Below are 115343 nucleotides of genomic sequence, written 5' to 3' on the forward strand. Positions count from 1 at the left end.
GCGGGTGATGCCCCGGTGAGGCACGGAGACGCCCTTGGGGCGGCCCGTGGAGCCCGAGGTGAACATGACGTAGGCCAGCGCCTCGCCGTCCACGCGGACTTCCGGCGCATGCGTGGGCAGCGCGGCGATGACGTCGCGCTGCGCATCCAGCCAGACGCGAGTGCCAGAGGTGGGCAGCAGCGAGGCGAAGGGTTGGTGGGTGACGATGAAGTGGACGTCGGCGTCCTCCAGCAGGGTGGCGATGCGCTCCAAGGGTGCGTTGCGGTCCACGGGCACGAAGGCGGCGCCCACCTTGAGGATGGCGAGCAACGCCGTCACCAACTCGAAGGAACGCTCAACGGCGAGGCCGACGCGCGCGCCGGAAACGATGCCCAACGAGCTCAAGTGGTGGGCCAACTGGTTCGCGCGGGCATCCAGCTGGGCGTACGTCAGCGTGTCATCCCCCAGCACCAGTGCGACAGCGTGAGGCGTGCGCAGGGCCTGCTGAGCGAAGTGGACGTGGGCAGGGACGTCAGTCGGACTGACGGCGGCCGTGTCATTCCACTCCACCAGGATGCGCTGGCGTTCCGCTCCCGTCAGCAGTTGCACCTCGGTGAGGCACTGCTCGGGCTTCGCGGCGACGGCCTCCAGCAGCGTGCGCAGGTGGCTCGCCATCCGTTCGATGGTGCTCCGCTTGAAGAGGGCAGTGCTGTACTCGAGCGTGCCACGCAGTCCCTCAGTGCCTTCGGTGAAGAAGACGCTCACGTCGAACTTCGACGTCGAGTGGGTGGCCTCCAGGCCTCGCAGCCGCAGTTCCGGCAGGCGCACGTCCTCGGTGGGCACGTTCTGGAGCGCCAGCAGCGTCTGGAAGACAGGCGTGTAGCTGAGGCTGCGCGCGGGCTGCAGGGCCTCCACCAGCTTCTCGAAGGGCACTTCCTGGTGCTCGTAGGCTTCCAGCACCGTGGTGCGCACCTGCTGGAGGAGCGTCCGGAAGGACTGGCCTTCCTCCACCTTCGCGCGAAGGACGAGCGTGTTGACGAAGAAGCCGATGAGGCCCTCCATCTCCGCACGAGTACGGCCAGCGATGGGCGAGCCCACGCTGACGTCGTCCTGGCCCGTGTAGCGCGCAAGCAGCCCCTGCCAGGCGGCCAGCAGCACCATGAAGAGCGAGCCACCTTCCCGGTGAGCCAGGCCGCGCAGGGCCTCCGTCAACGCGCGAGACAGCGCGAAGTTGAGAGTCGCGCCCGCGGTGCTCCGGACGGCCGGACGAGGGAAGTCAGTGGGCAACTCCAGCACTGCCGGAGCGCCGGAGAGCTTCGTCTCCCACCAGGCCATCTCCTTCCGCAGCGTCTCACCCGAAAGCGTGCGGCGCTGCCAATCGGCGTAGTCCGCGTACTGCACCGCCAGCTCGGGCAAGGGTGACGGCTGCCCCGCGGAGAATGCCGAGTAAAGGGCCGTGATTTCCCGCACCAGCACGCCCAGCGACCAGCCGTCGGAGACGATGTGGTGCATCGTGACGACGAGGACGTGGTCGGTTTCGCCCAGCTTGAAGAGCAGCGAGCGGAGGAGGGGGCCCGTGCGCAGGTCGAAGGGCCGGCGCATCTCCGCTTCCATGCGGGCCCGCGTCTCGGACTCGCGCTGTGCTTCGGGCACGTCCGAGAGGTCCACGAGGTTCAGGGCCTGGTGGCTGTCAGGATGGATGATCTGGACAGGCGTCCCCTCCACCTGAGCGAAGGTGGTGCGCAGGGCATCGTGGCGGCGCACGACTTCCTGCAGGGCGCGCTCAAGTACATCGGCGCGCAAGTGGCCCTCCAATCGGACTGCGACGGGCACGTTGTAGAGGGAACTGCTCGGCTCAAGCTGATCGATGAGCCACAGCCGCTGCTGCGCGAAGGACAGCGGACGCGTGCCTTCATGCGAAACGTGGGTGAGGTGTGGGCTGCTGGTGCGGGTGAGGCTCGCGAGGCGCGCTGCAAGGGCCTCCACGGTGGGCGACTCGAAGAGGGCGCGCAGCGGGAGTTCCACGCTGAACTCAGCGCGCACTCGAGACACGACCTGGGTGGCGAGCAGGGAGTGACCACCCAGCTCGAAGAAGGAGTCCTTCACGCCCACCTGGGGCAGACGGAGGACCTCCGCCCAGATGGACACGAGCTTCGCCTCCGTCTCGGTGCGAGGCGCTTCGTAGGTGCTGCGCGACCGCGGGGCCTCCGGCTCCGGCAGGGCCTTGCGGTCCACCTTGCCGTTGGCGTTGAGCGGCAGGGCCTCCAGCACGAGGACCGCAGAGGGCACCATGTACTCGGGCAGCCGCTGCTTGAGGCTTGCCTTGAGGGCTTCGGAGTCCAGCGCGTGCCCTTCGCGAGTGGTGACGTAGCCAATGAGGCGCTTGTCCGCGTCCGTGCCCCGGGCCACGACGACCGCTTCGCTGACGCCGGTGACGGAGCGCAGGACCGATTCGATTTCACCCAGCTCGATGCGGAAGCCACGCACCTTCACCTGGAAGTCGACGCGGCCGAGGAAGTCGATCGTGCCGTCCTCCCGCCAGCGGGCCTTGTCACCCGTGCGGTAGAGGCGCGCACCCGACGTAGAGGCGAAGGGGTGGGGAACGAAGCGCTCCGCAGTCAGGTCCGGGCGATTGAGGTAGCCCCAGGCGAGGCCTTGGCCACCAACGTACGCCTCTCCCGCGACGCCTACGGGCACAGGATGCAGACGCGCATCCAGCACGTAGACGGTGGAGTTGGAGAGCGGGCGGCCAATGGGCACCGCACCGTCCACCACCGAGTCACGGTGCATGGCGAAGGTGGCGGAGAAGGTGGTGTTCTCCGTGGGGCCGTAGCCGTTGATGAAGGTGGTGCCTTCGGGGATGCGGGCGAGGTGCTCGCGCACGCGGGCGGCGGGCAGTACGTCGCCACCGGCGAGGACCTGACGCACGCCTGCGAGGGCCTCGCCCTGGTGCAGGGCCATCTGCTCGAAGAGAGCCGCGGTGAGCCACAGGGCCGTCACGCGGTGGTGGCGCAGCTGCGAGGCCAACTCCTCTAGCGAGAGCGACTGGGGAGGCGCGAGGACGAGCTTCGCGCCGTGCAGCAGCGCGCCCCAGATTTCGAGCGTGGAGGCGTCGAAGGCAACCGGGGCGGCCTGGAGCCAGACCTCGTCGGGCCCGAAGCGCATGAAGGCGTTGCCGAGCACCAGGCGGGTGATGCCCCGGTGAGGCACGGAGACGCCCTTGGGGCGGCCCGTGGAGCCCGAGGTGAACATGACGTAGGCCAGCGCCTCGCCGTCCACTCGGACTTCCGGCGCATGCGTGGGCAGCGCGGCGATGACGTCGCGCTGCGCATCCAGCCAGACGCGGGTACCGGAGGCAGGCAGCAGCGAGGCGAAGGGTTGGTGGGTGACGATGAAGTGGACGTCGGCGTCCTCCAGCAGGGTGGCGATGCGCTCCAAGGGTGCGTTGCGGTCCACGGGCACGAAGGCGGCGCCCACCTTGAGGATGGCGAGCAACGCCGTCACCAACTCGAAGGAACGCTCAACGGCGAGGCCGACGCGCGCGCCGGAAACGATGCCCAACGAGCTCAAGTGGTGGGCCAGTTGGTTCGCGCGTGCGTCCAGCTGCGCGTACGTCAGCGTGTCATCCCCCAGCACCAGTGCGACAGCGTGAGGCGTACGCTGCGCCTGCTGAGCGAAGTGGACGTGGACGGGGATGTCCGTCGGGCTGACGGCGGCCGTGTCATTCCACTCCACGAGGATGCGCTGACGCTCTTCGCTGGAGAGGAGGGACAGCTCCGCCACGGGCCGCTCGGGCTTCGTGGCGACGGCCTCCAGCAGCGTGCGCAGGTGGGCCGCCATCCGCTCCACGGTGCTCCGCTCGAAGAGGGCGGTGCTGTACTCCAGCCAGCCGGTGAACCCCTGCGGTGAATCCTGGAGCGTCAACGTGAGGTCGAACTTGGCGGAGTGACCTTCGGCGGCGACCTGCCGGAAGGTGAGGCCCGGGACGCGCAGCGCTTCGGCCGGAGCGTTCTGGAGGACGAACATCACCTGGAACAGCGGACTGCGGCTGGTGTCCCGGACGGGCTGGAGGGCTTCCACCAGCTTTTCGAAAGGCACGTGCTGATGGTCGTACGCCGCGAGCGTCGCGCCGCGCACCTGGGCGAGCAGCTTGCGGAAGGACTCCTCTGGAGTCACGCGCGAGCGGAGGACGAGCGTGTTGACGAAGAAGCCGATGAGGCCTTCGGCTTCCGCCTGCGTCCGGCCCGCGATGGGCGAGCCCACGCTGATGTCTTCCTGCGCCGAGTAGCGAGACAGCAACACCTGCCAGGCCGCCAGCAGCACCATGAAGGGCGTAGCGCCTTCACGCTGGGCCAGGGCCTTGAGCGCGTCGGACGTCGGCTGGGGAATCCCCACGGCGAGGTTGGCGCCGGCGTGAGACTGGATGGCCGGACGCGGATGATCCGTGGGCAGCTCCAGCGTGGTCGAAGCCCCCGATAGCTGCTGCTTCCAGTAGCCGAGCTGCGCCTCCAGCGTCTCGCCCTGGAGCCAGGTGCGCTGCCACGCCGCGAAGTCCGCGTACTGCACGGGCAGCGGGGCGAGCGCGGGAGTCTGTCCTGCGCTGAAGGCCTCGTAGAAGGCCACCAGCTCGCGCACGAGGACGCCCATGGACCAGCCGTCGGAGACGATGTGATGCATCGTCACCAGCAGCAGGTGCTCTTCGGCGGCCAGCCGCACGAGCGCGGTGCGCAGGAGCGGGCCATTCCGCAGGTCGAACGGCTGACGTGCATCCGCTTCGACCTTGCGCTGGGCTTCGGCTTCGCGCTGCGCTTCAGGCAGCGACGACAGGTCCACGAGCGGCAACGTCCACGTGTCGGGCGTGTGGATGCGCTGGGTGGCCTGCCCCTGGTGCTCGCGGAAGGTGGTGCGCAGGGAGTCGTGGCGGGCGACCAGTGCTTCGAAGGCGCGGCGCAGTGACTCCACGTCCACCTGCCCCGTCAGCCGGAGCGCCGTGGGGATGTTGTAGGACGCATCGCCCGGTGTGAGCTGATCGAGGAACCACAGCCGCTGCTGTGCGAACGACAGGGGCTGAGGGCCTTCGACCTGGATCCGCGTGAGCGGAGGGAGGCGGAGGCTCGGCGTCTGGGTTTGGAGGCGCTCGGCGAGTGCGGCCACGGTGGGTGCTTCGAAGAGGGCCCGGAGCGGCAGTTCCGCGCGGAAGGTGGCGCGCACGCGTGAGACGAGCTGGGTGGCCAGCAGGGAGTGGCCACCCAGCGCGAAGAAGTCGTCGTGGATGCCCACGCGCTCCACGCGCAGCACCTGCGTGAAGAGGGCCGCGAGCTGTTCCTCCGCGGGGGTGCGCGGCGCGGCGTAGCTGGAGGCGAGCGCGTTGCTCTGGGGCGCGGGCAGGGCCTTGCGGTCCACCTTGCCGTTGGTGTTGAGCGGCAGGGCCTCCAGCACGAGGAGGGCGGAGGGCACCATGTACTCGGGCAGGTGTTGCTTGATCCAGGCCTTGAGATCATCCGCCGACGGCGCGGTCTCCACTTCGCCATCCGTGAGGACCACGTAGGCGACGAGCCGCTTGTCGCCGGGCACGTCCTCGCGCGCCAGCACCACGGCTTCATGGACCCCCGGGTGCTTGAGGAGGGCGGCTTCGATTTCACCCAGCTCGATGCGGAAGCCGCGCACCTTCACCTGGAAGTCGGCACGGCCCAGGTAGTCGATCATCCCGTCCGCGCGCCAGCGCACCACGTCGCCCGTGCGGTAGAGGCGGGCACCGGGCGTGGAGGAGAAGGCGTCGGGGATGAAGCGGTCTGCCGTCAACTCAGGGCGGTTGAGGTAGCCGCGAGCGACACCCTCGCCGCCGATGAAGAGCTCACCCGCGACGCCCACGGGCACCGGGCGCAGCGTGCGGTCCAGGACGTAGACGCGCACGTTGGGCAGGGGCCGGCCGATGGTGGGCGTGGGCGAGGCGTCGAAGGCGCAGGCGGTGGCGTCGACGGTGCACTCGGTGGGGCCGTAGACGTTGAAGACACGGGGACGCGGGACTTCGGCCAGATGCCGCCACGTGGCGGGGTCCACGGCTTCGCCGCCGACGAGGACGCGACGGGGGATGGACTGGCTTTGCAGCAGGCCTTCATCCACCAGCAGGCGCAGGTGCGCGGGCGAGCAGTCCAGGACGTCCAGCGCGTCCTGGCCAATCCGGTGGACGAGCTCACGCACGTCGGCGCGGGCCTCATCCGGGACGATGCAGAGGGTGTGGCCGTCGAGCACCTGGATGAGCTGCTTGACGGAGGCATCGAAGGAGAGCGGCGCGTTGACGCTGACGCGCTCTCCGGGCTGAGCGCCCGCGTGCACGGTGGCGGCGAGGGCGACGCGCAGGTTCAGCACGGAGCGGTGCTGAATCATCACGCCCTTGGGACGGCCGGTGCTGCCAGAGGTGTAGATGATGTACGCCAGGTGCTCCGGCGTGACCGACGTCACCGGAGCCTTCGCGGACTCAAGAGCCAGGTCCGCGGCGTCTGAGTCCAGGCAGATGTCGTGCGCGGCATGCGGAGGCAGTGAGTCGCGCAGCCGCTGCTGGGTGAGGACGACAGGGGCACCCGTGTCTAGAAGGACATGGGAGAGCCACTCACGGGGATAGCTGGGGTCGATGGGGACGTAGGCGCCGCCGGCCTTGAGCGTGCCGAGGATGCCGACGAGGGCTTCGACGGAGCGCTCCACGCAGAGCACCACGCGGACGTCAGGGCCGACGCCCAGCTTCACCAGCCGGTGGGCCAGTTGATTGGCGCGCGTGTCCAGCTCACGGAAGGTGAGCTGCTCATCGCGGCAGATGACGGCCAGGGCTTCGGGCGTGCGAAGGGCCTGGGCGGCGAAGGCCTCATGGAGGCAGAGGTCGCGAGGGAACTCCGCGCGGGGCCCGTTCCAGTCGACAAGCAACTGCTGGCGCTCCGGAGCGGTGAGCAGCGGCAGGCTTGAGAGCGTCGCGTCCGGCTTCGCGGCGATGGCCTCCAGCAACATGCCCAGGTGGCCCACCATGCGCTGCATGGTCGACGCGTCGAAGAGGTCGCTGCTGTACTCCAGGACGCCAACGAAGCCCTGGGGCGAGTCCTGCAACGTCAGCGTCAGGTCGAACTTCGCGGAGCCTGATTCGAGAGGAAGCTGCTCGAAGGACAAGCCCGGCACGCGCAGCGCTTCAAGGGGCGTGTTCTGCAGGGAGAACATCGCCTGGAAGAGCGCGCTGCGGCTCAGGTCGCGTACGGGCTGGAGGACTTCCACCAGCTTCTCGAAGGGCACGTGCTGGTGCTCGAAGGCCGCGAGCGTCGTGCCGCGCACCTGGGAGAGCAGCTCACGGAACGTCGCCCGCGGCTCCACGCGAGCGCGCAGGACCAGGGTGTTGATGAAGAAGCCGATGAGGCCTTCCGTCTCCGCCTGCGTGCGGCCCGCGATGGGCGTGCCCACGCTGATGTCGTCCTGGCCGGAGTAGCGGGACAGGAGCAGTTGCCAGGCCGCGAGCAGCAGCATGAAGGGCGTCGCGCCCTCACGCTGGGCCAGGGCCTTGAGGGACTGCGAGACCTCCGTCGCGAGGTGCACGTTCACCGACGCGCCCCGGTGCGACTGCACGGGCGGGCGCTGGCGATCCGTGGGCAAGTCCAACGCGGCGGGCGCGCCCGCGAGCTTCTCCTTCCAGTAGGAGAGCTGGGTCTCCAGCGTTTCGCCCTGGAGCCATTCCTGCTGCCAGACGGCGAAGTCCGCGTACTGCACGGGCAGCGGTGCGAGGGCGGGCACCTGTCCGGCGTGGAACGCCGCGTACATCGCGGTGAGCTCCCGGACGAGGACGCCCATGGACCAGCCGTCGGAGACGATGTGGTGCATCGTCACCAGCAGCAGGTGTTCCGCGTCCCCCAGGCGCACCAGGGACGTGCGCAGGAGCGGACCGGCCTCCAGGTCGAAGGACCGGCGGGCCTCCAGGTTCGCGAGGCGCCGTGCTTCTTCGTCCCGCTGCGCTTCCGGCAGTGAGGACACGTCGAGCAAGGGCAGCGTCCACTCGGCGGGCGCGTGGATGCGCTGCGCGGGCTGACCCTGGTGCTGGACGAGGGTGGTGCGCAGCGTCTCATGCCGGGCGACGAGGGCCTCGAAGGCGCGGCGCAGGGCTTCGACGTCCACCTGGCCCTTCAGGCGAAGGGCGGCGGGGATGTTGTACGCGGCACTGCCCGGCTGGAGTTGATCCAGGAGCCACAACCGCTGCTGCGCGAAGGACAGGGGCGGCGGGCCTGCGTGGGTGGCACGCGTGAGCGGAGGCAGCCGCGGGCTGGAGTTCGCGGTGCTCAGACGGTCCGCGAGGGCTGCGACGGTGGGCGCCTCGAAGAGGGCACGCAGGGGCAGCTCCGCGCCGAAGGCGGCACGGACTCGCGAGACGAGCTGGGTGGCCAGCAGGGAGTGGCCACCGAGCGAGAAGAAGTCGTCGTGGATGCCCACGCGCTCCACGCGCAGGACGTGGGCGAAGACTTCCGCCAGCTTCTCTTCCGTGGAGTTGCGCGGGGCAACGAAGTCCGCGAGGGGCGACGCGTCTGGGACAGGCAGGGCCTTGCGGTCCACCTTTCCGTTGGCGTTGAGGGGCAGGGCGTCCAGGACGAGGAAGGCGGAGGGCACCATGTACTCGGGCAGCCGCTCCTTGAGGAAGGCGCGCACCACGCTGGTGTCCACCTGCTGGCCCGAAGTGGGCACGAGGTACGCGACGAGACGCTTGTCGCCAGGGACGTCCTCATGGGCGAGGACAACGGCCTCGTGCACGGAGGCATGGGCGAGAAGGGAGGCTTCGATTTCCCCCGGCTCGATGCGGAAGCCACGCACCTTCACCTGGAAGTCTAGCCGCTGCAGGTAGTCCAGCTGGCCGTCGGCCCGCCAGCGCACGACGTCGCCGGTGCGGTAGAGACGCGCGCCCGGGGTTGAGGAGAAGGGGTGCGGGATGAAGCGCTCGGCGCTCAGGGCCGGCTGGCCGAGGTAGCCCCAGGCGAGGCCTTCACTGGCGAGGAAGAGCTCGCCAGGGACGCCAATGGGCACCGGCTGCAGGTGGGCGTCGAGGACGTAGGTGCGGGTGTTGGCGATGGGGCGGCCAATGGGAGGCCGTGTGCCGTCGTCGCGCGCGGAAGGCGGGACGGGCGTGAAGGTGGCGACGACGGTGCTCTCGGTGGGCCCGTAGTGGTTGAAGAGGGTGGCGGGGACGGAGGGAGGCGGGCCGTGGTGCAGGGCGTCGCCGCCCGTCAGCAGGGCACGTAGGGCCATGGAGCGGGGCCACTCCTCGCGCAGGACGGCCTCGGCCAGCGGCGTCGGCATGAAGCAGGTGGTGATGGCCTCGCGGGCCATCCACCGCAGCAGTTGAGAGGGCTCCGCGCGCACGGCGTCCGGCGGGATGACGAGGCTGGCGCCGGAGGCAAGAGAGGGCCACACCTCCCAGGTGGAGGCGTCGAAGGCGACGCCGGCGGTGAGGGCGGTGGAGTCGTCCGGCGACAGCGAATAGGTGCGCTGGTGCCAGGAGACGAGATTCATCAACGCGCGGTGGTGGACGGCGACGCCCTTGGGCCGGCCGGTGCTGCCGGAGGTGTAGATGACGTAGGCCAGGTCCTGCGGGCCCACGGCTGCCACGGGCAGCGGCTGCCGCGCTGCCGCACCCTCTTCCATCTCCAGGGAGAGGACGCGCGCGGAAAGCGCGGGCAGAGAGGGCCGTAGGTGCTGCTGGGTGAGGAGGACGGAGGCAGCGGAGTCCTCCAGCATGAAGGTGAGGCGCTCCGGCGGGACGCCAGGAGCGATGGGGACGTAGGCGGCGCCCACCTTGAGGACGGCCAGCAAGCCCGCCACCAATTCAGGCGAACGCTCGGCGAGGACGGCGACGCGGTCACCTCGGGAGACACCCGCCGCGTGCAACTGGACGGCGAGGCTGTGAGCCCAAGTGTCGAGGCCTGCGTAGGTGACGCTTCGCTCGCCCATGCGTACAGCAATGGCATCTGGCGCGCGGCGGGCCTGCTCGGCGATGACGTGGTGGATGCAGGTGTCGCGCGGGAAGGCGACGTCCGTCTCATTCCACTCGATGAGAAGCTGCTGGCGCTCGGAAGCGGTGAGCATCTCCAGGGAGGAGACGCGGGCGTCGGGCTTGGCGGCGAGGGCGGAGAGGAGGACCGCGAAGTGGCCCATGAGACGCTGGACGGAGGCCGCGTCGAAGAGGTCGGTGCTGTACTCGAGGAAGCCGGTGAGGCCCTGGGGCACCTCGAAGAGGGTGAGGGCCAGGTCGAAGCGGGAGGAGTTGCCCTCCAGGGGGATGGGCTGGAAGGCCATGCCCGGGACGCGCAGTGCCTCGGCGGGGGCATTCTGCAGGACAAGCATCACCTGGAAGAGCGGGCTGCGGCTCAAGTCTCGCGACGGCTGGAGGACTTCCACCAGCTTCTCGAAGGGGACGTGCTGGTGCTCGTAGGCCGCGAGGGTGGTGGACTTCACCTGGGAGAGCAGTTGACGGAACGAGTCCTCCGGGCGCACGTGGGCGCGCAACACCAACGTGTTGACGAAGAAGCCGATGAGGCTTTCGGCCTCGGCGTGGGTGCGGCCGGCGATGGGAGAGCCGACGCTGATGTCGTCCTGGCCGGAGTAGCGAGAGAGCAGCAACTGGAAGGCGGAGAGCAGCAGCATGAAGGGCGTCGCGCCCTCCCGCTGGGCGAGGCTTCGCAGCGAGTCCGTCAGCTCCGAGGGGAAATGCACGGGCAGCGTGGCGCCACGACGCGACTGGACGGGCGGACGAGGACGGTCCGTGGGCAACTCCAGCGCCGAGGGGGCCCCGGCCAGCTGCCGCTTCCAGTAGCCGAGCTGCGACTCCAGCGTCTCGCCCTGCAGCCACTCGCGCTGCCAGAGGGCGAAGTCCGCGTACTGCACCGGCAAAGGAGCAAGTGAAGGCTCACGGCCAGCGGTGAAGGCGGCGTAGCTCGTGGCCAGCTCCTTCACGAGGACACCCATGGACCAGCCGTCGGAGACGATGTGGTGCATCGTCACGAGGAGGACGTGTGTCTCCTCGGCCAGGCGCAGCAGCGCGGTGCGCAGCAGCGGACCGTGGACGAGGTGGAAGGGCTGCCGGGCCTCGCGAGTAGCAAGCCGCACCGTCTCCGCTTCGCGCGCGGAATCGTCCAAGCCAGACAGGTCCTCCACGGGGAGCGCCCACGCAGCCGGCGAATGGATGCGCTGGAAGGGCTGGCCTTCGTGCTCGAAGAACGTAGTGCGCAGGGCTTCGTGGCGCGCCACCAGCGCCTCGAAAGCACGGCGCAGGGCTTCCACGTCCAGGCGTCCCAGGAGGCGCAGCGCGACGGGCAGGTTGTAGGACGCGTCGTCCGGCGCCAGTTGATCGAGGAACCAGAGGCGCTGCTGGGCGAAGGAGAGCGGCTGGGGGCCTTCGGTGCGCGTGCGCGTCAGTGGCGGAAGCCGTGTGCCGGTAGACGCCCGCTGCAACTTCTCCGCGAGAGCCGAGATGGTGGGGGCCTCGAAGAGAGTGCGGAGCGGCAACTCCACGCCAAACGTGGCGCGCACACGGGCCACCAGCTGGGTGGCGAGCAGTGAGTGACCGCCCAATTCAAAGAAGTTGTCCGTGCGGCCCACGGTGGGCACGCGGAGCACTTCGCTCCAGAGCGCCGCGAGCTTCTCCTCCAGCGGCGTCGCCGGTGCTTCGTAGGCTTGCGAGGCGCGAAGCAGGCTCGCGTCCGGGGCAGGCAGCGCCTTGCGATCCACCTTGCCGTTGGACGTCAGCGGCAGCGTCTCCAGGGAGACGAAGGCGGCGGGCACCATGTACTCGGGCAGGTGCTGCTTGAGGTGGGCACGGAGGGCGGAGACATCGAGCGCTTCGCCCACGACGTAGGCCACCAGCCGCCTGTCGCCTGGAGCGTCCTCACGGGCCAGCACCACGGCGTCCTTCACGGACGGGGCGGCACGCAGGGCGCTTTCGACTTCACCCAACTCGATGCGGAAACCACGCACCTTCACCTGTGCGTCGATGCGCCCGACGAAGTCCAGTTGTCCATCCGCGCGCCAGCGCACCACGTCGCCCGTGCGATAGAGGCGAGCGCCCTCTTCCCCCGAGAATGCGTCCGGCACGAAGCGCTCGGCGGTGAGGCCCGGACGTCCCGCGTACCCACGCGCGACGCCCACGCCACCGATGTGCAGCTCACCGCGCACGCCCACGGGCACCGGCTGCCCTCGCGGATCGAGCACGTAGACGCGTACGTTCGCCAGCGGCTTGCCGATGGACGGAACGCCGTTGCCCGCAGCGACATCACCGAGCGTGGCGATGACGGTGGCCTCCGTGGGGCCGTAGGTGTTGATCAACCTGCGCCCCGGCGCCCAGCGGGCGACGACGTCCGCGGGCAGCGCCTCACCGCCGGAGATGACGGTGCGCACCTCGGGCAGCCCTTCGGACGACGTGGCCGCCAGTGCCGCGGGCGTGAGGCTGACGACGCTCAGCTCCTGCTCGCGCAGCAGCACGGGCAGGGGCGCGCCCGGCATCAACTTCTCCAGCGGCGCGAGCACCAGCGTGGCGCCGTTGCACAGCGTGGTGAAGATCTCCTCCACCGACAGGTCGAAGCTGAGGCTCGCGAACTGGAGCACGCGGCTGCCGGGCCCGATGCCGTAGGCCACCGCCTCGTGGGTGACGAGGTTGGCGACGCTGCGGTGTTCCACCGCCGTGCCCTTGGGCGTACCCGTGCTGCCCGACGTGTAGAGCAGGTACGCCATGTTCGCGGGCGTCACGCCCGTGCTGGGCGCCTCCGTGGACTCCTCGGCGAGAGCACCGCGCTCCGTGTCCAGGCAGAGCGCACGGCCATGCAGCGTCTCCGGGAAGCGGTCCACCAGCGGCTGCTGCGTGACGAGCACCTGGGCGGCGCTGTCCTCCAGCATGAAGGCCAGCCGCTCACGGGGCAGCAGCGGATCCACGGGCACCCAGGCGCCACCGGCCTTCAGGATGCCGAGCAGGCCGATGACGATGTCGAGCGAACGCTCGACGCTGAGCGCGACGCGGACCTCGGGCCAAACGCCGCGACGGCGCAGGGCGTGGGCGAGCTGGTTGGCGCGCGCGTCCAGTTGCGCGTACGTCAGCCGCGAGCCCTCGAATACCGCGGCTACTGCCTCGGGCGCACCGCGCACCTGTGCTTCGAAGAGCGAGTGCACGCACGCCTCCGGGAACGGCGCCCGCGTGGCGTTCCATGCCACAAGCACCTGCTCGCGCTCTTCTCCCGACAGCAGTTGCAGCGACGACACCCGCTGCTCCGGCTTCGCGACGAAGCCCTCCACGAGCAGCCGCAGGTGCCCCATCATCCGCGCGACGGTGGACCTGTCGAAGAGGTCGGTGTCGTACTCCAGCTCTCCCGTGAAGCCCTTCTCGGTGCGCGACAGCGAGAGCGTGAGGTCGAACTTCGCGGACGCGCCCGTGCGCTCCTCGACGTGCACCTTCACGCCCGCGAGCGAGAGGTCCACCTCCGGGATGTTCTGCATGAGGAACAGCACGTTGAACAACGGCGAATCGCGCAGGTTGCGCATCGGATGGAGCTCTTCGAACGGCACGTACTGGTTCGCGAGCGCCCCCAGCGTGGTGGTGCGCACGCGGCCCAGCAGCTCCCGCACGGTGGGCTCGCCGCCCATCCGGGTGCGCAGCACGAGCGTGTTGATGAAGAACCCGAGCAGTCCCTCCAGTTGCGCGTCGTTGCGGCCCGCCACGGAGGAGCCAACGCTCACGTCGTCCTGTCCGGAGTAGCGGCCAATCAGCACCTGGAGCGCGCCGAGCAGGAACATGAAGGGCGTGATGCCCTCGCGCACGCAGAGGGCCTCCACGGCTTGCGTCAGCCCCAGGGGGAACGCGACCTGCATCAGGGCGCCGGGATGCGCCTCGCGCGGGCCTCGCGGACGGTCCGTGGGCAGCTCCAGCACGGACGGCATTCCTTCCAGTTGCTGGCGCCACCAGCCGAGCTGCCGCTCCTTCTCCGCGCCCGACAGCCACTGGCGCTGCCACACCGCGAAGTCCGCGTACTGGAAGGGCAGCGCGGGCAGGACGGGTTGCGTCCCCGCCACCAGGGCCCGGTAGGCCTCCGACAGCTCCCGCATCAGGATGCTCATGGACCAGCCGTCGAAGACGGCGTGGTGGATCGTCAGCAGCACCAGGTGCTCCTGCGCGTCCAGCACCAGCGTCGACACGCGCAGCAGCGGTCCCTGCTCCAGGTTGAACGGGAGCCGCACCTCCAGCTCCGTGCGGCGCTTCACCTCCGCGTCGCGCTGCTCCGGCGACAGGGCGCGCAGGTCCACCACCGGCAGCACCAGCGGCTCGGGCGGCGCGATGACCTGCAGGGGCATGTCCGCGTCCGCGCGCAGGGTGGTGCGCAGCGACTCATGCCGGTGCACCACCAGCTCCAGGGCGCGGCGCAGGGCCTCCAGGTTCAGCGCCCCCGTCAGCCGCAGCGAGAACGGCATGTTGTACGCGGCCGAGCCCGGGTCGAACTGCTCCAGCACCCAGAGGCGCTGCTGCGCGAAGGACGCAGGCAGCTTCCGCGTGCGCGGCACCGGCACCACCGGGGGCGGGCCGGCGAAGCGCGGATCCCTCGCGGAGGACGCGATGCGCGCCGCCAGCTCCGCCACCGTGGGGGACTCGAACAATGCCTGCAGGGGCAGGTCCACCTGGTACGCCGTGCGCAGCCGCGACGTCAGCCGCGTGGCGAGCAGGGAGTGGCCGCCCAGCTCGAAGAAGCTGTCCGTCGCGCCCACCCGTTGCACGTTCAACAGCGACGCGTAGAGCTCCGCGACCTGGGCCTCCATCGGCGTGCGGGGCGCGACGAACTCGCGCGCGGCCTCCGTGGACACGTCCGGCGCGGGCAGGGCCTTGCGGTCCACCTTCCCGTTGGGCGTCAGCGGCATGGCGTCCAGCACGACCAGCGCGGACGGCACCATGTACTCGGGCAGCCGCTCCTTCAGGAGGGCCCGCAGGGCCGGGGATTCCAGCATCTGGCCGGGACGCGCCACCACGTAGCCCACGAGGCGCGCGTCGGCCGCGCTGCCGCGCACCACCACGGCGGCGTCGCGCACGCCGGGGGCCTGGCTCAGCACCGCTTCAATCTCACCCAGTTCGATGCGGTAGCCGCGCAGCTTCACCTGGTTGTCGACGCGGTTGAGGTACTCCAGCACGCCGTCCGCGGCCCACCGCACGCGGTCACCCGTGCGGTACACGCGCAGGCCCGGCACGCCGCCGTACGCGTCCGGGATGAAGCGCTCCGCCGTCTGGTCCGGCCGGTGGAGGTAGCCCCGGGTGACGCCCTCGCCACCGATGAACAGCTCGCCCGGCACGCCGCGCGGTACCGGGTTCAGCCCGCTGTCCAGCACGTACACCTGCGTGCCGGAGATGGGCCGCCCGATGGGCACGCTGCCCGTGCCCGACGCCACCGCGTGCGCGGTGGACCACACCGTCGTCTCCGTGGGGCCGTACACGTTCCACAGCGCGCGGCAGCGCTGGAGCAGCGACTCGGCCAGCTCGCGTGGCAGTGCCTCGCCGCCGGTGAGCGCCGTCAGCCCCGGGTCGCGCCAGTCCGTCTCCAGCAGGAGCCGCCAGGTGCTGGGGGTGGCCTGGAGCACCGTCGCGCCGCGCTCGCGCAGCAGGCCCGCCAGCCGCGAGCCGTCCACGGCGATGTCGCGCGACGCGATGACGACCTGCCCACCCACCGACAGCGGCAGGAACAGCTCCAGCACCGCGATGTCGAACGACAGCGTGGTGACGGCCACCAGCACGTCCCGGGCGGACATGCCCGTCGTCTCGCGCAGCGCGGCCAGGAAGCGCGCCACCGCGCCGTGCGGCACCTGCACGCCCTTGGGGCGGCCAGTGCTGCCGGAGGTGAAGAGCACGTACGCCACGGCCTCCGCCGGCACCGCGTCACGCAGCGGCGAGCCGTCCTCCGCCGCGATGGCCTCCGCGTCCCCGTCCAGCAGCACCACGCGCGCCGAGTGCGGCGGCAGGAGGGACTCCAGCGAGCGCTGCGACACCAGCACCGGCATCCCGCTGCTCTCCACCATGTACGCCAGGCGGTCCGTGGGGAACGCCGGGTCCAGCGGCACGTAGGTGCCCCCGGCCTTCAGCACGGCGAGCACCGCCACCAGCATGTCGAGCGAGCGCTCCACGCACAGGCCCACGCGCACCTCGGTGCCCACGCCCAGCCGGCGCAGGTGACGCGCCAGCCGCGACGCGCGTGCCTCCAGTTGCGCGTACGTGAGCGACGCGTCGCCGAAGGTCGCGGCGATGGCGTCCGGCGTCAGGTCCGCCTGCGCCTCGAAGGCGCCGTGCTGCGACGTCCACGGCAGCGGGACGGGGCGGGGCGGCTGCCAGGCGCGCAGCACCTCGTGGCGCTCGGCGTCGGTGAGCAGCGGCAGCCGGCCCACGGCCTCTTGCGGACGGCGGACGGCGCCCTCCAGCAGCACGCGCAGGTGCTCCGCCATGCGCGCCATCGTGGACGCGGTGAAGAGGTCCGCGTCGTACTCCAGGAAGCCCTTGAGGCCGCCTTCCGTCTCCAGCACCTGGAGCATCAGGTCGAACTTCGACGTGTGCGTGTCCAGCTCCAGCGCCTCCAGCTTCACGCCCTCCACGGAGGCCGCGCCGCGCAGGGACGCCTGGAGCGTGAGCATCACCTGGAAGAACGGCGTGCGCCCCTGGGTGCGCTCCGGCCGCAGTTCCTCCACCAGCCGCTCGAAGGGGAACTCCTGGTGCTCATGGGCCGCGAGCACCGTCTCGCGCACCTGGCGCAGCAGCGCGCGGAAGGACGCGGCGGGCTCCACCTGCGTGCGCAGCACCACCGTGTTGACGAACAGGCCGATGAGGCCCTGCACCTCGCCGCGGTCGCGCCCCGCCACCGGCGAGCCCACCGTCACGTCCTCCTGCCCCGCGTAGCGCGACAGCAGCATCTGCCAGCCCGTGAGCAGCACCATGAAGAGCGAGGCGCCCTCCTGCTGCGCCAGCGCTTTCAGCCCTTCCGTCAACTCGCGAGGCAGCAGCACGTCATGCCGGGCGCCCCGGCCGCTGCGGGCCGCGGGGCGGGGCAGGTCCGTGGGCAGCTCCAGCGCGGAGGGAACCCCGGCCAGCTGCCGCTTCCAGTAATCGAGTTGCTTCTCCAGCCGAGGGCCCCGCAGCCACTCGCGCTGCCAGACGCCGAAGTCCGCGTACTGCACGCCCATGGGCGGCAGCGGGGCGGGCTGGCCTCGCACGAAGGCGCCGTAGAGCAGCGCCACTTCGCGCACGAGCAGCGTCATGGACCAGCCGTCGGAGACGATGTGGTGCACCACCACCGCGAGCAGGTGCTCTCCCGGCGCCCACGTCAGCAGCAGTGTGCGCAGCAGCGGGCCGTTGGCGAGATCGAAGGGCCGCGCCGCCGCTTCACGCGCCAGGCGCCACGCTGTCTCCGCCGAGCCCACCGCGTGGTGGTGCTCCAGCGTGAGCACCGGCTCCGGCGACACCACCTGCACGGGCTGGCCCGAGGCGTCCTCGCGGAAGGTGGTGCGGAGCACCTCGTGGCGGCGCACCACCTCGCGCAGGGCGCGCTCCAGCACGGCCACGTCCAGCGCGCCCTCCAGCCGCACCGCCATGGGCACGTTGTAGAGAGGGCTGCCGGGCTGCAGCTGATCGATGAACCACAGGCGCTGCTGGGCGAACGACAGCGGCAGCGGATGCGAGCGGTCCCGCACCGGGATGCCCTGCACGGTGTTGCCCGCGACGGCCTTCTGCGCGGCCATCTTCTTGAGCAGCTCGGCGCGCTTCTCCGGTGAGAGGTTGGCGATCCGCTTCGACAGCTCGTTGCTCATCTCGATGGACTCCACGCTGGGGGACGCCAGCGCGAGCGTCACCCGGGGCGGTGACATTCGCGGGAACTCAGGCCTGCTGTTGATTCGGGATTGACGCCCTGCGCTGCTTTCCCAGGGAATGCGCGGGGTGGGTCAAATCCACACTCGCCATATTATTCTTGGGCGGGCGACCTGTCATGGGGACGGCTCGCTGGAACCCTGAGTGAATACGTGTATTTGCGGGAAGAGTTGAGCTTCCAGAAGTCGTTTCAGGAAGAACCTCCAGCCTGCTCCAGAGAGGGACCCGCCCACGGGGTCGCCTCCCCGTCTGGAGGGGGAGCGGGATCAGGGCCTGCCGACCGTCTGGTGCGAGCGCGGTGGGGCCCTCCCAGATTCTGGCCAGCGAGGACTCCTCTCATGGCCCCTTCCACGCCTGCCCCGTCGCGCCCGCTGCCCCCCGGTACGCCGGCCCCTCCGTTCCAGCTCGCGGTCACGCCCGACACGCGGGTGTCCCTGGCGGACTGCTCGGGCTCGCCCATGGTGCTCGTCTTCTACCCCGCGGACTTCAGCCCGGTGTGCAGCGACGAGCTGGCCCTCTTCAACGAGCTGCTTCCGGAGTTCCATCGGCATGGCGCGCGGGTGTTCGGCGTGTCGGTGGACAGCGTGTGGTCACACCTCGCGTTCGCGAAGGAGCGCAAGCTGCGCTTCCCGCTGCTCGCGGACTTCCACCCCAAGGGTGAGATGTCGCGGCGCTACCACGCGTGGCGGGAGTCCGAAGGCGTCTGCGAGCGAGCCCTCTACGTGCTGGACGGCGACGGCGTCGTCGCCTGGTCGCACGTGTCGCCGCCCGGGGTGAACCCTGGCGTGGACGGCGTGCTGGAGGCGCTGGAGGACCTGTCCGCGCGCGCGGCACCGGAAGAGGCACGCCCGTGAGCCGGCTGCGCAGACCCCTGGGCCCCGACGACCGCATCCAGGGACCGCGCGACGCGCCCGTCATCCTGGTGGAGTACGGCGACTACCAGTGCCCCTACTGCGGCGCGGCCTACGGGGAGGTGAAGCAGCTCCAGGCGCGCCTGGGCTCGCGGCTGGGGTTCGTGTTCCGCGACTTCCCGCTGACGCAGGCGCACCCGCAGGCCCTCCAGGCGGCGGAGGCTGCTTCCGCCGCGGATGCGCAGGGCTGCTTCTGGGAGATGCACGACCTGCTCTTCGAACACCAGGACATGCTGGAGCGGCCCGGGTTGCTGGAGCTCGCGAAGCTGCTGGCGCTGGACCTGGACCGCTTCCGCGCGGACCTGGACTCGCACCGGTTCGAGGAGCGCGTGCACCGGGACTTCATGGACGGCGTGCGCAGCGGCGTGAACGGCACGCCGACCTTCTTCGCCAACGGCCACCGGCACGATGGCGCCTTCGACGCTGCCTCGCTGCTGGAGGCACTGACGGGAGGCGTGGGCGCCTCCCGTTGATGGCGCGTGTCTGGCTTCAGCCCGCCTTCGCGAGTGCCCGCGGCGAGGCCAGGGTGGCGGGCATGGGCACGGTGTAGCCCGCGATGAAGAGGGTCTCCGCGATCGCCTCACCGACGTTGGCCTGCGTGTCGCTGTACTCGGTGGGCTTGCAGAAGACACTCACCGTCAGGACCGGCCCCTGGAGCGTGAACTCCTCGATCTCCACCTGGGGCGCGGGCCTCTCCTGGACGCCCTTCACCGAAGGCATGCGGTCCAGCAGCGCCTGCTGGAGCACCCGCACGTCCACGCCGTGCATCAGCGGCACCTTGACCGTCAGCTTGCGCTGCGAGTGGTGGCTGAAGTTGATGATGTTGTCGCTGAACATCTTGTTGTTGCCCACGGAGATCCGCACGTTGTCCGCCGTGTCGAGCGTGGTGACGAACAGGCCGATCTCCTGGACGATGCCCGTGACGCCGCCAGCTTCAATCGCCTCGCCCACGCGGAAGGGCCGCAGCACCAGCAGGAAGACGCCCGCCGCGAAGTTGGCGAGCAGCCCGGACCAGGCGGCGCCGATGGCGATACCCGCGGCGGCGATCAGGGCGGCGAAGGACGTCGTCTCCACGCCCATCACCCCCAGGATGCCGATGATCAGCATCAGGGTGAGCGTGCCGCTGAAGAGCGAGCCGACGTAGCGGATGAGCGTGGCGTCCAGCTGCCGCCGCTGCAGCCCCATGTCCAGCACCTTGCGGAAGCCGCCAATGACGGCCCGCCCGATGAACCAGATGAACAGCGCGCCAATGACCTTGAGCAGCAGCGGCAGTGCTTCGGTGAGGGCAAGTGACTTCAATTGAACGACGATTTCATCCATGGCTCGAACTCCCTTGACCCGGGCCGGGCGTGCTCCGCGCCTTTTGCACGGGACAGGCCATGGGATGCAAGCCGGCCTGCCGGGAGTCCGCAGCTGTCCGGGAGGGCAGTCCTGACCCGTCAGTCCGGGACCTGACGCGCCGGAGTGGGCGGCTGACGCGTCAGCGCCCGCGTCGCCAGGGAGCTTGCGTGGGAGGGGCGCCGGGGGAGAGGGTGCGCCGCATGCGTCTGCTCCCGGTGCCGTTCCTGATGTTGCTGAGCGCCTGCACGGCCTCTCGCGTCGCCCTGCCTCCGCCCACGGGCGACGAGGTGACGGTCTTCATCCACGGCTACCGGGGATCGTTCCTGGCCACGGCGGACGCGGAGCGCGAGCGGGCGTGGGTGTCCGTGGGTGACCTGCTGACGCGCGGAGAGCGTTCGCTGGCGCTGCCGTTTCCCGGGCAGCGGCCGGCGCCGAACTTCGGCGCGCTGGAGGTGGACGGGCCGATGACGCGCTTCACGGTGCTGCCGTGGGTGGCGCGCTACGACATCTACAAGCGCTTCCAGGAGTTCGCGCGCGAGCGCCTGCCGGGCTTCATGGTCTTCGACTACGACTGGCGCCAGGACAACCGCGTGACGGCGAAGCGGCTGTGCGCGCTATTGGAGGAACTCGCGGCGTCGCGGGGCGGCCGGGTGAAGGTGAACCTGGTGGCGCACAGCATGGGCGGGCTCGTCACGCTGCACTGCCTGCGCTACGGCACCGGCGACGACACGGGCGAGCCCACGTGGGCGGGCGCGCGGCACGTGAAGCGTGTGGTGTTCCTGGGCACGCCGTTCCGGGGCGCGCCGGGCATGTTCGACGACTTCACCCTGGGCACGCCGGTGGGGCGCAACCGGGCGCTCCTGTCCCCGGAGGCGCTCTTCACCTTCGCGTCCGCGTTCCAGTTGCTGCCCGCGCAAAGCGACTTCTTCGTGGACGCGAGCGGTCAGCCGGTGGCGTTCGACGCGTACCGGCCGGAGGCGTGGGTGGACGGCGGGTGGGGCGTGTTCCAGGACGCGGCCGTGCGCGAGCTGCCCGCGTATCGCCAGTGGCTGGAGCGCATGCTGGAGGCGCGCTCGGGCTTGTCGCGGGCCCTGTCCGAGCGCGAGGGGCCGCCGCCGCCCTTCCGCACGCTGGCGGTGGTGGGCGTGGGGCATCCGTTGATCAAGTCCTTCCGGGTCATCGACGGGAAGCCCACGTTCGAGGACCCGGTGCTCGCGGACGGCGACGGCTCCGTGCTCACGACGCGGGCCATGCCTCCGGTGCCGCTCCACGTGGACCGGCTGGAGACGAAGGCGGACCACGTCGCGATGGTGGGCGACGAGGAGGTCATGGAGGCCGTCGCGCGCTTCGTCACGGAGGACTGAAGCGGCGGGGGCTCAATCGCCCTGGATGGCGGCCTGCCAGTCGCCGTCCGCGGAGATGCCGACGCGCATGCCGATGTAGCTCTTCTCCTTGCGCATGTCGGTGATCATCTCGTCCGGGTAGATGCCCTTGAGCAGGGCGAAGTCCGCGTCGGTGGCGCCCTCGCGGAAGGCGGTGGGCCACCAGTAGAGATTGCCCTCCTGGTAGAAGGGCAGGTTGAGCACGTGGACCAGCCGCGCCAGCACGGGCTGCGGGCTGTCCTTCCACTCCTCCTGGATGCGCCAGGTGGTGGCCATGTCCTGGTCGGGGTCGTAGGAGAAGCGCACGCTCGGGCCCTTCTCGTCGCCCAGCTTCTGGAGGCCCGCGTAGTCGCACGCCACGGCGGCCTTGATGATGCGCTCGCGCATGGAGGCGACGGCCGGGGGCAGGGGCTTCGCGGTGGGCTTGGGGATGGGGCTCAGCCGGCTCGCCGAGCACGACGCCGCGGCCGGGGCGCGGGGCGCCTCGGGCTTGGATGCAGGTGGGGCAGGGGGCGGAGCGGGCTTGGGCGGGGTGGGCATGGTCGGGCTCGGGGCGGAAGACGCCGCGGGCGTCGGGGGTGACTCCGTGCAGGCCAGGCAGGCGGCGAGGAGACAGGCGGATAGCAGGGGAGCGCGGTTCATGTCCCCGGGTCTAGTCCATCACGCGGGGAGGACATGCGGGGCACGCGAGGCCTCTGTACAGGAGCCGTCACGCGCGGCCGGGTCAGGAAAGCGTGCTTGCGTCGTCTGGGGACTTCGGTTACTCCTCCGGCACCGGAAAGCGGTTCTGCGCGATTAGCTCAGCTGGATAGAGCGTTGGCCTCCGGAGCCAAAGGCCGCAGGTTCGAATCCTGCATCGCGCGCAGATGTAAGGGCCCGGAATCACTGGGAAAATCCCAGGGATTCCGGGCCTTTGCTTTTGGGGCCGGGCCTCTCGGCGGTATGCAGGCGGGGGATGGGCGTCCCAGGTGATGGCCTTGCCTCACCTCCTCGGGAGCCTGGCTCCATGAACCCTCGGAAGACGTCGTCGCCCCGAGCCGGCCCGGACAGGCGGACCCGCAGCTGGAATACCAACCGGATGTCATCCAGGGGGCGCGGCGCGTCTCGTCGGAACGGGACCGTGAGCTGGAGTGGCAACTGCTTCAGCGCCTGGAGCCGGAGCTCGCCCACTCCCTCGCGGCGAGGCCGCGCAGTCTGGTGTCACGCATTGACCCAGCCCGGAGGTGCACTGGGCGTCCGGTGTCTTCCTTATCTAGAACTACAGCTGTTGCTCGAATGGCTTGGCTGTTCTTCGTCTGTGCGGCTGGGGGATGCGCTCATGGCTGAGGTGAATCCGAACGAGATCCGCGGCTCGAAGGAGGTTCCGAACATCCCGGTGGGGGAGAGCAACCGGATTGTCGAGGCGGGTGGACTCACGATCCGCATGGGAACGATCTATGCCGCGAACCTCACCGCCGTGAATTCCCCCAAGGTCATCCCGGTGCGGTTCGGGAAGAGCTTCGCGTCCCCGCCTGCCGTGCATCTCTCTGTACTGTCCTTTGATATCAGCGGCAGTAGTCATCGCGTCGGGATGCACGTGACAGAGGTGTATAACGATTCCTGTGTCATCCAGGTTTATACGTGGGCCGACACGACGATTCATGCGGTCTGGGCGAACTGGATGGCCATTGGCGGATGACAGCTGGATGGCTGCGGAATCACCCGGTCGGTGCGGGCCAGTCCCAGGCCCGCCCGAAGCGGGCCACGCAGTGCCAGAGCTTCTTGAGCTGCTGTGGCTCCACGGACGGGTCTGAACGCGCCCTGCCGAGGATGAACGGCGTGAGCATGTCGTTGCCCGCGACCCGCTCCGCGAGCCGGAGGATGTCGTCACCCCGGTAGCCCGCGTGGGGGCGCAGCGCCTCCACCGTGACGGCGTAGCCTGGATGCCACTCCAGGCCGACGCCCAGCGCGCGGGCCTCCTCTTCGACGTGGGTCCCCCGGTAGCTGGGGTCCAGCACCAGCGCCTCGGCGTCGTCCGGGAGCCGCAGGTCACCATGGACGTGCGCTTCGACATACCCGTCCAGCGGATCCTCCAGCGGCGTGGCCTCCGCCAGCTCGATGAGCGCCATCCGCTCGGAGGTTCCGAAGGACGTGGGCTCGAAGACGCTGTCCGGGAAGCAGAAGCTGGTGCGGTCCAGGGGCTCCTCCGTCAGCCGGAAGTAGCTGGAGCCGAAACGCGGTGAGCCCCCGTAGGGATCCGCCCGGAAGTTCAGCGAGCCGTACTTGGGGCGCTCGTGGCCACCGCGCTGATCATAGAAGCCGTTGAAGAGCCGGCTCTCCCACCGCCAGCGGGCTCCCTCGGGAAAGGCCGTGAGCCCGCCGTTGCTCGTGCGCGTCTCGAACTGGGAGCGGTACCGGCCGTCACGCCGCATCGCCGCCAGGATGCCGCCGCCCTCGAAGAGGGCATCCGGATGGAAGTGCAGCGTGACGCGCAGCCGTCGATCCAGCGGGCCTCCCCGGGCCTGCTCGTGGACATGCGACAGGGCAGGGTGCGTGGAGGGCATGTCCCGCTCAGACGCCGGTCACGTGGCGGATGAACGCGACCATCCGCGAGCACGTCGTGTCCAGGTCCATGTGCGCCTCGGCCATGCGGCGGGCCTCGCGGCCCATGGCCTCCAGCGTGTCCGGGTGCCCCACCAGCGTGTCCAGCGTGTTCGCCAGCGCTCCATAGTCGCCCACCGGTACGATGCGCCCGTCCACGCCGTCGCGCACCAGCTCCCCCACGCCACCCGCGGGCGTGGACACCACCGCCAGGCCCGCGGCCTTCGCCTCCGCGATGGCCCACGACGACATGTCCGCCATCGTCGGCAGCACGAAGAGGTCCGCCGCCTGCGCCAGGCCGATGAGCTCCGGCGAGTTCGGCTGCACGCCGACGTGCACGCGCACGCCCGGCGGTGCCTCGAAGGTTTCGGACGTCACCAGGTCCAGCTGCCAGTTCTTCCGCCGCGTCTCGCGCGCCCAGCGCAGCAGCAGCTTGCCGCCCTTGCGCCCCAGGTCGCCGCCCACGAAGAGCAGCCGCACCACGCCGTCCCGGGGCTTCTTCTCCGGCGCGGGGCGCCACAGCGTCGTGTCCACGCTGGGCCACACCACGTGCACGCTCGCGTCGGGCACGCCGTACTCCTCCACCAGGGAGCGCTTGGTGAACTCGGAGAAGGACAGCATCCCCTTCGCGATGGCGTACGTGCGCCGGTGCAGCGCGTTCTTCGCCCGGCCCACCCAGCCCGCGTGCTGCGTGGGCAGGCCGTAGTAGCGCAGGTAGTCCTCCAGCCCGCTCGGCGTCGCGTCCGTGGAGATGACGCTGGGCACGCGGCGCATGAAGTCGTGCGCCAGGTGCGCCATCCGCTGCGTGTGCACCACCGCGGCGCTCACCGGCTCCTTCGCGAAGGCCTGGTTCAGCGCGCTGCGTGTCCGCAGCCCTCCGCGCACCGACAGCCGCGAGCGCACCAGCGGCAGCTGCTCCCAGACGTCGTCCGCGTGCTCGTCGATGGGCAGCCACACCGGCGTGATGTCGTCGCGCCGCGCCAGGCCCCGCTTGAGGTTCTCCAGGAACACCGCGTTGCCGAGCGTCGTCTCGATGGCGAACGCGATGCGTGGGGGCGATGACTGCATCCGCTGCGTGAGCCTCCCGGGGCGAGGGCGTCCCTCCCGGGTTTATAACGACTCAGTGCGTCATCGCCAACAGCTCAGTGGGTCCCCCGTCCGGATTCTCACGGAGGAGGTGGTCCCGCGAACGGGTCATGCCTCCGTTTGAACGGGAGTTTCCGGAAGATGGAAGCGCACCTCGCGCACGCGGCGCGGCGACGCCTCCACCACCTCCAGCAGCGTGCCGTCCGGCAGTGACAGCCTCGCACCCTTCTCCGGGATGGCGCCCCCCGCCAGCGCGATGCACAGGCCCGCGACGGTGGAGTAGTCCTCGCTCTCCTCCAGCTCCAGCCCCAGCGCGCGGTTCACCTCGCGCAGGCTCGCCTCGCCCTGCACCACCGCGACGGTGGGGCCCTCGCGGCGCACCAGCTCCTCGGGCGTCTCGGACTCGCTGAGGATGTCTCCGACGAGCTCCTCCACCAGGTCCTCCACCGTCACCAGCCCCACCACGCCGCCGTGCTCGTCCACCACCACCGCCAGCTGCATGCGCCGGCGCTGCAGCTCCTTCATCGCCGCGATGGCGCGCATGGACTCCACCAGGAACAGCGGCGGGCGCAGCACGTCCTCCAGGACGATGAGGTTCGCCTCCCAGGCCACGCCCAGCAGGTCCTTGGCCACGATGTAGCCCACCACGTTGTCGATGGTGCCCTCGTACACCGGCATGCGCGAGTGCCCGTGCTCCAGCAGCACCTGGCGGATCTCCTCCGTGCTCGCGTGGCGGCGCAGCGCGACGATGTGCTCGCGCGTCACCATCACCTCGCCCAGCGTCAGGTCCCCCAGCTCGAAGGCCCGGGAGGCAATCTCGCCCGCGCGCGGATCCAACGTGCCCTGCTTCGACGCCTCCTCCACCAGTTGCTGCAGCTCGTCCGGCGACAGGCGCGACTCGGAGAAGTTCGTCCGGTCCCCGAAGAGCTTCAGCACCACGTTGGAGCTCGCGGTGAGGAACCACACCAGCGGGCGCATCACCCACGCCAACGCCTTGAGCGGCCGGCCCAGCGTCAGCGCGTACTGTTCGGAGAAGCGCAGCGCCAGCGACTTGGGGACCAGCTCCCCCAGCACCAGCGACAGGTACGACACCAGCGCGACCACCAGCGCGAACGACACCTGGCTCGCCGTGGCCTCCGGCACGCCCAGCCCCGCGAGCACCCCCGAAAGCCGCTGCGCGATGCTCGCGCCGCCGAAGGCCGCCGCCGTGGAGCCAATCACCGTGATGCCAATCTGCACCGTGGCCAGCAGCCGCTCCGGATCATCCCGCAGCGCCGACACCGCCTTCGCGGACTTGCTGCCCTGCTCCAGCAGCTCCTTCAGCCGCGTCTTGCGCACGGACAGCAGGCCCAGCTCGGCGCCGGCGAAGACGCCGTTGGCCAGCACCAGCAAGAGGATGATGACGAGCTCCGTGACGATGGCGGACCTCCTGGCTGGACCCAGCCCGCCAGTGAGAGCTGGCGGGCAATGTCCCCTGTCCTACACCCCCAGCGATTGCAGGAGGAGCGACAATTGATCGCGGCTCGCTCCCTTGGGCAGGTAGTAGTGGGGACCTGACATGAGTGCGCTGCCCACATCCTGGGCCGCCGCCGAGGTCAGGAAGACGATGCGCGGGTTGGTGGACACCCGCGGCAGCTTCTCCACGACCTCCAGGCCGCTCATGCCCGGCATGTTCAGGTCCAGCAGCATGACCCCGAAGCGCTCCCCCCGCTTGAGCGAGTCCAGCGCCTCCTGGCCGTCCGCAGCCTCGGTGGTCTCATAGCCAAGGTCCTCCAGACTGACGCGGAGGAATTCCCGCCAGTCCGCGTCGTCGTCCACGACCAGGACCTTCCGAGCACCGTCATCCACCGCGAGTCGCCCCAAGCATCCTCCTGACCTGGGGAGAACCTTCCGGGGCCCCGCTGGCATTCGCGACACCTGCGTGAAGCCCTGCCATCCAGCAGGCAGTCAGCCAGGCGCTAGAAGAGCGCCATGCCCAGCTGGCCCACCAGGTACTGGAGGGCGGGCCTGACGTTGTGCACGGCCGTGCGCGGCTTCGCCGGCTCCGACGCCTGGGCCCACTCGGGCGGGCCCACCAGCTGGCCGCCCATGTGGCTGAAGACGCGGAAGCGGCCCAGGTCCGTGCTGCTGCCGGAGTTGTAGACGCGCAGCGCGCGCTCACCCGGGCTGCCCAGGTCCGCCTCGTTGGGGATGTGCCGGTGGCCGTGCAGCACCAGGTCACACCGGCCGCCCACGCGCTCCAGCAGTCGGCTTCCCAACGCCAGCTCCGACGCGTGGGGCAGGCCGAACTTCGTGGCGATCCACTCCGGGAAGCTCTCCAGCGGCAGCGGCATCACGTGGTGGTGCAGCAGCACCGCGACCAGCGTGTCCTTCGGCGCGGCATCCAGCGCGCGGTCCACTTCGTCCACGACGCCTTCCGTCAGTTCGCCATGGCTGTGGAAATAGTTGCGGTTGTGCTCACCGGTGGAGTCCACGCACACCAGGAAGAGTCCCGCCTTCTCCACCGTGTGGACCTTGCGTCCCTCCATGAACCCGCTGCCGACATCCTCGCCGGGCCGGTCATGGTTGCCGGGGATGAAGGTGAGGCGTCCGGTCTCCATCCAGGGCGAGAAGTGTTCACGGAAGCGCTGGAACTCCGCGTGGGAACCGCGGTGCGTGAGGTCTCCCGTCACCACCACGTGATCCACGTCCTGCGCGGCCAGGGCCTTCACCAGTGAGGACGCCGCGGCATCGCTCTCGCGGCTCATGTCCAGATGAAGATCCGAAAGATGCGCCAGCTTCAGGGAAGGCATGCTGAAGGAGATAGGCATCGGGTGAGCGGGCGGCGAGGGTTGCTGTACGAAGGATCGTCAAAAGTTGGGCCCGCGTCGTTCAACCCACCCCGTTGCTGGGGATCCACTCCGCCGCGGGAGTGCCGCGCGCACGCATCGGCACCAGGCGCGTGCCTGACACCACGCGCAAGCGCGTGCCGCGCCAGTCCACCGTGCGCCGGAACGCGCCATGCCACCATGCGGCGAAGAGCAGCGCGTCCTTCACCAGCACCGCGGGCGCCGCGAGCAGCCCCACCGGCTGGGGCCGCAGCGCGCGGAAGACCGCCACGTCCACCCAGACCTTGCCCAGCGCCACCGCCAGCGCCGCCAGGCCCGTGAGGGCGGACGGGTGGATCAACGCGCCCAGCACCGCGAGTGGAACCGGGTTGAGCAGCGCCTGCGCCAGGTACGTCGAGGGCGATACCGCTGTGCGGTGGATGACGCTCCAGCGCAGGTAGCGCTGGAAGAAGGCGTCCACGCTCTTGCGCAGGGACACGTTGAACACGGGTGCGTGCGCCAGCACCACGCGCTTGCCCAGCTTGCGCGTCACCCACCGGCCAATGACGTAGTCCTCCGCCAGCACGTCCTTCACGGAGAAGAAGCCGCCCAGCGCCTCCACGTCCTCGCGGCGCAGCGCCATGGACTTGCCCACCACGATGTCGCGGTCCGCCACGTGCTTCGCGGCGATCATCCCCGCCGCCGCGCTGGAGGACAGGTGCAGGTTGTCCAGGAGCGAACCGAAGGTCCGCTCACCCAGGCCCGCCACCGGGTGCGTCACGCAGCCCACCGTGGGGTCCTCGAAGGCGGCGGCGATCTCCTCCAGGTAGCCCTCGCCCACGCGGGTGTTGCTGTCGCTCACCACCCACAAGTCATGGCGGGCCTCCGACGACAGCGTCACCAGCTGGTTCACCTTGGGGTTCAGGCCGGGCTCGCCCTCCTGGAGCACCACACGCATGACGTGGGGCCACCTCGCCTCCGCGGCGCGGGCCACGGCGAAGGCCGGGTCGCGCGCGTCCTTCACGCCCAGCAGCACCTCGTAGTGGGGGTAGGGCAGCCGCGCGAACTGGGCGAGGTTCGCCTCCAGGTCGTCATCCACGCCGCACAGGGGCTTGAGGATGGACAGGCCGGGCTGGTGCGTGGGGCCAGCGGGGACGGTGCGGCGGTGGCGGCGCACGAACAGCGCCTGGAGGAGGAGGGCCACAAGGCCCACTGCGGACGCGGCCAGGAGGAGGCTGGAGGCGATGAGCATGTCGCCACCCTAGAAGCCCCACAAGGCGGGACCGGGGCGGCGGGGCGGCGGGACGGCCAACTCGCCGTGACACGCGGGTGAAGCCGCCTACTCGAGGTCGCGGCTTCGCGGGTGGCGCACGTCCTTGCCGCGCACCATGTAGATGACCATCTCCGCCACGTTGAGCGCGTGGTCACCAATGCGCTCCAGGTGCTTCGCGATGAACATCAGCGCCGTGGCCCGGCGGATGTTGCGCGAGTCCTCCATCATGTAGGCCAGCAGCTCGTTGAAGATTTTGAGGAAGAGGGCATCCAGCAGGTCGTCCCCCTTGAGGACGTCCTCCGCCTTGGCCGCGTCCCCGGACACGAATGCGTCCAGTGCCTTCTTCACCTGCTGCTGCGCCAGCTCCGCCAGCTTCGGCGTGTCCACGTAGGGGGCCAGCGGCGGGACCTGGTTCAGGTCCATGGCGCGCTCGGCGATGTTCACCGCCAGGTCGCCGATGCGCTCCAGGTCGGTGACGATCTTCAGCGCCGTGGTGATGAGGCGCAGGTCGGACGCGGCCGGCTGGCGCAGCGCGAGGATGCGGCGGCACAGGTCGTCGATGTCGACCTCCAGCCGGTTCACCTCGCGGTCCGCGCCCACCACCTGCTCCGCCAGCGCCGAGTCGCGCTCGGTGAGGGCGCGGGTGCTGTGCGCGATGAGGGTCTCCACCTTGGCCCCCATGGCGAGCAGCTTCTCGCGCAGGTTGCGCAGGTCCTGCTCGAATGCCTTGTCGGTGTGCGTGGCCGCCATGTCGTGTTCCGTCGCGTGGGGGTTCAGCCGAACTTCCCGGTGACGTAGTCCTCCGTGCGCTTCTCGTGGGGGTTGGTGAAGATCTGTTCCGTGGGACCGCACTCCACCAACTCGCCCATGTAGAAGAAAGCCGTCCGGTCGCTCACGCGCGCGGCCTGCTGCATGTTGTGGGTCACGATGGCGATGGTGTACGTGGACTTGAGCTCGTGGATGAGCTCTTCGATCTTCGCCGTCGCGATGGGGTCCAACGCGGACGCGGGCTCGTCCATGAGCAGCACCTCCGGCTCCACCGCGAGCGCCCGCGCGATGCACAGGCGCTGCTGCTGGCCGCCGGACAGGCCCAGGGCGCTCTCGTCCAGCCGGTCCTTCACCTCGTCCCACAGCGCGGCGCCGCGCAGGGACTTCTCCACGCGCGCGGAGAGCTTCGCCTTGTCCTTGAGGCCGCCCACGCGCAGGCCGTAGGCGACGTTCTCGAAGATGGACTTGGGGAAGGGGTTGGACTTCTGGAACACCATGCCCACGCGCCGGCGCAGATCCACCACGTCCAGCGAACGGTCGTGGATGCTGCGGCCGTCCAGGAACACGCTGCCGTCGTGGCTGGCGCCCGGAATCAGGTCGTTCATCCGGTTGAGCGAGCGCAGGAACGTGGACTTGCCGCAGCCGGACGGGCCGATGAGCGCCGTCACCTTGTTCTCTGGGATGGCCAGGCTCACCTGCTTGATGGCCACCTTGCTGCCGTAGCGCAGGGTGAGCTCGCGGGCTTCCATCTTGTTGCGCGGCGTGGCGGAGGAGAGGGGCATGGGCGGAAAAAGGAGAGACGAGCGTCAGTGGCCGGCCGCGGCCTTGCGGCGCGTGCGCGTGCGGATGAGGACCGCGACCAGGTTCAGGGCGAAGGTGAGCAAGAGCAGCACCAGCACCGTCGCGTACAAGAGCGGGCGGGTGGCCTCCACGTCCGGCGACTGCGTGGCCAGCACGTACGTGTGGTAGCCCAGGTGCATGAACTGCGAGTTCAGGCTCGTGGGCAGGTCCGGCAGGAAGTAGGCGGCGCCGGTGAAGAGGATGGGGGCCACTTCGCCCGCGCCGCGGGAGATGGCCAGCACCGCGCCGGTGAGGATGCCCGGCAGCGCGCCCGGCAGCACCACCCGCGCCAGCGTCTGCGACTGGGTGGCGCCCAGCGCGAGGCTCGCGGTGCGGTGGTCCTGCGGCACGGCGCGCAGCGCCTCTTCCGTGGACACGATGACGACGGGCAGGGTGAGCACCGCGAGCGTCAGCGACGCCCAGAGGATGCCCGGCTGGGCCCAGTGCAGCTCCTCGTAGCCCAGCGCGTGGTCCAGCCCCCGGCCCACGAAGAGGATGAAGAAGCCCAGGCCGAAGAGGCCGAACACGATGGAGGGCACGCCGGCCAGGTTCGCCACGGCCACGCGCACCGCGCGGGCGAGCAGGCTGGAGGGCGGCGCGTACTCGTGCAGGTACACCGCCGTGAGCACGCCCACCGGCATCACGGCCAGGGTCATCAGGAGCGTGAGCGCCGCGGTGCCGAAGAGGGCGGGGAAGATGCCGCCGCCCATCATCCCGTCCGAGGGCGCCTGGGAGAGGAACTGCCAGGACACGTGGCTCCAGCCGCCCCGGACGACGTCCAGGAGGATGAGGGCCAGCATCGCGACCATGACGAACGCGGCCAGCCCCGTGAGCGACACGAGCGACAGGCCCACGACCTTGCGCGTGGTGTGCTTCACCCCGCACCTCCCTTGAGCCGCTGGATGACCTTCTTCGTCCACACGCCCGCGAGCATGTTGAGGATGAAGGTGAACAGGAACAGCTCCACGCCAATGAAGAAGAGCAGCGCGTAGTGCGGGCTGCCCACCACCACCTCGCCCATCTCCGCGGCGATGGTGGCGGACAGCGAGCGCACGGAGTCGCCCAGGTTGGCGGACACGATGGCCGCGTTGCCGGAGGCCATGAGGACGATCATCGTCTCGCCGATGGCGCGCCCGAAGCCCAGCACGCACGCGGCGAGGATGCCGGGGGCCGCCGCCGGAAGCACCACCTTCCACGCCGTCTCCCAGGGCGTGGCGCCCAGCGCCAGCGACGCCTCGCGGTAGCTGCGCGGCACGGCGGTGAGCGCGTCCTCCGTCACCGTGAAGATGACCGGCACGATGGCCAGCGCCAGGCCCAGGCCCGCCACCACCGCGTTGAGGCGCGAGGTGAAGCCGAAGGTGTCCTGGAGGAACGACGCCATCACCATCAGCGCGAAGAAGCCCAGCACCACGGACGGGATGCCGGCGAGCAGTTCGATGGTGGGCTTGAGCACCTCCCGCAGGCGGCGGGGCGCGAACTCCGCGGCGAACAGCGCGCCGAAGATGCCCAGGGGCACGGCCACCAGCATGGACACGGCCGTCGTCTTCAGCGTGCCGATGAAGAGCGGAATCATGCTGACCTTGGGCACGCCGGAGACGGGCTGCCACACGTAGGCCAGGGGCTTTCCCTTCCGGACCAGCTGCGGGAGGAACATCTTGGAGAAGCTGGCCTCCTCGCGCGCCGCCGCGTCGGTGACGAGCGACAGCGCCTCCTTCGCCACGAAGACGAGGATGAGCACCAGCGCCGCGATGCCCGTGAAGGCCACCGCGGTGATGAGCGCCGCGATGGCCTTTTCCTTCAGTTGCCGCCGCCGGGCCGCGGGCGACAGCGTGGGCAGCGCCACCGGGGGCGCGAGGTCCTGCTCCTGCATGACGGCCTGTCTATCCAACATGGGACCCCCGCGCCGGGTGACAATCGTGTGACGGCCACTACTTCACAGGGAAGTAGCCGACCTGGGTGACGATGGCCTGACCCTCCGCGGACAGCGCGAAGTCGATGAAGGCCTTGGCCTCACCGGAGGGCTTGTTGCGCAGGTAGAAGAACAGGTCGCGCGACAGCGGGTACTTGCCGCTCTTCACGTTCTCCGCGGTGGGAGCGAAGGCCTCGTTGCCCTTCTTCACCTTCAGCTCCTTGATGCCCTTGGCGTACGCGGCGCCGCCGTAGCCGATGCCGTTCTTCTCCTTGGACACGGCGTTGACGACGGCGGCGGTGCCCGGGAGCGTCTGCGCGGCGGCGGCGAAGTCGTCCCCGCCCAGCACGGTGTCCTTCACGAACACGTAGGTGCCGGAGGAGTTCTCACGCGAGTACAGGACGATGGGGGCGTCCGCGCCGCCCACGGCCTTCCACGACGTGGTGTCGCCCAGGTAGATGTCCTTGAGCTGCTCCACCGTGAGCGCGTCCAGCTTGTTGGACGCGTTGACGTAGAAGGTGACGCCATCCTTGGCCACGGACACCGCGGTGGGCGGCGTGTTGTAGCGGGTGCGGAGCTTCTCCTCCTCCGCCTCCTTGATTTCACGGCTGGACATGGCGATGTCGGTGGTGCCGTTCTGCAGCGCCGCCAGGCCCGTGCCGGAGCCGCCGCCCGTCACCTGGATCTTGGTGGCGGGGTTCTTCTTCATGAACGCCTCCGCCCAGCGCTGGGCGAGGATGACCATGGTGTCCGAGCCCTTCACCGTCACCGTGCCTGCCTGGGCGGAGAGCGGGAGGACGGCGAGCCCGAAGGCGACGAAGCTTGAGAGCAGAGTCTTCTTCATGAGGTGTCTCCTCTAGAAACGGGCCTGCATCTGCAGGGTGAACAGGTTGTCGTGCGGGTCCAATGCCTGGGCCACGGCGTGCGTCGTGGGGATTTCGTAGGTGGCGGACATCTTCAGGTTCTCCCCGAAGTGGTGCTGGACGACGAAGCCCACGGTGTCGACGGCGTTGTCCGCGCCGGGCAGCTCTCCCGCGGCGAGGTCCGCCTGGCCGTTGTGCGGGTCGAAGGTGTCGTAGCGGACGGCCACCGCGTCGTTGAGGCCGATGTTCTGCACCAGCAGCAGGTACCAGCCGTGCGCGGGCACATCGAGGTGGGCAGCGTTGTTGGCGGCGCCGTAGGTGCGGCCCGCGATGAACTCGCCCTTGAGGGAGGTGCCGCCCAGGGGCACCACGTCGAAGTAGGCCTGGAGGTCCGCGCCGATGCGGCTGCGGTCGTACGCATGGCGGAACGTGTCCGAGGGAAGCCGGCCCAGCGCGTGGCCGTACCAGCCGGAGACGCCGCCCGCGAGCCACTTCAGGTCGAAGCCCAGGTGGGCGATGACGTCCTTCTCCTTGTCGTTGTCCTGGGTGGTGCCGCTGTCGATGCCGGCGCCGTCGAAGACGCCCACGGCCAGCCGCAGGAACTTGTAGCGGGCGTTCACCTTGGCCCCGCGGTCGCGCTCGCTGGGGAGCATGTTGCGCACCACGCGGCTGCGCTCGGGGAACTCGCGGTCGCTGGAGGACTGGGGGCCTTCGTAGCCGAAGGGCCACTTCATCTGGCCCAGCGTGACGGACAGCTGCTGCTTCGTGCCGGGGACGAAGAGGGTGGCCTCCGCGTCGCGCAGCGCCACGCCCGTGGGCACCGCGTCGATTTGAAGCATGAACTGCGTCAGGTCGGTGGTGTACGTGGCCTTCAAGCGGCCCCGGCGGATGCCGAAGCGGCTGTAGCCGCCCGCGCCGCTGTCATCCAGGTCCTGCTGGTACTGGTAGCGGCCCTGGACGTAGCCGGAGAAGCGCAGCTTCTTGAGCGCGGACAGGTCGTTCTTCGTCTCCGTGTTCTGCTCCTCCAGCGCCTCCACGCGGTGCTCGTCCGCCGTCAGCCGCTCGTCGATGGAGGGGGACGCTTCCGGCACGGTGGGCGCGTTGGCGCGCGGAGGCTGCGGCGCGGCGGGCTGCTGCGGGGCCGTGGCGGAAGGCTCCACGGCCTCGCGCGGCTCGGAGGCCGGCGGCGTGGGGAGGGCTTCCTGGGAGGTGGCGGCCTGGGCCATGGCGGCGCTGGAGGTCAGCAGGGAGAAGGCGACGAGGAGTGGGCGCATAGAAGGTCGGCGGGTGTCTCGGGGGTGTCGAGAACGGGTGACGATCTATGGGGCGGATGTGGCTGTTTGACGGCCCTTGCGTGACAAATGGGTAACGGAGGGAACGGCGCCTGCCTACCCGGCCGCCGGGTCCACGATGCGGTAGCCCACGCCGCGCACCGTCTCCAGCAGGGCGCGCGCGGGGCCCAGCTTGTCGCGCAGGCGCATGACGTGCGTGTCGATGGTGCGCGTCTCCAGCGCGCTGGACAGGCCCCAGACCTGCTCCAGCAGTTGCTCGCGCGTCTGCACCCGGCCCAGCCGGGCCATGAGGTACTCCAGCAGGCGGAACTCCAGCGCGGTGAGGGGCGTCTCCTTCTCCTCCACGAAGAAGCGGTGCTGGGTGACGTCCAGGCGCAGGGGGCCCAGCGCCAGGGGCGGCGTGCCCTCCTGGGGCGAGGCCGAGCGCCGGAGGATGGCCTTGAGCCGCAGCACCAGCTCGCGCACGGAGAAGGGTTTGACGACGTAGTCGTCCGCGCCGACCTCGAAGCCGCGGATGCGGTCCGCCTCCTCGCTCTTCGCGGTGAGCATGACGATGAGCACGTCACGCAGGCGGGGGTTGGCGCGCAGGTGGCGGCAGACCTCGATGCCGGACAGGTCCGGCAGCATCAGGTCCAGCAGCACCACGTCCGGGGACTGCTCGCGCGCGGCGGTGAGCGCCGCCTCCCCGGTGAAGGCCACGCGGGTGGTGAAGCCCGCGCCGCGAAGGTTGAAGTCGATGAGCTCCGCGAGGTCGCGCTCGTCGTCGACGATGAGTACGTGGGACATGGCGGGCACGTACTGTGCGCGCATCGCTTCGCGCGTACGTGACGCGCCGGCAACAAGTGCGTTACGGGCGCCGCAGGGAGCGCCCCGGGGCCGCCATCCACTGCAGGGCGAACTCGCGTCCCTCCTGCCGCAGGGCGACGGCGCAGCCCTTGCGCAGCTTGTCCGGCAGGGCATGGCCCAGCGCGAGCGCGGCGGCGCGCTCCAGGGAGGGGTTGTGTCCCACCAGCGCCCAGCCCGGCCCCACGTCGCGCGCCAGCTTCAGCACGTGGCGGGCCGCGCCCTTCATGGGGACGAGCGCGGGGTGCACCTCCACATGGGACAGCCCGAGCGCGTCCGCGAGCAGCTCCGCGGTCTGCACCGCGCGCACCAGGGGGCTGGTGATGATGCCCATGAGGGGCGTCAGGCGCGTGAGCTTCTTCGCGTGCTGACGGAAGGCGGCGCGGCCCTGGGGCGTGAGGGCGCGGGCCTCGTCGCCCAGGGCGTTGGAGTCCTCGGCCACGGCGTGGCGCACGAGGAGGAGGGGCAGGTCGCGGTCGGCCATGGGCGGGCGTTGTAGTGCGTTTCGCGCCCGCGTGGATGTGACGAACCGGTGGACTGCCGTGTGGCTTACTCCACGCCGCCCAGGAGGAAGGCGAGCAGCAGCAGCGCGAGCACGCTGGTGGTGATGGCCGCGAAGGTGCGGTCCTTCTGCGCGCGGAAGATGCCCAGCGACAGGGCCACGCGCAGCACGGGCACGGTGATCATCACCAGCAGGCCCGCCATCACGAAGGACTGGCCGCGCACGGCCAGGACGCCCTCGAAGACGTCCGGCAGCCGGTGCGGCGCGGAGTCCGGTGCGGTGAGGCGCTGGAGCGCGTCCGGCGAAGAGAAGTAGTCCGGGTGGCGGAAGAACGTCATCACCATGCCGCAGGTGACCAGCGACAGGCTCAGCAGCACGCCCCCGCGCAGGAGCTGGCTGATGAGCAGCTCCGGCGTGAGTGGGATCACCTCCGGGGTCGCGGTGGTGGCGGCGGTCTCCCCGGGAGACGGAGGTTCGGAGGACTCTGTGCTCATCCGTGGATCCCCTTCGACAGCATCTCGTACGACACCCAGAGCAGGACGGCGACGAAGAGCCTGCGCAGCGAACCGCTCTTGAGCTTCGTCAGGTAGCGCGAGCCCGCGAACGCGCCCAGCGTGACGCCCACGCAGACGGGGCCGGCGATGAACGGGTCGATGTCGCCTCTCGCGAAGTAGATGCCCGCGCTGGCCGCCGCCGTGACGCCAATCATGAAGTTGCTGGTGGCGGTGGAAACCTTGATGGGCAGCCCCATCGCCAGGTCCATGGCCGGCACCTTCAGCGCGCCGGAGCCGATGCCCAGGAGGCCGCTCACCGTGCCCGCGATGTACATGAGCCCCAGGCCCACGAGCGGACGGTGCACGCGGTACGTCACCTCGCCGCCGGTGGACACGTCGTAGTAGCTGCCGTGCAGGCCCAGCCGGTCCGCGAGCGCGTCCGGCGGCGGCTCCTTCCGGGGGCTGTCGTCCTCGCGCAGCTTGCGCAGCATCGCGAGCGCCGAGTAGGCCATCACCGCGCCGAAGAGGAAGTACAGCGCGCGGCCTCCCACCATGCCCGCGAGCATCGCGCCCGTGACGGCGCCCGCCACGGTGGCCACCTCCAGGAACATGGCGACGCGCATGTTGGCCAGGCCGTCGCGCACGTATGCCGCCGCCGCGCCGCTGGACGTGGCGATGACGGACACGATGGAGGCCCCCACCGCGTAGCGGATGTCCACCTTGAGCACGAGCGTGAGGACGGGGATGAGGATGAGGCCACCGCCCAGGCCCAGCAGTGAGCCCAGCAGGCCCGCACCGATGGAGACGCACAGCACGATGGCGACGAAGTTGAACGGAGTGGCGTCCAAGACGGCGGCCATCTTCCTCCCCGTACTCCCGCATGCAAGCGCTTCACGCGGAGCCCGTCTGGTTGCACGCCCCAGCCCATTCCCGGAGTGTGACGCGCCGGTGGACCCCTAGCGTTGCCGGGGCGTGTCGGAGGGCTGCGTGTCAGGGGGTTGGGGCATGGGCCAACCCTGGAAGAGCGGCCAACCCCGGTACGGATTGCCCCGGGAGGGCTCCTCGGCGGGTTCGGGTGTCTCCGAAGGCCGGCCGGGGTGCGGTGGCGTGCGCAGCAGCACCCACGTCAGCACGAGGCACAGCAGGCTCATCGCGACGATGCTCCACGCGCGCGTGCGGGGCTCCAGCTCCATCTAGAAGCGCCCCCGCTTGAGCAGCTCCCCCTTGGAGAGGGACCCCAGCAGTTGCCGGCGTCCGTCCACCACGGGCAGCCGCTCCAGCGACGTGTGACCGAACCGCGCGGCCACCTCCGCCAGCGACAGGTCCGGGGTGATGGGCTGCACGCCGGTGTCCATCACGTCCGCGGCCACGGTGGCCTTGAGCAGCGAGTGGTCCGGCAGGTGGCCCTTGAGTGCTTCCAGGGTGATGACGCCCAGCAGGCGCCCCTCCGCGTCGGTGACATAGAGGTCCGCGCCCGCGGGCTGCTCCAGGAGGAGCACCACCACCTCATCGAAGGTGGCGGAGGGCGGCACCCGCTGCGTCGCGGGGGACAGCAGCGAGCGCACGCCTTCCTCCCGCAGCCAGTGCGGCACGGAAGCCGGCACGCGCACGTCGCGCTTCACGAGCACGGACGTGTAGAGCGACTCCGGCTCCAGCCGGCGGCTGACGACGGCGGCCACCACCGCGGCGAGCATCAGCGGGAGGATGAGGTCGTAGTCGCCGGTCATCTCGAAGATCATCAGCACCGCGGACACGGACGCATGCGTGGTGCCCGCCAGCACCGCGCCCATGCCGAGCAGCGCGTACGCGCCGCTGGGCGCCGCGCCGCCCGGAAGCGCCCGCTCCACCAGCATCCCGAACGCGCCGCCCAGCAGCGCGCCGAAGAACAGGGACGGGGTGAAGAGCCCGCCCGGCACTCCCGCGCCCGCGCACAGCGACGTCACCGCCAGCTTGGCCAGGGGCAGGATGAGCAGCAGCGCGAGGGGCAGCGTCCCGTGCAGCGCCATGTTCACGGAGTCGTAGCCGTTGCCCATGAGGTACGGCCCGGCGATGGCGGTGAGGCCCACCACGGTCATCGCGACCAGCGGCATGAACGGCGTGAGCCACGACGGCAGCTTGTCCAGCAGGTCCGAGGTGAGGTTGATGCCGCGCACGTAGAGCGCGGAGGCGCCGCCCACGAGCACGCCCAGGAGGAGCGCAAGCACCAGCTCCCGCGGGTGGGTGAGGGCGTAGTGAGGGATGACGTAGCTGGGGTGGTCCGCGATGAGCGTGCGCGACACGAGCGTCGCCACCACGCACGACACGACGATGGGGCCGAAGAGCTCCAGCGCGAAGCTGCCCAGCAGCACCTCCAGTCCGAAGAGGGCCGCGCCGATGGGGACGTTGTACGCGGACGCGATGCCCGCTGAAGCGCCACACGCCACCAGCACGCGCGCCTGTCCCGGCCCCAGCCGCAGCCACCCGGACAGCGCGGAGCCACTGGCCGCGCCCGTCTGGAGGAGCGCGCCTTCGCGGCCCAGCGGTGCGCCCAGCGCCACCGCGAGGATGGACACGAAGCCGCGCAGCAGCGCGCGAGGGAAGGGCAGCCGGCCGGACTTCACCCAGATGGACTCGATGATGCCCGCGGTACCGTGGCCGCGCAGGGGCTGGCCCACGACCAGTGACACCAGCGTCACCAGCGCGCCGCCGAGCACTGGCACGAGGAACCGGCGCCAGCCCGGCGACGCGAGCGCGCCCTCCAGGAAGTGCTCCGTGTTGGTCTGCCAGAACAGGTGCTGGGTGAAGCGCAGCACGGCGAGCAGCGCCACCGCGCCCAACCCCGAGATGAGCCCCACGCCCACCACCAGCACCCAGAACCGCCGCTCCTGTCCCAGCAGGCCCCGCAGGATTCTCCGCAACCAGGGCGAGGGCTCCCCCGTCCTCAGGTCGGGGTGGACTGCGCCGGCTGCGGGTTCGGGCATGGCCTCCACACCTGTCCAATGTACGGAGCCGGGAAGGGCCTTCCCGCGACCGCACGCTATTTCCCCAAGGTGCCCGCTCGGCCGCCTGCCCTTCAGCCGGGCTACTTGCCTGCTGGAGTCCTGGTCTCCTTCCCCTGCGTGCTCTTCGCGGGCTGGCGCACGCCGGAATCACGGGGTGGGGTGTTCACGGGAGCCTGGCCCGCGGGTTCACCCGTGAGGCCCAGGTGGATGCCGGGCGGTGGAGGGTTCTTCAGCACGGACTCCGTCCGGGTCGCGGGCTCGGTGGCTCCAGGCGCGAAGCGGTCCGCCAGCTCGGCCGCGGCGTCGCTCAGGTCGCGGTGCGCGACGATGGTGCGCTCCAGCGTCTTGCCCAGCCGGGCGGACGTGTCGAAGGTCTGCCGGGAGTCATCCGAGCCCGGCAGCGAGTCCTGGTACGAGAACGCGAGCGTCGCGTCCCGTCGCAGCGCATCCAGCAGCCGGGCCAACTGCTGTTGCAGCTCCGCGTCCTGCTCCGCGCGCGGGCGCTCCAGGAGGCCGCGCTCACCCCCGAACCAGACGCGCCCCACCTTCCCGAAGCCCTCGTCCGTGGAAGGGGCGGGCAAATCCTCCATCACGATGAGCGGGTGCACGCGGCGCGGGAAGTCCTGTTCATACAGCGCGAAGAGCAGGGTGCCGTCCGCGCGCGGGAACACCGCCGCGGTGCGCGAGCCGAAGGGGAAGAAGGGCGTGGCGGACACCTCCGCGCGCTTCGCCACGCGGGCCCGGGCCAGCGCGTCCAGCGGCGTCGTGCCCTCCATCGGGCGCTTGGGCGTGCGGCGCAGGTTGTTCATCAGGTCGCGCGCCTGATCAATGCCCACCACCACGTTGAGCGCGCTGCCTCGCGAGTAGCCCGCGTGGTAGACGCCCACCAGCTCGAACTCGCCCGTCTTGCAGGAGATGGCGAGCACGGGCGACCCCGAGTTGCCCTGCGACAGGAGCGCGTCGATGACGAAGTCGTCGTGGTACCAGTCCTTGTACTCGTCGCGGTCATAGGCGGAGATGACCTTGCCCATGTTGGTGGCGTTGAAGACGCCCAGCGGGAAGCCGCGCACGTCCACCACGTCGCGCTCGCGCACGGCGGCGCTCTTGCCCACCTTCCACGGCATCATCGTCAGCGGCGCCTTCGACTTGATGACGGCCAGGTCCAGCTGCGGATCCACCACCGCCGTGGACAGCGGGATGTCGTCGCGGTCGTACTGATCCGCCTCGTTCTCCACGATGCTCAGGCCGTCCTTCACGCGCTTGCAGCCGGAGGGCACGCTGTCCACCGGGTGCGCGTCGCTGGTGACGTCCGGCCAGTCCACCACGTGCTCGTTGGTGAGCAGCAGCGTCTCCCCGGCCTGCTGCCGGTACGCGAACGCGGTGCCGTGCGCGGACACCGGCGTGCGCGTGCGGCGCACGTTGCCCTCCGCGCCATAGGACAGGCACTCGTACACGGCGGTGCTGCGCACGCAGTACGTGTACTTCTTCTGCATCGCCTGCTCGAAGGCCCGCGCCTTGGGGGACAGCGCGCTGTAGCTGTCCGCGTACTCGCCCTCGCAGTAGGGCGCGGCCGGCGGAGCCTCCACCGCAGGAGGTGGAGGAGCGGGAGGCGTCTCTGCTCCGGAAGCGGTGAGGGACACCGCCACCACCGACAGTCCGACCATCCACCCGACCATGGTCCCTCCCGCGTTGTCGCCGCCTGAGGTGTTGCTAAGGCCCGTCGCGCCCTCGTGCATCCGTGCACACGGGAGGGCAGGCGGATTTCGCGGTGCGAAAAGCCCGCTGTCCGTCAGAAGTGACGGCATGCCTGTCCATTCCCGGACGGGCCTCCCCCACGCGCACGCACCCGGTGGGCGTTCGCCTCACCCGTCCAGGTCGTTGAGCGCGTCGGGCGGCAGCGGCGAGGCGCCCGTCACCGTGCCGTCCATGTCCAGCGGCAGCGTGGACGGGTCGATTTCCGGAGGCGGGTTGTTCTCGAAGGGCGCGGCGAGCGTGGGCCGCGAGCCCCCCGAGGCCCCCGGAGGCGGACGCAGCACGGGCCCCGGAGGTGGAAGCCCCGAGTGCCGCCGCGCGGCCTCCATCAGGGCGTTGTGGTGGCGGTATCTCGCCTCCACGAGCTTGTGGATGAGCAGCGGCCCCCCGGGCACGCGGCGCGCGGTGAGGGCCTGGGTGGCCTTGCGCACCGGGTAGCGCACGCGGCGGATCTGCACGCGCCAGCCCTTGGGGGTGAAGGTGAAGACGCCGTAGGCGGGGCGCAGGTCGCCGTCGCGAGGAATCCCCGCGCTGGCCACGTCCGCGATGAGCATCCGGCCCACGCGCCGCCGGTAGGGGAAGTGCAGGTGCCCGAAGGCGCACGCGGCCGCGTCCAGGTGCGTGAAGAAGCGGCGGATGGCGTGGTCGTCCAGCGTGGGGTCCAGCGACTCTTCCAGGTTGCGAGGGTTCGCGTGGCAGATGAACAGGTCCTGCCCCTTGCGCGGCGTGTAGCGCAGCGAGAAGGGCATCTGTCCCAGCTGGTGCAACAGCGCGTCGCCCAGCTGGTCGCGCGTCCAGCGCAGCAGCTCCGTCTTCCAGTGGTCCCGCTCGCGGTACGCACCGCCCAGGTAGTTGCCGGCGAGGTACGCGTCCGTGTTGCCCATGATGAGCGCGTGGCACTTGCTGAAGAGCAGCTCCACCGTCTCGCGCGGGTGGGCACCGCGCAGCGCCAGGTCTCCGGCCGCGACGATGTAATCCGGCGCCACCGATTTGGTGATGTCGTCCAGCACGGCCTCGCAGGCCGGAAGGTTTCCGTGAATGTCCGCGAGGATGGCGACCCGCATGGCCGCCCCCATCCTAGCCCGTCGCCGCCGTCGGGCCAGCCGCCGAGGGTAGAAAAATGACGAAGGTACTGCCCGCGTTCGGCTGGCTCTCCACCTTCACCTCGCCGTCCATCGCCCCCATCAGATGCTTCACGATGGAAAGGCCCAGTCCCGTCCCACCCATGTCCCGGCTGCGACCCTTGTCCACCCGGTAGAATCGCTCGAAAATCCGGGAAAGATGCTTGGGCTCGATTCCCACGCCTGTGTCGCGCACGCGCACGACGCAGCGGCCGCCCTCATACGCTCCGTCCACGTCCACCCGGCCGCCCGCGGGCGTGTACTTCACCGCGTTGTCGAGCAGGTTGAGCAGGACCTGCTCGATGGCCCGTCTATCCCCCAGCGCCACCAGCTCCGGGGGCACGTGCAACCCGATTTGCTGGTTCTTGCCCTCGGCCTTGGGGCGCACGCCTTCGGCGGCCCGTGAGACGGCCAGGGCCAGGGGGACCTCCGTGCGCTGGAAGGTCATCTCGCGGGCCTCCAGGCGGGAGAGCTCCAGCAGGTCCTCCACCAGCTCGGAGAGACGCTCGGACTGGCGGTGGATGATCTCCACCATCTTGGGGGCCACCTGGGTGTCCTGGAGCGCGCCGCCCTGGAGCGTCTCCGCGTAGCCCCGGATGGCGGTGATGGGCGTGCGCAGCTCGTGGGAGACGTTGGCCACGAAGTCCTTGCGCACCTTTTCCAACCGGCGGAGCTCCGTGACGTCGTGGAAGACGGCGGCGCTGCCGGGCAGGTCGCGCCCCACGGGCGTCACACGCACGGCGAGCGTGCGGGAGAACAACCCCTCGAGCGTCAGCTCCAGCCGCGTGGAGGCGCCCTCATGGCAGGCGCGGGCCACCGCGTCATTGAGGGCCTCGTTGCGGATGAGCGCGAGCGGCCGCTGACCCACGATGGCGCCGTGCGCGGGCCGGAGCATCTCCGCGAGCGCGTCGTTGTGGCGCACCACGGTGCCCTCCGCGTCCGTCACCCAGAGCCCCTCCGCCATGCCGTCCAGCACGGCGGTGAGGATGCGGGCCTCCTGGTTGAGCGCGGCGGCGCGCATGGACAGCTGGTCGTCCAGCGTGTCGATGGCGTCCTCCAGCTGCGCCAGGTCGTCAGTGCGCTCCAGGCCCGCGGGCGGCGCCACGTCCACGCCCGCGGCCAGCGACTGCGTCTTCTGGGTCAGCGCGCGAAGCTGGCGCTCCATGGCCACGCGGCTGGTGCCCAGCGCCAGCGCGGAGCCCGCCAGCGTGACGAGCCCCGCGGCGAGCGCGCCGGCCGGGTGGCCGAAGAGCACGAGCAGCGTCGCGACCAGGAGGGGAGGGACGAGCAGCGCCAGGAGCGTGAAGCGCAGGGGCATGACGGCCTCACGGAGGGCTGAGCTTGTAGCCCACGCCGCGCACGGTCTCGATGATGTCGCCCGCGGGACCCAGCTTCTCGCGCAGGCGCTTGATGTGCGTGTCCACGGTGCGCGTATGGATTTCGGCCTGGATGCCCCAGACGTCGGACAGCAGCACCTCGCGCGTCTGCACGCGGTCGCTGCGCTCCAGGAGCGTGCGCAGCAGGCGGAACTCCAGCGCGGTGAGGATGATCTCCTCGCCCTTCACCCGCACCTGGTGGCGGGACGTGTCCAGGCTGATGTCGCCCGCGGCCAGCACCGCGGCGGGGCCTTCCTCGGCGTCCGCGCGGCGCAGCACGGCCTTCACGCGCAGGAGCAGCTCGCGCACGGAGAAGGGCTTCACCACGTAGTCGTCCGCGCCCAGCTCCAGGCCCTGGATGCGGTCGGCCTCCTGGCCCTTGGCGCTGACGATGACGACCGCGGCCTTCTTCAGCTCCGGGTCGCTCTTGAGCATGCGCAGGACTTCACCGCCGGCCACGTCGGGCAGCATCAGGTCCAGCAGCACCAGGTCCGGAGGGTGGGCCCGGGCCCGGGCAAGCCCGCCCGCTCCGGTGTTCGCCGTGTCCGTCTCGAAGCCCGCCGCGCGGAGGTTGTAGTCGACGAGTCCGGCCAGGTCCTGCTCGTCCTCGATGATGAGGATGCGCGCCATGAAGGGTGCTCCCGCGAAGGGATGGAATGCGTGGCGTCCCGTAACAGATTCGTTCCGCCGCGCTCGGGACAACCATGTGACATCCGCGCGCCATGCCCGCCCGCCTCCCCAGCGGGGCGCCGGTGCCTGCCCGGGCTTCAGCGCGGAAACACCGGGTCGCAGACCTGGGAGGTCAGCTCGATGGGGGCCGCCACCAGGGTCGCGTTGGTGCCGGAGTTCACCTCGCGCAGGTAGTTGCAGGAGCTGCCCAGGAAGCGCGTCGGCGTGTCGGCCGTCAGCGCCTCGATGACGAGCGCGTAGTCGCGGCCCACCGGCACGTCCACCGCGAGCCCCATGGCCGCGCCACCGGGAGCGGAGGGGAAGCGCAGCGTGCGCCCCGTGTTGCCGTCCGCGTCCTTGAGCTCCAGCAGGTCGCCGGGGTCCACCTGCGAGGCCAGGCAGGTGCGCTGCAGCTCCGTGCAGTTGCGCTTCGCGCCGTCCTTCAGCACCACCACCTGGTAGGCGCCCACCTGGCTCGCGACGGCGCGGCTGAGCGTGACCTCCAGCCCCAGGGGCAGGGCCTCCGGCGCCGCGTCCGGCCCGCAGCCACAGAGGAGGGCCAGCATCGACAGGACCGTGCGTCTCATGGTGCGGCGTCCTCCACGCGGATGGTGATGGGCACCCGGCCGCGCTCCTCTGACGACGACAGGGCCACCACGCCGGCCGTGCCGCCAATGGCCACCGCGCCCACGGCCACCCAGAGCCAGGGGCTCTTGTACCAGGGGCGGCTCGTTCCTTCCGTCAGGGCCGTGGCGGGCGCGGTCCGCGACGCCACCTGGAAGAGGAGGGGATGGAACGGGTCGCCACGGCCGGCGAGACGCCGCTCGGCCGCGTCCACGACCTCGAAGTAGTACTCCACTTCATAGGGCGTGCTCTCCACGGGCAGCTCGTACGCGGGCAGCACGGCGGTGTAGTGCTCCGGCCGGGCGCGGTCGCGCACGAAGTCCACCGAGGAGAAGCCCTGGGCCCCCGCGCGCCGGTAGAACAGCCGGGCCCGCGCGCCCAGCGCCATGTCCCGGACGGTGGCGTCCACCTCGACGCGCTCGCCCGGCGCCGGGTCCGGGATGGGGTCCACCTGCAGGGTGACGGGGTGGACGCGGCGGTGGCGCAGGTCCTCCTTCAGCTTCGCGAAGAGGTCGCGGACCTTCGGCGGCGCGGAGCGGGGCAGCTCGAAGTCCGGCCGGGCCTGGAGCAGCTTCTCGTACGCGCCGCGCGCCAGGGCCTCGTCCCCCAGGTAGAGCGCGGTGAGCCCCTGGAGGCGGTAGAGCTCCACCAGCTCGTCGTCCGTGACGTCGGGCGCGTCCAGCCCGCCCCGCACCACGTCCAGGGCCTCCTGGAAGCGGCCGGCCTCCAGCAGCGCCTTCGCCGAGTCGATGGCGGGGCTCGTCGGGCCGAGCTGGAAGAGGAGGGCGGACGGGGGAAGGGGCGCACGGGCCTGCGCCGGCAGGGCGAGCATCAGCCCGAGCCCCCAGACCCAGAGTGCGCCCCGCGAACGTCGAGCGGGGGAGCGCATCAGATGGAAAGCTACCAGAGCGATGTTACGAGTGGATCCTCGTGGCGCGGCTCGGTAGTCCAACCCGGCGTGTTGACTGACGGGGGGAGTCCCTCTATGTTGCGCGCCCTTTTGCCGGGAAGCCTTGTAGATGGTCGTAAAGATTGAACAAATCAAAGACGCGGGGCTGAAGCTCGACGAGCCCATCGCTCCCGGGGTCCTCAAGGAGGCCCTGGAAGGTCAGGAGTCCGGCGAGGGCACTGGCTTCCAGGCGACCGCTCCGTCGACGCTCCAGGCCACCCTGCGCAAGGTCAGTGGCGGCGTGCTGCTGACCGGCGGCTTCACGGTCCATGTGGGCGCGCCCTGCAAGCGCTGCCTCACGGACGTGAAGCTGGACCTTCCCGTGTCCTTCACCATCAACCTGGTGCCGGAGTCCCTGGCCCGGGGCGATGACTTCAAGGACGACGACGAGAAGGCCATGGAGAAGAAGGAACGCACCCAGGGTGAATCCGGGGGCACCTTCGACCTGGGCGAGGCGGACGAGCAGGTTTTCGATGGGAAGACGATCGATCTGGATCCGATCATCCGGGAACAGGTATTGCTCGCCCTCCCGATGAGCGCGGTCTGTCGGGAAGACTGCCAGGGGCTCTGCTCGCAGTGCGGCCAGAACCTCAATGAGAAGAAGTGCGGTTGCGAGACGAAGGTCGTGGACCCTCGCCTGTCGCCGCTGAAGAACATCAAGTTGAACTGACGGTCCCTATGCCCCTCGCAGGTCGCGAGGGGGGACGGGTCCGATGCCGAGGTGAGCCGTGGGAGTTCCCAAGAAGCGGACGTCGAAGATGCGCCGGGACCGTCGTCGGGCCGGCAACAACAACCTGCGGACCCCCGTGCAGGTCATCAAGTGCTCCAAGTGCAAGGAGCCCGTGATGCCGCACCGCGCCTGCGCGGCCTGTGGCAACTACGGTGGCCGTGAGGTCATCGCGACCGCCGCGGAGTAGTTGAAAGCGGAAGGCTGCCGGTGCGGCTCGTCCTCGACGCGATGGGTGGCGACCACGCCCCCGACGCCGTCGTGGACGGGGGCGTGCTGTTCGCGCGAGCGTATCCCGGGCACGAACTCGTGCTGGTCGGGGACGCCACGCGTGTGCGCCCAGTCCTGGAGCGCGCCGGTGCGCCCGCCAACGTGCATCTCCACCACGCGTCCGAAGTGGTGGAGATGGACGACCCCGCCACCGCTGCGTTCCGGCGCAAGCGGGACTCCTCCATCCGGGTGGGCTTCGAGCTCGTCCGGCAAGGGGAGGCGTCCGCCCTGGTGTCGGCTGGCAACTCCGGCGCGGTGATGGCCGGTGGCATGTGGACGCTCGGCCGGATTCCCGGCGTGGAGCGACCCGCCATCGCGGCCCTGTTCCCGGCCCTCAAGGGCGAAGGCCGCTGCCTGCTGCTGGACGCGGGCGCCAACGTGGACTGCCGTCCCTCGCACCTGGCCCAGTTCGCCGTGCTCGGCGAGGCGTACTCGCGCACGCGCCTGGGCGTGAAGCGCCCCCGGGTGGCGGTGCTCTCCAACGGCGAAGAGGAGTCCAAGGGCACGCAGCTCACGCGTGAGGCGAGCGCCCTCCTGCGCCGCTCGGACCTGGAGTTCGTGGGCTACGTGGAGGGCAAGGACCTGTTCTCCGGCGACGTGGAGGTCGTCGTGACGGACGGCTTCACCGGCAACATCGTCCTCAAGACTTCCGAAGGCGTGGGCATGGGCATCACCGGCCTGCTGCGCTCCGCCATCGAGAAGCGCGGCGGCCTGCCGGAGAAGCTGGGCGCGCTGCTGCTCAAGCCCACCCTGGCGGGGCTGCGCCGCGTCATGGACTACGCCGAGTATGGCGGCGCGCCGCTCCTGGGCCTCCAGGGAGTGGGCATCGTCGCGCACGGCCGCTCCTCCCCCCGCGCCATCCACAACGCGCTCGTCACCGCGCTGCAGCACGTGCGCGCGGGCGTCCAGGAAGAGCTGACGCGCTGCATTGCCAACGCCGCCGCCTGGCTTCCTCCCCACCAGCGGGGAAGGAAGGCGGACGGAGACGACGGGAACGATTAGGACGCGCGTGCCGGGCGTTGGACTCCGACGACTTCCGGAGGCCTCTTGGCACGCACGCACATCATCGGAACCGGCTCCTATGCCCCCGCGCAGGTCCTGACCAACCACGACCTGGAGCGCCTGGTTGACACGAGCGACGCGTGGATCCGCGAGCGCACGGGCATCCAGGAGCGCAGGCAGGCCGCCCCCGACGAGGCGACGAGCGACCTGGCGGTGCAGGCCTCCCGCAACGCGCTGGAGATGGCGGGCGTGGCCCCCGGCGACCTGGACCTCATCGTCGTGGGCACCGTCACCCCGGACATGCCCATGCCGTCGTGCGCCGCGCTGGTGCAGGCGAAGCTGGGCGCGAAGCGCGCCTTCGCCTTCGACGTGTCCGCCGCGTGCGCCGGCGGGCTCTACGCGCTGACCGTGGCGGATCAGTTCATGCGCTCGGGGCAGGTGAAGCACGCGCTCGTCGTGGGCGCGGACCTGCTCACCCGCGCGGTGGACTGGACGGACCGCAACACCTGCGTCCTCTTCGGGGACGGCGCGGGCGCCCTGGTGCTGGGGACGGACCCGGACGCGGAGGACGACGCCATGGCGCCGCGCGGCATCCTCTCCACCCACCTGCGCACCGACGGCGAGCTCGCGAACCTGCTCTGCATCCCCGCCGGCGGCTCCCGCACCCCCGTCACCGCGGACAACGTGGATGCAAATCTTCACAAGCTCAAGATGAACGGGAAGGAAGTGTTCCGCTTCGCGGTGCGGGCGCTGGTGGAGTCCACGCAGGCGTCGTTGGGGGCCCACGGGCTGGCCACGACGCAGGTGGACCACGTCATCGCCCATCAGGCGAACCTGCGAATCCTGGAAGCCGTGATGGAGCGGCTGGAGATTCCCAAGGAAAAATGCTGGCTCAACCTGCACAAGTACGGCAACACGTCGTCCGCCTCGCTGCCCATGTCGCTGGATGAGGCGCAGCGCGCCGGCCGCCTCAAGCGCGGAGACGTCATCGCGATGATGGCCATTGGCGCGGGGATGGCGTGGGGCAGCGCGGTGGTGCGCTGGTAGGCAGGACGACACAAGGAAGGACCGCAACATGGCGAAGGTCGCGTTCGTGTTTCCCGGGCAGGGCAGTCAGGCCGTGGGGATGGGCAAGGACCTCTACGAGCAGTTCCCCGAAGCGCGCGCCGTCTTCGACGCCGCGGACGACGCGCTGCAGGAGAAGCTCTCCACCACCTGCTTCGAGGGCCCCGAGGAGGCGCTGAAGCTCACCGCCACCACCCAGCCGGCCATCCTCACGGTGTCGGCCGCGGTGCACGCGGTGTTCCAGAAGCGCGGTCCCGCCCCGGCGTTCGTCGCGGGTCACTCGCTGGGCGAGTACTCCGCGCTGGTGGCCGCCGGCGCGATGGACCTCCGGGACGCGGTGCGGGCGGTGCGTGCGCGCGGCACCTTCATGCAGGAGGCGGTGCCCGTGGGCACGGGCGGCATGGCGGTGGTGCTGGGCCTCACTCCGGACGCGGTGAAGGCCGCCTGCGACGCCGCGGCGGAAGGCCAGGTCGTCGCCCCCGCGAACTACAACTCGCCTGAACAGACGGTCATCGCGGGCCACGCGGCCGCGGTGGAGCGCGCGGGCGCGAAGTGCAAGGAGGCCGGGGCCAAGCGCGTGATGCCGCTGCCCGTCTCCGCGCCCTTCCACTGCGCGCTGATGGACCCCGTGAAGCCCCGGCTGGCGGAGGTGCTGGCGGGCATGCGCATCCAGGCGCCGGGTGTTCCGGTGGTGAGCAATGTGGAGGCGAAGCCCAACGCGGACGCGTCCCGCGTGGTGCCGCTCCTCCTGGAGCAGGTGAGCGCGCCGGTGCGCTGGATCGAGTGCGTGGAGTCGCTGAAGGCCCACGGCGTCACGCACGTGGTGGAGCTGGGGCCGGGCAAGGTGTTGGGCGGCCTCATCAAGCGCATCACGAAGGACATCGAGTCGTTCAACGTCGAGAACGCCGCGACCCTGGAGAAGGTGCTCGCCGCGCTGGGGGCAGCATGAGCGAGGGCTTCAAGGACAAGGTGGTGCTGGTGACGGGCGGTTCGCGCGGCATCGGCCGGGCGTGCGCGCTGGCCTTCGCGAAGGCGGGCGCGGCCACCGTGGTCATCAGCTACGTGGGCAACGAGGCCGCCGCGATGGAGACGGTCGGCCTGCTCCAGCAGGCCGGCGCCAAGGCGGAGGCCGTCCGCTTCGACCTGGCGGACACCGCCGCGTGCGCCTCCGCCATCGACGGCGTCGTCAAGACGCACGGGCGGCTGGACGTGCTCGTGAACAACGCGGGCATGGCCATTGACGGCCTGGTCATGCGCGTCAAGGACGACGACTGGGACCGGCAGCTGGACACCAACCTCCGGGGCGCCTTCGCGCTCATCCGCGCCGCCAGCCGGCCCATGATGAAGCAGCGCTCCGGCGCCATCATCAACATCACCTCGGTGGTGGGGGAGATGGGCAACCCGGGGCAGGCCGCCTACTCGGCCGCCAAGGCGGGGCTCATCGGCCTGACCAAGTCCGTGGCCCGGGAGCTGGCCAGCCGGAGCATCCGCGTCAACGCTGTATCCCCCGGGTTCATCGGGACGGACATGACGTCCCACCTGGACGACGAGCTGCGCCAGAAGATGGTGGGCGGCATCGCGCTGGGCCGCCTGGGCAACCCGGAGGAGGTCGCCGGGGCCGTGGTGTTCCTCGCGAGTGATGCGGCGTCCTACATCACCGGCGAGGTCCTGAAGGTCAACGGCGGCATGTACATGTAAGCCAAGGTTGGATTGCCGCCGGGCGTGGGATATACCGCGCCCGCCTTGAAGACGGCCCGCGACTCAAAAGGGCGGGCCCCATCTGGAGCTGGAGGGTTCTGCACGTATGTCCAACGCAACCGACGTGGAAGCCAAGATCAAGTCCATCATCGCCGACCAGCTCGGTGTGGGTGAGGATGAGATCAAGCCCGAGTCGTCCTTCATCGAGGACCTGGGCGCGGACAGCCTCGACATCGTCGAGCTGGTCATGGCGATGGAAGAGGAGTTCGAGGTCGAGATTCCCGACGACGAGGCGGAGAACATCAAGACCGTCGGCGACGCCGTGAACTACGTGAAGACCCACAAGAAGTAGGCAGTCGCGACACCCGGAAGTCCGGGGCCTGGGGAGCGTCCTCACCGGCGCTTCCGCGCCCCATCGCGGTCAGCGGAGAAGACCAGTGTCAAACCGTCGAGTCGTCATCACCGGCACCGGCATCATTTCAGCGCTGGGCACCGGCACCGAGAAGAACTGGCAGGCGATGCTGGCCGGGCAGTCCGGCATCAGCACGATCACCCGTTTCGATCTGGGGAAGCTCGACGCGCGCATCGCGGGCGAGGTGAAGGACTTCCAGCCCGAGCAGTTCATCGACAGGCGTGAAGTGCGCCGGATGGACCTGTTCGCCCAGTACGCGATGGCCGCGGCCGACATGGCGGTGAAGGAGTCGGGCCTGCCCATCGGCCCGGACGCGCCCCATGGCTACCGGCCGGAGCGCGTGGGCGTCATCGTGGGCTCCGGCATCGGCGGCATCTCCTCCCTGGAGGAGCAGCACCGCAAGGGGCTGGAGAAGGGGTTCGACCGGCTGTCGCCCTTCTTCATCATCCAGATGATCGTCAACATGGCGCCTGGGCTCATCTCCATGCGCTACAACTGCAAGGGCCCCAACTGGGCCCCGGTGTCCGCGTGCGCCACCAGCGCGCACGCCATCGGCGAGGCCTGGAAGTCCATCCGCCTGGGTGAGACGGACGCGGCCATCGCGGGCGGCGCGGAGGCGGCCATCACGCCCCTGGGCATGGGCGGCTTCTCCGTGATGAAGGCCCTGTCCACGCGCAACGACGACCCGGCGCGCGCCAGCCGTCCCTTCGACAAGGAGCGCGACGGCTTCGTGATGGGCGAGGGCGCGGGCATCGTCGTCCTGGAGGAGCTGGAGGCCGCGAAGAAGCGCGGCGCCAACATCCTGGCGGAGGTGGTGGGGTACGGCGCCAACTCGGACGCGTACCACGTCACCCAGCCGGCCCCGGAGGGCGAGGGCGCGGCGCGCTGCATGCGCCTGGCCCTGGAGTCCGCCGGCATGCGGCCGGAGCAGGTGGGCTACGTCAACGCCCACGGCACGTCCACGCCGTTCAACGACGCCAACGAGACCAAGGCCCTGAAGGCCGTGTTCGGCGACCACGCGCGCAAGCTGGCGGTGTCGTCCACCAAGTCCATGACGGGCCACATGCTCGGCGCGGCGGGTGGCGCGGAGGCGGTGGTGAGCGTGCAGGTGCTCACGAAGAACGTGCTGCCGCCGACCATCAACATGACGTCGCCGGACCCCGACTGCGACCTGGACTACGTGCCCAACACGGCGCGCGAGGCCCGCGTCGACGCGGTGATGAGCAACTCGTTCGGCTTTGGCGGCACCAACGCGGTGCTGGTGTTCAAGCGCTTCAGCTGATTGCCCTTGGGGCCCCGCCCCAGGGGCGCGGGCCCCGCATCTACGGAGTCCGGCCGTGAAAGTCATCCTCGCCTCCGACCACGCGGGCATCGAGCTGCGCCAGGAGCTGGTGGCGCTCCTGAAGGAGCGCGGCACCGCGTTCCAGGACCTGGGCCCCCAGACGCGCGAGTCCGTGGACTACCCGGACTTCGCCTCGCAGGTGGCCCGCGCGGTGGTGGCGGAGGAGGGCACGCTCGGCGTGCTGGTGTGTGGCACCGGCATCGGCATGAGCATCGTGGCCAACAAGCACCGGGGCATCCGCGCGGCGCTGTGCACCACGGAGTTCGAGGCGCGGATGACCCGCGCGCACAACGACGCCAACGTGCTGTGCCTGGGCCAGCGCGTGGTGGGCGCGGGCGTGGCGCGCGGCATCCTGGAGGCCTTCCTCTCCACCGCCTTCGAGGGCGGCCGCCACGAGAAGCGCGTCCAGAAGATTCGCGACGTCGAGGCCCAGCAGCGCTGACGGGCTTGGCAGGCGTCCCTTGAGCAGTCCCCTTCGTTCGTACGCCAGGAGGCAACCCCCATGGAGAACACCCGCACGCTGTCCCAGGTGGATCCTGAAATCGCCCAGGTGCTCCGGCATGAGACGGAGCGCCAGGAGGAGGGGCTGGAGCTCATCGCCTCGGAGAACTTCGTCAGCCCCGCGGTGCTGGAGGCGGTGGGCTCCGTGCTCACCAACAAGTACGCGGAAGGCTACCCCGGCAAGCGCTACTACGGCGGCTGCGAGGTGGTGGACGTGGCGGAGAACCTGGCCATCGCGCGCGCGAAGGAGCTGTTCGGCGCGGACGCGGTGAACGTGCAGGCGCACTCCGGCAGCCAGGCCAACATGGGCGCCTTCATGGCGCTGATGAAGCCGGGCGACACCATGCTGTCGCTGGACCTGAACTCCGGCGGCCACCTCACCCACGGCGCGTCGTTCAACTTCTCCGGCAAGCTCTACAAGGTCGTCCACTACGGCCTGTCGCGCGACACGGAGACCATCGACTTCGCGCAGGTGGAGTCGCTGGCCCTGGAGCACAAGCCCAAGGTGCTGGTGGTGGGCGCGAGCGCGTACCCGCGCACGCTCGACTTCGCGAAGTTCCGCGAGATCGCCGACAAGGTGGGCGCCGCCATGCTGGTGGACATGGCCCACATCGCGGGCCTGGTGGCCGCGGGCGTGCACCCCTCGCCGGTGCCCTTCGCGGAAATCGTCACCACCACCACGCACAAGACGCTGCGTGGCCCCCGTGGCGGCATGGTGCTGAGCCGTGAGGCCTTCGCGAAGACCATCAACAGCCAGATCTTCCCCGGCATCCAGGGCGGCCCGCTGATGCACGCCATCGCGGGCAAGGCGGTGGCCTTCAAGGAGGCGCTGTCGCCGGAGTTCAAGGCCTACCAGAAGCAGATCGTCGCCAACGCGCAGGCGCTGGCGGAGGCGCTGAAGAGCGCGGGCCTGCGGCTGTGCTCGGGCGGCACGGACAACCACCTGATGCTGGTGGACCTGCGCGCCAAGAAGCTCACCGGCAAGGTGGCCGAGGACGTGCTGGGCAAGGCGGGCATCACGGTCAACAAGAACATGATCCCCTTCGACCCGGAGAAGCCCACGACGACCTCCGGCGTGCGCGTGGGCACCCCGGCCATCACCACGCGCGGCATGCGCGAGGCGGAGATGGCGGTGGTGGGCCGGCTCATCGGGCAGGCGCTGGACGCCGCGCAGGACGACGCGGCGCTCGCGCGGGTCAAGGGGCAGGTCAAGGAGCTGGCGCAGGGCTTCCCGCTGTACGCCTCGCGGCTGAAGTAACCCAGGCCCGTGCGCTGCCCCTTCTGCCAGGACCCGGAGAACAAGGTCATCGACTCGCGCGAGTCGCACGAGGGGTCCGTCATCCGGCGGCGCCGCGAGTGCCTGGCCTGCAAACGCCGCTTCACCACGTACGAGCGGGTGGAGGAGCTCTACCCGCTCATCGTGAAGAAGGACGGGCGGCGCGAGGCCTTCGACCGCGAGAAGATGCTCAACGGCCTGAAGAAGGCGTGTGAGAAGCGCCCGGTGTCCGCCGCGCAGCTGGAGGCGACGGTGGAGGACATCGAGCGGATGCTCCAGGGGATGGGGGAGAAGGAAGTCCCCTCCTCATCCATTGGCGAGCACGTGATGCGGCGGTTACAGCAGCTGGACGAGGTGGCCTACGTGCGCTTCGCGTCCGTGTACCGCAGCTTCCGGGACATCTCCGAGTTCATGCACGAGCTGAAGGACCTGCTCGAGGACCAGGAGCGTGAGCGCAAGGCGAAGCCGCCTGTGACTCCGCCCAAGGACGGTTAGGAAGGGCGGTATGCGCTTGCTCACGCGGTCACGGTTGCAGGCGGTGAAGACGCCCCGCTCCAAGCGCGCGGCGGACTTCGACCACGCGGTGGCCGAGTTCTTCATGCGCATCGCGCTGGAAGAAGCCGCCAAGGGGCTGGGCCGCACCAGCCCCAACCCCGTCGTGGGGGCGGTGCTGGTGAAGGGCGGGCGCATCATCGCGCGCGGCCACCACAAGAAGGCCGGCACGGCGCACGCGGAAGTCGTCGCGCTGGAGGCCGCGGGCTCCAAGGCTCGCGGCGCGGACCTCTACACGACGCTGGAGCCGTGCGACCACTACGGGCGCACCCCGCCGTGCAGCCTGGCGGTGCTGGAGGCCGGCGTGCGGCGCGTGTTCAGCGCGTCGTCGGACCCCAACCCGCTCGTCTCCGGCAAGGGCCTCAACCGGCTCAAGCGCGGCGGCGTGGCGGTGGTGACGCACGTCCTCAAGGACGAGGCGGACGCGCTCAACCGGCCCTTCTTCAAGATGATGCGCACGGGCCTGCCGTGGGTGACGCTCAAGGCCGCGGTGACGCTGGACGGAAAGCTCGCCGCGCCGTCCGGGGACTCGAAGTGGGTGACGGGCGAGGCGTCGCGCGCGTGGGTGCACCGGCTGCGCAACCAGGTGGACGCCATCCTCGTGGGCGCCAACACCGTGCGCATGGACGACCCGCAACTCACGACGCGGCTGCCGGGTGGCGGGGGCAAGGATCCCGTGCGCGTGGTGGTGGACTCGCACCTCAAGCTGTCCCCGGGCCACACCGTCTTCACCCAGCGCAGCCCCGCGCGCACCGTCATCGCCACGCTGGAGGACCCGGAGGGCCGGCGCGCCCGGCGCTTCCTGGCCCAGGGCGTGGAGGTGTGGAACGTGCGCGCGAAGCAGGACCGCGTGGACCTGAAGGCCGTCCTCAAGCGCGTGGCGAAGGAGGGGCTCAACCACGTGCTCGTGGAGGGGGGCGCGGGCCTGTACGGCACGCTGCTGCGCGAGCACCTGGCGGATGCGCTCGCCCTGTTCCTCGCTCCCAAGCTGGTGGGGGCCGGAGGGCTGTCCTGGGCGGGCGAGCTGGGCGTGAAGGACATGGCCCAGGCCCTGGCCGTGAAGGACCTGACGATGGAGAAGGTGGGGGACGACGTCCTCCTGCGCGCCCTGCTCTGAGAGGCCAGCGTGCCGCCGGGGCTTTCGTTATAAGTCCCGGTCATGTTCACCGGCCTCATCCAGGACACTGGCACCGTCACCCGCGTCACCTCTGGCGCGATGACCGATTTCTGGATTCGCACCTCGCTGGGCGCGGAAGCCTTCGCCCTGGGGGAATCCATCGCCGTGGACGGCGCGTGCCTCACGGTGGTGGAGAAGGGCGGGGACACCTTCCGAGTGCAGGCGGCCCCGGAGACGCTGCGGCGCACCACCCTGGGGGCCCGGAAGGTGGGCGACCGGGTGAACCTGGAGCGGGCGCTGGCGCTGGGAGACCGGCTGGGCGGGCACCTGGTGTCGGGCCACGTGGACGCCGTCAGTGAAGTGCTGGAGACGTTCGCCGAGGGCGGCTCGTGGGTGATGGTGTTCCGGCTGCCCCCGGAGCTGGCGCCCTGCTTCATCGAGAAGGGCTCCGTCACCATCGACGGCATCAGCCTCACGGTGAACGCGGTGGACGCCAGCACCTTCCGGGTGCAGCTGATTCCGGAAACCCAACAGCGCACCACCCTTCACGGCAAGGGCCCCGGGGCCCAGGTGAACCTGGAGGGCGACCTGATTGGGAAGTACGTGGCCCGGCTGTATGCCCTCCGGGGCGCCCCGGAGGCGGCCGCCCAGGGGACGGGCCTGACGGAGGCGGTGGTGCGGGCGGCGGGTTTCAGCCCTCGCGGGTAGGGGCTCGGGTGGTGTAAGGAGCGCGCCATGCCTCGCTATTTCGAAGGGGATTTCCTCCCCCCCCAGGGCCGGTTCGCCATCTGCGTGTCCCGGTTCAACAGCTTCATCACGGAGGCGCTGCTGTCGGGCGCCGTGGACACGCTGGTGCGCCATGGCGTGAAGGACGACGCCATTGACGTGTACCGCTGCCCCGGCACCTATGAGCTGCCCGGCGTCACCCGCCGCGTGTCGGAGAGCGGCCAGTACGCGGGCATCATCGTCCTGGGCGCGGTCATTCGCGGCGGCACCCCCCACTTCGACTACGTGGCGGGCGAGTGCGCCAAGGGCATTGGTTCGGTGGCGTTCAGCGCGGCCGCCGGTCCGAAGCCGGCCTCGGTGACGTTCGGCGTCCTGACGTGCGATACCGTGGAGCAGGCCATCGACCGGGCGGGCGTGAAGGCGGGCAACAAGGGCGCGGAGGCCGCGATGGCCTGCATCGAGATGGTCAACCTCTTCGCTCGCATGCCGGGCGCTGAGCGGAAGGGATAACCGCGATGGGCGCGCGCAGAACGGCACGGGAGCGGGCGCTGCAGGCGCTCTACCAGCTGGAGATGACCCAGGGCGCCACCACGCGGGAGGCCCTGGACTCCGCCTGGGCCGCCTCCGCGGAGGACGGCAAGCCGGAGCCGGACGCGGTGAAGTTCGCGAAGGAGCTGGTGGAGGGCGTGGAGGCGAACCGCGGCGAAATCGACGCGCTCATCGAACGCCACAGCCACAACTGGCGCCTGGACCGCATGTCCCGCATCGACCGGAACGTGCTGCGGCTGGGCATCTTCGAGCTGAAGTACCGCCCGGACATCCCCCGCAAGGTGACCATCAACGAGGCCGTGGAGCTGGGGAAGAACTTCGGCACCGAGGAGTCGAGCGCCTTCGTCAACGGCCTGCTGGACCGGGTCGCCGTGGCGCTCGGGAAGCCGTGAGCCAGACGCAGACCCTGGACGTGGGCCTGGAGGGCCTGGACGCGCTCAACGGGGTGGACGCCCTCTGCCTCTTCGTGGCCGAGGACGACCGCCCCCTGCCGTCCTCCGCCGGCTACGTGGACTGGCGGCTGTGCGGCGCCCTGTCCCGCGTGCTCCAGGGCGGGTTCTTCACCGGCGTGAAGGACGACTGGCTCCTCTTGCCCTCGGACGGGAAGCTGAGCGTGCCGCGCATCTTCGTGGTGGGGCTGGGCTCCCGGAAGCGCCTGGACGCGGCCTCGCTGGGAGAGGCCCTGGCCGGCGCCGCGAAGGTGCTGAGCCGCGCGAAGGTGGAGGCCGTGGCCCTGGAGGTTCCCCAGGGGGCGTCCCTGAGCGACGCGGCCCGCGCGGAGGCGTATCAGCGGCAGTTCGTGCCCGCATTCAAGGGGGCACGGGTGTCCCTCCTCGCGGACAAGGGGCTTGTCGGGTCGCTGTCATCCCGGAAGGGCTGACGCGCAGCGGCTGGGCGGGGGTTCTGCTAGCATCCCGGGCCCTGAGGCGCGCGCGATGAAGTTCAAGGTGTTGATCGTCGAGGACTCCAAGGTGTCGCGCGAGCACATCGCCGCGACCGTGGAGGCCGTTGAGGGCGTGGAGGCCATCGCCACCGCGAGCGGCTTCGAGGCGCTGAAGCTGCTGCCCCGCCAGCGCTTCGACCTCATCATCACCGACATCAACATGCCCGACATCAACGGGCTGGAGCTCATCAACTTCGTCAAGAAGAACCCCAACTACCGGGACGTGCCGCTCATCATCATCACCACCGAGGGGCGTGAGCAGGACCGCTCGCGGGGCATGGCGCTGGGCGCGGCCGGCTACCTGGTGAAGCCGTTCCAGCCGGAGGACCTGGAGGCGCTCCTGCGGCGCTTCCTGAAGCCGCTGTGACGCCCGGGGGCAAGGCGCTGGCGGAGTTCGTCGCCGAGGCCACGGAAATCCTCGATGCGCTGGGCCGCGACCTGCTGGCGCTGGACGAGGCGCGCGGCCAGGAGGCGGACCCCGAGCACATCAACGGCATCTTCCGCGCGGCGCACTCGCTCAAGGGGCTGTCGGGCCTCTTCGGCCAGGAGCGCATCAGCCAGTTGGCGCACGCGGCGGAGGACCTGCTGGACCGCCTGCGGCTGGGCCGGCTGACGCTGGACGACGGCGTCCTGGACACGCTGGTGGACGCGCTGGACACCTTCCAGGCGCTGCTCGGGGAGGCGTCCCGCAGCGAGGAGGGCCCGGAGCTCACCCAGCGCACCCGCGCCATGGAGGACCGGATGGCGCGGCTGGGCTCGCCTCCGCCCGCCGTGGAAGAGGATCCGCTGGAGCGGCTGGAGCTGGACGCGACGGTGCGCGCCGTCTTCACCGAGTACGAGGAGCACCGGCTGCGCGAGAACGTGCGGCGCGGCGTGGCCCTGTGGCGGGTGCGCGCGGCGTTCGACCTGACGGACTTCGACCAGGGCCTGGCGGACCTGAACGCGCGCCTCAAGCCGCTGGGCGAGGTCATCAGTACGCTGCCCTCGTCGCGGCCGGGCGGCGTCAACGGCATCGCGTTCGACCTCATCTTCGGCGCGAAGGTCGGCGCCGAGGCGCTGGAGGCGGGGCTTTCGGGCACGCCCGCGGAGCTGGCGCCGCTGTCCGTGCGTCAGCCGGGAGAGGCTTCGGCGAACGCCGCGTTCGTGGACGACGCGGAGGTGCTGCTCGGGGACACGGACGACGAGGAGCCCGACGAGGACTCCGAGCCACCGGTGGCGTCCACCAGCCTCGCGACCGTGCCGGCGGTCCCGCTGGGAAGTCCTCCGCGCATGCGGGCGGTGGCGCAGCCGCCCACGGTGGTGGGGCTCCAGGCCGCCGCGTCCGCGCCCATCCCCGCGGGACGTCCGAAGGCGGAAGAGACGTCCCTGCGCTCGCTCACGCAGACGGTGCGCGTGGACATCGGCAGGCTGGACGGGCTCATCAACATGGTGGGCGAGCTCCTGCTCATCAAGGCCAACCTCCAGCGGCTCGCGGAGACGTCCCGCCAGGACGGCACCGTCGCGCTGTCCAAGCTCTTCGGCCAGGAGCTGTCGCGGGAGACGCGGCAGCTGGAGCGCAAGCTGGAGGCGCTCCAGGAGGGCCTGCTCGAAGCGCGCATGGTCCCGGTGGGCCAGGTCTTCGACAAGCTGGCGCGGCTGGTGCGCAAGATTGCCCGCGAGGCCGGCAAGGAGATCGACTTCGTCAGCTCCGGCGGCGAGGTGGAGCTGGACAAGCTCATCGTCGAGGAGCTCAGCGATCCGCTGATGCACCTCATCCGCAACGCCATCGACCATGGCGCGGAAGGCCCCGAGGCGCGGCTCTCCTCGGGCAAGCCCCGGCGCGCGGTGGTGCGGCTGCGCGCGGAGCAGAAGGGCAACCACGTCGTCATCAGCGTGTCCGACGACGGCTCCGGCATCGACGAGGTGCGCGTGCGCGAGGTGGCGCTCGCGCGCGGGCTCGTCACCCCGTCGCAGGTGAGCGAGATGACGCGGCGCGAGCTGCTCAACCTCATCTTCCTGCCGGGCTTCTCCACGCGCTCCAGCGTCAGCTCGCTCTCCGGACGGGGCGTGGGCCTGGACGTGGTGAAGAACAACCTGGGCAACCTCTCCGGCATCATCGACGTGTGGAGCGAGCGCGGGAAGGGCACCGCCTTCCACCTGACGCTCCCGGTGACGCTGGCCATCGTGCGCGCGCTGGTGGTGGGCGTCAGCGGCCGCACGTACGCGGTCCCGCTCAACAGCGTGCTGGAAATCCTCTCCGTGCAGCCGCGCGACATCCGCACCGTGGAGCGCCGCGAGGTGCTGGACCTGCGCGGCCAGACGCTGCCCTTCCTCCGGCTGGGACGCCTGTTCCACCTGCCGGAGCGCGAGGTGAACCGCCACTTCGTCGTCGTGGTGGGCCTGGCGCAGCAGCGGCTGGGCATCGCGGTGGACGAACTGTTCGGCCAGCAGGACATCGTCACCAAGCCCCTGGGCGGCCGCCTGAGCCGCGTGAAGGGCATCTCCGGCGCCACCGACCTGGGCAACCGGCGCACCGTCCTGGTGCTGGATGTCGCGGAACTCCTGGAAGAGGGCATCGCGCAGGAGCGGCGCCGCGCTTGAGGCGCCCGCGCCGGGGGCTGCTATCCTCCTGGCCGTGTCCCGTTTCGAAGCCCTGCTCGACGCGTTCTTCTACCGCCCGGACGAGGACGTCGGCGGCCTGCTGGACTTCGCCGCGGGCAGTGACGACCTGTCGCCGCCGCTCCTGGAAGAGGAGCCCGTCGAGTACCTCGCGTTCCGCCTGGAGACCGAGTGCTACGCGGTGCCCATCCTCGCGGTGAGGGAGATCTGCAAGGTGCCGCTGCTCACGGAGATTCCGCGCGCGGAGCCGCACCTCTTGGGCGTGATGAACCTGCGCGGGGAGCTCTTGCCCGTCTACGACGTGAAGCTGCGGCTGCGGCTGGCGGAAGCGCCGCCGGTGGTGGCGGGGCCGGACGCGGGCCTGCCGCCCCGGGCCGCGCGCATCCTGGTGCTCAAGACGGATGACGGGCCCGCGGGCGTGTGGGTGGACTCGGTGGCGGGCGTGGTGCGGCTCAAGCCGTCCATGGTGGAGCTGTCGCCCGCGGGGCTGCGCGGGGACCGCGACTGCGTGGCGGGGTTGGGGCGCAAGGGCTCGCAGCTCTACATCCTGTTGGATCCGGAGCAGGCGCTCGCCCCATGACGGACCCTGTGAATCTGCTGACCCGCCGCCCGCGCGGCGAGCTGACCCGCGACGCGCCGGTGGCCGAGGCGGAGGTGCAGCTGTGCGCCTTCTTCGTGGGCAATGAGGAGTACGTGCTCGACATCATGCGCGTGGAGGAGATCCTCCCGCCCCAGCGCGTGATTCCCATTCCGCACGCGCCCTCCTTCGTGGAGGGCGTGCTGCACCTGCGCGGCGCGATGCTCCCGGTGGTGGACCTGCGCCGGCGCCTGCTGGGACAGCCCGCGCAGGAGACTCGCCGGACGCGCATGCTCGTGTGCCGGCTGGGCGCGCGCCGCGTGGTGGCGCGGGTGGACCGCGTGGCGGAGGTGCTGCGCGTGCGCCGCAGCGACATCAAGCCCGCGCCAGCGCTCATGTCCGGAGGCCGCACGCCGTTCGTGGTGGGCGTGTGCGGACCGCCAGAGCGGCTGCGGCTGCTGCTGGACCTGAAGGCGCTGCTGCGCGCGGAGCTGGAGCGCGACTCGCGCCCGCCGTCCGGCGGCTGAGCGCGTCATTTTCGCCGGACGCACCGCGGGTTTAGGGAAGGGCGTCATGCGAGACCTGAGTGGGCACCGGAAGTCCCTGGGGTTCCTCTACCTGTTCGTGCACACGCTGACGCTGCTGGGCACGGGCGTGCTGGCGTACGTCACCTTCAGGCTGCTCGTCGTCGTCGCCGCCGGGAACTCCGCGCCCAGGGTGCCGGTGTGGGAGACCCCGGCCGTCCTCGCGATCGGGGTCATCCTCGTGCTGCTCGTGGTGGTGGCCATCGCGGGGCTCTCGCTGGGCCTGGGGCTGGTGCGCGGCCGTCCCGTCTTCAAGGGCCTGGCGACGCTGCTCGCCATCCTGGCGCTGCCCACCTTTCCGCTGGGCACGGTGCTGGGCGTCTACTCGCTCTGGTTCTTCGCGCAGGAGGGCTGGGACGCGGAGCCCTGGCCCGCCTGAGTGCAGGCTCGCGACGCGGACGGTACGAAGGTGAACTTTCCAGCCCGGCGCCAGGTTGCTTCTTGGCGCGGGGAGCATCCTGGGAATGGGCCTGCCGACCCTTCGTTCCGGTTTCGTGGGGCGCGACTCCCTCCGCCGCTTCAAGCAGGATGCGGGCACCCGAGGAACGGAAGCCCCGAAGGAGGACGGCGGATGAGCGACACGGTGCGGTCCCCCGCGGGGCAGGAAGAGGCGCGGTACCGGGCGTTGCAGGCGGTGGATCCGCGCGCGCCCGGGGCCCTGGAGACCTTCACCACCGGCCTGCACGACGAGAGCTGGCGCGTGCGCCATGCGGCGGCGGAGGGCCTGCGCCGCGTGCCGGACGCGAAGGGCGTCACCTCGCGGCTCATCTCCGTCCTGGGCGAGCGCGGCGAGACGGGCGCGCGCAACGCGGCGGCCGAGGCGCTGGCGGGCATGGGGCCCGTGGCGATGCCGCCGCTGGTGCAGCTGCTGGGGGGGCACGAGGATCCGGATCAGCGCAAGCTGGCGGCGGACATCCTGGGACAGCTGGGGCACCCGGAAGCCGAGGACGTGCTCCTGCGCGCGCTCTCCGACGACGACCTCAACGTGCGCGTGGCCGCCGCGGAGGCGCTGGGCCGGATGGGCGGAGACGCCGCGGCGCGGGCGCTGGAGGGACTGCTGGACACGCCCACGCCCCTGCTGCGGCTGGCCGCACTGGAGGGCCTCGCGTCGCTCAAGCGCGCGCCTCCGCTGGAGCGGGTGATGGCGCTGGTGGAGGACGCGGGGTTGCAGCGCAGCGCCCTGCGGCTCCTGGGCCTGTACGCCCCGGGCGTGTCCACGGAGCGCATCTGCCGGGCACTGGCCTCGCCGGTGCGCTCGGTGCGCGAGGCGGCCCTCGTCGCGCTGGGGACGCAGGCCAGCGGGCTGGGCCCCTATGAGCGCGAGGAGCTGGACACGGTGGCGCGCTCGGTGCTGGGCGGCATCCCGGGCGTGACGGAGCGCGTGGCGCAGGCGCTGGACGGCGAGGACGTCCAGGTGCGGGCCGGCGCGCTGGTGGCTGCCGGGGCGCTGGGCGAGGCGTCGCTCGCGGTGCCGGTGGCGGAGGTGGCGCGCGAGGACCGGCTCCTGCGCGAGGTGCTCTTCACGCTGGGCCAGCTGGGGCCGGAGGGACGGCGCCGGCTGCTCGGGAGCATGGGCACGCTGTCGCTGCCCGCGCGCACGGTGGCGGCGGAGGCGCTGGTGCTGCTGGTGGACGCGACGTCGGTGCCGGAGCTGTGCGCGCTGCTGGAGTGGGCGGAGGACGACCTGCGCGCGGTGGTGGTGCGGGCGCTGGGGCGCACGCGCTCGGTGGAGGCCCTGGCGCCGCTGGTGGAACTGCTCGCGGACCCTTCGCTGTCGGGCATCGCGGCGCGGGCGCTGGAGCAGCTGACCGTGGCCCATCCGCTGGCGGCGCTGACCGCGCTGGAGGCGGCGGTGGAGCAGCGCACGACGCCCGCGGCGGTGGCGGTGCTGGGCCGGCTGGGCGGTGCGCGCGTGCTGCCCGTGCTGCGTCGGCTGGCGCGCGATGAAGAGGCCCTCTGGCGCGCGGCGGCGGTGGAGGCGGCGGGCCGTGTGGATGGCGAAGCGGGCCTGGAGCTGGCGCGCGGCGCGCTGGCGGACGAGTCCCCCAAGGTGCGCATCGCCGCGGTGCGCTCCCTGGGGCAGCAGGGCGGCAGGGAGGCCGCGACGTTCCTGGGGCTCGCGCTGAAGGACGAGGACCGCGGCGTGCGCGTGGCCGCGGTGGAGGCGGTGGGCGCGGCGGGCGCGAAGGAGCGCTCGGCGGACCTGGAGGCGCTGATCCGCCATGGCGACGGCGCACTCGCGATGCTGGCGGTGCGGGCCCTGACGAAGCTGGGGACGGTGGGCGCGGGCGTGCTGTGGGACGCGCTCAGCCACCCGGACGCGGAGGTGGTGAAGGCGGCGCTGGCGGCGCTCTCGTCGGCGGAGGCCTCGGCGGATGGGGCGGCGCTGGCGGTGTCGCTGCTGGGCCATCCGCGCTGGGACGTGCGCGTGGCGGCGGCGCGCGTGCTGGGCGGCCTGGGGCGGCCGGAGTGCCTTCCCGCGCTCGAGCAGGCTCTGGCGGCGGAGCAGGACCCGCTGGCCCGCCTGGCGCTGATGGACGCGGTGGCCCGGCTGTCGGGGCGGTGAGGGGAGGACTCGGATGCCACGCTTCGACGAGGGCCGCCCGGAGATGACGCTGGAGGAGTTCCGGCTGCTGCGCGACCACGTCTACGCGCACTGCGGAATCCTCATCCAGGAGAACATGAAGTTCGTGATGGAGCGCCGGCTGTGGCCCCGGCTGGAGGCGCTGGGCATCCAGGACTTCGGCTCCTACCACCGCTACCTGCGCTACGACGCCCAGCGCAACGTGGAGCTGGAAGCGGCGGTGGAGTCACTCACCACGCACGAGACGTACTTCTTCCGCGAACCCGCGCAGCTCAAGGCCTTCTGCGAGGAGCTGCTGCCCATCCTGGAGAAGCGCAACGCGCACACGCGGCGGCTGCGGCTGTGGTCCGCGGGGTGTTCCTCCGGCGAGGAGGCGTACACGCTGGCCATGCTGCTGAAGGACAGCGGCCGCTTCAACGACTGGGACGTGGAGGTGATTGGCACGGACCTGTCGCGCCGCGTGCTGGCCGTGGCCCGCCGCGCGGAGTACGGCCCCAGCGCGCTGCGCGCGACGCCGCCGGACCTGCTGGAGCGCCACTTCATCCCCGTGGGAAACAACCGCGTCCGCGTGCGCGACGACGTGAAGGCGTGGGTGAGCTTCGGCCACCACAACCTGGCGGACGTGGCGGGCAGCCAACTGGTGCCGCGCACCGACGTCGTCTTCTGCCGCAACGTGATGATCTACTTCGACCAGGCCGCGCGCCGCCGCGTGCTGGGCGTCATCCGCGACCGGCTCTGTCCCGGCGGCTACCTGCTGCTGGGCCACGCGGAGAACCTGCTCAGCCTGGGCGCGGACTTCGAGCTGGTGCACCTGAAGGGCGACCTCGTGTACCGCCGGCCCGACCTGCCGGGTGGGGAGGGCCGCTGATGGCACGTCCGCTCACGGTGCTCGTCATCGACGACTCGGCCACCAACCGCCGCACGCTCACCACGCTCCTGGAGTCCTCCGGCGAGGTGATGGTGCTGGACTGGGCGCAGGACGGCGACGAGGGGCTCAAGAAGGTCCTGGACCTGAAGCCGGACGTGGTGACGCTGGACCTGGAGATGCCCCGGCTGGGCGGCCACACGTTCCTGCGCCTGCTCATGCGCGCGGCGCCCACGCCCGTCATCGTCATCTCCAGCTACGCGCACAAGTCGGACGTCTTCAAGGCGCTGGAGCTGGGCGCGTTCGACTTCATCGCCAAGCCGCCGCAGGGCACGCCGGCGGCGCTGGAGAACCTGCGGCGCGAGCTGCTCGACAAGGTGCTCGCGGCCCGCCACGTGAAGTCCGGCGGACGCCAGGCGCCCACTCCGCGCGGCTTCGTGCTGTCCGGGGAGGTGCCGCACGTCATCGCCGTGGGCGCGTCCACGGGTGGGCCTCCCGCGGTGCAGCGGCTGTTGGAGGGGCTGGCCGCCGAGCCATCCGTCAGCGTACTGGTGGGCCAGCACATGCCCTCGCAGTTCACGCGGGCCTTCGCGGAGCGGCTGGACCGCATCGGTCCCTTCACCGTGACGGAGGCGTGCGAGGGCGACGTGGTGACGCCGGGCCACGTCTACATCGCGCCGGGCGGGCGGCACCTGCTGTTGTCGGACCGCACCGGGCGCCTGGAGCTGCGCACGCCGTCGCCGGTGCCCGCGGACAAGTACGCGCCTTCGGTGGACCGGCTCTTCGAGAGCGCCGCGGAGGTGCTGGGGCCTCGCGCGGTGGCGGTGGTGCTGACGGGCATGGGCGCGGACGGGGCCGTGGGCGTTCGCGCCGTCCAGCGCGAGGGCGGCGAGGCGTGGGCCGAGTCCGAGGACACAGCGGTGGTGTACGGCATGCCCAAGGAGGCCGTGGCCACCGGGGCGGTGACCCGCGTGCTTCCACTGGATGACATCGGCTCGGAGCTGGCCGCGCTGGTGCGCCGCCGCAGGCAGTCCGGCGGGCAGTGAATCGCCGGGTGCATGACAGCCGCCGCACAAACCCGGGACGGACAGCGCGCCGGTGCTAGGCTGAGGGGCATGTCGCAGCAGATCCGCGCGCTGGTGGTGGATGACTCGCAGGCCATGCGCCGCAGCATCATGTACGCGCTCCAGCGCCTGACGGATGTGGTCTGCATCGAGGCGCAGGACGGCGTGGAGGGGCTCAAGAAGCTCGCCACGCAGGGGCGCTTCGACCTGGTGATGACGGACATCAACATGCCGTTGATGGACGGGCTGAAGCTCATCCACCACATCCGCCAGACGGAAGACCACCGGGCGGTGCCCATCGTCGTCGTGACGACGGAGGGCGCGGCCGCGGACCGCGAGCGGGCCATGGCGCTGGGGGCCACGGCGTACCTGGTGAAGCCCGTGCAGGCCCGCGTGGTGCTGGACACCGTGAAGGAACTCCTGAAGCTCGGCTGAGCTTCGAAGAGGAGCCTCAAGGGCACGCATGGAACCGGCGCTGGACGTCGAGGGGCTGGAGAAGACGTACGGCGCGGTGCGGGCGGTGCGCGGGCTGAGCTTCCAGGTGGCGCCCGGCGAGGTGCTGGGCCTGGTGGGCCCCAACGGGGCGGGCAAGACGTCCACGCTGCGCTGCCTGGCCGGCATCCTCCCGCCGTCCGTGGGCCGCGTGCGGGTGGCGGGACATGACCTGTCCGCCGCGCCGGTGGAGGCGAAGCGCCAGCTGGCGTTCCTGCCGGACGAGCCGCGCTTCTTCGAGTACCTCACCGTCTGGGAGCACCTGAACTTCACCGCGCGCCTCTACGGCGTGGAGGACTGGGAGGAGCGGGGCCGCGCGCTCCTGGAGGAGATGGAGCTCACGGGCCGGGAGAAGTCGCTGCCGGGCGAGCTGTCGCGCGGCATGAAGCAGAAGCTGTCCATCGCGTGTGGCTTCCTGCACCAGCCCCGGCTCATCCTCCTGGACGAACCGCTGACGGGGTTGGATCCGCTGGGCATCCGCCGGATGAAGGCCTCGCTGCGCCGCCGCTCGGAGGAGGGCACCGCGCTGGTGCTGTCCTCGCACCTGCTGCCACTGGTGGAGGAGCTGTGCCACCGGCTGCTCGTCATCGCCGGAGGGCGCGCGGTGGCGCTCGGGTCGCTGTCCGAGATCCGCGAGCAGATGGCGGGTGGGGCAGGGGACGGCGCGTCGCTGGAGGAGCTGTTCGTGCGCATCACCAGCGCGGCGTCGGAAGAGACACGGGCGCGAGGGAACGAACCGGCGTGAGCTTCCCGGGCGCGGTGGCGTTCCTCTGGGTGAGGACGTGGCGCAACCGCGTGGTGCGCCAGGTGCAGCGGCTGAAGCGCCCGCGCTACCTCCTGGGCGCGGCGGTGGGGCTCGCGTACCTGTACTCGCTGGTGGGCCGCAGCGTCTTCGTCCAGGGCTCGGGCCGCGCGGTGTCCTCCAACGCCAGGCTGTTCGCGGAGTTCTCGCTGGAGGTGTCGGTGCTGGGCACGCTGGTGACGGCGTGGGTGCTGGGCGCGGACCGGCCGGCGCTGACCTTCACGCAGACGGAGGTGCAGACCTTCTTCTCCGCGCCCGTCACGCGCCAGGCCCTGCTGCACTACAAGCTCCTGCGCGGCCTCTTGAGCGCGATGTTCGCGGCGCTGGCGGCGACGGTCTTCGTGGGGCGCTTCACCAGTCCCCGGCCGGAGCTCTTCTTCCTGGGCGCGGCGCTGGCCATGGGGACGCTCTACCTGCACGGCACCGCGGCGTCCTTCGTGCGCGCGTGGCTCGTGTCGCGCGGGCGCTGGGGCAGCGTGGTGCGGTGGGCCGTGGTGGCCGTCGTCCTGGGGGCGGGCATGAGCACGCTGTTGTCCACGCTGAGCGATCATCCGCTGCCGGAGAACCTGTCCGCGCCCTTCGCCGTGCGCGAGTGGCTGCGCGACGTGCTCAACGCCCCCGGGCCCCGCGCGGTGCTGTGGCCGGGCCGGGCGCTGGTGGCCCCGGCCATGGCGCGCAGCGGACAGGACTTCCTGCGCTACCTGCCCGCGTCGCTGGCGCTGCTCGTGGCGCACTACGCCTGGGTGCTGGCGGTGGAGGTGCCCTTCGAGGACTCGGCGGTCGCGGGGGCGGACGCGCGGACGCGGCAGCGGGCGCAGCGGGCCTCACGCACGGCCAACCTGCGGGTGGGCCGGGTGCCCTTCGTGCTCAAGGCCCGGGGGCGCCCGGAGGTGGCGCTGCTCTGGAAGAACCTCATCGCGCGCCGTCGCATGGGCAGCGGGCTGGTGATGCTGCTGGCCTTCGGCGTGCTGGGCGCGGTGTTCGCGGTGCTGATGGGGGACACGCGGCTGTTCTCCAACAGCCGTGAGTTCCTGGGCCCCATGGCCCTGATGGTCGCGGTGGCCATGGCCGTGATTGGCCCCAGCGCGTTCCGCACCGACCTGCGCATGGACCTGCCCAAGCTGGAGATGCTGCGCGCGCTGCCCCTCACGGGCCGGCAGGTGGTGGGCGCGGAGCTGGGCGCCTCCGCGCTGACGCTGGGCGCGGCGCAGTGGGTGATGTTGCTCGTGGCGCTGGTGCTGGGCGTGGGCACGGACGACGACACGCTCGCGCCGTGGTCCGCGCCGGTGGTGCTGGGGCTCCTGTCGGTGTTGCCGGCGCTGGGGCTCGCGGGGCTGTTCGTGCAGAACGCGGCGGTGGTGCTCCTGCCCGCCTGGATTCCGGCGGACTCCGAGCGGGCGCGCGGCGTGGAGGCGCTGGGCCAGCGGCTGCTCACGCTGGTGGGCACGCTGGTGGTGACGTTCCTGGGATTGTTGCCTGCCGCGGTGGTGGCCCTCCTCGTGGGCTATCCGCTGTTCACTGTCATGGGGCCCTGGGCGGTTCCGCTCGCGGGGCTGGCGGCGGCGGGGGCACTGTTCGCGGAGGTGGCGCTGGGCGTCGCCGTCCTGGGCCGCGCCTTCGAGCGGCTGGACGTGTCGGAAGAACAGTCGAACGAAGCGTGAACGCGAGCACGAAGGGAGCATCTCCATGAAGGTCGGCTTCATCGGGTTGGGGAACATGGGCACGCCCATGGCGAAGAACCTGGCCGGCGCGGGTCATGAACTCACCGTCTGGAACCGCACCGCGTCCAAGGCGGATCCGCTGAAGCAGCAGGGCGCGCGCGTGGCGAAGACGCCCGCCGAGGCCGCCCGCGACGCGGAGGTCGTCGTGTCCATGCTCGCGGACGACCACGCCACGGAAGAGGCCGTGCTGGGGCAGGACGGCATCGTCAGCGCGCTGCCGAAGAACGCCATCCACGTCTCCTCCAGCACCATCTCCGTCGCGCTGTCGGAGCGCCTGACGAAGGCGCACGCGGACGCGGGGCAGGGCTACGTCTCCGCCCCCGTCTTCGGCCGTCCCGAGGCCGCTGCGGGCAAGCAACTCTGGGTCGTCGCCGCCGGGCCCACGGCGCAGGTGGAACGCGTGCGTCCGCTGCTCACGGCCCTGGGGCGCGGCCTCACGGAGCTGGGAGAGCGGCCGTCCGCCGCGAACACGGTGAAGCTGTCCGGCAACTTCCTCATCGCGTCGATGATGGAGGCGCTGTCGGAGGCCTTCGCGCTCGCGGAGAAGTGCGGCGTGGAGCGCGCCGCGTTCCTGGACGTCTTCAAGTCCGTCTTCGCCAAGGCGCCCATCTTCGAGAACTACGCGGGCGCCATCGCGAAGGGGCAGTACACACCCGCGGGCTTCGCGCTGCGCCTGGGGCTCAAGGACGTGACGCTGGCGCTCGAAGCGGGGCGCATGGCGGAGGTGCCCCTGCCGCTGGCCAGCCTCCTGCGCGACCACTTCCTCACCGGCGTCGCGCAGGGGCGCGGTGACGAGGACTGGTCCGCGCTCGGCGCGCTCGCCCAGGAGCGCGCCGGCATCACGAAGAAGTCCTGAGCGGGCCTAGAACGTCGCGGAGCCCGGGACGCGCGGGTAGGGGATGGCGTCCCGGATGTTCTGCAGGCCGCACATGTAGACGATGAGCCGCTCGAACCCCAGACCGAAGCCCGCGTGCGGCACCGTGCCGTAGCGGCGCAGGTCGCGGTACCACTGGTAATGGGCGGGATCGAGGCCGAACTTCCGCATGCGCGCGTCCAGCACGTCCAGGCGCTCCTCGCGCTGGCTGCCGCCGATGATCTCGCCGATGCCCGGGGCGAGCACGTCCATCGCGGCCACGGTCTTCCCGTCCTCGTTGATGCGCATGTAGAAGGCCTTGATGGCCTCCGGGTAGTTCATCACGACGACCGGCCGGCCCACGTGCTCCTCGGTGAGGTAGCGCTCGTGCTCCGTCTGGAGGTCCTTGCCCCACTCCGGCGCGTACTCGAACTTCTTCTTCGCCTTCTGGAGGATGGACACGGCCTCCGTGTAGTCGATGCGCTCGAAGCTGGAGCCGATGAACTTCTCCATCCGCTCCGTGACGCCCTTCTGCTGGCGCTCCTCGAAGAACTTCATGTCCGGCGCGCACTCCTCCAGCACGGCCTTGAACACGTACTTGAGGAACCGCTCCGCCAGGAGCGCGTCCTCGTTGAGGTCCGCGAAGGCAATCTCCGGCTCAATCATCCAGAACTCGGCCAGGTGCCGCGTGGTGTTGCTGTTCTCCGCGCGGAACGTGGGGCCGAACGTGTAGACCTTGGACATGGCCAGGCAGTACGCCTCCACGTTCAGCTGCCCGGACACGGTGAGGTAGGCCTCCTTGCCGAAGAAGTCCTTGCCCCAGTCAATCTTGCCGTCCGGCCCGCGCGGCGGGTTGGTGGCGTCCAGCGTGGACACGCGGAACATCTGCCCCGCGCCCTCCGCGTCGCTGGCCGTGATGATGGGCGTGTTCACCCAGCAGAAGCCCTCGCCGTGGAAGAAGCGGTGCACGGCCTGCGCCGCCGCGTTGCGCACGCGGGTGATGGCGCCGAAGGTGTTGGTGCGCACGCGCAGGTGCGCCACCTCCCGCAGGAACTCCAGCGAGTGCTGCTTGGGCTGGATGGGGTAGGTGTCCGGGTCGTCCACCAGGCCCAGCACCTGGACCTCGTCCGCCTGCACCTCGAACGCCTGCCCCTTGCCCTGCGACTGCACCAGCGTGCCCCGGCAGATGACGGAGGCGCCCGCGGTGAGGTGCAGGATTTCCTTCTCGTAGTTGGGCAGCGAATTGGGCGCGACGACCTGGATGGGGTCGAAGACCGACCCGTCGCTCACGTTCACGAAGCTGATGCCCGCCTTGGAGTCGCGGCGCGTCCGCACCCAGCCACGCACCTCCACCTTCGAGCCCGCTTCGACAGCCCCCGACAGGGCCTTCTTCACACTCACGACCTGCATGGTGCTCTCCCTCTGCTCCAGACCGGGAAGGCGAGTTAGTCGCGCCCGGGCCCGAGGGCAAGCGCCGAGCGAGGTCCACCCCCCACCCCCCGGGTTTCCCCGGTCAGGAGCCCCAGGGCGCCCGGCGTCCAGGCTTTCGACGCGCCAAGACTTGTTGCCCGCGTGTCCTACCTCCCGCTAAGAGTCCGAGGAGCCATGGCGATGAACGAGCGTTACGAGCCGCAGTCGATTGAAGGAAAGTGGCAGACCCGCTGGGAAGAGGAGGGCCTCTTCCGGGCAGGCAGGCGTCCGGACGCACCCAAGAAGTACGTCCTGGAGATGCTGCCGTACCCCAGCGGCCAGATGCACATGGGGCACGTGCGCAACTACCTCATCGGGGACGTCTACGCGCGCTACTACCAGATGCGCGGCTTCGACGTGCTGCACCCCATGGGCTGGGACGCCTTCGGCCTGCCGGCGGAGAACGCGGCCATCAAGGACGGCGTCCACCCGGTCATCCGCACCCGCGAGAACATCGAGTCGTTCAAGGCGGAGATCAAGACGCTCGGCTACAGCTACGACTGGACGCGCGAGGTCAACACCAGCCAGCCGGAGTACTACCGCTGGAACCAGTGGTTCTTCCTCCAGATGCTCGAGCGCGGGCTCGTCTATCGCCGCTTCAGCAAGGTGAACTGGTGCACCGGCTGCCTCACCGTCATCGCCAATGAGCAGGTGAAGGAAGGCCGCTGCGAGCGCTGCGACTCCGAGGTGCAGGACAAGGAGATGCCCGAGTGGGCGTTCCGCATCACGAAGTACTCGCAGGACCTGCTCGACGCGCTCGACACGCTCAAGGAGTGGCCGGACCGCATCACCTCCGCCCAGCGCAACTGGATTGGCCGCTCGGACGGCGCGGAGGTGGACTTCCGCGTGCAGGGGCATGACGCCGCCCTGCGCGTCTTCACCACCCGCGTGGACACGCTCTACGGCTGCACCTACGTGGTGCTCGCGCCGGACCACAAGCTCGTGGCCCAGGTGACGACGGCGGACCGCCGCGCGGACGTGGACGCGTTCGCGAAGAAGATGGCCGCGCAGAACAAGACGGAGCGGCTGGGCGAGGACGCGGAGAAGGAGGGCGTCTTCACCGGCGGCTACGCGGTGAACCCCGCCACCGGGCAGGCCGTGCCCATCTGGATCGCCAACTTCGTGGTGAGCGACTACGGCACCGGCGCGGTGATGAGCGTGCCCGCGCACGACGCCCGCGACTTCGCCTTCGCGCGCAAGTACTCGCTGCCCGTGCGCGTCGTCATCCAGCCCGCGTCCGGCGACAAGCTCGGCGCCGGGGAGACGCTGGAGGCGGCCTACACGGAGGACGGCGTCCTCGTGGACTCAGGTGACTTCACCGGCCTGCCTTCGGCCGAGGCGCGCGTGAAGCTGGCCGCGAAGCTGGAGGGGCAGGGGCAGGGCAAGGCGACGGTGACGTACCGCCAGAAGGACTGGGGCTTCAGCCGCCAGCGCTACTGGGGCACGCCCATCCCCATCGTCTACTGCGAGAAGTGCGACCCGGAGCGCAAGGGCCTCCCCGTCCCGGAGAACCAGCTCCCGGTGCGGCTGCCGGACATCGACACGCAGGCGGTGCTCACCGGCAAGGGCGAGCCCCCGCTCGCGAAGGTGCCGTCCTTCGTCAACACCACGTGCCCGAAGTGCGGCGGTCCCGCGCGCCGGGAGACGGAGACGATGGACACGTTCGTCGACTCCTGCTGGTACTTCGCGCGCTACCTGTCGCCGAAGTACGACGCCGCGCCCTTCGACCCGAAGGAGGGCAAGCGCTGGCTGCCGGTGGACATCTACGTGGGTGGCCCCGAGCACGGCGTGATGCACCTGCTCTACTTCCGGTTCTGGACCCGCGTGATGAAGCTGCTCGGGCTCTCTCCGGTGGACGAGCCCGTCACGCGGCTGATCACCCAGGGCATCGTCAACGGCGCGGACGGCCGCAAGATGGGCAAGCGCTACGGCAACGGCGTGGCTCCCAACACCATCGTGGCGAAGTACGGCGCGGACACGGCGCGCACCTACGTGCTCTTCGCGGGCCCGCCGGAGCGTGACTTCGACTGGTCCCACGAGCAGGTGGAGGGCGTGTTCCGCTTCCTCAAGCGCGTGTGGACGCTGGCCGCCACGCACCACGCGGTGTCGGCGGAGGCCACGTACTCGGGCCCCTACGAGGGCAAGGCGCTGGAGACGCGGCGCGCGGCGCACAAGTGCGTCAAGCGCGTGACGGAGGCCATCGAGCGGCTCTCCTTCAACACCGCCGTCGCCGGCGTCATGGAGTGCGTGAACGCGCTCTACGCGGTGGGCACGCCGGAGACGCCCGCGGAGAAGGCGGCCATGGGCGAGGCGGTGCGGCTGCTCGCACGCATCCTCACCCCCATCGCGCCGCACATCGCGGACGAGCTGGCGGAGGCCTACGGCGCGAAGACGTCCAACGTCATGGAGGCCTGGCCGGAGTTCGACCCGGCGCTGGTGGTGGACGACGTGATTCCGTACGCCGTGCAGGTGAACGGCAAGCTGCGCGCGGAGGTGCGCGTGGCGGCGGACGCGGACGAGGCGGCGGTGCGCGCGGCGGCGGAGGCGGACGACAAGGTGAAGGCCGCCCTCGAAGGCAAGACGCTGCGCAAGTTCGTCTTCGTCCCCAAGCGGCTGGTCAACTTCGTCGTCGGCTGACGGAAAAGGCAGAGGGAGGGGAAGTGCCCGCGGAAGTGCTCGTCATGTGCTCCTCCTGCGGGCGCCCCCAGACGGCGGCCCGGCGCCGCTGTGCCTTCTGCAACGCGGAGCTGCCGGAGGCGCCCCTGCCGCCCCTGGGCCCGGCGGCCTCGGCCCCGGCGCCCCGCTCCGCCCCGCTGGCGTTGGACCTGGGCAACCGGCGCACCCTGGCGGTGAGCGACGAACAGCTGTCGTTCCAGGGGCGCCCGGGCGGGGGCCCGGCGCTGGATGTTCCGTGGACGCGGGTGCGGCGGCTGGAGTGGCACTCGCGCCCGTACCTGGAGGCCCTGGGCCTGCTCGCCTTCACCGCGCTGGGCTTCTTCTGGGCGCCGACGCAGGCCGTGCGGCTCATGGGCCTGGTGGCGGGCGTCCTCGGCGTGATGCTGACGGGGCTCTACCGTCACCACGGCCTCACCGTGGAGCTGGAGGACGGCACGCGGATGCGGTGGCCGCTGGGCATGGCGCCGAGGGGCTCCGCCCGCGAGGCACGGCTCCATGCGGCCCGAGCGACGCTGACGGACGCCGCTCGCGTGCGGGGCGTATCGCTGGCCGGCTCCGACGCGGAGGGGCGGCCCGGGCCCGGTGCTTGACGGAGGATCGCGGCCGGGTAGGGTGCGCGCCCATGCGGCCCTCAAGGAACGCGGTTCAGGCGGGTGCGGTGACGGCGTTCCGGTGGGGCGTGGCGGCGGTGGCGATGCTGGGGGCCGGGTGCGGCTACCGCTTCAGCCCCTGGGGCTCCGCGCTGCCGGAAGGCACCGGGCAGGTCTGCGCGCCCATCTTCGCCAACGAGACGCCCGAGCCCACGCTGGAGAACCTCTTCACGCGTCACCTGCGGCAGCAGCTCATCCAGGCGGGCCGGCTGGCCAGCGCTCCGGGCTGCACGTCCACGATTGAAGGGGCGGTGCTCAACGTCTGGGCATCCCCGACCATCATCCCCAACAACTACCGCATCTCCACGACCGTGCGGCTGCGCCTCGTGAAGGAGGGACAGCTGCTGTCGGAGACGGTGGTGTCGGGAACCGAGGACTACCTCCAGGGACGCGGCAACGTCCTGGAAGCGGAGGCCAACCGACAGGCCGCGCTGGCGCGCCTGGCGGAGCAGCTCATGCACGACGGATACGATCGGCTGGCCAGCACCTGGTGAGGACCGGGGAGCCCGGTCCTCAACGCGCGGTGTGCAACGGAACGACTGACTAGGCCTTCGCCTTCGCGGCGGCCTTGGCCAGCCGGGAGATGCGGCGCGCGGCGGTGCGCTTGTGGAGGACGCCCTTGCTGGCCGCCTTGTTGAGGGTCTTGGAAGCCGCCTTCAGCGCGTCCGTCGTCTTGGAACCGTCCTTGGAGGCAATGGCCTCGCGGGCGGACTTGACGGCGTCCTTCACGGTGGTCCGGACGTTCACGTTCCGGGCACGGCGCTTCAGGGACTGGCGGTGACGCTTCTCTGCAGACTTGGTGTTCGCCAAGGCAATGCTCCAGCGGAAGGCAAGGCAAGGAAAAAGAGGGGCCGTCCTTACTGCGACGCCCCGGTTGCGTCAAGGTACGCGTGCGATCGCGATCAGGATTTCCTGTTCCGGAACGCCCAGGGAGCCTCCGGAATGCCTCCGGAAGCCCCAGGCGGAAGGAATCAGGCCGGCGGGGCGGCGTATTCCCAGCGCAGTCCGGCCGGATCCAGGAACTGGAAGCCCGCCGCGGAGCTGGAACCCGCCACCAGCCGCTCGGGATGATGGGCCCGGAACAGCTCCAGCAGCCGTCCCACGGCGGCCGGGGAGGGCGCCTCCAGGGTGAGCGCCACGGAAGCGGCCGCCGGCCCCTGGGCGCCCGGCGTGAAGACGAGCCCCAGGCCCGCGCCCGTGTAGGCCGCCGTGCCTTCCGGCGAACGCGTGGAACTCCAACCCAGCCAGGAGGCCACGGTGTCCCAGAAGGCCCGCTGGGCCGCCACGTCCGGTACGGCCAGGCGCAGGGTGGCCACGGACGCGCGCGGCGGGTGGGCCGGCGGGGGCAGCGCCTTCTCCACGGCCTTGGCGGCCTGCCAGTGGCGCTCCATGTGCTCCAGCGTGGCGCCGCCGAAGGGGACGCCCTCCTCGTTCAGCTTCGCCTCGATGTACTGGAAGCGGCTGACGAAGCGGCGGGTGGCCATGCGCAGCGCGTCCTCCGCCGGCGTCTTCACGAAGCGGGCGAGGTTCGCGAGCGAGAACAGCACGTCCCCCAGCTCATGCTCGATGGCGTCCCGGCCGCCCGACGCGATGGCCTCGTCCAGCTCGCGCAGCTCCTCCTCCAGCTTGCCGCGCACGCCGGCCAGGTCCGGCCAGTCGAACCCGATGCGGCTGGCCTTCTCCGTGAGCCGCTCGGCGCGCAGCAGGGACGGGGCCGCGGTGGGCACGCCGTCCAGCACGGAGCCCGCGCGCCCCGTCTTCTTCTTGCGCTCCTCCGCCTTCAGCTGCGCCCAGTTGGCCAGCACCTGCTCGGCGCCCTTCACCTGCTGATCACCGAACACGTGCGGATGGCGGCTGGTGATCTTGTCGCTGATCGCCGCGCACACGTCCGCCATCGTGAACTCGCCCAGCTCCGCCGCCAGCTGCGCGTGGAAGACGATCTGGAAGAGCAGATCGCCCAGCTCCTCACACAGGGGCCGCCAGGGGCCGCCGTCGGATACGCGGTCCATCTCGTCCAGGACCTCGAATGCCTCCTCGGTCAGGTAGGGACGCAGCGAGCGCAGGTCCTGCTCGCGGTCCCACGGGCAGCCGCCCTCGGCCCTGAGCCGCCGCATGATCTCCACCAGTCGTTCCAGCTCTGTTCCAGGCGCCGCCATTCATTCACTCCCGAGCAAATCCCCCGCCGCGCGCTCCTGTAGCACGGGCACCGGGCACCACATGATTTCGGATCGTCCGCCCTGTCGCCTATCATCGGACGCCCGGATGCTCCGCTCGTTCCTCGGCCTGTGTTGCAGCCTCGTGCTGCTTGTCCCCGCGCGTGCCCCTGCGTTGACGCAGGAGCCGCTCCTGCGCATCGAGGAGAAGGTCATCGAGCCTGAGCCGGACCCCAGCGTCTTCCGTGCCACGGAGGATGATCCGCAGGACGAGTCCACCTCCGACGAGGCCGAGGAACCGGAGCCCGAGGCCCGCCCCGACACCCGCCGGCGCGTCATCGCCCCGCCGCCCGTCAAGCCCGCGGCCCCCGCTGAAGCCGCGCCCCCGCCCGTCGTCGTCCCGGCCCGTCCCGCCGTCACCCCGGTGATGGCCCCGAAGGTGACGGACGCGGAGCTGCTGGCGGTCTGGGAGAAGTGGAAGGCGGCCCGCTCGCGCAACGACCTCGCGGCGGCGGAGGCGGCCCAGAAGGAGCTGCTCACGCTGCGCGCGGAGGTGCTCGCCTCCGACCTGGAACCGCTGAGCATGGGCTTCGTGCGCGAGGCCGGGGTGCGCCGCCGCGCCGGGGACCTGACGGGCGCGCTCGCGCTCCTGGACGTGGCCGTGGCCCTGTCACCGGGGCTGCCCGCCGCGCGCTTCGCCCGGGCGGAGACGTACGTGGTGGAGGATCCGCTGAACGTGCCGCGCGGGCTGGGGGAGTGGAAGACCGCGCTCGTGACGCTGGCGAAGGACGCGAGATACCGCAGGCCCGCGCTCACGGACCTGGGCGCGCTGGTGCTCGCGGCGTGGGCGGCCACGGCGGTGGCGGTGGTCGCGGTGCTCTTCCTGCGGCGGATCCGCTACGCGCTGCATGACTTCCACCACCTGTTCCCCCGGGCCGTGACGCGCTGGCAGTCGGGCCTGCTGGGCCTGCTGCTGCTGGCGCTGCCCCTGGTGCTGGGCGCGGGGCTGGTGCCGGTGCTGCTCGTGCTCTTCGCCTCGGTGGCGCTGTACGTGGGCCGCGCCGAGCGCTGGGTGGCCGCGGTGCTGCTCGTGGGCCTGGGCGTGATGCCGCTCGCCGCGGGGGCGCTGGCGCGCTTCACCGTCTTCGCCGGCACGCCCGCGGAGGACGTCTACCTGCTGGAGCGCGGAGGCCTGTCCGCGGAAGGCGCCGCCGCCCGGGTGCGCGCCCGCGCGGAGGCGCGCACCGCCCGCTTCCAGGAGCTGGGGGCGCTGGCCTGGTACGAGTCCCGCCGGGGCCTCCTGGAGGAGGCGAGGGCGGACTTCAAGGCCGCCTCCGCCCTGAGGGAAGGCGACGCGCGGATGCTCACGCGCTTCGGCAACGCGCTCATGGGCCTGGGCGACGTGGACGGCGCGGTGCTCCTCTACACGCAGGCGTCCAAGGCGGATCCGTCCATGGCGGCGCCGCACTACAACCTGGGGCAGGTGTACCGGCGCCGGGCGCGGCTCTTGCCGGATGATCAGCTGGGCAAGGAGCTGGACCGCTCCACCTCCGCCATCGCCACCGCGCAGTCGCTGGATGAAACGCTCCTGCGCCGGGAGCCGCCGCCGGAGGACCGCCCGCTGCTCAACCTCCTGCTCCTGTCCCCGACGGTGCCCGAGCGCGACTGGATGGACCTGGCGGACGGCACCCAGGAGGGCGCTCGCGTGGAGTCGCAGGTGGGCCGCTGGCTGTCGCCCGTCCTGCCGGCGGGCCCGGTGGGCTGGGGCGTGGCCGCGGGGCTCGCGGCGCTGGCCGCCGTCTTCGGCGAGGCCTCCCGGCGCATGAAGGCGTCGCGCGGCTGCGAGCGGTGCGGCCGCGCGGTGTGCCAGCGCTGCGACAAGGACCTGGGCGTGGGCAGCGCGATGTGCGGCCAGTGCGTCCACGTCTACGCGCGCAAGAGCCAGGTGCCCAAGGAGCTGCGCTCGCGCAAGCAGGGCGAGGTGGAGCGCCACCAGGCCTGGACGAAGCGGGTCACGTACGCGCTGGGCGGACTGGTGTCCGGCGCGGGCCACGTGGGCGCGGGCCTGCCGGTGCGCGGCGCCCTCTACGCCTTCGTGTTCAGCTTCGCGGTGGCCGCGCTGGTGCTGCACCGCGGCCTCGTCCGCACGCCGTACGGGGACGCGCCGCTGTACTTGAAGCTCGTGCCCGCGGGCACGGTCCTGTTCTTCGTCTACCTGCTGACCCTGCGCGGCCTGCGCCGCCTCCAGCGGGGGGAGGCCTGAGCCATGTCCCTCAAGGGCACCCTCAAGGATTTCGGCATCGGCGACATCCTGCAGCTGATTGGCCAGCAGCAGAAGACGGGCACGCTCCAGCTGCGCAACAAGGACCAGGAGGTGCGCGTCGGCTTCCAGGACGGCCACATCATCAAGGCCGAAAGCCTCACCCGGAAGCGCAAGGAGCTCATCGGCGCCATGCTGGTGCGCGCCGAGATCATCACGGAGACGCAGCTGGAGGCGGCGCTGGAGGTCCAGAAGCGCACCCTCAAGCGGCTGGGCGACGTGCTGGTGCAGAGCCACGCCCTCACCGCCGAGCGCTTCCAGCACATGGCCCAGCTCCAGGTGACGGAGACGCTCTACCGCCTCTTCACCTGGAAGGCGGGCACCTACGAGTTCATCCAGGAGCCCGTGGAGCCCGGCCCCGACGGCATCACCCCGCTGCGCGCGGAGACGGTGCTGATGGAGGGCTTCCGGATGGTGGACGAGTGGCCCGTCATCCGGAAGCGCATCCACCGCGACGACATGACCTTCGAGCGCGTCAAGGCGCTCCCGCCGCCCCGCAACGCCGAGGAGGGCGGGGAGCTGGGCGTCATCGGCCCGTCGGAGCGCCACGTCTATGAAGAGATCGCCGTGGGGCGCGACCTGCGCCGCATGGTGGACCTCTGCGGCCTGGGCGAGTTCGAGACCTGCAAGGCGCTCTACAACCTGGTCAAGGGCGACTACGTGCGCGCCATCGACCCGGAAGGCCGCGCGCCTGTCCCGGAGGACACCCGCCTCGTCGCCCGCGTGGCCGGCCCCGTGGGCCGCGTCGCCGTGACCATGGCGGTCATCGCGGGGCTGGCCTTCATCGCGTCCCGCTGGGTCGGGGCGGGTGGACAGGAGTCCGGCGCCTCCCGGTTGGGGGATCCTGCCGCCCAGCGTCAGATTGCCCACGCGCAGCGCGTCCGCATCGAGGCCGCGCTGGAGGTGTTCCAGCTGGAAAAAGGCACCCTCCCTGAGCGGTTGGATGCATTGGTGGATGCCGGATTGTTGAGTCCGGAGGAACTGCGCTACCCGTGGCGGGAGGAGTACTATTACCGCCGCACGGACGCCCGGCAGTTCGTCCTCCTACCGCCCGTGCGCTAGCCCGCGGGCAGGCTCGCCGTCGAGAGATGGCGGGCGTGGGGGGAGGGGCGGCGTTAAATTGAGGGCGAGCGATCACTGAACGAGGAACGACGCGCATTGCGAAATCCCGCCACGCTGGAAGTGCCCGCCACTCGCGCTGAATCCACCCCCACCTCCGCGAAGGTGGACGTCCGTGACAACGAGACGACCCTGGCCCTTTGCGGAAATCAGAATGAAAACCTCAAGCTGATGGAACGGCGCCTGGGGGTCCGGGTGGGGCAGCGCGGTACGGAGCTGCTCCTGTCGGGGCCCGCGGACGCGGTCGCCTTCGCCGTGCGTCTGGTGGAGAACCTGGAGGAGATGATCCGGGCCGGACGCACCGTCTACCGGGAGGACGTGGAGCAGGCCATCAAGGTCCTGGGCCGCGGCTCGGAGTCGCTGCAGGAGGTCATGCTCGGCACCGTCCTCAAGAGCTCCGGCAACCGGCAGATCGCCCCCAAGAGCATCGCGCAGAAGCGCTACGTGGACGCCATCCGCTCCCACGACATCGTCTTCGGCGTGGGCCCCGCCGGCACCGGCAAGACGTACCTCGCCATGGCCATGGCGGTCGCCTTCCTCCAGGAGCGCAAGGTCAAGCGCATCATCCTGGCGCGCCCCGCCGTGGAGGCCGGTGAGAAGCTCGGCTTCCTGCCCGGCGACCTGGCGGAGAAGGTGAACCCCTACCTGCGCCCGCTCTACGACGCACTGCACGACATGATGGCCGTGGAGCGCGCCCAGACGCTGGTGGAGCAGGGGGTGGTGGAGGTCGCGCCGCTCGCGTTCATGCGCGGCCGCACCCTCAACGACGCCTTCGTCATCCTCGACGAGGCGCAGAACACCACCGTGGAGCAGATGAAGATGTTCCTCACCCGCCTGGGCTACAACAGCAAGGCGGTCATCACCGGTGACGTGACCCAGGTGGACCTGCCCACGGGCAAGGCCTCCGGCCTGACCCACGCGCGCTCGGTGCTGAAGAACATCGACGGCATCCACTTCTCGGAGTTCTCCGACGTGGACGTCGTGCGCCACCCGCTGGTGCAGGAGGTCATCCGCGCCTACGAGCGCTCCGAGGCCCAGAAGCAGGCCTCCACGGCCTCCGCGGAAGATTGAAGTCGTGACGTCGTAAAAGGCCACCCCCGCTCCCAGGCTCATGCCGGGGCGGGGGTGGAGTCGTTGAGGGACCTACACGGCTGCCTGTTGGCTTACCCGCATTTTTCGCAGAGCGAACTGGCGTCCGGGCGGCGGCTGTCCCACCCTCACGAATTTTCTGCGTCGCTGCTTCCTTCTAGGGAGCCTTGACGTCTTCGCAGGGTGAGGAGTTCCCCCATGGCCGATCCTGAATCACCAACCCCCGGGCCCAGTCCGCTGGACGCGCTCGCGGTCCGCCTGGGGCTCGGGCGCAGTGGGGATTGGGGCCGGCGCGTCGTGCAGGGCCTGCTCCTGCTCGTCGTCTCCGTGGGGGCGGGCTTCGTCATCTCCCCGGGCCTCTACAGCCAGCAGATCCCGGCGCTCACCCAGGAGAACGTGGGCAAGCCGTTCCGGGCCAACTCGCCCGCCGGGTTCAAGGCCGCGCGCGACTACGACATCGTCCACCAGGCGATGACGGAGCAGCGCCGCCGCGAGGCCCGGAGCGCCGTGCGCCCCGTGTACGACCTCAACCCGGCGGTGGTGGGCAACCTGCGCGCGTCCGTGCGCGCGGGTTTCGCCTCCGCGCGCGACCACCTGGCGGAGGAGAAGGAGGCCCGCGCCGAGGAGCCCCCCCAGGAAGAGGGCGCGTCCAAGCGCCGCAAGCCCGCGCCGCTCACGCCGGAGGCCCTGGAGCGCCAGCGCCACGACCGCGAGGAGATGCAGGCCCAGTTCCAGGAGCAGCTCTTCGGTCAGCGCGACGCGGGGCTGGAGACCGAGGACTTCCAGGCGCTCGTCGCCAACGGCTTCTCGGAAGAGGCGGAGGCCGCCACCCTGCTGCTGCTCGACCGCGCCTACCGCGCGGACGGCAGCCAGGTGTACGTGGCCGGCTCGCGCGAGGAGCTGGTGCGTGAAGCCCCCCAGGGGCTCACCGTGCGCGACGTGCAGCACAAGAACGAGGACACGCTGCCCGCGGGCGCCTCGCAGGTGGTGGACATGCGGGAGGCGCACCAGGAGCTGGACCGGTTCGCCTCCGTGCCCGGCAACGTGCTGCCGGACGCCCCGGCGGTGCAGCGCCGCGCGGTGCTGCGGATCGCCAAGCGGCTCGTGCGCCCCAGCCTGACCATCAACATCGCGGAGACGGACCTGCGCCGCCGGCTCGCGGGCGACGCGGTGAAGGACGCCGTCATCGCCATCAAGAAGGGCCAGCGCGTCATCGGCGACGGCGAGCTCGTCAACGAGACGCACCTGGTGATGCTGCGCGGGATGCGCGCGCAGACGGACCGCCTGGACCTGCTCCAGCTCCAGGTGGGCGGCACGGGCCTCGTCGCCCTGCTGGTGGTGGCCTTCTACGGCTTCTGCCGCGCGGCCTTCCGCCGCTTCCGCCCCACGCGCAAGGACGGCGTGCTCCTGGGCCTCCTGCTGGTGGGCCTGCTGGGCCTGCTCCAGGTCTGGGTGTCCATCGCGGACGCGGTGCAGGACCGCTACACGGCGCTGCCCATCGAGGCGTTCTATTACGCCTTCCCGGTGGCGGCGGGCGCCATGCTGGTGCGCTTCATCCTCGCGCAGGAGCTGGCGCTGTTCTTCGCCATGGTGTTCGCTTGCCTCGCGGGCGTGATGCTGGGCAACTCGCTGGCGTTCGGCATCTACACGCTGGTGGGCTCGCTGGTGGCGGCGGACCGCATCGTCAAGGCGAAGGACCGCGTGGGCATCTTCCGCGCGGGCCTCGTCACGGGCGTGGCCAACCTCATCGCCGTGCTGTTCCTGTTCCTCGTGGAGGGCAAGGGCCTGGCGGGGGACACCGTCGTCACGGCGCTGTGCGCGTTCTTCGGCACCACGCTCGCCGTCCCGGTGATGGTGATGGCGCTGACGCCGCTGATTGAAGCCACGTTCGGCTACGCGTCGGACATCAAGCTCCTGGAGCTGGCGAACCTGAACCACCCGGCGCTCAAGGAACTCATCGTCCAGGCGCCTGGCACGTACCACCACTCCATCATCATCGGCACGCTGGTGGAGAACGCGGCGGAGACGATTGGCGCGAACCCGCTGCTGGCGCGCTCGTGCGCGTACTACCACGACATCGGGAAGGGCCGGAACCCGCTCTACTTCGGGGAGAACCAGAAGGGGGAGAACCGGCACGACGGGCTCGCGCCCGCGATGAGCGCGGTCATCATCAAGCGCCACGTGACGGAAGGCCTGGAGATGGCGCGGCAGTACCGCCTGCCCAAGCTGGTGGCGGACGCCATCCCCCAGCACCACGGCACGCGCACGGTGGGCTTCTTCTTCCACAAGGCCTTGAAGGAGCAGGAGGGCAAGGAAGGCGCGCCCCCCATCGACGAGAGCATCTACCGCTACCCGGGCCCCAAGCCGCAGTTCCGCGAGGCGGCGCTGGTGATGATCGCCGACGCGGTGGAGGCCTCCACGCGCTCCATGCCGGACCCCACCAGCGCGAAGCTCCAGGCGCAGGTGCAGAAGATCATCAACATCATCTTCTCCGAGGGCCAGCTCGACGAGTGCGACCTGACGCTCAAGGACCTGAACCTCATCGCCCAGTCCTTCCTGCATACGCTGGAGGGCATCTACCACACGCGTCCCGTCTACCCGGCGGGCGCCATGGGTGGGGGCAAGGCCGGGGGCGCGCCGCTGATGATGGCGCCCGCGCCCGCGAAGACGGAAGCGAAGGACACGAAGGTGCGAACGGCGGGCATGTCATGAGCCGCAAGGTGGAGGGCGTGAAGCTTCGCAAGGGCAAGGTGATTCCGCGCGACGACGGCAAGCGCATCGAGGAGTTCGTCGGCGTCGCGAGCACGCAGACGGAGTCCGCGTCGGTGGCGCGCATGCGGGCCCCGCCGGGCTGGAGCGAACCCGCGCAGACGCCGGAGTTCGACGAGGTGGTGCTCGTCCTCACGGGCGAGCTGACCCTCGTGGTGGACGGCAAGCGCGAGCGCATTGGCGCGGGCGAGGTGGGCCTGGTGCCGCGCGGCAAGCGCGTCGTGTACCGCAACGACAGCCAGGGCGCGTGTGACTACTGGTCCATCTGCGCGCCCGCGTTCCGCGTGGAGCTGGCCCACATCGAGAAGCCGGAGCCGAAGGTGAAGGCCTCGGACAACCAGGTGACGGTGCAGGTGGCGCACGGGCAGGGCGAGGACTACGAGCGCCTGCTCACCACCTGGGGCCGGGACTACCTGAAGCGCCTGGGGCTCACCGGCTGCGAGCTGTCCCTGTCGCTCGTGGGGGACCGGGCCATCCGCCGGCTCAACCGCACCTGGCGCCAGAAGGACAAGGCCACGGACGTGCTGTCCTTCCCCGCGGGGGATCAGCCCAAGGGCACCCCGGGCCCGCGCCCCCTGGGCGACGTGGTCATTTCCCTGGACACGGCGAAGCGGCAGGCGAAGGAGTACGGCCGCACGCTGGAGTCGGAGATGGGCCGCTACCTGGCGCACGGCCTCCTGCACCTGTTGGGGCACGACCATGAGAAGCCTCGCGACGCGAAGCGCATGGCCGCCCTGGAGGAGCAGCTGTTGGGCGAGCGCGGCATGGTGGCGGACTCGCTGACCATTGACTCGCGCGCCCGCCGGGCGAAGCTCATCTGAATCCCCGCCGGGGGGCTTGCGGCCCCCCGTGTCTCGTGTTGGATGGAACGATGCCCCGCCTGTCGTCTCTTCTGGTCGCAAGCCTGTTGGGTCTCCTGCTGTCCGCGTCCCCCGCGCGCGCCGCGTCGGTGCCGCCGTGGGGCACGGGCGAGAGCCGGGGCGAGGACCTGTCCATCTGGCTGGTGACCTTCAGCCCCGGCGACGACGTCTTCTCGTGGTGGGGCCACGGCTCGCTGGTGGTGGAGGACCGCGCCAAGCACCTGCAGCGGCTCTACAACTACGGGATGTACTCGTTCGACGACCAGACGGTGGTGCACTTCGCCAAGGGCCGCCTGGAGTTCTGGGTCGGTGAGTCGAGCGTCAACGGCACCTTCCGCTTCTACAAGTCGCTGGACCGCGACGTGCGCGTGCAGGAGCTCAACCTCACGCCGGAACAGCGCGTGACGGTGGCGAAGAAGCTGGCGGACAACGTGCTGCCGGAGAACCGCGACTACCTCTACGAGCACTACAGCGACAACTGCGTGACGCGGCTGCGCGACATGATCGACGTCGCCGTCGGCGGCCGGCTGTCGGAGGCGGAGAAGGCCCCGGCGCGCATGACGCTGCGCGAGCACACGCGGAGATACACCGCCGTGAGCCCGCCCATGAGCTTCCTGCTCGACTTCATGATGAACGACTCCATCGACAAGCCCATCACCCGCCGCGAGGAGGCCTTCCTCCCGGACGAGCTGGAGCAGCAGGTGGCGGAGCTGAAGGTGCCGGGCCCGGGCGGCCAGCCCGTGTCGCTGGTGGAGAAGCAGTGGGACTACTACGTGTCGCCCTCGCGGGCCCGGCCGCCCGCGCAGCCGCCGGCCTTCGGCCCGTACATCCTCGCGCTGGGCGTGCTCCTGGGCGCCAGCGCGCTGGGCCTGGCCGCGTGGGAGCGCCGGGGCAGCCGCGCGGCGCGCATCCTCCTGGGCCTGGAGAACGTGGTGGTGGGGCTGGTGCTGGGCATCCCGGGGCTGGCGCTCGTCGTCATGTGGGTGGGCACGAACCACGTGGTGACGCACCACAACGAGAACCTCTTCCTCGCCAACCCGCTGACGCTGCTGGCCGTGCCGTACGGCCTGCGCCTCACCTGGAACAGCGCGAAGGCCCGCGCGCGGCTCAAGTGGGTGTGGGGCCTGCTCGCGGTCACGGGCGCGCTGGGGCTCGTTTGCAAGGTCCTGCCCTGGTTCGACCAGGACAACTGGCGCGCCATCGCGCTCATCCTGCCCATCTCCCTGGGCATGGCCGGTGCCTTCTGGCTGGACCGGCTGCGGGCGCTCGTGCCAGGAACGGCCCGCACGGCGCCCCGTCAGGATGCGACGGTGTCCTCGCTCAAGGCCTCCTGAAACACCCCCGCTTTCCCAACTGTTTCGAACCGAAGGAGACGACGAACACCATGGCCAACACTTCGATGGAGAAGATCCAGTCCCTGAAGGAGCGCCTCAACGCGCTCCGGGGGCATCTTTGACCTCGACCGCAAGCGGTCCCGCATCGCGCTGATTGAACGTGACTCCACGCAGCCCAACTTCTGGGATGACAACACCAAGGCCCAGGGCCTGCTGAAGGAGAAGTCCTCGCTGGAGGCCAGCGTGGGCGCCTTCGACAAGACGATGCGCGGGCTGGACGACGCGCAGACGCTGCTGGAGCTGGCGGCGGAGATGAACGACGAGGCGAGCGCGCAGGAAGCCGAGGGCTCGCTCGCGTCGCTGGAGGGCGAGGTCGCCAAGCTGGAGCTGGCGCGGATGCTCTCCGGGCCGCAGGACCGCAGCAACTGCTTCATGGACATCAACGCGGGCGCGGGCGGCACGGACTCCATGGACTGGGCCGCCATGCTCCTGCGCATGTACACGCGCTACGGTGAGACCAAGGGCTGGAAGGTCGAACTCAGCGACGAGGTGCCGGGCGAAGAGGCGGGCTTCAAGAACGTCTCGCTGCGCATCGAGGGCGAGAACGCCTACGGCTACCTCAAGGCCGAAGTCGGCGTGCACCGGCTCGTGCGCATCAGCCCCTTCGACGCCAACGCGCGCCGGCAGACGGCGTTCGCGTCCGTGGACGTGTACCCGGAGGTCGACGACAGCATTCAAATCGACCTGCCGGAGAAGGACTACGAGCTGAAGTTCATCCGCGGCAGTGGCGCGGGTGGCCAGAAGGTCAACAAGACGTCGTCCACGGCGCAGCTGCGGCACCTGCCCACGGGCATCATGATCACCTGCCAGACGGAGCGCTCGCAGTCGGCCAACAAGGACATGGCCTTCAAGATTCTGCGCGGCCGCCTGTATGAGCTGGAGATGAAGAAGCGCGAGGCCGAGCGCGACGCGGCGGAGGCGGCGAAGAAGGACATCTCCTTCGGCTCGCAGATCCGCAGCTACGTGCTGGCGCCGTACCGCATGGTCAAGGACCTGCGCACCGGCGTGGAGACGGGCAACGTGGACAAGGTGCTGGACGGGGACCTGGAGGAGTTCGTCACCGCGCAGCTCCTGGGCGTGAAGAACCCCAACCGCAACGCCGCCGCGGAATAGGCCCCGGCCGCCTCCGGGCACCTCCCACCCCTCCCGGGCCGCACGGCCGGGAGGGGTTTTTCGTGCCCGGGAACCTTTTTCCCGGGGCCGGTGTCAGGAGGCGGGGCAGGGTGGTGCGGTAGGATGGAGCAGGCCCTACACGGGAGGCGCGGGTGTCACCGGGCGGAGTGCTCGACGTCGGACAGCAGGCCCTGGCCACCGAGGCCGCCGCCGACCCGCGCCGCGAGGCCGCCCGCCGGGAGGAACAGGCGCTGCTCGTCCGGCTGCGGCGCGGGGACCCGGAGGCCTTCGAGTCGCTGGTCCACCAGCACCAGGACCGCCTCTACGACTTCTGCTTCCGCATGCTGGGTGACCGCGAGGAGGCCCACGACCTGGTGCAGGAGATCTTCGTCAGCGTGCACCAGAACGTCCGGCGCTTCCGCGAGGACGCGCGCCTGTCCACGTGGCTGTTCCGCATCTCCAAGAACCACTGCCTCAACCGGCTGAAGTACCTCCAGCGCCGGGGCCGCGGCCGCTCGGACGTCTACGACGAGGTGAGCGCCGCCGCCATCGCGGAGGGCGGAGGCGCCCCTCCGCAGCCGGACGCCGCCCTGGACGCGGCGCGCGAGCGGGCCCGGGTGCAGCGGGCCATTTCCCAACTGGACCCGGATGCGCGCATGCTGGTGGCGCTGCGCGACATCGAGGGCCTGAGCTACGACGAGATTGTCGACATCACCGAGCTGCCCGAGGGGACCGTGAAGAGCCGGCTCCACCGGGCACGCGAGAAGCTGGCGGACCTGCTGGGGCGCTTCGAACCATGAGCGGCGGCGGGTGGAGGTCAACGGACGTGGAACCGCGTTTGGATCACCGTGAGGCGAGGGCGCTGTTTCTGGCGCTCGCCGACGAAGAGCTGCCCGCCGCCCAGGAACAGGCGGTGCGCGGTCACCTGGACGGCTGTGAGGAGTGCCGCCAGGGGTGGGACCGGTACGCCCGCACCGTGGAGCGCGTGCGTTCGGTGGAGCGGGAGAAGGCCCCGCCCGCGCTCGCCACGCTCGTGGCCGCCCGTGTGCGCCGCCAGCGCCGCTTCGGCCTGCGCGGCCTGCACCTGGCCCATGCCCAGCACCGCTTCCCGGTGGAGATCCTCATCCCGCTGCTCCTGGCCGCGGCGGTGGGCGCATTTCTTTTGATGTCTTCCTGAAGCAGAACGGCCTCCCGGATGCGTTGCGTACCGGGGGCCGCTTGGCTAGCGTGCCGCGCCTTTCACAAGAGCGCGTCATGGCCGAGACCGATAACAAGAACCCCCCAGGTGAGAAGAGCGGCGAAGCGGTGGATCTCGGCTCCAAGGAGCAGGAGATCTACCAGCAGCGGTTGGACAAGGCCGCGAAGTGGCGCGAGGCCGGCTTCAACCCCTACGGCAACGGCTACGCCCCCAAGCACCGGGCCGCGGACATCCTGGCCACCCACGCGAACCACTCCATGGAGGACCTGGAGAAGGACGCCCCCGTCTACGACGTCGCCGGCCGCATCGTGGCCATGCGCTCGTTCGGCAAGGCCGCGTTCATCAAGCTGCGCGACCGCACCGGGGAGATCCAGGCGCACGTGAAGAAGGACGCGCTCGGGGACCTCTATGAGGTCTTCAAGCAGTGCGACCTGGGTGACTTCGTCGCCGTGGAGGGCCCCATCTTCCGCAGCAAGACGGGGGAATTGTCCCTGTCCGCCACGAAGTTCGTGCCCCTCACCAAGTCCCTGCGCCCCATGCCGGAGAAGTGGCACGGCCTCACGGACGTGGAGATCCGCTACCGCCAGCGCTACCTGGACCTCGTCTCCAACCCGGACGTGAAGCAGGTCTTCCTGAAGCGCAGCAAGCTGGTGAGCTTCATCCGCAACTTCCTCGACGGGCGGGACTTCGTCGAGGTGGAGACGCCGATGATGCACCCGCTGGTGTCGGGCGCGGCGGCGCGGCCGTTCGTCACGCACCACAACACCTACGACATCGACCTCTTCATGCGCATCGCGCCCGAGCTCTACCTGAAGCGGCTCGTGGTGGGCGGCATGGAGCGCGTCTATGAGATCAACCGCAACTTCCGCAACGAGGGCGTGAGCACCCGGCACAACCCGGAGTTCACGATGCTGGAGTTCTATCAGGCGTACGCCACGTACGAGGACCTGATGAACCTCACGGAGGAGATGCTCTCGGAGGCCTCCCGCCACGTCACCGGCGACTCCAAGGTGAAGTACGGCGAGCACACCATCGACTTCGGCAAGGGCTGGAAGCGCATCCCCATGCCGGAGGCCATCCGGGAGGCCGTCCCCAGCCTGTCCGACAAGGACATGGTCGACGTGGACCGCCTGCGCCACGAGCTGCTCAAGACGGTGCACTCGGAGGTGGAGCGCCGCGCCGTGGACGCCATGAACCACGGTGAGCTGGTGGGCGCCCTCTTCGAGGCCCACGTCGAGCACACGCTCATCCATCCCACCTTCATCACCCAGTATCCCACCGCCGTCTCCCCGCTCGCCCGCCGCAACGACCAGAACCCGGAAATCACGGACCGGTTCGAGCTCTTCGTCGCGGGGCGCGAAATCGCCAACGCGTTCTCCGAGCTGAACGACCCCCTGGACCAGAAGGGCCGCTTCCAGGCCCAGCTGGACGCGAAGCAGCGGGGCCAGCAGGAGACGATGGACTACGACGAGGACTACATCCGCGCCCTGGAACACGGCATGCCGCCCACGGCCGGTGAGGGCATCGGGATTGATCGCGTCGCCATGTTGTTCACGGACGCCGCCAGCATTCGTGACGTGATTCTCTTCCCCCTCCTCAAGCCGCTGGCGAAGTAGCCACGAGGCCTCGTGCACCCCGCTGAACGGCAGACCGACTATCGCTGGCCCCTCCTGTGGGCCGGCGCCCTCGTGGCACTTGTGGGAGCCATCCTCCTGGGGGTGGCCATCTCCGAGTCCGAGGCGTGGGCCGAGGTGGCCGGCGCCCTGGGCCTCTCCTTCGTGGGGTGGGGCGGGCTCGTCCACTTCTTCGACGCCGGGGCGCTCGCCCTGGGCGCCCAGAAGAGCGCGGCCGTGGCCGGCCCCAAGGCGCTCGTCGCCGGCACGCTCGTCTGGCTGGCGGGCTGGGGGCTCATCGCCGCCGGCATCCGCCGCGCGCCGGCCACCGGTGACGGGCCCAGCCCCGCCGCGGGCGCGACCCTGTACCCGCGCCTGGCGCGCTACCGGGACTTCTACTGGAGCACGCTCGGCGCCTACGGCGGCGGCATGCTCCTGGCGGAGCTGGTGCTGCTGCTGCTGCAGACCGTCCTCTCCAGCGGCGTGCCGTCGGACCTGGGCGGCGCGGCGAGCGAGGCGGGCGGCGGGCTGTCCCTGCCGCCCACCATCGCGTTCGCCATCGCGTTCATCGTGAGCATGGCCGTGGCGTTCGCGTCCGGCTTCGTGGGCGCGTCCCGGGCGCAGCGGCTGTCCTTCCCGGAAGCCACCATCGGCGTGTTCTACCTGGGCCTGCCGGTGCCCATCCTCCTGTCGCTGATGGAGCGCGTGCCGTCCCTGCAGCTCGCGCTGGGCTACCGGCTGCGCGAGGTGACGTACGTCGCGGGGCTCATCGGGCGGCCGGAGCTGGCGTACTGGCTCGTCTTCGCCGCGCTGGTGCTGGCGCTCGTCTTGGGCATCAACACGGGGTTCATCGCGGCGGGCAGCGGCCGGGTGGACCTGCGGCTGGGCTTCGAGCTCTTCGTCGCGCGTCGGCACGTGGCGGTGTTCCGCCCGTCGCTGCTGCTCGGCGCGCTCGCGGTGCTGATGTTCGGCATCATCCCGCCGCTCATCGTCTACTTCATCATCCGGGGGGCGGAGGCCGCCGTGGAGCGCACGCGCGTGCGGGCCCTGGGCCTGGCGGATCCGCTGGCCGCCGCGTCCGCGCAGCACCGGATGAAGCTGCATGAACAGTCCCCCACCATGATGATGACCGCCCTGTCGGTGGGCGGCGTGGGCGTGGGCGTGATGGCGCTCATCATCGTGCTCAGCGTGATGAGCGGCTTCGAGGCCGACCTCCAGCAGAAGATCCTGGGCACCAACGCGCACGCCGTGGTGTCGCGCTACGCCGGGGACCTGCCGGACTACGACAAGGTGATGACGCAGGTGAAGCGCGTGCCCGGTGTGGTAGGCCAGACGCCCTTCATCATCAACCAGGTGATGATCGCCTCCGAGGGCAACGTCGACGGCGTCATCATCAAGGGCATCGACCCGAAGACGGTCGGCTCGGTGACGGACCTGCCCCAGAACATCCTGCCCGGCGGTGACCTGGGCCACCTGGAGCAGCCTGCCAAAATCCTTCCCAGCAGCGCGGTGGAGGACGGGGAGGAGAAGAAGAGCGCCGAGGAGGAGGACCCCATCATCGGCAAGCCCTCCAAGGCGGCGAAGCCCACGGTGCTGCCGGGCATCATCATCGGCCGCGAGCTGGCCGCGTCGCTGCGCGTGGTGGTGGGGGACCGGGTGAACGTCGTGTCCCCGCTGGGCACGGAGCTGGGGCCGTCCGGGCCCATCCCCAAGAGCCGCGCGTTCCGGGTGGCGGGCGTCTTCTACTCGGGCATGTACGAGTACGACTCCAAGTTCGTCTACATCCTGCTCAAGGAAGCGCAGGACTTCTTCGCCGTGAAGGGCGCCACCGGCATCGAGCTGAAGGTCGCGGACATCGACGACGCGCGCCGCATCTCCAACCAGGTGGTGCGCGTGCTGGGCGGCTATCCCTACCGCGCGCGCGACTGGGGCGAGATGAACAAGAACCTCTTCTCCGCGCTGCGCCTGGAGAAGCTGGTGATGGGCATCATCCTGTCCATCATCATCATCGTCGCCGCGGGCCTCATCGTCGCCACGGTCATCATGCTGGTGCTGGAGAAGCGGAAAGAGATTTCCGTCCTCAAGGCGCTGGGCGTCCCGGACGGCGGCATCGTGAAGATCTTCCTCGCGGAAGGGCTCCAGATTGGCGTGGCCGGCGGCTTCCTGGGCCTGTTCTCCGGCCTGGCGTGGTGCCTCTTCATCGAGAAGGTCGGCATCAAGCTGGACCCCGAGGTCTATTACATCCCCGCGCTGCCGGTGCGCATCGAACCGGTGCAGACGGCGCTGGCGGTGGTCATCGCGGTGCTCGTCACCTACCTGGCGTCCATCTACCCGGCCCTCAAGGCGAGCAGCGTGGAACCGGTGGAAGGTCTGAAGGCGGAGTAGCCATGGCGCTGTTGTCCATCCGCAACGTCTTCAAGAGCTACTTCCTGCACGGCAAGCGCATTGACGTGCTGCGCGGCGTGTCGCTGGACATCCACGCCGGCGAGCTCGTCTCCATGATTGGCGCGTCCGGCGCGGGAAAGAGCACCTTCCTGCACGTGCTCGGCACGCTGGATGCCCCGGCCGCCGGTGAAGTCCTCTTCGACGGCCGCTCCGTCTTCTCCATGAACGACGCGGAGATCGCCGAGTTCCGCAACCGCACCATCGGCTTCGTCTTCCAGAGCCACTACCTCTTGCCGGAGTTCACCGCGCTGGAGAACGTGGCCATGCCCGCGCTCATCCAGCGCAAGGACCGCGGCCCCGCCTACACCTACGCCCGCGAGCTCCTGGAGCGCGTGGGCCTGGGCAGCCGCGTGGACCACCGGCCGGGCGAGCTGTCCGGCGGCGAGGCCCAGCGCGTGGCCCTGGCGCGCGCGCTGGTGCTCAAGCCCGCCATCCTTCTGGCGGACGAGCCCACCGGCAACCTGGACCCCACGACGGGCGAGGGCATCCACCAGCTCCTGAGGGACGTCAACCGGGACCTGGGCATCACCGCCGTCGTCGTCACGCACAACGAGACGCTTGCTCGCTCCATGCCCCGCCGCCTGAGACTGGCCGGCGGGCAGGTGTCGGAGGCCTGATGGCCGCTCGCTTTTGGATTGAGGGGGCCTCCCCCCATCCCGTACATTGCCCCGCCTTTTCCTGGCCGGACTGCACTTGAGGCTCACCGTTCTGCGCAAGTCATTGCTCCCGCTGCTGGCGGTCGCCCTGTGGGCGCTCGGGCCGCTTCCCGCCCACGCCCAGGTGGACGTGGACGCGGGCTCGCCCGCCGTCGTTCCCCCGTCCACCCCCGCCGCCACGCCCGTGCTGCCTCCGGACGCGGGCACCCCCGCGGGCGGTGACGCGCCGCTGGCCACCTCTCCGGATGACGAGGACACCAACGTGTCCTCCGCGGACCGCGTCGTGGAGGTCCGCATCGAGGGCAACCGCCGCGTGGAGTCCGAGGCCATCCGCCGCGCCCTGCGCACGAAGGTCGGCGACCCGCTGACGCGCTCCGCGGAGGACCTGCGCGCCATCTGGGCCCTGGGCTACTTCTCCGACGTGCAGTTGCTCGCGCAGCGCATGGCCAACGGCATCGCCTACGTGGTGCGCGTGGTGGAGCGCCCCACCATCCGCTCCGTGAAGCTCCAGGGCAACGAGGAGCTCAGCGCGGACGACCTGAAGGAACAGCTGGAGCTCAAGGCCGGCACCATCCTCGACATCGAGGCCGTGCGCGCCACGCAGAAGAAGATCCAGGAGAAGTACGTCGAGAAGGGCTACTTCCTGGCGGAGGTGACGTACCGGCTGGAGCCCATTGAGAACGGCGCCGCGGTCAACGTCGTCTACGTCATCAACGAGCACTCGAAGGTGATGGTGAAGCAGATCACCCTCCAGGGCGCGGAGAAGGTGTCCCCGGAAGAGCTCAAGGCGACCATGATCACGAAGGAGGGCGGCTTCCTGTCCTTCTTCACCGGCGAGGGCACCTACCGCGAGGAGGCCTTCCAGCGCGACCTCGCCGTCATCCAGATCGCCTACTACGACCGCGGCTTCATCAACGTGCGCGTGGACAAGCCCACCGTGCAGCTGTCCGCGGACAAGCGCGACATCTACATCACCCTGCACATCACCGAGGGTGAGTCGTACGACATCGGGAAGATCGACTTCGCGGGAGACCTGGAGCGCCCGCCGGAGGAGCTGCTGAAGCTGATGCGCTCGCGCCCCAAGGAGCGCTTCAACCGCGGCCAGCTTTCCACGGACATCTCCGCCATCTCCGACGTGTACTTCGACAAGGGGTACGCGTACGCCAACATCAACCCCGTCACCTCCGTCAACGCGGAAGACCGGACGGTGGACCTCACCTTCGACATCCAGAAGGGCCCGCTCGTCAACATCGAGCGCATCGACGTCGTCGGCAACACGAAGACGCGCGACAAGGTCATCCGCCGCGAGCTGCGCGTCTACGAGGGCGAGCTCTACAACGGCACCGGCGTCAAGCGCAGCCGCGAGCGCGTCACCGCGCTGGGCTTCTTCGAGACCGTCGAAATCACCCAGCACCCGGGCAGCACCGACAACGCCATCGTGTTGCAGGTGGAGGTGAAGGAGAAGGCCACGGGCACCTTCCAGGTGGGCCTCGGCTTCTCCAACGTGGAGAACTTCATCTTCACGGCCCAGGTGTCGCAGAACAACTTCCTCGGCTGGGGCCAGAGCGTGTCCGCGTCCGCGCAGATTTCGGGCCTGCGCTCACTCGTCCAGCTGTCGTTCTACGACCCGTACTTCCTGGACACGAACTACCTCTTGTCCGCGGAGTTCTTCCGCGTCCAGGCGGACTACGAGGGCTTCATCCGCAACTCCACGGGCGGCACCGTGTCCCTGGGCCGCCAGCTGGTGGACGACGTGCTGGCCACGGTCGGCTACTCGCGTGAGTACGTGGACGTGCAGGCGGGGCAGGGCATTGGCGCGGTGCTGCTGGCCAACCAGTTCCAGTCCGGCGTCACCAGCGCGCTGCGCCTGTCGGTGTCCTTCGACCGGCGCGACAACCGCCTCTTCCCGTCGCGCGGCTTCATCCACTACGGCTCGGTGGAGACGGCGCCCTCGTTCCTGGGCGGCACGTTCCTCTTCAACCGCTACACCGCCTACTCGCGCCTGTACTTCCCCATGCCGCTGGGCTTCGTCTTCAAGACGAACGCCACGCTGGGCTACGTGCAGCAGCTGGACTCCAGCAAGCCGCTGCCCATCAGCGAGCTCTACTACGTGGGCGGCATCAACACGATCCGCGGCTACTACCTGCGCAGCATCAGCCCCACGCTGCTGGTGCCGCGCGCGGACAACCCGGACGCCAACGTCACCGAGTTCCGGGTGGGCGGCAACAAGCAGCTCATCTTCAACTTCGAACTGGAGTTCCCCATCTTCGAGAAGGCCGGCCTGCGCGGCGTGCTCTTCTACGACGCGGGCAATGCCTTCGGCTCCAACGAGAAGTTCTTCGAGGACCGGCAGGACAAGCTGCCCCTGGGCCTCTTCCACTCCGCCGGCTTCGGCTTCCGCTGGTTCTCGCCCATCGGGCCCCTGCGCTTCGAGTGGGGCATCCCGCTGACCAAGCGGCCTTCGGACGACCCCATCCTGTTCGAGTTCACGATCGGTAACTTCTTCTGATAGGCATTGACCCCAAGGCCCTCCCGGCCCTTTCGCCTCCGCCCCTCCCGGGCGGCAGTGAACAGGCCGGGCGGGTGGACGTCGGAGCCTGCAGCACCCTTTTCGAGGAGCCGTAACCCATGTCGCTTCGAAGCACCCTGGCGGCCGCCGCCGCTGTCCTGTCGCTCGCCCTCCCGGTTGCCGCTTCGGCCGCCGAACTCAAGGTGGCCTACGTCGACCTGCAGCGCGTGCTGCTGGAGGTGGACGACGGCAAGGCCGCCAAGGCCCGTCTCCAGAAGTGGCTGGAGGACCGCCAGAAGGAGATCGACAAGGAGCAGGACGCGCTGCGCAAGGAGAAGGAGACCCTGGACAAGCAGGCCAGCGCCATGAGCGAGGCCACGCGCACCCAGAAGGCCACCGAGCTCCAGAAGAAGGTGATGGAGCTCGCGCAGAAGTACGAGCGCAGCCGCGCCGAGGCCGCCAACAAGGAGCGCCAGGAGATGGAGCCCATCATCAACCGCATCGACCAGGTCATCGCGTCCATCGCGGACCGGGACGGCCTGGGCATGGTGCTGGACAAGCGCGACTCCGGCATCGTCTTCGCGCTGTCCCAGTACGACATCTCCAACGAGGTCGTCCGCAGCTACAACAACGGCAAGAAGCCCGCCGCGCCGGTGGCCAAGGACGCCCCGGTCAAGAAGTAGGCGTCGGACACCCCCGTGCCCTCGGCATCCAACGCGCACCGGCTGGGGGACATCGCCACCCACGTCCGGGGTGAGCTCCTCGGCGACCCCGGGCTCCTCGTCCATGGCCTGAACGGCCTGGAGGAGGCGGCGCCCGGGGAGGTGTCGTTCTACGGCAACCCCCGCTACCGCAAGCAGTTCGAGGCCACCCGCGCCTCGGCGGTGCTGGTGGGGATGGATGCCCCCGCTCGCGACGGTGTGGCCCTGGTGCGTGTGCCCAACCCGCACCTGGCCTACGCGAAGCTCCTCACCCTGTTCCACCCGGCCCGGCGGCCCCCCGCGGGCATCCACCCGGCGGCCCACGTGCACCCGGAGGCCACGGTGCACCCGGAGGCCACGGTGAAGGCCGGGGCGGTGGTGGAGAGGGGCGCCCACGTCGGCGCCCGCACGGTGCTGCACCCCGGGGCCTATGTGGGCGAGGACGCGCGCGTCGGCGACGACTGCGTGCTCTACCCGCACGCCACGGTGCGCGAGGGGTGCGTGGTCGGCTCGCGCGTCATCCTCCACGCCTCCTCGGTGGTGGGCGCGGACGGGTTCGGCTTCGCCTTCGACGCGGAGGGGGAGGACGGCCCCCGGCACTTCAAGATTCCCCAGGTGGGCATCGTCCGGATTGAAGACGACGTGGAGGTCGGCGCCTGCACCTGCATCGACCGCGCGACGGTGGGTGAAACGGTGGTGGGGCAGGGGACGAAGCTCGACAACCTCGTGCAGATCGCCCACAACGTGCGCGTGGGCCCGCTGTCGCTCATCTGCGCGCAGGCGGGCGTCTCGGGGTCGGCGGAGGTGGGCACCGGCGTGGTGCTCGCGGGGCAGGTGGGCGTGGTGGGCCACATCCGCGTGGGTGACCTGGCCAAGGTGGGCGCGCAGTCCGGCGTCGCCCACGACGTTCCGGACGGACAGGTCGTCAGTGGCAGCCCCGCCATCCCCCACAAGGACTGGCTGCGCGCCAGCGCCGCGTCGGGGCAGCTGGCGGACCTGCTCAAGGAAGTGCGCGCCCTTCGCAAGAGGGTGGAGCTGTTGGAGAAGGAGAAGGGCGGATGATGGACATTGGCGAGATCCAGGCGCTGCTGCCGCACCGCTACCCGTTCCTCCTGGTGGACCGGGTGGTGGAAATCGTGCCGGGCCAGAAGCTCACGGCCTACAAGAGCGTCACCATCAACGAGCCCTTCTTCAACGGCCACTTCCCGGGGCACCCGGTGATGCCGGGCGTGCTCATCCTGGAGGCGCTCGCCCAGGCCACGGCCATCCTTGCGTATAAGACGGAAGCCATGGACCCGTCGCGCCTGGTGACGTACCTCATGGGCGTGGACAACGCGCGCTTCCGCAAGCCGGTGGTGCCGGGAGACCGGCTCCAGCTGGACATCGAAGTCATCCGCCACAAGGGCGCCATCTGGAAGACGAAGGGCGTGGCGTCGGTGGATGGCGCCAAGGTGGCGGAAGGGGAGTTCCTCGCCACCGTGGTGGACAAGAACAAGGCCGCCAAGGGCGACGAGAGCGCGGCGCCGTAGGGCGCGTCACACGCGCTGCTGAGGAGAGAAGGACATGGCGCAGGTTCATCCCACCGCGGTCGTCCATCCGGGGGCCCGGCTCCACGACACCGTGGAGGTGGGGCCGTTCTCGGTCATCGGGCCCCAGGTCGTCATCGGCGCGGGCACCCGCATCGGGCCGCACGTCGTCATTGAAGGCCGCACCACGCTGGGGGAGCGCAACCACCTCTTCCAGTTCTGCTCGGTGGGCGCGGCGCCCCAGGACTTGAAGTACGCGGGCGAGGACACGGAGCTCGTCATCGGTGACGAGAACCAGATTCGCGAGTTCGTCACGGTGAACCTGGGCACGGTGGCTGGCGGCGGCGCCACGCGCCTGGGCCACCGCAACCTGCTGCTCGCCAACAGCCACATCGCGCACGACTGCGTCGTGGGCAACGAAGTCCTCCTCGCCAACGGGGCCGCGCTCGCGGGCCACGTCACGGTGGAGGACTCGGTGAAGATCTCGGGCCTCGTCGCGGTGCACCAGTTCACCCGGCTGGGGAGATACGCGTTCATCTCCGGCGGCTCCATGGTCACCATGGACGTGCCCCCGTACTGCACCGTGCAGGGAGACCGGGCCACGCTGGTGGGCCTCAACGTCGTGGGCCTGGAGCGCGGCGGCTTCACCGAGGAGCAGATTGGCCGCGTGAAGGAGGCCTACCGCATCCTCTTCCGCTCCAAGCTGGGCCTGCAGGAGGCGCTCGCGCAGCTTCGCGGGGAGCTCTCCGGCCACCCGGAAGTGGAGCACCTGGTGCGCTTCGTGGAGACGAGCAAGCGCGGCGTCACGCGCTAGGCCCTTTCGCGCGGAAGAAACGGAGTTGAAGCGCGTGGAGCGCATCGGCCTCATCGCCGGCAACGGCCAGCTTCCCTTCCTCTTCGCCCGGGCCGCCCGTGAGCGCGGCCTGGAGGTGGTGGTGGCGGCGCACCGGGGAGAGACGGACCCGGCGCTGGAGCGGGAGGTCGCCCACTTCGACTGGGTGCGCGTGGGCCAGGTGGCCCGCATCCAGAAGGTGTTCCTCCAGGCGGGCGTCACCCGGGCGGCCATGGCGGGCGGCATCGGCCGCGTGCGCGCGCTCACGGAGGCCCGGCCGGACCTGGGCGCGGTGCGCATCATCTCGCGCCTGCGCAGCTTCCGGGACGACGCGCTCCTGCGCGCGGTGGCCGCGGACTTCGAAGAGAAGGGCATCACCATCATCGCGCCCACGGACTTCCTGGGCGAGGTGCTGTGCCCCGAAGGCCACCTGGCCGGCCCCACGCTGAAGCCCGCGCAGGAGAAGGACGTGGCCCTGGGCCGCGAGGTGGCGGTGCTCCTGGGGCAGGCGGACGTGGGCCAGACGGTGGTGGTGCGGGACGGCCACGTGCTCGCGCTGGAGGCCGTGGAGGGCACCGACGAGACCATCCGCCGGGGGGCGAAGCTGGGCGGCCCCGGCGCGGTGGTGGTGAAGCGCTGCAAGCCGGAGCAGGACCTGCGCTTCGATTTGCCCGCCGTGGGCCCGCGCACGCTGGAGGTCATGGCGGAGGTGGGGGCCCGGGTGCTGGCGCTGGAGGTAGGGCGCACGGTGCTGTTGGACGCACCTGCCCTCTTCGCGGGGGCCACCGCGCGAGGCATCACCCTGGTGGGCGTGCGGTAGGCTCGCGCGGGAATCCGTTCCCCCGGGCTGGAGTTGCTTCCCCACCTCCCCCCGCGACGCCGAGGCCGACGCCGCATGTCCGTTCGACTCCTACCTCTGGTTGTGCTGTTGGGCCTGCCGCTCTCCGCGTCCGCGGAGGCCATCCGGGTGTCGCTGGAGGGCAAGGCGGCGCTGGGCGAGGGCGTGCCCGCGCTGCTCGTCCACATCGAGGAGCCCATCGCGGGCTTCGAGGTGAAGCTCAAGCGCAGCGACGGCAAGACGGTGGAGCTCAAGGGGGGCGGCAAGCCGGGCGTCACCCGCCGTGTCGCCCTGGAGCAGCCGGAAGGGAAGTTCCACTACGAGGGCGAGCTCGTCGTTCAATTCCCGGACGGCGCCGAGCCGGGCACCATGCCGTTGTCCTTCGACACGGAGGTGAACGGCCCGCTGAAGCTGATGGTGCGCCCCGAGGACGTGGACGTGCCCGGCCGCAAGCTGCGCTTCACGCTGTCCCGCCCGGCCGCGAAGACGGAAGTCACCGTGACGATGGACACCGGCAAGACGGCGTTCGCGGGCGACGTGGACTTCAAGGGCGCGCCCGCGGGCACGCCCCTGGAGGTGAAGTGGCTGCCGGCGGAGGGCAAGGTCATGCACATCCGCCTGCGCGCCTACGACACCTCGGACTTCTACACCGGCGTGGACCTCTACCCCTGGCAGGTGGACATCCCGCATGAAGAGGTGACCTTCGCCTCCGGCCGCTCGGACGTCCCCCCGGCGGAGAAGGGCAAGCTGGACGCCAGTTACAAGAGCATCACGGAGGCTCTGAATAAGTACGGGCGCTGGGCGTCGCTGCGCCTGTACGTGCTCGGGCACACCGACACGGTGGGCAGCACGGACGACAACCGTGAGCTGTCGCTCAAGCGGGCGAGGAGCATTGCCTCCTACTTCCGCCAGCGCGGCCTGAAGGTACCAGTGTTCTACGAGGGCTTTGGTGAGCAGTCCCCGGCGGTGCCCACGCCGGACGAGACGGCGGAGGCGGGCAACCGCCGCGCCGAATACATCATCGCGGTGGAGGACCCGTCCCTGACGAACGCGCCCTTCGCCCCTCGCTGGCGCAAGCCTTGAGGTGTCACATGGTGGAACTTCCTCGCATCCGTTGGGCGCTCGCCGTGGCGGGCCTGGGCTTGCTGGGGACGGTGGGCTGCGTGCGCACCGTGCCGTATGCGCAGCGCGTGGAGGCGGAGGATGAGAAGTGCACGCTCCTCCAGGCGCTGATGCGCCAGCCCGCGCCCGCGCAGGCCATCCAGAAGTTCGTCGCGGAGGGCAAGGAGGAGAGGGCCCCCGTGGTTGTCTACGTGCGCCGTCCGGAGGAGGCCACGCTGGAGCGCTTCTTCACCGGCGACACGAAGTGCGCGGACGCCACGTTCAAGGTCGTGCAGGAGAACGTGGTGGACGCCGTGGTGGTGTACCTGCAGGAGGTCCAGGGCGGCTACGCGTACGACGCGCAGCGCTCCAGCCCGGAGCACCTCACCATGGAGAGCCGTCCCCAGGGCACCGTGCGCAAGGACGGCACCGTCTGGGTGGCGGGCGCGGACACTATTTGAGCAGGTCCTTCGCCCCGTCCGCGATGAACTGCACCGCGATGGCGGCCAGGATGAGGCCGGACACGCGCTCCAGGATGGCGACGCCGGACTGACGCAGCACCCGCTGCACCAGGCTGGACGCGTTGAGGATGAAGTAGGTCGACGTGAAGGTGAGCACCACCGCCGCGACCACCGGCAGCGCGGAGACGAAGGACGTTCCGGAGCGCGCCATCAGCACCATGGCCGTGGCGATGGCGCCCGGCCCCGCGAGCAGCGGAATGGCCAGCGGCACGATGGCCACGTCCTCCTTCACCACGCCCTCTTCCTCTTCCGTGGGGCTGGTGCGCGTGGAGGATGGGCGGGCGCGCAGCATGTCCAGGGACGTGATGAGGAGCAGGATGCCGCCCGCCACGCGGAAGGCGCCCAGCGACACCGCGAACACCTGGAAGATGACGCGGCCGAAGACGGCGAAGAACAGCATCATCCCGCACGCCACCAGACACGCGCGCAGGGCGGTGCTTCGGATTTGCTGCTTGGTGTCCCCCGCCGTCATCGCCAGGAACAGCGGCACGACGCCAATCGGGTCCACCACGAAGAAGATGGCGGACAGCGACACGAGGAAGGTGGACACCATCGCGGACATCGTCATGGCGGCCTAGACCGTGAAGCGCAGCTTCCAGACCATGCCCAGCGCCTCGACGAAGATCTTCTTGTTCATCTTCGAGTGCCCCACGCGCCGGTCCTCGAACACGATGGGGACCTCGCGCACGGTGAAGCCCTTGCGCAGGGTGCGGTAGGTCAATTCAATCTGGAACGCGTACCCGGTGCTGCGCACCTCATCCAGGTGGATGCTCTCCAGCACGCGGCGGTTGAAGCACTTGAAGCCGCCGGTGAGGTCGCGCACGTCCACGCCCAGGATGCTGCGCGCGTAGAGCGAACCGCCCCGGCTGATGATCTTCCGGCCCACGCCCCAGTTCACCGTGCCGCCGCCCGCCACGTAGCGCGAGCCCAGCACCAGGTCCGCGCCGCCCTCCGCCGCGTCCAGGAACGTGGGCAGGTAGCGCGGGTCGTGGCTGAAGTCCGCGTCCATCTCCAGGATGTACGTGTAGCCCTCGGCCAGCGCCCAGCGGAAGGCGGCCAGGTACGCGCGGCCCAGGCCCTCCTTCTTCTCGCGGTGGAGCACCCGCACGCGCGGGTCCTTCGCGGCCAGCTCGTCCGCGAGCTGCCCCGTCCCGTCGGGCGAGTTGTCGTCGACGACGAGGATGTCCACACGGGGGTCCGCCGCCAGCACCGCCTGGGTGATGGGGCCGATGTTGTCCCGTTCGTTGTAGGTGGGGATGCAGACCAGCGCACGGTTCATGACCCGGCGGACATACCCCAAACCCGGCGCCGGAACAGCAGAACCGGCGCCAACCCGGTCGGTTCTGCCCTCTCAGGTGACAGCGCGCGGGGGCAGCAGCTCCAGCACCGTCTCGGCCGCGCGGTGGGCGGCCCCCACCTCGCCCAGGCGGCCGCGCACCTCGGCCAGCCCCTGCACCATGGCGTCGCGCGGCTCGCCCGGCAGCCACACGCGCCGCACCTCGGTCGCGATGTTCTCCGGCGTCATGTCCCCCTGGAGCAGCTCCGGCACCACGCGCCGGCCGGCCAGCAGGTTGATGAGCGACACGAAGGCCACCTTCAACATCAGCCGCCCCACCAGGTACGTCACCAGCGACACGCGGTAGACGACGACCAGCGGCCGCTCCATCAGCCCCGCCTCCAGCACCGCCGTGCCGGAGGCCACCACCGCGGCGTCGCTCGCGCCCACGACCTCCGGCGCGCGTCCGTCCACCAGCACCGGCGTCACGCCGCTGCCCTCGAAGCGGGAGGTGATCTCCTCCTTCGCGATGGTGGGCGCCACCGGCACCACCACCTGGAGTCCCGGCCGCTCGGAGGAGAGCTGCTTCGCGGCCCCCACGAGCGTGGGCAGGATGCGGCGGATCTCACTCATCCGGCTGCCGGGCAGCAGCGCGAGCGTGGGAGCGTCCTGCGCCAGGCCCAGGCGCTGGCGGAACTCGCGGGCGCTCGCGGACTTGGGCATCTGCTCCAGCACGGGGCTGCCCACGTAGCGTGCGGGCACCCCGGCCTCGCGGTAGAAGTCCTCCTCGAAGGGCAGGATGCAGAGCATGCGGTCCACCAGCCGCTGGATGGTGCGCACGCGGCCCCGGCGCCAGGCCCAGATCATCGGGGACACGTAGTAGGCCACCGGGATGCCCAGGGCCTTGAGCTTCTTGGCCAGCCGCAGGTTGAAGTCCGGGATGTCCACCAGGATGGCGCAGTCGGGGCGGCGCTCCTCGGCGGCCTGGGCCAGGTCCTTCATGATCCGCAGGATGCGGGGGATGCGGGGCAGCACCTCCGTGATGCCCATGACGGACACCTCGCGGGCGTCGTGGATGAGCTCCACCCCCCGGGCGGCCAGCCGGGCGCCTCCCATGCCGAAGAAGGTGAGGTCGGGCCGGAGGGCCTGGAGGGCGGCGACGAGCTCCGCGGCGTGGGTGTCACCGGAGGCCTCGCCGGCCACGACGAGGATGCGGGGAGAAGGTGTCATGAGGGGCAGGACCCGCATCGTATAGCTGATGCGCGGGGGGAGGGAGGCTGTAGACTGCGGCCCCCTTGAAGACGCTTCTGCTCGCCGAGAGCCACCCCCCGACCCTCGAGCACCTGACGGGCCTGCTCTCGCAGGCCGGGTACACCGTTCGGGCGGTGAATGACGCCGTGATGGCGTTGGAGCACTTCTCGGCGGACAACCCGGACGTGGTGGTGCTGGGCGTGGACCTGCCGCGCGTGGAGGGGCAGCACGTCGTGCACCTCATCCGGGGGCACAGCCAGGGCGGGCGCGTGCCCATCGTGGCCATCGACAAGGGGCACCTGGGCCGCGCGAAGGGCGTGGGCTCGGTGCTGGACCTGAAGGTCAACGCGTACATCCCGGATCCGCTCAAGCCCGGGGAGCTGGTGCCCCGCCTGGAGGCGCTGGTGAAGGCCGCGCAGGCCGTCACGCCCACGGGCCTGGCCGCCACGCTGTCGCGGCCCGCGGTGGCGGCGGGGGAGCTGAAGGCCTTCCCGCTGCCGGCGCTCTTGCACTCGCTCTACCGGCTGCGCCGCGACGGCGTGCTGGTGGTGGCCCTCAAGGGCCTGTCGCGCCGCGTGTACTTCCTGCGCGGCGGGCCGGTGAACTTCGACTCCTCCGCGAAGGAGGACGCGCTGCCGCGCTTCCTGCGCGAGCGGAAGGTCCTTACGGAGGCGCAGGAGCAGCCGGTGGTGGAGGCGCTCGCCTCCGGGCTGCGCATAGGCGCGGCGCTGGCGGACGTGGGCGTGGAGGCGGTGGGTGAGGACCTCCTGTCGCTCCTGCGCGACTTCACGAGGGACCGGCTCGGGCGCGTGCTGGCCATGCGCGAGGGCCGCTACGCGTTCTACGCGGGCGACGAGTTCTCCTCCGAAGTGGCCTCCGTGGAGCAGCCCGCCCTGGCGCCGCTGCTGGAGGCCGCGCGCAAGCGCATGCCCCTGCGGGTGGTGGCTGCGGGACTCAAGGCGCACCTGAACGAGTACCCGGTGCGCTCGGCGGACTTCGGGCGCGACCTCCAGGCGATGGCGCTGGACACGGAGGACATCAAGCTGGCCATGCAGGTGAATGGCCGCATCGTGCTCAAGGACCTGCTGGCGCACGGGCGCGCGGAGCTGCGCGCGGCGTACACGCTGCTGTGGTTCCTCAAGCTGACGGGCGGGGTGACGTTCTCCGCGACGCCGGTGGCCACGGGGACGGACGTGCTGAGCGCGGCGGCGGCGCCGGACGTCATCGCGCCGCGCAAGCGCAAGAGCCTGCCTCCGGAGACGGCGGCGTCAGTGCGTGAGGAGGCGGTGCGCATCATCACGCGCAGCTACTTCGGCGGGCTGGGGCTGGACCTCGCGGCGGATAAAGAAGCGGTGGAGCGCGCGTACCACGAGACGGCGATGCGCTTTCACCCGGACACCTACGCGGAGTTCGACATCTCCGACCTGCGCGACCTCTTGGAGCAGGTGCAGGAGAAGCTGTCCGCGGCGTACCGCGTGCTGAGCGTGGACGAGAAGCGCCGCGCCTACCTCCAGTACTTCTTCAGCCGGCAGGAGGTCGTGGGCCGGGCGACCGCCATCAACGTGGACGCGGAGCTCGCGCTGCGCCGGGGCGAGTCCGCGATGAAGCGGGGCGACTACAAGGCGGCCATCCAGGGCTTCGAGGAAGCGGTGGCCCTCAACGGCAGCGAGCCCGAGTACTACTCGTACCTCGCCTGGGCGAAGTACCGGGGCTCGCCCGGGCCGCTGATGCAGCGGGCGCTCGCGGCGCGCAAGGTGCTCAAGCAGGCGCTGACGTTGGATCCGTACCTGGAGCGGGCGCAGATCATCGCGGCCATCATCGAGATCGACCTGGACGACGCGCCGCTCGCGCGAAAGAAGCTGATGAAGGTGCTGGAGCTGAACCCGTATTCGGTGCTCGCGAGGGCGGCGTTGCAGAAGGTGGTGAAGTAGTCATGCATCACGCGCTCTGGAGGCTCTTGCGCTACGCGAAGCCGCACGCGGGAATCCTCGTCCTGGCCTTCGTGTGCATGGCGGTGCTGGGACTCGCCACGGGTGCGTACGCGTACCTCCTGGGCCCGGCGCTGCGCTTCCTGTTGTCGGGAGGCGAAGAGGGCTTCGCGAGCGCGCACCGGGTGCCGTGGCTGGCGGACCTGCCGCGCGAGGCGGCGCTCTGGGGCTTCCCGGTGCTGGTGCTGGGCGTGGGCGCGGTGAAGGGCGTGGGCTACCTGGGCCAGTTCTACTTCATAGGCCTGTTCGCGCAGCGCGTGGTGAAGGACCTGCGGCGCGACCTGTTCCTGCGGCTCACCGCGCTGTCACCGTCGCAGCTGTCGAAGGAGCGGACAGGAGACCTGCTCAGCCGCTTCTCCTCGGACGTGATGGCGGTGGAGATGGCCGCCATGTACACGGTGGGCTCGTACCTGAGAGACACCATTCAAGTCCTGGTGCTCGCGGGCGTGGCGCTGGCGATGAGCCCGATGCTGGGCGGCTTGATGCTCGCCGTGATTCCGCTGGCGGCGCTGCCCGCGTCGAGGCTCACGCGCAAGGTGCTGAAGGGAACGCGCGAAGGGCAGGCCCACCTGGGGCAGCTCGCGGGCCAGCTGCACGAAGGGCTGGGAGGGCTGCGCACCATCCAGGCCTTCAACGGTCAGCAGGCGGAGCTGGCGCGCTTCGAGTCCTACGCGAAGGCGCACGAGGAAGCAGTGGTGGGCGCGGCCTGGGCGCGCGGAGGCGTGCCGGGGTTGATGGAGGTGCTCGCGGCGGCGGCGCTCGCGGGAGCGCTGGGATACGCGGCGGCGACGCGGGCGATGGAGCCGGAGGCACTCCTGTCGCTGCTCACGGCGGTCATCCTCGTGTATCAGCCGGTGAAGGACCTGGGTCGCGTGACGCAGTTCGCGGTGCAGGCGGGGGCCGCGGGAGAGCGCCTCTTCGCGCTGCTCGACCTCAAGCACCCGGTGGAGGACGCCGCCAGCGCGGTGCCTGCACCCGCGCTGCGTGACTCGCTGCGCATGGAAGACGTGCGCTTCTTCTACGGAGAGCGCCGAGCGCTGGACGGGCTGACCCTGGACCTGAAGGTGGGGCAGGTGGCGGCGCTGGTGGGCGGCAGTGGCGGAGGCAAGAGCACGGTGACGTCGCTGCTGCTGCGCTTCGAGCGGCCGCAGCAGGGGCGCATCCTCCTGGACGGAGTGGACGCGGACACGTACACGGCGGCGAGCGTCCGCAGCCAGTTCGCGCTGGTGACGCAGGAGCCGCTGCTCTTCCACGGCACGGTGCTGCAGAACCTGCGGCACGCCAGACCGGAAGCGACGCGCGAGGAAGTGGAGGCCGCGGCGAAGGTGGCGAACGCGGACGCCTTCATCCAGGGGCTACCACAGGGCTACGACACGCGCATCGGCGAGCGAGGCGTCATCCTGAGCGGAGGCCAGCGTCAGCGTCTGTGCATCGCGAGGGCCGTCCTGTCGAAGGCCCCCGTGCTGGTGCTGGACGAAGCCACGAGCAGCCTGGATCCGGAGAACGAGCGTGAAGTGCAGGCCGCGCTGGCGAAGGTGCTCCCCGGCCGGACGGCGCTGGTCATCGCGCACCGGCTGTCGACGGTGACGAGCGCGGACGTCATCCACGTGGTGGAGGCAGGCCGCATCGTGGAGAGCGGAAGCCACGCGGACCTGCTCCAGAAGGACGGCCGCTACGCCGCCATGTGGCGCCTGCAGACGTCAGGCCCCATCGAGCGGGGCGCGGCATGAGCAAGGCCGCCAAGACCCGGCGGCCCCTCTCCCTGGCGATCCGCGCCGTGTTCGGCGTGTTGTTCCTGATCATGGGCGTCGCGGGCTTCTTCGCCTTCGCGGCCGGCTTCGCGGACTACCCCGTCATTGAGCCCGCGCCGAACGCGAAGCCATGGATCCGCGGCGCGTACCACGTGCACACCACGCGCTCGGACGGGAACGGGACGCCCGCGAAGGTCGCCCAGGCGGCGAAGGCAGCCGGCCTGGACTTCGTGGTGCTCACCGACCACAACGACTTCAAGCCGCCCGCGCCGACCTGGGCGGACGGTGTGTTGCTCATCCCCGGAGTGGAGATCTCCACCAGCGCGGGCCATCTGGCCGCGTTCGGGATGCAGCGCCCCATCGAAGGCGTGAAGCCCTGGGGTCCCCCGGATCAGGCCATGGCCGCGGTCGAAGTCGCAGGAGGCACGGCGATCCTCGCGCATCCGGTCCAGACGAAGAACCCCTGGAAGGACGAAGCAACGGCGCATCAGGTCCCGGGCTTCGAGCTGTACTCGGCGGACACCTTCTTCCGGCAGGCGCTGCGAAGCCCGGTGAGCCGTCTCCTGCCCGCGCTGGGGGCCTCGATGGTGAATCCGGTGCACGGCGTGATGCTGCTCGCGGTCCCGGAGCCGCCCCCCACCGAGCGCTTCCTGAAACTGGCGCGAGAGCGCAAGCGCATCGCCCTGTGCGGAAGCGACGCGCACGGCCTGCCCGAATACGAGGACATCTTCGCCGCGCTCGACATGGAGCTTCCGCCGGACGTGCTGCCGGGGCCCCTGTCCCAGGATGCGCGCGAAGCCGCGACCCAGGTCACGCAGGCCCTGTCGAGCGGCCAGGCCCTCTGCGTCTTCCGTGCACTGGGAGCCCCCGATGGCTTCGCCCTGGAAGGCTTCGACGCGAACACGAGGGAGGCCCCCATGGGCACGGTGCTGACGGTCCGCCTCCCGGAACACACCCCGGGGACGCTGGAGGTGCGGGTGTGGGGCGACGGCCGCCTGCAACCCGACGGACAGCACATCGAGCTGACCGGTCCCGGAGTGGTCCAGGTAGAGGTCTGGGCCCACGCGCCCGGACGTTTCTTCGGCCACGAGTGGCGGCCCTGGATGGTCCCCAGTCCGGTGCGAGTGGTGCCGCGACCGCCGGGCATCTGATAGAGCGCGGGACGTCGCCCATGCGCCTGCTCTACGTCGTCGCCACCTACGTCCTCTTCGCGCTGCTGTTCCCGGTGCTCTGCGTGCACCGGAAGACGCGCCACGGGCTGAAGCAGCGGCTGGGCTTCTACGGGCCGGGAGACCTCCCGAAGGGAGAGGGCCCGCTGCTGTGGTTGCACGGAGCCAGCGCCGGAGACCTGCTGGCCCTCGCGCCCATGTTCGGCCCGCTGCGCGAGCGCTTCCCCGGCTGCCGCATCGTGCTCTCGACGATGACGGACAGCGGCCACGCGATGGCCAGGGACCGCCTGGCGAAGCAGATCGACGGGGTCGTCTACGCGCCCTACGACCTCTGGGGCGCGACGCGAAGGGCAGTGCGCGCCCTCCAACCCGACCTCCTGGTCCTCGAGTACACGGAGGTCTGGCCCAACCTCATCCGCGCCGCGAAGCGATCCGGAGCCAGCGTGGTGATGACCAACGGGCGCTTCTCTCCAGCGAACGTGGGCAAGTACCGGACGCTCTTCGGCCTCATTGGAAACCCGCTGAAGGACATGGACCTGCTCCTCATGCGGCAGGACGAGGAATCCGAAAGGGCCCGAGCCCTCGGAGCCCCCACCGAGCGGGTCCTCACTACTGGAAACACCAAGTTCGACGCCCTGGCCGCGGGGCCCGCCCCCGAGGACGAGGCCCTGCGAACCGCGCTCGGCCTGTCCCCAACGGATCCGGCCTGGCTCGCGGGAAGCACGCACGAGGGCGAGGAAGAAATCCTGTTGCAGGTGTATCAGCGTCTACGTGAGCGCTGGCCCACGCTGAGCCTGGTCATCGCGCCGCGCTACCTGAACCGCGCGGAGCGGATCCTGACCCTCGCGAGGGAGCGGAACCTGACGGCGGGCCTGCGCTCCCAGGGCAACCCGGAGCGAGCGCCGGTGGTGGTGATGGACTCGATGGGCGAACTGTCGAGGGCCTACCGTCTGGCGACGGTGGTGTTCGTGGGAGGTTCGTTCACGAAGCGGGGCGGCCAGAACATCCTGGAGCCAGCGGGGCAGGGCAGGCCGGTGTTGTTCGGCCCGCACATGGACAACTTCCGCGACAGCGTCACGGTGCTGCAAGGCAACGGAGGCATCGAGGTGGCGGACGGAGAAGCCCTGTACGCCGCGCTGGAGGACCTCCTCGCGCATTCCGACAAACGGCGGCACCTGGGAGCGCAGGCGGAAGCCACGGTGCGACGCATCTCCGGAGCCAGCGCACGCAACGCGGAGGCGATGGCCGCGCTAAGGAGGGCCCCTCGATGACGCTCATCGTCCATCCGCACTTCCACAAGCGCTACACGGGAGTGACCCGGCACGTGGAGTCCGTGGTGCCCGCGCTGGCCCAAGGCGACGAGACGCGAGTCATCGGCTCAGGCCTGACGGAGGCCCTGCCACGCATCACCTGGGGCGAGCTGATCCGCCGTTCCCACCGTGAGCCCATCGTCTGGCACGCGCACCGGAACAACGAACTGCTGGCGGGCATGCTCCTGAAGGCCCTGGGAGGGAAGGTCCAGCTCGTCTTCACGAGGCACACGTCGGTGGCCCCCACGCGCTTCACCCGCTGGCTCGCCAGGGGCGCGGACGCATTGGTGTCCCTGACGCGGCAGATCTCCGATGTCATCGCGCTCCCGTCCACGGTGATCTCGCACGGCATCGACCTCACGCGCTTCCGTCCACCGGAAGACCGCGACGCGGCCTGGGCCCGCCTGAAGCAGGGAGGCCGCTACGGCATCGGCGTCATCGGGCGCATCCGCAAGGAAAAGGGGCAGGGCGACTTCATCGAAGCGCTGAGGCCCCTGTTGCCACAACGGCCGGACTGGCAGGCCGTGCTGGTGGGCCTCGCGAAGGGGCCGGACCTCGCGTGGGTGAACGGGCTGCGTGAAGGCATCGAGGACCGGGTGCTGCTCGCCGGAGAGCAGTCCACCATCGAGCCCTGGTACCAGGGCCTGAGCATCCTGGTGCATCCCTCCTACGCGGAGGGCTACTCGCTGGTGCACGTGGAGGCCATGGCGTCCGGCTGCTGCGTGGTGGCCTCGAAGCTGCCGTACCTGGACACCCTCATCGAGCACGGCCGCACGGGCTTCTTCTTCGAGCCAGGAGACGTGAAGGGCCTGCGAGACCTGCTGGACGAACTGACGCGCGAACCGGAGCGCGCCCGTCAGGTCGGCCGCAACGCCGAGGAAGAAGCGCGCCGCCGCTGCGGCGTCGAGCACGAAGCCCGGGCGCTCAGTGATCTCTACCATTCGCTGGTGAAGCGCTGATGCGCATCCTGCACCTGCTTGCGAGCCCCTTCTGGAGCGGTCCGGCGGAGAACGTCGCGCTGCTCGCCCAGGCACAGCGAGCCCTGGGCCACGAGGTCACGGTGGCCGTGGACCGCAAGCGCCGGGACATCGCCGCCGAGGAGCCCGCCGTCCCACGCTTCCAGCAACTGGGCCTCCTGGACGAGGGAGGCCTGACGTTGTCCGTGAAGTCCCCACCGTGGGAAATCTGGAGTGACCTGCGAGCCCTCCGTCGCAGGCAGGTGGACGTGGTCCACGCACACTTCACCCATGATCATCTCGTGGCCCGCTGGGGAACGCCGAAGGGAGCGGTGCGGATCCGCTCCATCCACGCACCCCGCTCGCTGCGCTCCTCGTTGCCCGAGGCCGCCGCCTACACGGTGCCCGCGGGCCACCTGGTGTCGAAGCTCGAAGGCAGGCATCGCCCTGTCCAGGTCCTGCCCGCGCTGGTGGACCCGATGTTCAGGCCACCAGAGGACCGCAAGGCCCTGCGCCAGACCCTGGGCCTTGATGACACGCACCTCGTGGGGATGATCTCCACGTTCCAGCAGAGCCGCCGTCACGCGCTGGGAGTCGAAGCCTTCGCCGCGTTCCACCAGCAACGCCCCGAGGCCCGTCTCGTGCTGGTAGGCGATGGAGCCCTGCTCGAAGCAACGCGGACGCAGGTGAAGGAGCGGAACCTCACGGAGCAGGTGACGTTCGCGGGCTACCAGCAGGGCGCGGACTTCGCGAAGTGGCTCCAGGCGCTGGATGAGGTCTGGATTCTCGGCCTGGGAAACGACTGGAGCGCGAGGGCCGCGGCCCAGGCCAGGGCCTGCGGCGTCCGAGTGGTCGCGGTGAACGAAGGCGCGCTCCCGGAGCTGGCGGACGCGCGGGTGGAAGCGCCCACGGTGGAAGCCGTCGTCACCGCCGCCCTGTCCGGCTCAACGGCCGGCACCCGGCACCCGACGAACGAGCACATCGCCAGGGACATCCTGGCCCTCTACCAGCAGGCCACGGAGCCCCGGCGATGACCGGCTCGCCCACGGCCCTGGAGCGGATCTTCTATCCGCCAGCACCGGAGCCCTGGACGCGCCGTGCCCTCCTGTCGCCGCTCGCGCTGCTGTCCTGGACCTACAGCGGAGCGGTCCGTCTCCGAGGAGCCCTCTACGACTCGGGCTTGCTGCGAGCCGAACACGTCGAAGGCCTGCGGGTCATCTCCATCGGAAACCTCAACGTCGGAGGCACGGGCAAGACGCCAGCGGTCCTCCATCTCGCGGAGCTGTTGATCCGCGAAGGGCGCAAGGTCGGAATCCTCACGAGAGGTTACGGGCGCGAATCCCAGCAGCCCTTGACCTTCAAGGGCACAGAGCCCCTGCCCGCCGTGACGGAAGCCGGAGACGAACCCCTGCTGCTCGCCCGAAGGTGTCCAGGCGCCAGGCTCTTCGTGGGAGCGGACCGCGTCGCGGCGGCGCTCCGGGCCCGGGACGACTTCGGCCTGGACACGGTCCTGCTGGACGACGGCTTCCAGCACCGCCGCCTGCACCGTGACGAGGACCTGGTGGTCGTGGACGAAGCCGTGGGCCTGGGCAACGGCCAGCTGCTCCCAAGAGGCCCACTCCGAGAGCCCCCATCGGCCCTGCGCCGGGCCACGCTCCTCTGGCTGAGAGCGGCCCCAGGGGACGCAGCCCCCAATCCCTGGCTCGAAGGACTGTCCACGCCCAGGGTCCGGACACGCTACGGCCCCACGGGCTGGTGGGATCCCTCGGGCACCGAGCACGCAACGACCGCGCTCGAAGGAAGGCCGGTCCTGGCCCTGGCGGGACTGGCCCGGCCCGGAGGCTTCCTGAAGACCGTCACCACGCTCGGCGCGGAGGTCCGGGACGCGGCCCTCTTCCCGGATCACCATCGCTTCTCCGCGGATGAACTGCGCCAGGTCGAAGCCCGGGCCCGCGAGCAGGGCGCGCTCATCGTGACGACGGAGAAGGACGCCGTGCGGCTGCCGCCCGGCTTCGAGGCCTGGGTGGTGCGCCTGGGAGTGGAGGTCCTGGAGGGCGAAGCGCATCTGAAGCGGGCGCTCGGGCTATCGGGAAAGACGCGCGACTTGTGAGGTCCGGAACGCTGTGGGACAAAGCGCGCCCATGCCCGCGGCCCCGTCTTCACGTCCGTCAGCACCGTCCTCGCGCCTGCCACTCGCCTTCGCGCGCCGTCGGGTGTTGCTGGTGGGAGACCTGGTCGCTGACCACTACCTCTACGGACAGACGGACCGGGTGAGCCGCGAGGCCCCGGTGCTCATCGTCCGGTACGAGTCGTCGGAGGTGAAGCTCGGCGGCGGAGCCAACGTGGCGGCCAACATCCGCGCGCTGTCGGGGCAGGTGACGGCGGTGGGCGCGCTGGGCGTGGACGCGATGGGCAACTCGCTGCGCAAGCTCTTCGATGCAGCGGACATCCGGCTGCACGCGGTCAGCAGCCGGAGCATCGAAACGGAGACGAAGACGCGCATCCTCGCGGGAGGCATCAGCACCACGAGGCAGCAGATGCTCCGGGTGGACCGAGGCCAGCGAGGCCCCCTCCCGCCCCGCATGCGCAAGGCCATCGCCAGACAGGTGGAGGCGGCGGCGAAGGACGCGAACGCGGTCGTGGTTTCCGACTACGGCGCGGGCGTCGTCAGCGACGAGGTCCGCGAGGTCCTGCGAAAGCTCGCCGCGGACGACCTGCCGGTCTGCGTGGACAGCCGCTACGCGCTCTCGGCCTTCGCGGGCCTGACGGTGTGCAAGCCCAACGAGCCGGAGCTGGAAGCGCTCACGGGCCGTCCGGTGCGCACGAAGGAAGACCTCCTGGCGGCCGGCCACGAAGCGGTCCGCAAGCTGGGCTGCCAGGCGCTGCTGGTGACGCGAGGCCGGCACGGCATGGCCCTCTTCGACGCGAAGGGCGGCGTGGACCTGATCCCCGTGCACGGCGCGCAGTCGGCGGTGGACGTGACGGGAGCGGGCGACACGGTCATCGCGAGCTTCGCGCTGTCACTCGCGGCCGGAGCGTCCTTCGGAGAAGCCGCGAGGCTGGCGAACGTGGCGGGCTCCCTGGTGGTGCAGAAGCCGGGCACGGCGACGGTCTCCCGCGAAGAACTGCTCGAAGAGCTGCGGAGCCCATGATGAACACCCTGGACAAGCTTCGTCCCCTCGCCGCCATCGCGGAGGAGCGGGAACGCTGGCGCGAGCAGGGCCGCACGGTGGCCCTGGCCAACGGGGTCTTCGACCTGCTGCACGTGGGACACGTCCGCTACCTGGAGGGCGCGAAGGCGCTGGCGGACGTGCTGGTGGTGGCGGTGAACTCGGACGCCTCCACCCGGGCCTACAAGGGACCCGGCCGTCCGCACATCCCGGAAGCCGAGCGCGCGGAGCTGGTCGCGGCGCTGGCCTGCACGGACCGCGTCGTCGTCTTCGACGAACCGAACGTGCGGAGCATCATCCGGGCCCTGAAGCCCGACGTGCACGTGAAGGGGACGGACTACACGCCGGACACCATCCCGGAAGGCGACGA

97 protein-coding genes and 1 tRNA gene (2 of these 98 cut by a window edge) are annotated in these 115343 nt (G+C 70.5%); 65 read left to right on the forward strand and 33 right to left on the reverse strand.

Annotation, left to right across the window (positions count from 1 at the left end; translation table 11 throughout):
* Positions 1 to 17808 carry the 5' portion of a non-ribosomal peptide synthetase gene (locus tag JYK02_RS07265; RefSeq protein WP_207050596.1) on the reverse strand. 11574 nt of this gene lie to the left of the window's left edge, so only the first 17808 of its 29382 coding nucleotides appear in the window; the start codon lies at positions 17806 to 17808; its stop codon lies off the left edge, out of view.
* Between the two features lie 396 nt (positions 17809 to 18204).
* Between JYK02_RS07265 and JYK02_RS07270 the strand changes: the two genes are divergently transcribed.
* Both JYK02_RS07270 and JYK02_RS07275 read left to right on the forward strand, forming a co-directional pair.
* The gene (locus tag JYK02_RS07270; protein WP_207050173.1) at positions 18205 to 18720 is read left to right on the forward strand and encodes a redoxin domain-containing protein; all 516 of its coding nucleotides are present in this window, start codon (positions 18205 to 18207) and stop codon (positions 18718 to 18720) included.
* The gene (locus JYK02_RS07275; RefSeq protein WP_207050174.1) at positions 18717 to 19250 is read left to right on the forward strand and encodes a thioredoxin domain-containing protein; all 534 of its coding nucleotides are present in this window, start codon (positions 18717 to 18719) and stop codon (positions 19248 to 19250) included. Before JYK02_RS07270 ends, JYK02_RS07275 begins: the two co-directional genes overlap by 4 nt.
* Before the next feature lie 16 nt (positions 19251 to 19266).
* Here the strand turns inward: JYK02_RS07275 and JYK02_RS07280 are convergent, their stop codons facing one another.
* Positions 19267 to 20097: a mechanosensitive ion channel family protein gene (locus JYK02_RS07280; protein WP_207050175.1), complete on the reverse strand. Its 831-nt coding sequence runs from the start codon at positions 20095 to 20097 to the stop codon at positions 19267 to 19269.
* Between the two features lie 221 nt (positions 20098 to 20318).
* Between JYK02_RS07280 and JYK02_RS07285 the strand changes: the two genes are divergently transcribed.
* A complete protein-coding gene (locus JYK02_RS07285) occupies positions 20319 to 21482 on the forward strand; it encodes a lipase/acyltransferase domain-containing protein (RefSeq protein WP_207050176.1) in 1164 nt (387 codons plus the stop codon).
* Positions 21483 to 21494: 12 nt separating this feature from the next.
* Here the strand turns inward: JYK02_RS07285 and JYK02_RS07290 are convergent, their stop codons facing one another.
* Positions 21495 to 22040 (reverse strand): hypothetical protein, encoded by a 546-nt coding sequence (locus JYK02_RS07290; RefSeq protein WP_207050177.1) that lies wholly within the window; start codon positions 22038 to 22040, stop codon positions 21495 to 21497.
* Between the two features lie 249 nt (positions 22041 to 22289).
* On the opposite strand from JYK02_RS07290, the gene JYK02_RS07295 reads away from it, so the two are divergent.
* Together JYK02_RS07295 and JYK02_RS07300 are read left to right on the forward strand one after the other, a co-directional pair.
* Positions 22290 to 22363, forward strand: a tRNA-Arg gene (locus JYK02_RS07295).
* 455 nt (positions 22364 to 22818) lie between these two features.
* On the forward strand, positions 22819 to 23178 hold the full coding sequence (locus JYK02_RS07300) for an H-type lectin domain-containing protein (RefSeq protein ID WP_207050178.1): 360 nt from the start codon (positions 22819 to 22821) through the stop codon (positions 23176 to 23178).
* Positions 23179 to 23197: 19 nt separating this feature from the next.
* On the opposite strand, the gene JYK02_RS07305 is transcribed toward JYK02_RS07300, so the two are convergent.
* The 24 genes from JYK02_RS07305 to JYK02_RS07420 form a co-directional block, all read right to left on the reverse strand.
* Entirely contained in the window at positions 23198 to 24043 is an 846-nt protein-coding gene (locus JYK02_RS07305) for a DUF3626 domain-containing protein (protein ID WP_207050179.1), read from the reverse strand.
* Positions 24044 to 24050: 7 nt separating this feature from the next.
* Positions 24051 to 25148 carry a glycosyltransferase family 4 protein gene (locus tag JYK02_RS07310; RefSeq protein ID WP_207050180.1) on the reverse strand — a complete coding sequence of 366 codons (1098 nt, stop codon included), beginning with the start codon at positions 25146 to 25148 and terminating at the stop codon, positions 24051 to 24053.
* Positions 25149 to 25274: 126 nt separating this feature from the next.
* A complete protein-coding gene (locus tag JYK02_RS07315) occupies positions 25275 to 26558 on the reverse strand; it encodes a hemolysin family protein (protein ID WP_207050181.1) in 1284 nt (427 codons plus the stop codon).
* Positions 26559 to 26645: 87 nt separating this feature from the next.
* The gene (locus tag JYK02_RS07320; RefSeq protein ID WP_207050182.1) at positions 26646 to 27074 is read right to left on the reverse strand and encodes a response regulator; all 429 of its coding nucleotides are present in this window, start codon (positions 27072 to 27074) and stop codon (positions 26646 to 26648) included.
* Positions 27075 to 27124: 50 nt separating this feature from the next.
* Positions 27125 to 27976, reverse strand: coding sequence for a metallophosphoesterase family protein (locus tag JYK02_RS07325; protein WP_207050183.1), 852 nt, complete (start codon positions 27974 to 27976; stop codon positions 27125 to 27127).
* 61 nt (positions 27977 to 28037) lie between these two features.
* Positions 28038 to 29225, reverse strand: coding sequence for a glycosyltransferase (locus JYK02_RS07330; protein ID WP_207050184.1), 1188 nt, complete (start codon positions 29223 to 29225; stop codon positions 28038 to 28040).
* A gap of 87 nt (positions 29226 to 29312) precedes the next feature.
* A complete protein-coding gene (gene phoU / locus JYK02_RS07335; protein ID WP_207050185.1) occupies positions 29313 to 29996 on the reverse strand; it encodes a phosphate signaling complex protein PhoU in 684 nt (227 codons plus the stop codon).
* A 23-nt stretch (positions 29997 to 30019) separates the two neighbouring features.
* The gene (gene pstB, locus JYK02_RS07340; RefSeq protein ID WP_207050597.1) at positions 30020 to 30763 is read right to left on the reverse strand and encodes a phosphate ABC transporter ATP-binding protein PstB; all 744 of its coding nucleotides are present in this window, start codon (positions 30761 to 30763) and stop codon (positions 30020 to 30022) included.
* 57 nt (positions 30764 to 30820) lie between these two features.
* Positions 30821 to 31732: a phosphate ABC transporter permease PstA gene (pstA, locus tag JYK02_RS07345; protein ID WP_207050186.1), complete on the reverse strand. Its 912-nt coding sequence runs from the start codon at positions 31730 to 31732 to the stop codon at positions 30821 to 30823.
* Complete coding sequence (pstC, locus tag JYK02_RS07350; RefSeq protein WP_207050187.1) at positions 31729 to 32724, reverse strand: phosphate ABC transporter permease subunit PstC; 996 nt, start codon at positions 32722 to 32724, stop codon at positions 31729 to 31731. Before pstC ends, pstA begins: the two co-directional genes overlap by 4 nt.
* Positions 32725 to 32782: 58 nt before the next feature.
* Positions 32783 to 33607, reverse strand: a complete 825-nt coding sequence (locus tag JYK02_RS07355; RefSeq protein ID WP_207050188.1) for a phosphate ABC transporter substrate-binding protein — start codon at positions 33605 to 33607, stop codon at positions 32783 to 32785.
* 12 nt (positions 33608 to 33619) lie between these two features.
* A complete protein-coding gene (locus tag JYK02_RS07360; protein ID WP_207050189.1) occupies positions 33620 to 34900 on the reverse strand; it encodes a porin in 1281 nt (426 codons plus the stop codon).
* A gap of 114 nt (positions 34901 to 35014) precedes the next feature.
* Positions 35015 to 35704, reverse strand: a complete 690-nt coding sequence (locus JYK02_RS07365) for a response regulator (protein ID WP_207050190.1) — start codon at positions 35702 to 35704, stop codon at positions 35015 to 35017.
* A gap of 61 nt (positions 35705 to 35765) precedes the next feature.
* Positions 35766 to 36245, reverse strand: a complete 480-nt coding sequence (locus JYK02_RS07370) for a SixA phosphatase family protein (RefSeq protein ID WP_207050191.1) — start codon at positions 36243 to 36245, stop codon at positions 35766 to 35768.
* A 65-nt stretch (positions 36246 to 36310) separates the two neighbouring features.
* Positions 36311 to 36757 carry a DUF1634 domain-containing protein gene (locus JYK02_RS07375; RefSeq protein ID WP_207050192.1) on the reverse strand — a complete coding sequence of 149 codons (447 nt, stop codon included), beginning with the start codon at positions 36755 to 36757 and terminating at the stop codon, positions 36311 to 36313.
* Complete coding sequence (locus tag JYK02_RS07380) at positions 36754 to 37617, reverse strand: sulfite exporter TauE/SafE family protein (RefSeq protein ID WP_207050193.1); 864 nt, start codon at positions 37615 to 37617, stop codon at positions 36754 to 36756. The genes JYK02_RS07375 and JYK02_RS07380 overlap by 4 nt, the downstream gene beginning before the upstream one ends.
* Positions 37618 to 37713: 96 nt before the next feature.
* The gene (locus JYK02_RS07385) at positions 37714 to 37950 is read right to left on the reverse strand and encodes a hypothetical protein (RefSeq protein ID WP_207050194.1); all 237 of its coding nucleotides are present in this window, start codon (positions 37948 to 37950) and stop codon (positions 37714 to 37716) included.
* A complete protein-coding gene (locus JYK02_RS07390) occupies positions 37951 to 39654 on the reverse strand; it encodes a chloride channel protein (RefSeq protein ID WP_242588486.1) in 1704 nt (567 codons plus the stop codon).
* 164 nt (positions 39655 to 39818) lie between these two features.
* Positions 39819 to 41414 carry a S1C family serine protease gene (locus JYK02_RS07395; protein ID WP_207050196.1) on the reverse strand — a complete coding sequence of 532 codons (1596 nt, stop codon included), beginning with the start codon at positions 41412 to 41414 and terminating at the stop codon, positions 39819 to 39821.
* A 186-nt stretch (positions 41415 to 41600) separates the two neighbouring features.
* The gene (locus JYK02_RS07400; protein WP_207050197.1) at positions 41601 to 42554 is read right to left on the reverse strand and encodes a metallophosphoesterase family protein; all 954 of its coding nucleotides are present in this window, start codon (positions 42552 to 42554) and stop codon (positions 41601 to 41603) included.
* A 13-nt stretch (positions 42555 to 42567) separates the two neighbouring features.
* Positions 42568 to 43929, reverse strand: coding sequence for a sensor histidine kinase (locus JYK02_RS07405; RefSeq protein ID WP_207050198.1), 1362 nt, complete (start codon positions 43927 to 43929; stop codon positions 42568 to 42570).
* Between the two features lie 7 nt (positions 43930 to 43936).
* Positions 43937 to 44617 (reverse strand): winged helix-turn-helix domain-containing protein, encoded by a 681-nt coding sequence (locus JYK02_RS07410; protein ID WP_120525345.1) that lies wholly within the window; start codon positions 44615 to 44617, stop codon positions 43937 to 43939.
* Between the two features lie 137 nt (positions 44618 to 44754).
* Positions 44755 to 45243 (reverse strand): hypothetical protein, encoded by a 489-nt coding sequence (locus tag JYK02_RS07415; RefSeq protein ID WP_207050199.1) that lies wholly within the window; start codon positions 45241 to 45243, stop codon positions 44755 to 44757.
* Positions 45240 to 46112, reverse strand: a complete 873-nt coding sequence (locus tag JYK02_RS07420) for a hypothetical protein (RefSeq protein WP_207050200.1) — start codon at positions 46110 to 46112, stop codon at positions 45240 to 45242. Before JYK02_RS07420 ends, JYK02_RS07415 begins: the two co-directional genes overlap by 4 nt.
* 187 nt (positions 46113 to 46299) lie before the next feature.
* Between JYK02_RS07420 and JYK02_RS07425 the strand changes: the two genes are divergently transcribed.
* The 28 genes from JYK02_RS07425 (at position 46300) to JYK02_RS07560 (ending at position 70552) form a co-directional block, all read left to right on the forward strand.
* Positions 46300 to 46899: a YceD family protein gene (locus tag JYK02_RS07425; RefSeq protein ID WP_207050201.1), complete on the forward strand. Its 600-nt coding sequence runs from the start codon at positions 46300 to 46302 to the stop codon at positions 46897 to 46899.
* Positions 46900 to 46957: 58 nt separating this feature from the next.
* Entirely contained in the window at positions 46958 to 47146 is a 189-nt protein-coding gene (gene rpmF, locus JYK02_RS07430; RefSeq protein WP_014395447.1) for a 50S ribosomal protein L32, read from the forward strand.
* 20 nt (positions 47147 to 47166) lie between these two features.
* Positions 47167 to 48228, forward strand: coding sequence for a phosphate acyltransferase PlsX (gene plsX, locus JYK02_RS07435; protein ID WP_207050202.1), 1062 nt, complete (start codon positions 47167 to 47169; stop codon positions 48226 to 48228).
* A 45-nt stretch (positions 48229 to 48273) separates the two neighbouring features.
* Complete coding sequence (locus JYK02_RS07440) at positions 48274 to 49275, forward strand: beta-ketoacyl-ACP synthase III (protein WP_207050203.1); 1002 nt, start codon at positions 48274 to 48276, stop codon at positions 49273 to 49275.
* Between the two features lie 28 nt (positions 49276 to 49303).
* The gene (gene fabD / locus JYK02_RS07445) at positions 49304 to 50242 is read left to right on the forward strand and encodes an ACP S-malonyltransferase (protein WP_207050204.1); all 939 of its coding nucleotides are present in this window, start codon (positions 49304 to 49306) and stop codon (positions 50240 to 50242) included.
* Positions 50239 to 50991: a 3-oxoacyl-[acyl-carrier-protein] reductase gene (gene fabG, locus JYK02_RS07450; RefSeq protein WP_207050205.1), complete on the forward strand. Its 753-nt coding sequence runs from the start codon at positions 50239 to 50241 to the stop codon at positions 50989 to 50991. The genes fabD and fabG overlap by 4 nt, the downstream gene beginning before the upstream one ends.
* 106 nt (positions 50992 to 51097) lie before the next feature.
* On the forward strand, positions 51098 to 51343 hold the full coding sequence (gene acpP, locus JYK02_RS07455) for an acyl carrier protein (protein ID WP_120604160.1): 246 nt from the start codon (positions 51098 to 51100) through the stop codon (positions 51341 to 51343).
* A gap of 85 nt (positions 51344 to 51428) precedes the next feature.
* A complete protein-coding gene (gene fabF / locus JYK02_RS07460) occupies positions 51429 to 52685 on the forward strand; it encodes a beta-ketoacyl-ACP synthase II (RefSeq protein WP_207050206.1) in 1257 nt (418 codons plus the stop codon).
* Between the two features lie 55 nt (positions 52686 to 52740).
* On the forward strand, positions 52741 to 53187 hold the full coding sequence (rpiB, locus tag JYK02_RS07465; RefSeq protein ID WP_207050207.1) for a ribose 5-phosphate isomerase B: 447 nt from the start codon (positions 52741 to 52743) through the stop codon (positions 53185 to 53187).
* A 60-nt stretch (positions 53188 to 53247) separates the two neighbouring features.
* Complete coding sequence (gene glyA / locus JYK02_RS07470) at positions 53248 to 54504, forward strand: serine hydroxymethyltransferase (protein ID WP_207050208.1); 1257 nt, start codon at positions 53248 to 53250, stop codon at positions 54502 to 54504.
* A 9-nt stretch (positions 54505 to 54513) separates the two neighbouring features.
* Positions 54514 to 55017, forward strand: a complete 504-nt coding sequence (gene nrdR / locus JYK02_RS07475; protein ID WP_120556172.1) for a transcriptional regulator NrdR — start codon at positions 54514 to 54516, stop codon at positions 55015 to 55017.
* Positions 55018 to 55027: 10 nt separating this feature from the next.
* Positions 55028 to 56191: a bifunctional diaminohydroxyphosphoribosylaminopyrimidine deaminase/5-amino-6-(5-phosphoribosylamino)uracil reductase RibD gene (gene ribD / locus JYK02_RS07480; protein WP_207050209.1), complete on the forward strand. Its 1164-nt coding sequence runs from the start codon at positions 55028 to 55030 to the stop codon at positions 56189 to 56191.
* 42 nt (positions 56192 to 56233) lie between these two features.
* Entirely contained in the window at positions 56234 to 56899 is a 666-nt protein-coding gene (locus JYK02_RS07485) for a riboflavin synthase (RefSeq protein WP_207050210.1), read from the forward strand.
* 27 nt (positions 56900 to 56926) lie between these two features.
* Positions 56927 to 57427 carry a 6,7-dimethyl-8-ribityllumazine synthase gene (gene ribH / locus JYK02_RS07490; RefSeq protein ID WP_207050211.1) on the forward strand — a complete coding sequence of 167 codons (501 nt, stop codon included), beginning with the start codon at positions 56927 to 56929 and terminating at the stop codon, positions 57425 to 57427.
* 5 nt (positions 57428 to 57432) lie between these two features.
* Positions 57433 to 57858: a transcription antitermination factor NusB gene (gene nusB / locus JYK02_RS07495; RefSeq protein ID WP_207050212.1), complete on the forward strand. Its 426-nt coding sequence runs from the start codon at positions 57433 to 57435 to the stop codon at positions 57856 to 57858.
* Positions 57855 to 58346: a M17 family peptidase N-terminal domain-containing protein gene (locus JYK02_RS07500; RefSeq protein ID WP_207050213.1), complete on the forward strand. Its 492-nt coding sequence runs from the start codon at positions 57855 to 57857 to the stop codon at positions 58344 to 58346. The genes nusB and JYK02_RS07500 overlap by 4 nt, the downstream gene beginning before the upstream one ends.
* Before the next feature lie 55 nt (positions 58347 to 58401).
* Positions 58402 to 58776, forward strand: coding sequence for a response regulator (locus tag JYK02_RS07505; RefSeq protein WP_207050214.1), 375 nt, complete (start codon positions 58402 to 58404; stop codon positions 58774 to 58776).
* Positions 58773 to 60989 carry a chemotaxis protein CheW gene (locus tag JYK02_RS07510; protein ID WP_207050215.1) on the forward strand — a complete coding sequence of 739 codons (2217 nt, stop codon included), beginning with the start codon at positions 58773 to 58775 and terminating at the stop codon, positions 60987 to 60989. The genes JYK02_RS07505 and JYK02_RS07510 overlap by 4 nt, the downstream gene beginning before the upstream one ends.
* A 34-nt stretch (positions 60990 to 61023) precedes the next feature.
* A complete protein-coding gene (locus JYK02_RS07515; protein ID WP_207050216.1) occupies positions 61024 to 61587 on the forward strand; it encodes a chemotaxis protein CheW in 564 nt (187 codons plus the stop codon).
* Positions 61584 to 62111, forward strand: coding sequence for a chemotaxis protein CheW (locus tag JYK02_RS07520; protein ID WP_207050217.1), 528 nt, complete (start codon positions 61584 to 61586; stop codon positions 62109 to 62111). Before JYK02_RS07515 ends, JYK02_RS07520 begins: the two co-directional genes overlap by 4 nt.
* A gap of 46 nt (positions 62112 to 62157) precedes the next feature.
* The gene (locus JYK02_RS07525; RefSeq protein WP_207050218.1) at positions 62158 to 62547 is read left to right on the forward strand and encodes a hypothetical protein; all 390 of its coding nucleotides are present in this window, start codon (positions 62158 to 62160) and stop codon (positions 62545 to 62547) included.
* A gap of 192 nt (positions 62548 to 62739) precedes the next feature.
* Complete coding sequence (locus JYK02_RS07530) at positions 62740 to 64734, forward strand: HEAT repeat domain-containing protein (protein WP_207050219.1); 1995 nt, start codon at positions 62740 to 62742, stop codon at positions 64732 to 64734.
* A gap of 13 nt (positions 64735 to 64747) precedes the next feature.
* Positions 64748 to 65620, forward strand: coding sequence for a CheR family methyltransferase (locus tag JYK02_RS07535; protein ID WP_207050220.1), 873 nt, complete (start codon positions 64748 to 64750; stop codon positions 65618 to 65620).
* The gene (gene cheB, locus JYK02_RS07540) at positions 65620 to 66663 is read left to right on the forward strand and encodes a chemotaxis-specific protein-glutamate methyltransferase CheB (RefSeq protein WP_207050221.1); all 1044 of its coding nucleotides are present in this window, start codon (positions 65620 to 65622) and stop codon (positions 66661 to 66663) included. The genes JYK02_RS07535 and cheB overlap by 1 nt, the downstream gene beginning before the upstream one ends.
* Before the next feature lie 69 nt (positions 66664 to 66732).
* Positions 66733 to 67116 carry a response regulator gene (locus JYK02_RS07545; RefSeq protein WP_207050222.1) on the forward strand — a complete coding sequence of 128 codons (384 nt, stop codon included), beginning with the start codon at positions 66733 to 66735 and terminating at the stop codon, positions 67114 to 67116.
* Positions 67117 to 67144: 28 nt separating this feature from the next.
* The gene (locus JYK02_RS07550; protein ID WP_207050223.1) at positions 67145 to 67918 is read left to right on the forward strand and encodes an ABC transporter ATP-binding protein; all 774 of its coding nucleotides are present in this window, start codon (positions 67145 to 67147) and stop codon (positions 67916 to 67918) included.
* Positions 67915 to 69636: a putative ABC exporter domain-containing protein gene (locus JYK02_RS07555; RefSeq protein WP_207050224.1), complete on the forward strand. Its 1722-nt coding sequence runs from the start codon at positions 67915 to 67917 to the stop codon at positions 69634 to 69636. The genes JYK02_RS07550 and JYK02_RS07555 overlap by 4 nt, the downstream gene beginning before the upstream one ends.
* A gap of 25 nt (positions 69637 to 69661) precedes the next feature.
* Positions 69662 to 70552, forward strand: a complete 891-nt coding sequence (locus JYK02_RS07560) for an NAD(P)-binding domain-containing protein (protein WP_207050225.1) — start codon at positions 69662 to 69664, stop codon at positions 70550 to 70552.
* A gap of 6 nt (positions 70553 to 70558) precedes the next feature.
* Here JYK02_RS07560 and asnS read toward each other — a convergent pair whose 3' ends face one another.
* Positions 70559 to 71959 (reverse strand): asparagine--tRNA ligase, encoded by a 1401-nt coding sequence (gene asnS, locus JYK02_RS07565; RefSeq protein ID WP_207050226.1) that lies wholly within the window; start codon positions 71957 to 71959, stop codon positions 70559 to 70561.
* A 195-nt stretch (positions 71960 to 72154) separates the two neighbouring features.
* Here asnS and leuS point away from each other — a divergent pair, with 195 nt between their 5' ends.
* From leuS to JYK02_RS07580, 3 genes are all read left to right on the forward strand, one after another.
* Entirely contained in the window at positions 72155 to 74656 is a 2502-nt protein-coding gene (gene leuS / locus JYK02_RS07570) for a leucine--tRNA ligase (protein WP_207050227.1), read from the forward strand.
* A 44-nt stretch (positions 74657 to 74700) separates the two neighbouring features.
* Entirely contained in the window at positions 74701 to 75285 is a 585-nt protein-coding gene (locus tag JYK02_RS07575) for a hypothetical protein (protein ID WP_207050228.1), read from the forward strand.
* Positions 75286 to 75353: 68 nt separating this feature from the next.
* Positions 75354 to 75839 carry an LptE family protein gene (locus tag JYK02_RS07580; protein ID WP_347402445.1) on the forward strand — a complete coding sequence of 162 codons (486 nt, stop codon included), beginning with the start codon at positions 75354 to 75356 and terminating at the stop codon, positions 75837 to 75839.
* Positions 75840 to 75888: 49 nt separating this feature from the next.
* On the opposite strand, the gene rpsT is transcribed toward JYK02_RS07580, so the two are convergent.
* On the reverse strand, positions 75889 to 76155 hold the full coding sequence (gene rpsT, locus JYK02_RS07585) for a 30S ribosomal protein S20 (RefSeq protein ID WP_207050230.1): 267 nt from the start codon (positions 76153 to 76155) through the stop codon (positions 75889 to 75891).
* Positions 76156 to 76316: 161 nt separating this feature from the next.
* Positions 76317 to 77501, reverse strand: coding sequence for a nucleoside triphosphate pyrophosphohydrolase (gene mazG / locus JYK02_RS07590; RefSeq protein ID WP_207050231.1), 1185 nt, complete (start codon positions 77499 to 77501; stop codon positions 76317 to 76319).
* A 106-nt stretch (positions 77502 to 77607) separates the two neighbouring features.
* Between mazG and JYK02_RS07595 the strand changes: the two genes are divergently transcribed.
* The 20 genes from JYK02_RS07595 to JYK02_RS07690 all read left to right on the forward strand — a co-directional run bounded on the left by JYK02_RS07595 (position 77608) and on the right by JYK02_RS07690 (position 102042).
* Complete coding sequence (locus JYK02_RS07595) at positions 77608 to 79761, forward strand: tetratricopeptide repeat protein (RefSeq protein ID WP_207050232.1); 2154 nt, start codon at positions 77608 to 77610, stop codon at positions 79759 to 79761.
* A gap of 3 nt (positions 79762 to 79764) precedes the next feature.
* A complete protein-coding gene (locus JYK02_RS07600) occupies positions 79765 to 80880 on the forward strand; it encodes a DUF4388 domain-containing protein (protein ID WP_207050233.1) in 1116 nt (371 codons plus the stop codon).
* A 96-nt stretch (positions 80881 to 80976) separates the two neighbouring features.
* Positions 80977 to 82008 (forward strand): PhoH family protein, encoded by a 1032-nt coding sequence (locus JYK02_RS07605; protein ID WP_207050234.1) that lies wholly within the window; start codon positions 80977 to 80979, stop codon positions 82006 to 82008.
* Between the two features lie 216 nt (positions 82009 to 82224).
* Positions 82225 to 84738 carry an HD family phosphohydrolase gene (locus JYK02_RS07610; RefSeq protein WP_207050235.1) on the forward strand — a complete coding sequence of 838 codons (2514 nt, stop codon included), beginning with the start codon at positions 82225 to 82227 and terminating at the stop codon, positions 84736 to 84738.
* Complete coding sequence (gene ybeY / locus JYK02_RS07615; RefSeq protein ID WP_207050236.1) at positions 84735 to 85616, forward strand: rRNA maturation RNase YbeY; 882 nt, start codon at positions 84735 to 84737, stop codon at positions 85614 to 85616. The genes JYK02_RS07610 and ybeY overlap by 4 nt, the downstream gene beginning before the upstream one ends.
* A gap of 50 nt (positions 85617 to 85666) precedes the next feature.
* Positions 85667 to 86989, forward strand: coding sequence for an Lnb N-terminal periplasmic domain-containing protein (locus JYK02_RS07620; protein WP_207050237.1), 1323 nt, complete (start codon positions 85667 to 85669; stop codon positions 86987 to 86989).
* Between the two features lie 50 nt (positions 86990 to 87039).
* A protein-coding gene (gene prfB / locus JYK02_RS07625; protein WP_242588487.1) for a peptide chain release factor 2 occupies positions 87040 to 88162 on the forward strand; the annotation gives its coding sequence in 2 pieces (ribosomal slippage) (positions 87040 to 87108 and positions 87110 to 88162; 1122 coding nt in all).
* A gap of 152 nt (positions 88163 to 88314) precedes the next feature.
* Positions 88315 to 88962 (forward strand): sigma-70 family RNA polymerase sigma factor, encoded by a 648-nt coding sequence (locus JYK02_RS07630; protein ID WP_207050238.1) that lies wholly within the window; start codon positions 88315 to 88317, stop codon positions 88960 to 88962.
* Positions 88959 to 89339 (forward strand): anti-sigma factor family protein, encoded by a 381-nt coding sequence (locus tag JYK02_RS07635; RefSeq protein WP_207050239.1) that lies wholly within the window; start codon positions 88959 to 88961, stop codon positions 89337 to 89339. Before JYK02_RS07630 ends, JYK02_RS07635 begins: the two co-directional genes overlap by 4 nt.
* Positions 89340 to 89416: 77 nt before the next feature.
* Complete coding sequence (gene lysS / locus JYK02_RS07640; protein WP_207050240.1) at positions 89417 to 90976, forward strand: lysine--tRNA ligase; 1560 nt, start codon at positions 89417 to 89419, stop codon at positions 90974 to 90976.
* 12 nt (positions 90977 to 90988) lie between these two features.
* Positions 90989 to 93358: an FtsX-like permease family protein gene (locus tag JYK02_RS07645; RefSeq protein ID WP_207050241.1), complete on the forward strand. Its 2370-nt coding sequence runs from the start codon at positions 90989 to 90991 to the stop codon at positions 93356 to 93358.
* 2 nt (positions 93359 to 93360) lie between these two features.
* A complete protein-coding gene (locus tag JYK02_RS07650) occupies positions 93361 to 94035 on the forward strand; it encodes an ABC transporter ATP-binding protein (RefSeq protein ID WP_207050242.1) in 675 nt (224 codons plus the stop codon).
* A 76-nt stretch (positions 94036 to 94111) separates the two neighbouring features.
* On the forward strand, positions 94112 to 96583 hold the full coding sequence (gene bamA, locus JYK02_RS07655) for an outer membrane protein assembly factor BamA (protein WP_207050243.1): 2472 nt from the start codon (positions 94112 to 94114) through the stop codon (positions 96581 to 96583).
* Positions 96584 to 96702: 119 nt separating this feature from the next.
* Positions 96703 to 97266 (forward strand): OmpH family outer membrane protein, encoded by a 564-nt coding sequence (locus JYK02_RS07660; RefSeq protein ID WP_120526176.1) that lies wholly within the window; start codon positions 96703 to 96705, stop codon positions 97264 to 97266.
* 15 nt (positions 97267 to 97281) lie between these two features.
* Positions 97282 to 98346, forward strand: coding sequence for a UDP-3-O-(3-hydroxymyristoyl)glucosamine N-acyltransferase (gene lpxD / locus JYK02_RS07665; RefSeq protein WP_207050244.1), 1065 nt, complete (start codon positions 97282 to 97284; stop codon positions 98344 to 98346).
* The gene (gene fabZ / locus JYK02_RS07670; protein ID WP_242588561.1) at positions 98346 to 98813 is read left to right on the forward strand and encodes a 3-hydroxyacyl-ACP dehydratase FabZ; all 468 of its coding nucleotides are present in this window, start codon (positions 98346 to 98348) and stop codon (positions 98811 to 98813) included. The genes lpxD and fabZ overlap by 1 nt, the downstream gene beginning before the upstream one ends.
* A 34-nt stretch (positions 98814 to 98847) precedes the next feature.
* Positions 98848 to 99624 carry an acyl-ACP--UDP-N-acetylglucosamine O-acyltransferase gene (gene lpxA, locus JYK02_RS07675; RefSeq protein WP_171436432.1) on the forward strand — a complete coding sequence of 259 codons (777 nt, stop codon included), beginning with the start codon at positions 98848 to 98850 and terminating at the stop codon, positions 99622 to 99624.
* 34 nt (positions 99625 to 99658) lie between these two features.
* Positions 99659 to 100462, forward strand: a complete 804-nt coding sequence (locus JYK02_RS07680; protein WP_207050246.1) for a UDP-2,3-diacylglucosamine diphosphatase LpxI domain-containing protein — start codon at positions 99659 to 99661, stop codon at positions 100460 to 100462.
* A gap of 102 nt (positions 100463 to 100564) precedes the next feature.
* Positions 100565 to 101563, forward strand: a complete 999-nt coding sequence (locus tag JYK02_RS07685) for an OmpA family protein (RefSeq protein WP_347402456.1) — start codon at positions 100565 to 100567, stop codon at positions 101561 to 101563.
* An 8-nt stretch (positions 101564 to 101571) separates the two neighbouring features.
* The gene (locus JYK02_RS07690; protein WP_207050248.1) at positions 101572 to 102042 is read left to right on the forward strand and encodes a hypothetical protein; all 471 of its coding nucleotides are present in this window, start codon (positions 101572 to 101574) and stop codon (positions 102040 to 102042) included.
* Here the strand turns inward: JYK02_RS07690 and JYK02_RS07695 are convergent.
* The 3 genes from JYK02_RS07695 to lpxB all read right to left on the reverse strand — a co-directional run bounded on the left by JYK02_RS07695 (position 102035) and on the right by lpxB (position 104608).
* Positions 102035 to 102670, reverse strand: coding sequence for a MarC family protein (locus JYK02_RS07695; RefSeq protein ID WP_431603472.1), 636 nt, complete (start codon positions 102668 to 102670; stop codon positions 102035 to 102037). The genes JYK02_RS07690 and JYK02_RS07695 overlap by 8 nt on opposite strands.
* A 6-nt stretch (positions 102671 to 102676) precedes the next feature.
* On the reverse strand, positions 102677 to 103381 hold the full coding sequence (locus tag JYK02_RS07700) for a polyprenol monophosphomannose synthase (protein WP_207050249.1): 705 nt from the start codon (positions 103379 to 103381) through the stop codon (positions 102677 to 102679).
* A 72-nt stretch (positions 103382 to 103453) separates the two neighbouring features.
* Positions 103454 to 104608: a lipid-A-disaccharide synthase gene (lpxB, locus tag JYK02_RS07705; protein ID WP_207050250.1), complete on the reverse strand. Its 1155-nt coding sequence runs from the start codon at positions 104606 to 104608 to the stop codon at positions 103454 to 103456.
* Between the two features lie 65 nt (positions 104609 to 104673).
* Between lpxB and JYK02_RS07710 the strand changes: the two genes are divergently transcribed.
* The 9 genes in view from JYK02_RS07710 to JYK02_RS07750 are tightly spaced (at most 31 nt apart) and all read left to right on the forward strand, a layout consistent with a single transcriptional unit that may run on beyond the window.
* Positions 104674 to 106560 (forward strand): DUF4388 domain-containing protein, encoded by a 1887-nt coding sequence (locus tag JYK02_RS07710; protein WP_207050251.1) that lies wholly within the window; start codon positions 104674 to 104676, stop codon positions 106558 to 106560.
* 2 nt (positions 106561 to 106562) lie between these two features.
* On the forward strand, positions 106563 to 108347 hold the full coding sequence (locus JYK02_RS07715; protein ID WP_207050252.1) for an ABC transporter ATP-binding protein: 1785 nt from the start codon (positions 106563 to 106565) through the stop codon (positions 108345 to 108347).
* The gene (locus JYK02_RS07720; RefSeq protein ID WP_207050253.1) at positions 108344 to 109519 is read left to right on the forward strand and encodes a PHP domain-containing protein; all 1176 of its coding nucleotides are present in this window, start codon (positions 108344 to 108346) and stop codon (positions 109517 to 109519) included. The genes JYK02_RS07715 and JYK02_RS07720 overlap by 4 nt, the downstream gene beginning before the upstream one ends.
* Positions 109520 to 109539: 20 nt before the next feature.
* Positions 109540 to 110808: a 3-deoxy-D-manno-octulosonic acid transferase gene (locus JYK02_RS07725; RefSeq protein ID WP_207050254.1), complete on the forward strand. Its 1269-nt coding sequence runs from the start codon at positions 109540 to 109542 to the stop codon at positions 110806 to 110808.
* Positions 110805 to 111806 (forward strand): glycosyltransferase family 4 protein, encoded by a 1002-nt coding sequence (locus tag JYK02_RS07730; protein ID WP_207050255.1) that lies wholly within the window; start codon positions 110805 to 110807, stop codon positions 111804 to 111806. The genes JYK02_RS07725 and JYK02_RS07730 overlap by 4 nt, the downstream gene beginning before the upstream one ends.
* The gene (locus JYK02_RS07735; protein WP_207050256.1) at positions 111806 to 112837 is read left to right on the forward strand and encodes a glycosyltransferase; all 1032 of its coding nucleotides are present in this window, start codon (positions 111806 to 111808) and stop codon (positions 112835 to 112837) included. Before JYK02_RS07730 ends, JYK02_RS07735 begins: the two co-directional genes overlap by 1 nt.
* On the forward strand, positions 112834 to 113913 hold the full coding sequence (lpxK, locus tag JYK02_RS07740) for a tetraacyldisaccharide 4'-kinase (protein WP_207050257.1): 1080 nt from the start codon (positions 112834 to 112836) through the stop codon (positions 113911 to 113913). Before JYK02_RS07735 ends, lpxK begins: the two co-directional genes overlap by 4 nt.
* A 31-nt stretch (positions 113914 to 113944) precedes the next feature.
* On the forward strand, positions 113945 to 114955 hold the full coding sequence (locus JYK02_RS07745; RefSeq protein ID WP_207050258.1) for a bifunctional heptose 7-phosphate kinase/heptose 1-phosphate adenyltransferase: 1011 nt from the start codon (positions 113945 to 113947) through the stop codon (positions 114953 to 114955).
* Positions 114955 to 115343, forward strand: the 5' portion of a protein-coding gene (locus tag JYK02_RS07750) for an adenylyltransferase/cytidyltransferase family protein (protein ID WP_121722479.1). The gene runs 100 nt beyond the window's last position; only the first 389 of its 489 coding nucleotides appear in the window; it begins with the start codon at positions 114955 to 114957; its stop codon lies off the right edge, out of view. Before JYK02_RS07745 ends, JYK02_RS07750 begins: the two co-directional genes overlap by 1 nt.

The sequence above is a fragment of the Corallococcus macrosporus genome (assembly GCF_017302985.1).
GTDB lineage: Bacteria > Myxococcota > Myxococcia > Myxococcales > Myxococcaceae > Corallococcus > Corallococcus macrosporus_A.

Bases quoted from the DNA above. Each gene is read 5' to 3' on its own strand.
- JYK02_RS07270 (WP_207050173.1), top strand. From the start codon at position 18,205: ATGGCCCCTTCCACGCCTGCCCCGTCGCGCCCGCTGCCCCCCGGTACG.
- JYK02_RS07280 (WP_207050175.1), bottom strand. From the start codon at position 20,097: ATGGATGAAATCGTCGTTCAATTGAAGTCACTTGCCCTCACCGAAGCA.
- JYK02_RS07285 (WP_207050176.1), top strand. From the start codon at position 20,319: ATGCGTCTGCTCCCGGTGCCGTTCCTGATGTTGCTGAGCGCCTGCACG.
- JYK02_RS07290 (WP_207050177.1), bottom strand. From the start codon at position 22,040: ATGCCCACCCCGCCCAAGCCCGCTCCGCCCCCTGCCCCACCTGCATCC.
- JYK02_RS07300 (WP_207050178.1), top strand. From the start codon at position 22,819: ATGGCTGAGGTGAATCCGAACGAGATCCGCGGCTCGAAGGAGGTTCCG.
- JYK02_RS07305 (WP_207050179.1), bottom strand. From the start codon at position 24,043: ATGCCCTCCACGCACCCTGCCCTGTCGCATGTCCACGAGCAGGCCCGG.
- JYK02_RS07310 (WP_207050180.1), bottom strand. From the start codon at position 25,148: ATGCAGTCATCGCCCCCACGCATCGCGTTCGCCATCGAGACGACGCTC.
- JYK02_RS07320 (WP_207050182.1), bottom strand. From the start codon at position 27,074: ATGCCAGCGGGGCCCCGGAAGGTTCTCCCCAGGTCAGGAGGATGCTTG.
- JYK02_RS07325 (WP_207050183.1), bottom strand. From the start codon at position 27,976: ATGCCTATCTCCTTCAGCATGCCTTCCCTGAAGCTGGCGCATCTTTCG.
- JYK02_RS07330 (WP_207050184.1), bottom strand. From the start codon at position 29,225: ATGCTCATCGCCTCCAGCCTCCTCCTGGCCGCGTCCGCAGTGGGCCTT.
- phoU (WP_207050185.1), bottom strand. From the start codon at position 29,996: ATGGCGGCCACGCACACCGACAAGGCATTCGAGCAGGACCTGCGCAAC.
- pstB (WP_207050597.1), bottom strand. From the start codon at position 30,763: ATGGAAGCCCGCGAGCTCACCCTGCGCTACGGCAGCAAGGTGGCCATC.
- pstC (WP_207050187.1), bottom strand. From the start codon at position 32,724: ATGCAGGAGCAGGACCTCGCGCCCCCGGTGGCGCTGCCCACGCTGTCG.
- JYK02_RS07355 (WP_207050188.1), bottom strand. From the start codon at position 33,607: ATGAAGAAGACTCTGCTCTCAAGCTTCGTCGCCTTCGGGCTCGCCGTC.
- JYK02_RS07360 (WP_207050189.1), bottom strand. From the start codon at position 34,900: ATGCGCCCACTCCTCGTCGCCTTCTCCCTGCTGACCTCCAGCGCCGCC.
- JYK02_RS07365 (WP_207050190.1), bottom strand. From the start codon at position 35,704: ATGTCCCACGTACTCATCGTCGACGACGAGCGCGACCTCGCGGAGCTC.
- JYK02_RS07370 (WP_207050191.1), bottom strand. From the start codon at position 36,245: ATGGCCGACCGCGACCTGCCCCTCCTCCTCGTGCGCCACGCCGTGGCC.
- JYK02_RS07375 (WP_207050192.1), bottom strand. From the start codon at position 36,757: ATGAGCACAGAGTCCTCCGAACCTCCGTCTCCCGGGGAGACCGCCGCC.
- JYK02_RS07380 (WP_207050193.1), bottom strand. From the start codon at position 37,617: ATGGCCGCCGTCTTGGACGCCACTCCGTTCAACTTCGTCGCCATCGTG.
- JYK02_RS07385 (WP_207050194.1), bottom strand. From the start codon at position 37,950: ATGGAGCTGGAGCCCCGCACGCGCGCGTGGAGCATCGTCGCGATGAGC.
- JYK02_RS07395 (WP_207050196.1), bottom strand. From the start codon at position 41,414: ATGGTCGGGTGGATGGTCGGACTGTCGGTGGTGGCGGTGTCCCTCACC.
- JYK02_RS07400 (WP_207050197.1), bottom strand. From the start codon at position 42,554: ATGCGGGTCGCCATCCTCGCGGACATTCACGGAAACCTTCCGGCCTGC.
- JYK02_RS07405 (WP_207050198.1), bottom strand. From the start codon at position 43,929: ATGCCCCTGCGCTTCACGCTCCTGGCGCTGCTCGTCCCTCCCCTCCTG.
- JYK02_RS07410 (WP_120525345.1), bottom strand. From the start codon at position 44,617: ATGGCGCGCATCCTCATCATCGAGGACGAGCAGGACCTGGCCGGACTC.
- JYK02_RS07415 (WP_207050199.1), bottom strand. From the start codon at position 45,243: ATGAGACGCACGGTCCTGTCGATGCTGGCCCTCCTCTGTGGCTGCGGG.
- JYK02_RS07420 (WP_207050200.1), bottom strand. From the start codon at position 46,112: ATGCTCGCCCTGCCGGCGCAGGCCCGTGCGCCCCTTCCCCCGTCCGCC.
- JYK02_RS07425 (WP_207050201.1), top strand. From the start codon at position 46,300: ATGGTCGTAAAGATTGAACAAATCAAAGACGCGGGGCTGAAGCTCGAC.
- fabD (WP_207050204.1), top strand. From the start codon at position 49,304: ATGGCGAAGGTCGCGTTCGTGTTTCCCGGGCAGGGCAGTCAGGCCGTG.
- fabG (WP_207050205.1), top strand. From the start codon at position 50,239: ATGAGCGAGGGCTTCAAGGACAAGGTGGTGCTGGTGACGGGCGGTTCG.
- acpP (WP_120604160.1), top strand. From the start codon at position 51,098: ATGTCCAACGCAACCGACGTGGAAGCCAAGATCAAGTCCATCATCGCC.
- glyA (WP_207050208.1), top strand. From the start codon at position 53,248: ATGGAGAACACCCGCACGCTGTCCCAGGTGGATCCTGAAATCGCCCAG.
- ribD (WP_207050209.1), top strand. From the start codon at position 55,028: ATGCGCTTGCTCACGCGGTCACGGTTGCAGGCGGTGAAGACGCCCCGC.
- JYK02_RS07485 (WP_207050210.1), top strand. From the start codon at position 56,234: ATGTTCACCGGCCTCATCCAGGACACTGGCACCGTCACCCGCGTCACC.
- ribH (WP_207050211.1), top strand. From the start codon at position 56,927: ATGCCTCGCTATTTCGAAGGGGATTTCCTCCCCCCCCAGGGCCGGTTC.
- nusB (WP_207050212.1), top strand. From the start codon at position 57,433: ATGGGCGCGCGCAGAACGGCACGGGAGCGGGCGCTGCAGGCGCTCTAC.
- JYK02_RS07505 (WP_207050214.1), top strand. From the start codon at position 58,402: ATGAAGTTCAAGGTGTTGATCGTCGAGGACTCCAAGGTGTCGCGCGAG.
- JYK02_RS07520 (WP_207050217.1), top strand. From the start codon at position 61,584: ATGACGGACCCTGTGAATCTGCTGACCCGCCGCCCGCGCGGCGAGCTG.
- JYK02_RS07525 (WP_207050218.1), top strand. From the start codon at position 62,158: ATGCGAGACCTGAGTGGGCACCGGAAGTCCCTGGGGTTCCTCTACCTG.
- JYK02_RS07530 (WP_207050219.1), top strand. From the start codon at position 62,740: ATGAGCGACACGGTGCGGTCCCCCGCGGGGCAGGAAGAGGCGCGGTAC.
- JYK02_RS07535 (WP_207050220.1), top strand. From the start codon at position 64,748: ATGCCACGCTTCGACGAGGGCCGCCCGGAGATGACGCTGGAGGAGTTC.
- cheB (WP_207050221.1), top strand. From the start codon at position 65,620: ATGGCACGTCCGCTCACGGTGCTCGTCATCGACGACTCGGCCACCAAC.
- JYK02_RS07545 (WP_207050222.1), top strand. From the start codon at position 66,733: ATGTCGCAGCAGATCCGCGCGCTGGTGGTGGATGACTCGCAGGCCATG.
- JYK02_RS07550 (WP_207050223.1), top strand. From the start codon at position 67,145: ATGGAACCGGCGCTGGACGTCGAGGGGCTGGAGAAGACGTACGGCGCG.
- JYK02_RS07560 (WP_207050225.1), top strand. From the start codon at position 69,662: ATGAAGGTCGGCTTCATCGGGTTGGGGAACATGGGCACGCCCATGGCG.
- asnS (WP_207050226.1), bottom strand. From the start codon at position 71,959: ATGCAGGTCGTGAGTGTGAAGAAGGCCCTGTCGGGGGCTGTCGAAGCG.
- leuS (WP_207050227.1), top strand. From the start codon at position 72,155: ATGGCGATGAACGAGCGTTACGAGCCGCAGTCGATTGAAGGAAAGTGG.
- JYK02_RS07575 (WP_207050228.1), top strand. From the start codon at position 74,701: ATGTGCTCCTCCTGCGGGCGCCCCCAGACGGCGGCCCGGCGCCGCTGT.
- mazG (WP_207050231.1), bottom strand. From the start codon at position 77,501: ATGGCGGCGCCTGGAACAGAGCTGGAACGACTGGTGGAGATCATGCGG.
- JYK02_RS07595 (WP_207050232.1), top strand. From the start codon at position 77,608: ATGCTCCGCTCGTTCCTCGGCCTGTGTTGCAGCCTCGTGCTGCTTGTC.
- JYK02_RS07600 (WP_207050233.1), top strand. From the start codon at position 79,765: ATGTCCCTCAAGGGCACCCTCAAGGATTTCGGCATCGGCGACATCCTG.
- JYK02_RS07610 (WP_207050235.1), top strand. From the start codon at position 82,225: ATGGCCGATCCTGAATCACCAACCCCCGGGCCCAGTCCGCTGGACGCG.
- ybeY (WP_207050236.1), top strand. From the start codon at position 84,735: ATGAGCCGCAAGGTGGAGGGCGTGAAGCTTCGCAAGGGCAAGGTGATT.
- JYK02_RS07620 (WP_207050237.1), top strand. From the start codon at position 85,667: ATGCCCCGCCTGTCGTCTCTTCTGGTCGCAAGCCTGTTGGGTCTCCTG.
- JYK02_RS07635 (WP_207050239.1), top strand. From the start codon at position 88,959: ATGAGCGGCGGCGGGTGGAGGTCAACGGACGTGGAACCGCGTTTGGAT.
- lysS (WP_207050240.1), top strand. From the start codon at position 89,417: ATGGCCGAGACCGATAACAAGAACCCCCCAGGTGAGAAGAGCGGCGAA.
- JYK02_RS07650 (WP_207050242.1), top strand. From the start codon at position 93,361: ATGGCGCTGTTGTCCATCCGCAACGTCTTCAAGAGCTACTTCCTGCAC.
- JYK02_RS07660 (WP_120526176.1), top strand. From the start codon at position 96,703: ATGTCGCTTCGAAGCACCCTGGCGGCCGCCGCCGCTGTCCTGTCGCTC.
- fabZ (WP_242588561.1), top strand. From the start codon at position 98,346: ATGGACATTGGCGAGATCCAGGCGCTGCTGCCGCACCGCTACCCGTTC.
- lpxA (WP_171436432.1), top strand. From the start codon at position 98,848: ATGGCGCAGGTTCATCCCACCGCGGTCGTCCATCCGGGGGCCCGGCTC.
- JYK02_RS07690 (WP_207050248.1), top strand. From the start codon at position 101,572: ATGGTGGAACTTCCTCGCATCCGTTGGGCGCTCGCCGTGGCGGGCCTG.
- JYK02_RS07695 (WP_431603472.1), bottom strand. From the start codon at position 102,670: ATGACGATGTCCGCGATGGTGTCCACCTTCCTCGTGTCGCTGTCCGCC.
- JYK02_RS07700 (WP_207050249.1), bottom strand. From the start codon at position 103,381: ATGAACCGTGCGCTGGTCTGCATCCCCACCTACAACGAACGGGACAAC.
- lpxB (WP_207050250.1), bottom strand. From the start codon at position 104,608: ATGACACCTTCTCCCCGCATCCTCGTCGTGGCCGGCGAGGCCTCCGGT.
- JYK02_RS07715 (WP_207050252.1), top strand. From the start codon at position 106,563: ATGCATCACGCGCTCTGGAGGCTCTTGCGCTACGCGAAGCCGCACGCG.
- JYK02_RS07720 (WP_207050253.1), top strand. From the start codon at position 108,344: ATGAGCAAGGCCGCCAAGACCCGGCGGCCCCTCTCCCTGGCGATCCGC.
- JYK02_RS07725 (WP_207050254.1), top strand. From the start codon at position 109,540: ATGCGCCTGCTCTACGTCGTCGCCACCTACGTCCTCTTCGCGCTGCTG.
- JYK02_RS07730 (WP_207050255.1), top strand. From the start codon at position 110,805: ATGACGCTCATCGTCCATCCGCACTTCCACAAGCGCTACACGGGAGTG.
- JYK02_RS07735 (WP_207050256.1), top strand. From the start codon at position 111,806: ATGCGCATCCTGCACCTGCTTGCGAGCCCCTTCTGGAGCGGTCCGGCG.
- lpxK (WP_207050257.1), top strand. From the start codon at position 112,834: ATGACCGGCTCGCCCACGGCCCTGGAGCGGATCTTCTATCCGCCAGCA.
- JYK02_RS07745 (WP_207050258.1), top strand. From the start codon at position 113,945: ATGCCCGCGGCCCCGTCTTCACGTCCGTCAGCACCGTCCTCGCGCCTG.